General features: G+C 64.8%; 105 protein-coding genes and 2 pseudogenes (2 of these 107 cut by a window edge). 51 read left to right on the forward strand and 56 right to left on the reverse strand.

What is annotated here, in order from left to right; all coding sequences use genetic code 11:
• The 7 genes in view from AC5RUO_RS01295 to AC5RUO_RS01325 are tightly spaced (at most 3 nt apart) and all read right to left on the reverse strand, a layout consistent with a single transcriptional unit that may run on beyond the window.
• Nucleotides 1–642 carry the 5' portion of a carbohydrate ABC transporter permease gene (locus AC5RUO_RS01295; protein ID WP_494009588.1) on the reverse strand. The gene continues 267 nt to the left of window position 1, outside the view, so only the first 642 of its 909 coding nucleotides appear in the window; it begins with the start codon at nt 640–642; the stop codon falls past the left edge of the window.
• Nucleotides 639–1,511 carry a carbohydrate ABC transporter permease gene (locus AC5RUO_RS01300; protein WP_494009587.1) on the reverse strand — a complete coding sequence of 291 codons (873 nt, stop codon included), beginning with the start codon at nt 1,509–1,511 and terminating at the stop codon, nt 639–641. The genes AC5RUO_RS01295 and AC5RUO_RS01300 overlap by 4 nt, the downstream gene beginning before the upstream one ends.
• Before the next feature lie 3 nt (nt 1,512–1,514).
• Nucleotides 1,515–2,429, reverse strand: coding sequence for a phosphotriesterase family protein (locus tag AC5RUO_RS01305; protein ID WP_494102577.1), 915 nt, complete (start codon nt 2,427–2,429; stop codon nt 1,515–1,517).
• Nucleotides 2,419–3,198 carry an SDR family NAD(P)-dependent oxidoreductase gene (locus tag AC5RUO_RS01310; protein WP_494102578.1) on the reverse strand — a complete coding sequence of 260 codons (780 nt, stop codon included), beginning with the start codon at nt 3,196–3,198 and terminating at the stop codon, nt 2,419–2,421. The genes AC5RUO_RS01305 and AC5RUO_RS01310 overlap by 11 nt, the downstream gene beginning before the upstream one ends.
• Nucleotides 3,174–4,304: a pyridoxal-phosphate dependent enzyme gene (locus AC5RUO_RS01315; protein WP_494102579.1), complete on the reverse strand. Its 1,131-nt coding sequence runs from the start codon at nt 4,302–4,304 to the stop codon at nt 3,174–3,176. Before AC5RUO_RS01315 ends, AC5RUO_RS01310 begins: the two co-directional genes overlap by 25 nt.
• Nucleotides 4,301–5,866, reverse strand: coding sequence for an N-acyl-D-amino-acid deacylase family protein (locus AC5RUO_RS01320; protein WP_494102580.1), 1,566 nt, complete (start codon nt 5,864–5,866; stop codon nt 4,301–4,303). The genes AC5RUO_RS01315 and AC5RUO_RS01320 overlap by 4 nt, the downstream gene beginning before the upstream one ends.
• Nucleotides 5,863–7,212, reverse strand: coding sequence for an ABC transporter substrate-binding protein (locus AC5RUO_RS01325; protein ID WP_494102581.1), 1,350 nt, complete (start codon nt 7,210–7,212; stop codon nt 5,863–5,865). The genes AC5RUO_RS01320 and AC5RUO_RS01325 overlap by 4 nt, the downstream gene beginning before the upstream one ends.
• A 119-nt stretch (nt 7,213–7,331) precedes the next feature.
• On the opposite strand from AC5RUO_RS01325, the gene AC5RUO_RS01330 reads away from it, so the two are divergent.
• Together AC5RUO_RS01330 and AC5RUO_RS01335 are read left to right on the forward strand one after the other, a co-directional pair.
• Nucleotides 7,332–8,348, forward strand: a complete 1,017-nt coding sequence (locus AC5RUO_RS01330) for a sugar kinase (RefSeq protein ID WP_494102582.1) — start codon at nt 7,332–7,334, stop codon at nt 8,346–8,348.
• On the forward strand, nt 8,332–9,066 hold the full coding sequence (locus AC5RUO_RS01335) for an IclR family transcriptional regulator (protein ID WP_494102583.1): 735 nt from the start codon (nt 8,332–8,334) through the stop codon (nt 9,064–9,066). Before AC5RUO_RS01330 ends, AC5RUO_RS01335 begins: the two co-directional genes overlap by 17 nt.
• Here the strand turns inward: AC5RUO_RS01335 and AC5RUO_RS01340 are convergent.
• Complete coding sequence (locus AC5RUO_RS01340) at nt 9,063–10,037, reverse strand: Gfo/Idh/MocA family protein (protein WP_494102584.1); 975 nt, start codon at nt 10,035–10,037, stop codon at nt 9,063–9,065. The genes AC5RUO_RS01335 and AC5RUO_RS01340 overlap by 4 nt on opposite strands.
• A 29-nt stretch (nt 10,038–10,066) precedes the next feature.
• Between AC5RUO_RS01340 and AC5RUO_RS01345 the strand changes: the two genes are divergently transcribed.
• Entirely contained in the window at nt 10,067–11,233 is a 1,167-nt protein-coding gene (locus AC5RUO_RS01345) for an amidohydrolase family protein (protein WP_494102585.1), read from the forward strand.
• Here AC5RUO_RS01345 and AC5RUO_RS01350 read toward each other — a convergent pair.
• On the reverse strand, nt 11,202–12,350 hold the full coding sequence (locus AC5RUO_RS01350; protein ID WP_494102586.1) for an ABC transporter substrate-binding protein: 1,149 nt from the start codon (nt 12,348–12,350) through the stop codon (nt 11,202–11,204). The genes AC5RUO_RS01345 and AC5RUO_RS01350 overlap by 32 nt on opposite strands.
• 98 nt (nt 12,351–12,448) lie before the next feature.
• Between AC5RUO_RS01350 and AC5RUO_RS01355 the strand changes: the two genes are divergently transcribed.
• A complete protein-coding gene (locus tag AC5RUO_RS01355) occupies nt 12,449–13,087 on the forward strand; it encodes a bifunctional 4-hydroxy-2-oxoglutarate aldolase/2-dehydro-3-deoxy-phosphogluconate aldolase (protein ID WP_494102587.1) in 639 nt (212 codons plus the stop codon).
• The gene (locus AC5RUO_RS01360; protein ID WP_494102588.1) at nt 13,080–13,463 is read left to right on the forward strand and encodes a RidA family protein; all 384 of its coding nucleotides are present in this window, start codon (nt 13,080–13,082) and stop codon (nt 13,461–13,463) included. The genes AC5RUO_RS01355 and AC5RUO_RS01360 overlap by 8 nt, the downstream gene beginning before the upstream one ends.
• Before the next feature lie 113 nt (nt 13,464–13,576).
• On the opposite strand, the gene AC5RUO_RS01365 is transcribed toward AC5RUO_RS01360, so the two are convergent.
• Nucleotides 13,577–13,948, reverse strand: a complete 372-nt coding sequence (locus AC5RUO_RS01365) for a PH domain-containing protein (RefSeq protein ID WP_494102589.1) — start codon at nt 13,946–13,948, stop codon at nt 13,577–13,579.
• Between the two features lie 18 nt (nt 13,949–13,966).
• Nucleotides 13,967–14,473 carry a TM2 domain-containing protein gene (locus tag AC5RUO_RS01370; RefSeq protein ID WP_494009574.1) on the reverse strand — a complete coding sequence of 169 codons (507 nt, stop codon included), beginning with the start codon at nt 14,471–14,473 and terminating at the stop codon, nt 13,967–13,969.
• Nucleotides 14,474–14,769: 296 nt separating this feature from the next.
• On the opposite strand from AC5RUO_RS01370, the gene AC5RUO_RS01375 reads away from it, so the two are divergent.
• On the forward strand, nt 14,770–16,503 hold the full coding sequence (locus AC5RUO_RS01375; RefSeq protein WP_494102590.1) for an ABC transporter ATP-binding protein: 1,734 nt from the start codon (nt 14,770–14,772) through the stop codon (nt 16,501–16,503).
• Nucleotides 16,500–18,518, forward strand: coding sequence for an ABC transporter ATP-binding protein (locus AC5RUO_RS01380; RefSeq protein ID WP_494102591.1), 2,019 nt, complete (start codon nt 16,500–16,502; stop codon nt 18,516–18,518). The genes AC5RUO_RS01375 and AC5RUO_RS01380 overlap by 4 nt, the downstream gene beginning before the upstream one ends.
• Nucleotides 18,519–18,599: 81 nt before the next feature.
• Here AC5RUO_RS01380 and AC5RUO_RS01385 read toward each other — a convergent pair whose 3' ends face one another.
• Both AC5RUO_RS01385 and AC5RUO_RS01390 read right to left on the reverse strand, forming a co-directional pair.
• Nucleotides 18,600–19,961, reverse strand: coding sequence for an aspartate aminotransferase family protein (locus AC5RUO_RS01385; protein ID WP_494051824.1), 1,362 nt, complete (start codon nt 19,959–19,961; stop codon nt 18,600–18,602).
• Between the two features lie 30 nt (nt 19,962–19,991).
• On the reverse strand, nt 19,992–21,050 hold the full coding sequence (locus tag AC5RUO_RS01390; protein ID WP_494102592.1) for a phosphotransferase: 1,059 nt from the start codon (nt 21,048–21,050) through the stop codon (nt 19,992–19,994).
• A gap of 258 nt (nt 21,051–21,308) precedes the next feature.
• On the opposite strand from AC5RUO_RS01390, the gene AC5RUO_RS01395 reads away from it, so the two are divergent.
• Nucleotides 21,309–21,983 (forward strand): haloacid dehalogenase type II, encoded by a 675-nt coding sequence (locus AC5RUO_RS01395; RefSeq protein ID WP_494009569.1) that lies wholly within the window; start codon nt 21,309–21,311, stop codon nt 21,981–21,983.
• 59 nt (nt 21,984–22,042) lie between these two features.
• Here the strand turns inward: AC5RUO_RS01395 and AC5RUO_RS01400 are convergent, their stop codons facing one another.
• Both AC5RUO_RS01400 and AC5RUO_RS01405 read right to left on the reverse strand, forming a co-directional pair.
• On the reverse strand, nt 22,043–22,717 hold the full coding sequence (locus AC5RUO_RS01400; protein WP_494102593.1) for a GntR family transcriptional regulator: 675 nt from the start codon (nt 22,715–22,717) through the stop codon (nt 22,043–22,045).
• Nucleotides 22,718–22,883: 166 nt separating this feature from the next.
• Nucleotides 22,884–23,807: an ABC transporter substrate-binding protein gene (locus AC5RUO_RS01405; protein WP_494102594.1), complete on the reverse strand. Its 924-nt coding sequence runs from the start codon at nt 23,805–23,807 to the stop codon at nt 22,884–22,886.
• A 406-nt stretch (nt 23,808–24,213) separates the two neighbouring features.
• Here AC5RUO_RS01405 and AC5RUO_RS01410 point away from each other — a divergent pair, with 406 nt between their 5' ends.
• A complete protein-coding gene (locus AC5RUO_RS01410; RefSeq protein WP_494102595.1) occupies nt 24,214–24,885 on the forward strand; it encodes an RloB family protein in 672 nt (223 codons plus the stop codon).
• A gap of 67 nt (nt 24,886–24,952) precedes the next feature.
• Here AC5RUO_RS01410 and AC5RUO_RS01415 read toward each other — a convergent pair whose 3' ends face one another.
• Nucleotides 24,953–25,633, reverse strand: a complete 681-nt coding sequence (locus AC5RUO_RS01415) for a DUF8548 family protein (protein WP_494102596.1) — start codon at nt 25,631–25,633, stop codon at nt 24,953–24,955.
• Complete coding sequence (locus tag AC5RUO_RS01420) at nt 25,630–26,721, reverse strand: type I restriction endonuclease (protein WP_494102597.1); 1,092 nt, start codon at nt 26,719–26,721, stop codon at nt 25,630–25,632. Before AC5RUO_RS01420 ends, AC5RUO_RS01415 begins: the two co-directional genes overlap by 4 nt.
• Before the next feature lie 253 nt (nt 26,722–26,974).
• On the opposite strand from AC5RUO_RS01420, the gene metH reads away from it, so the two are divergent.
• Complete coding sequence (metH, locus tag AC5RUO_RS01425) at nt 26,975–30,622, forward strand: methionine synthase (protein ID WP_494102598.1); 3,648 nt, start codon at nt 26,975–26,977, stop codon at nt 30,620–30,622.
• Nucleotides 30,623–30,948: 326 nt separating this feature from the next.
• On the opposite strand, the gene AC5RUO_RS01430 is transcribed toward metH, so the two are convergent.
• The 3 genes from AC5RUO_RS01430 to AC5RUO_RS01440 all read right to left on the reverse strand — a co-directional run bounded on the left by AC5RUO_RS01430 (nt 30,949) and on the right by AC5RUO_RS01440 (nt 34,902).
• Complete coding sequence (locus AC5RUO_RS01430; RefSeq protein WP_494102599.1) at nt 30,949–31,953, reverse strand: formylglycine-generating enzyme family protein; 1,005 nt, start codon at nt 31,951–31,953, stop codon at nt 30,949–30,951.
• Between the two features lie 155 nt (nt 31,954–32,108).
• On the reverse strand, nt 32,109–33,911 hold the full coding sequence (locus AC5RUO_RS01435; RefSeq protein WP_494102600.1) for a sulfatase: 1,803 nt from the start codon (nt 33,909–33,911) through the stop codon (nt 32,109–32,111).
• 79 nt (nt 33,912–33,990) lie between these two features.
• The gene (locus tag AC5RUO_RS01440) at nt 33,991–34,902 is read right to left on the reverse strand and encodes a LysR family transcriptional regulator (protein ID WP_494102601.1); all 912 of its coding nucleotides are present in this window, start codon (nt 34,900–34,902) and stop codon (nt 33,991–33,993) included.
• A 53-nt stretch (nt 34,903–34,955) separates the two neighbouring features.
• Between AC5RUO_RS01440 and AC5RUO_RS01445 the strand changes: the two genes are divergently transcribed.
• From AC5RUO_RS01445 to AC5RUO_RS01470, 6 genes are all read left to right on the forward strand, one after another.
• The gene (locus tag AC5RUO_RS01445) at nt 34,956–36,386 is read left to right on the forward strand and encodes a sulfatase-like hydrolase/transferase (protein ID WP_494102602.1); all 1,431 of its coding nucleotides are present in this window, start codon (nt 34,956–34,958) and stop codon (nt 36,384–36,386) included.
• Between the two features lie 2 nt (nt 36,387–36,388).
• Nucleotides 36,389–37,903: a sulfatase family protein gene (locus AC5RUO_RS01450; RefSeq protein WP_494102603.1), complete on the forward strand. Its 1,515-nt coding sequence runs from the start codon at nt 36,389–36,391 to the stop codon at nt 37,901–37,903.
• Between the two features lie 145 nt (nt 37,904–38,048).
• Nucleotides 38,049–39,329, forward strand: a complete 1,281-nt coding sequence (locus AC5RUO_RS01455) for an extracellular solute-binding protein (RefSeq protein WP_494102604.1) — start codon at nt 38,049–38,051, stop codon at nt 39,327–39,329.
• Entirely contained in the window at nt 39,326–40,285 is a 960-nt protein-coding gene (locus AC5RUO_RS01460; protein WP_494102605.1) for a carbohydrate ABC transporter permease, read from the forward strand. Before AC5RUO_RS01455 ends, AC5RUO_RS01460 begins: the two co-directional genes overlap by 4 nt.
• Nucleotides 40,278–41,162, forward strand: a complete 885-nt coding sequence (locus tag AC5RUO_RS01465; RefSeq protein ID WP_494102606.1) for a carbohydrate ABC transporter permease — start codon at nt 40,278–40,280, stop codon at nt 41,160–41,162. Before AC5RUO_RS01460 ends, AC5RUO_RS01465 begins: the two co-directional genes overlap by 8 nt.
• Nucleotides 41,163–41,168: 6 nt before the next feature.
• The gene (locus AC5RUO_RS01470) at nt 41,169–42,473 is read left to right on the forward strand and encodes a sulfatase family protein (RefSeq protein WP_494102607.1); all 1,305 of its coding nucleotides are present in this window, start codon (nt 41,169–41,171) and stop codon (nt 42,471–42,473) included.
• Between the two features lie 10 nt (nt 42,474–42,483).
• Here the strand turns inward: AC5RUO_RS01470 and AC5RUO_RS01475 are convergent, their stop codons facing one another.
• On the reverse strand, nt 42,484–43,890 hold the full coding sequence (locus AC5RUO_RS01475) for a sulfatase family protein (protein WP_494102608.1): 1,407 nt from the start codon (nt 43,888–43,890) through the stop codon (nt 42,484–42,486).
• 176 nt (nt 43,891–44,066) lie between these two features.
• Between AC5RUO_RS01475 and AC5RUO_RS01480 the strand changes: the two genes are divergently transcribed.
• Nucleotides 44,067–45,599: a DUF3604 domain-containing protein gene (locus tag AC5RUO_RS01480; RefSeq protein ID WP_494102609.1), complete on the forward strand. Its 1,533-nt coding sequence runs from the start codon at nt 44,067–44,069 to the stop codon at nt 45,597–45,599.
• Between the two features lie 511 nt (nt 45,600–46,110).
• Here the strand turns inward: AC5RUO_RS01480 and AC5RUO_RS01485 are convergent.
• Nucleotides 46,111–48,975, reverse strand: coding sequence for an ATP-binding cassette domain-containing protein (locus tag AC5RUO_RS01485; protein ID WP_494102610.1), 2,865 nt, complete (start codon nt 48,973–48,975; stop codon nt 46,111–46,113).
• Nucleotides 48,972–49,529, reverse strand: a complete 558-nt coding sequence (locus AC5RUO_RS01490) for a hypothetical protein (RefSeq protein ID WP_494102611.1) — start codon at nt 49,527–49,529, stop codon at nt 48,972–48,974. The genes AC5RUO_RS01485 and AC5RUO_RS01490 overlap by 4 nt, the downstream gene beginning before the upstream one ends.
• Before the next feature lie 541 nt (nt 49,530–50,070).
• Between AC5RUO_RS01490 and AC5RUO_RS01495 the strand changes: the two genes are divergently transcribed.
• The 9 genes and pseudogenes from AC5RUO_RS01495 to AC5RUO_RS01535 all read left to right on the forward strand — a co-directional run bounded on the left by AC5RUO_RS01495 (nt 50,071) and on the right by AC5RUO_RS01535 (nt 57,541).
• Nucleotides 50,071–50,424, forward strand: coding sequence for an ArsR/SmtB family transcription factor (locus AC5RUO_RS01495; protein ID WP_494051818.1), 354 nt, complete (start codon nt 50,071–50,073; stop codon nt 50,422–50,424).
• Nucleotides 50,425–50,700: 276 nt separating this feature from the next.
• Nucleotides 50,701–51,309, forward strand: a complete 609-nt coding sequence (locus AC5RUO_RS01500; RefSeq protein WP_494102612.1) for a gluconate 2-dehydrogenase subunit 3 family protein — start codon at nt 50,701–50,703, stop codon at nt 51,307–51,309.
• Nucleotides 51,302–53,020, forward strand: coding sequence for a GMC family oxidoreductase (locus AC5RUO_RS01505; RefSeq protein WP_494102613.1), 1,719 nt, complete (start codon nt 51,302–51,304; stop codon nt 53,018–53,020). The genes AC5RUO_RS01500 and AC5RUO_RS01505 overlap by 8 nt, the downstream gene beginning before the upstream one ends.
• 15 nt (nt 53,021–53,035) lie before the next feature.
• A pseudogene (locus AC5RUO_RS01510) lies at nt 53,036–53,245 on the forward strand (tautomerase family protein); the annotation flags it as partial.
• Between the two features lie 83 nt (nt 53,246–53,328).
• Nucleotides 53,329–54,141, forward strand: coding sequence for a cyclase family protein (locus tag AC5RUO_RS01515; RefSeq protein WP_494102614.1), 813 nt, complete (start codon nt 53,329–53,331; stop codon nt 54,139–54,141).
• 64 nt (nt 54,142–54,205) lie between these two features.
• Nucleotides 54,206–55,615: an MFS transporter gene (locus AC5RUO_RS01520; RefSeq protein ID WP_494102615.1), complete on the forward strand. Its 1,410-nt coding sequence runs from the start codon at nt 54,206–54,208 to the stop codon at nt 55,613–55,615.
• A gap of 73 nt (nt 55,616–55,688) precedes the next feature.
• Entirely contained in the window at nt 55,689–56,099 is a 411-nt protein-coding gene (locus AC5RUO_RS01525; RefSeq protein ID WP_494102616.1) for a GlcG/HbpS family heme-binding protein, read from the forward strand.
• Nucleotides 56,100–56,108: 9 nt separating this feature from the next.
• On the forward strand, nt 56,109–56,864 hold the full coding sequence (locus AC5RUO_RS01530; protein ID WP_494009555.1) for an SDR family NAD(P)-dependent oxidoreductase: 756 nt from the start codon (nt 56,109–56,111) through the stop codon (nt 56,862–56,864).
• Nucleotides 56,865–57,022: 158 nt separating this feature from the next.
• On the forward strand, nt 57,023–57,541 hold the full coding sequence (locus AC5RUO_RS01535; protein ID WP_494102617.1) for an OsmC family protein: 519 nt from the start codon (nt 57,023–57,025) through the stop codon (nt 57,539–57,541).
• 320 nt (nt 57,542–57,861) lie between these two features.
• Here the strand turns inward: AC5RUO_RS01535 and AC5RUO_RS01540 are convergent, their stop codons facing one another.
• Nucleotides 57,862–58,095: a metallothionein gene (locus tag AC5RUO_RS01540; protein ID WP_494102618.1), complete on the reverse strand. Its 234-nt coding sequence runs from the start codon at nt 58,093–58,095 to the stop codon at nt 57,862–57,864.
• Nucleotides 58,096–58,556: 461 nt separating this feature from the next.
• Between AC5RUO_RS01540 and AC5RUO_RS01545 the strand changes: the two genes are divergently transcribed.
• A complete protein-coding gene (locus AC5RUO_RS01545) occupies nt 58,557–59,030 on the forward strand; it encodes an SRPBCC family protein (RefSeq protein ID WP_494051813.1) in 474 nt (157 codons plus the stop codon).
• 127 nt (nt 59,031–59,157) lie between these two features.
• Here the strand turns inward: AC5RUO_RS01545 and AC5RUO_RS01550 are convergent, their stop codons facing one another.
• Entirely contained in the window at nt 59,158–60,189 is a 1,032-nt protein-coding gene (locus tag AC5RUO_RS01550; RefSeq protein ID WP_494103357.1) for a matrixin family metalloprotease, read from the reverse strand.
• Nucleotides 60,190–60,402: 213 nt separating this feature from the next.
• Between AC5RUO_RS01550 and AC5RUO_RS01555 the strand changes: the two genes are divergently transcribed.
• Nucleotides 60,403–61,527 carry a response regulator gene (locus AC5RUO_RS01555; protein WP_494102619.1) on the forward strand — a complete coding sequence of 375 codons (1,125 nt, stop codon included), beginning with the start codon at nt 60,403–60,405 and terminating at the stop codon, nt 61,525–61,527.
• A 74-nt stretch (nt 61,528–61,601) separates the two neighbouring features.
• On the opposite strand, the gene AC5RUO_RS01560 is transcribed toward AC5RUO_RS01555, so the two are convergent.
• The 4 genes from AC5RUO_RS01560 to AC5RUO_RS01575 all read right to left on the reverse strand — a co-directional run bounded on the left by AC5RUO_RS01560 (nt 61,602) and on the right by AC5RUO_RS01575 (nt 66,081).
• On the reverse strand, nt 61,602–63,482 hold the full coding sequence (locus AC5RUO_RS01560) for a pectinesterase family protein (RefSeq protein ID WP_494102620.1): 1,881 nt from the start codon (nt 63,480–63,482) through the stop codon (nt 61,602–61,604).
• Nucleotides 63,482–64,849: a pectate lyase family protein gene (locus tag AC5RUO_RS01565; RefSeq protein ID WP_494009550.1), complete on the reverse strand. Its 1,368-nt coding sequence runs from the start codon at nt 64,847–64,849 to the stop codon at nt 63,482–63,484. The genes AC5RUO_RS01560 and AC5RUO_RS01565 overlap by 1 nt, the downstream gene beginning before the upstream one ends.
• A gap of 366 nt (nt 64,850–65,215) precedes the next feature.
• Nucleotides 65,216–65,689, reverse strand: a complete 474-nt coding sequence (locus AC5RUO_RS01570) for a GNAT family N-acetyltransferase (RefSeq protein ID WP_494009549.1) — start codon at nt 65,687–65,689, stop codon at nt 65,216–65,218.
• Between the two features lie 32 nt (nt 65,690–65,721).
• On the reverse strand, nt 65,722–66,081 hold the full coding sequence (locus tag AC5RUO_RS01575; RefSeq protein ID WP_494051809.1) for a VOC family protein: 360 nt from the start codon (nt 66,079–66,081) through the stop codon (nt 65,722–65,724).
• Between the two features lie 77 nt (nt 66,082–66,158).
• On the opposite strand from AC5RUO_RS01575, the gene AC5RUO_RS01580 reads away from it, so the two are divergent.
• Nucleotides 66,159–66,902: a GOLPH3/VPS74 family protein gene (locus tag AC5RUO_RS01580; protein WP_494102621.1), complete on the forward strand. Its 744-nt coding sequence runs from the start codon at nt 66,159–66,161 to the stop codon at nt 66,900–66,902.
• Nucleotides 66,903–66,905: 3 nt separating this feature from the next.
• Here AC5RUO_RS01580 and AC5RUO_RS01585 read toward each other — a convergent pair whose 3' ends face one another.
• The 4 genes from AC5RUO_RS01585 to AC5RUO_RS01600 form a co-directional block, all read right to left on the reverse strand.
• Nucleotides 66,906–68,651: a DUF5671 domain-containing protein gene (locus tag AC5RUO_RS01585; protein ID WP_494102622.1), complete on the reverse strand. Its 1,746-nt coding sequence runs from the start codon at nt 68,649–68,651 to the stop codon at nt 66,906–66,908.
• Nucleotides 68,588–69,055, reverse strand: a complete 468-nt coding sequence (locus AC5RUO_RS01590) for an LpqB family beta-propeller domain-containing protein (protein ID WP_494102623.1) — start codon at nt 69,053–69,055, stop codon at nt 68,588–68,590. Before AC5RUO_RS01590 ends, AC5RUO_RS01585 begins: the two co-directional genes overlap by 64 nt.
• 170 nt (nt 69,056–69,225) lie before the next feature.
• Nucleotides 69,226–70,011: a 5'/3'-nucleotidase SurE gene (gene surE / locus AC5RUO_RS01595; protein WP_494009544.1), complete on the reverse strand. Its 786-nt coding sequence runs from the start codon at nt 70,009–70,011 to the stop codon at nt 69,226–69,228.
• A complete protein-coding gene (locus AC5RUO_RS01600; RefSeq protein WP_494102624.1) occupies nt 70,008–70,994 on the reverse strand; it encodes a 1-phosphofructokinase family hexose kinase in 987 nt (328 codons plus the stop codon). The genes surE and AC5RUO_RS01600 overlap by 4 nt, the downstream gene beginning before the upstream one ends.
• Before the next feature lie 395 nt (nt 70,995–71,389).
• Here AC5RUO_RS01600 and AC5RUO_RS01605 point away from each other — a divergent pair, with 395 nt between their 5' ends.
• The 3 genes from AC5RUO_RS01605 (at nt 71,390) to AC5RUO_RS01615 (ending at nt 74,960) form a co-directional block, all read left to right on the forward strand.
• A complete protein-coding gene (locus tag AC5RUO_RS01605) occupies nt 71,390–72,745 on the forward strand; it encodes an MFS transporter (RefSeq protein ID WP_494102625.1) in 1,356 nt (451 codons plus the stop codon).
• Between the two features lie 52 nt (nt 72,746–72,797).
• Entirely contained in the window at nt 72,798–74,051 is a 1,254-nt protein-coding gene (locus AC5RUO_RS01610) for a M24 family metallopeptidase (RefSeq protein ID WP_494102626.1), read from the forward strand.
• A gap of 84 nt (nt 74,052–74,135) precedes the next feature.
• The gene (locus tag AC5RUO_RS01615) at nt 74,136–74,960 is read left to right on the forward strand and encodes an IclR family transcriptional regulator (RefSeq protein WP_494102627.1); all 825 of its coding nucleotides are present in this window, start codon (nt 74,136–74,138) and stop codon (nt 74,958–74,960) included.
• A 9-nt stretch (nt 74,961–74,969) separates the two neighbouring features.
• Here AC5RUO_RS01615 and AC5RUO_RS01620 read toward each other — a convergent pair whose 3' ends face one another.
• Nucleotides 74,970–76,538 (reverse strand): PucR family transcriptional regulator, encoded by a 1,569-nt coding sequence (locus AC5RUO_RS01620; protein ID WP_494102628.1) that lies wholly within the window; start codon nt 76,536–76,538, stop codon nt 74,970–74,972.
• A 106-nt stretch (nt 76,539–76,644) separates the two neighbouring features.
• On the opposite strand from AC5RUO_RS01620, the gene AC5RUO_RS01625 reads away from it, so the two are divergent.
• The 4 genes from AC5RUO_RS01625 to AC5RUO_RS01640 all read left to right on the forward strand — a co-directional run bounded on the left by AC5RUO_RS01625 (nt 76,645) and on the right by AC5RUO_RS01640 (nt 79,682).
• On the forward strand, nt 76,645–78,180 hold the full coding sequence (locus AC5RUO_RS01625; protein WP_494102629.1) for a purine-cytosine permease family protein: 1,536 nt from the start codon (nt 76,645–76,647) through the stop codon (nt 78,178–78,180).
• A gap of 56 nt (nt 78,181–78,236) precedes the next feature.
• On the forward strand, nt 78,237–79,184 hold the full coding sequence (locus AC5RUO_RS01630) for a polysaccharide deacetylase family protein (protein WP_494009537.1): 948 nt from the start codon (nt 78,237–78,239) through the stop codon (nt 79,182–79,184).
• Between the two features lie 97 nt (nt 79,185–79,281).
• Nucleotides 79,282–79,476 (forward strand): hypothetical protein, encoded by a 195-nt coding sequence (locus tag AC5RUO_RS01635; RefSeq protein ID WP_494051801.1) that lies wholly within the window; start codon nt 79,282–79,284, stop codon nt 79,474–79,476.
• A complete protein-coding gene (locus tag AC5RUO_RS01640; RefSeq protein ID WP_494009535.1) occupies nt 79,473–79,682 on the forward strand; it encodes a hypothetical protein in 210 nt (69 codons plus the stop codon). The genes AC5RUO_RS01635 and AC5RUO_RS01640 overlap by 4 nt, the downstream gene beginning before the upstream one ends.
• Nucleotides 79,683–79,889: 207 nt before the next feature.
• On the opposite strand, the gene AC5RUO_RS01645 is transcribed toward AC5RUO_RS01640, so the two are convergent.
• On the reverse strand, nt 79,890–80,312 hold the full coding sequence (locus AC5RUO_RS01645; protein WP_494009534.1) for a universal stress protein: 423 nt from the start codon (nt 80,310–80,312) through the stop codon (nt 79,890–79,892).
• A gap of 134 nt (nt 80,313–80,446) precedes the next feature.
• Entirely contained in the window at nt 80,447–81,739 is a 1,293-nt protein-coding gene (locus AC5RUO_RS01650; RefSeq protein WP_494103358.1) for an HNH endonuclease, read from the reverse strand.
• 319 nt (nt 81,740–82,058) lie between these two features.
• Between AC5RUO_RS01650 and AC5RUO_RS01655 the strand changes: the two genes are divergently transcribed.
• From AC5RUO_RS01655 to AC5RUO_RS01665, 3 genes are all read left to right on the forward strand, one after another.
• Nucleotides 82,059–82,877, forward strand: a complete 819-nt coding sequence (locus tag AC5RUO_RS01655) for an oxygenase MpaB family protein (RefSeq protein WP_494009533.1) — start codon at nt 82,059–82,061, stop codon at nt 82,875–82,877.
• Nucleotides 82,870–83,769: a DUF817 domain-containing protein gene (locus tag AC5RUO_RS01660; RefSeq protein WP_494102630.1), complete on the forward strand. Its 900-nt coding sequence runs from the start codon at nt 82,870–82,872 to the stop codon at nt 83,767–83,769. The genes AC5RUO_RS01655 and AC5RUO_RS01660 overlap by 8 nt, the downstream gene beginning before the upstream one ends.
• A 69-nt stretch (nt 83,770–83,838) precedes the next feature.
• A complete protein-coding gene (locus AC5RUO_RS01665; RefSeq protein ID WP_494102631.1) occupies nt 83,839–85,068 on the forward strand; it encodes an MFS transporter in 1,230 nt (409 codons plus the stop codon).
• Nucleotides 85,069–85,099: 31 nt separating this feature from the next.
• Here AC5RUO_RS01665 and AC5RUO_RS01670 read toward each other — a convergent pair whose 3' ends face one another.
• Nucleotides 85,100–86,479, reverse strand: coding sequence for an LLM class flavin-dependent oxidoreductase (locus tag AC5RUO_RS01670; protein WP_494102632.1), 1,380 nt, complete (start codon nt 86,477–86,479; stop codon nt 85,100–85,102).
• Between the two features lie 317 nt (nt 86,480–86,796).
• On the opposite strand from AC5RUO_RS01670, the gene AC5RUO_RS01675 reads away from it, so the two are divergent.
• The gene (locus AC5RUO_RS01675) at nt 86,797–87,960 is read left to right on the forward strand and encodes a PQQ-dependent sugar dehydrogenase (protein WP_494102633.1); all 1,164 of its coding nucleotides are present in this window, start codon (nt 86,797–86,799) and stop codon (nt 87,958–87,960) included.
• A gap of 12 nt (nt 87,961–87,972) precedes the next feature.
• Here the strand turns inward: AC5RUO_RS01675 and AC5RUO_RS01680 are convergent, their stop codons facing one another.
• Nucleotides 87,973–88,857, reverse strand: a complete 885-nt coding sequence (locus AC5RUO_RS01680; protein WP_494102634.1) for a helix-turn-helix transcriptional regulator — start codon at nt 88,855–88,857, stop codon at nt 87,973–87,975.
• 151 nt (nt 88,858–89,008) lie between these two features.
• Between AC5RUO_RS01680 and AC5RUO_RS01685 the strand changes: the two genes are divergently transcribed.
• From AC5RUO_RS01685 to AC5RUO_RS01695, 3 genes are all read left to right on the forward strand, one after another.
• Nucleotides 89,009–90,049 (forward strand): NAD(P)-dependent alcohol dehydrogenase, encoded by a 1,041-nt coding sequence (locus AC5RUO_RS01685; RefSeq protein WP_494102635.1) that lies wholly within the window; start codon nt 89,009–89,011, stop codon nt 90,047–90,049.
• 180 nt (nt 90,050–90,229) lie between these two features.
• Nucleotides 90,230–91,003, forward strand: coding sequence for a hypothetical protein (locus tag AC5RUO_RS01690; protein ID WP_494009527.1), 774 nt, complete (start codon nt 90,230–90,232; stop codon nt 91,001–91,003).
• Between the two features lie 53 nt (nt 91,004–91,056).
• Complete coding sequence (locus AC5RUO_RS01695; protein WP_035753009.1) at nt 91,057–91,236, forward strand: hypothetical protein; 180 nt, start codon at nt 91,057–91,059, stop codon at nt 91,234–91,236.
• Nucleotides 91,237–91,245: 9 nt separating this feature from the next.
• Here the strand turns inward: AC5RUO_RS01695 and AC5RUO_RS01700 are convergent, their stop codons facing one another.
• From AC5RUO_RS01700 to AC5RUO_RS01760, 13 genes are all read right to left on the reverse strand, one after another.
• Nucleotides 91,246–91,842: a GNAT family N-acetyltransferase gene (locus AC5RUO_RS01700; RefSeq protein WP_494102636.1), complete on the reverse strand. Its 597-nt coding sequence runs from the start codon at nt 91,840–91,842 to the stop codon at nt 91,246–91,248.
• Nucleotides 91,839–93,929, reverse strand: a complete 2,091-nt coding sequence (locus AC5RUO_RS01705) for a penicillin acylase family protein (RefSeq protein ID WP_494102637.1) — start codon at nt 93,927–93,929, stop codon at nt 91,839–91,841. The genes AC5RUO_RS01700 and AC5RUO_RS01705 overlap by 4 nt, the downstream gene beginning before the upstream one ends.
• A 126-nt stretch (nt 93,930–94,055) precedes the next feature.
• The gene (locus AC5RUO_RS01710; RefSeq protein WP_494102638.1) at nt 94,056–95,084 is read right to left on the reverse strand and encodes a nitronate monooxygenase; all 1,029 of its coding nucleotides are present in this window, start codon (nt 95,082–95,084) and stop codon (nt 94,056–94,058) included.
• A gap of 149 nt (nt 95,085–95,233) precedes the next feature.
• Nucleotides 95,234–95,713, reverse strand: coding sequence for a carboxymuconolactone decarboxylase family protein (locus AC5RUO_RS01715; RefSeq protein WP_494009523.1), 480 nt, complete (start codon nt 95,711–95,713; stop codon nt 95,234–95,236).
• A 121-nt stretch (nt 95,714–95,834) separates the two neighbouring features.
• Nucleotides 95,835–96,524 carry a TetR/AcrR family transcriptional regulator gene (locus tag AC5RUO_RS01720; RefSeq protein WP_494102639.1) on the reverse strand — a complete coding sequence of 230 codons (690 nt, stop codon included), beginning with the start codon at nt 96,522–96,524 and terminating at the stop codon, nt 95,835–95,837.
• 38 nt (nt 96,525–96,562) lie between these two features.
• Complete coding sequence (locus AC5RUO_RS01725) at nt 96,563–97,591, reverse strand: LacI family DNA-binding transcriptional regulator (protein WP_494102640.1); 1,029 nt, start codon at nt 97,589–97,591, stop codon at nt 96,563–96,565.
• Between the two features lie 132 nt (nt 97,592–97,723).
• Nucleotides 97,724–98,569 carry a CPBP family intramembrane glutamic endopeptidase gene (locus AC5RUO_RS01730; protein WP_494103359.1) on the reverse strand — a complete coding sequence of 282 codons (846 nt, stop codon included), beginning with the start codon at nt 98,567–98,569 and terminating at the stop codon, nt 97,724–97,726.
• Nucleotides 98,570–98,652: 83 nt separating this feature from the next.
• Nucleotides 98,653–99,597 carry a tetratricopeptide repeat protein gene (locus AC5RUO_RS01735; protein ID WP_494102641.1) on the reverse strand — a complete coding sequence of 315 codons (945 nt, stop codon included), beginning with the start codon at nt 99,595–99,597 and terminating at the stop codon, nt 98,653–98,655.
• 127 nt (nt 99,598–99,724) lie between these two features.
• On the reverse strand, nt 99,725–99,922 hold the full coding sequence (locus AC5RUO_RS01740; protein WP_494102642.1) for a hypothetical protein: 198 nt from the start codon (nt 99,920–99,922) through the stop codon (nt 99,725–99,727).
• A 188-nt stretch (nt 99,923–100,110) separates the two neighbouring features.
• Nucleotides 100,111–100,290, reverse strand: coding sequence for a hypothetical protein (locus AC5RUO_RS01745; RefSeq protein ID WP_494009518.1), 180 nt, complete (start codon nt 100,288–100,290; stop codon nt 100,111–100,113).
• Nucleotides 100,291–100,506: 216 nt separating this feature from the next.
• Nucleotides 100,507–101,322, reverse strand: a complete 816-nt coding sequence (locus AC5RUO_RS01750; RefSeq protein WP_494102643.1) for an ABC transporter ATP-binding protein — start codon at nt 101,320–101,322, stop codon at nt 100,507–100,509.
• A 2-nt stretch (nt 101,323–101,324) separates the two neighbouring features.
• Nucleotides 101,325–102,428, reverse strand: coding sequence for a FecCD family ABC transporter permease (locus tag AC5RUO_RS01755; protein ID WP_494051779.1), 1,104 nt, complete (start codon nt 102,426–102,428; stop codon nt 101,325–101,327).
• Nucleotides 102,425–103,501, reverse strand: a complete 1,077-nt coding sequence (locus AC5RUO_RS01760; RefSeq protein ID WP_494102644.1) for a FecCD family ABC transporter permease — start codon at nt 103,499–103,501, stop codon at nt 102,425–102,427. Before AC5RUO_RS01760 ends, AC5RUO_RS01755 begins: the two co-directional genes overlap by 4 nt.
• 126 nt (nt 103,502–103,627) lie before the next feature.
• On the opposite strand from AC5RUO_RS01760, the gene AC5RUO_RS01765 reads away from it, so the two are divergent.
• The 4 genes and pseudogenes from AC5RUO_RS01765 (at nt 103,628) to AC5RUO_RS01780 (ending at nt 106,095) form a co-directional block, all read left to right on the forward strand.
• Nucleotides 103,628–104,638, forward strand: coding sequence for an ABC transporter substrate-binding protein (locus AC5RUO_RS01765; protein ID WP_494102645.1), 1,011 nt, complete (start codon nt 103,628–103,630; stop codon nt 104,636–104,638).
• Between the two features lie 136 nt (nt 104,639–104,774).
• Nucleotides 104,775–104,951: pseudogene (locus AC5RUO_RS01770) on the forward strand (siderophore-interacting protein); the annotation flags it as partial.
• Between the two features lie 88 nt (nt 104,952–105,039).
• Complete coding sequence (locus AC5RUO_RS01775; RefSeq protein WP_494102646.1) at nt 105,040–105,267, forward strand: SIP domain-containing protein; 228 nt, start codon at nt 105,040–105,042, stop codon at nt 105,265–105,267.
• Nucleotides 105,268–105,360: 93 nt separating this feature from the next.
• Nucleotides 105,361–106,095 carry a GAF and ANTAR domain-containing protein gene (locus AC5RUO_RS01780; RefSeq protein ID WP_494009512.1) on the forward strand — a complete coding sequence of 245 codons (735 nt, stop codon included), beginning with the start codon at nt 105,361–105,363 and terminating at the stop codon, nt 106,093–106,095.
• Between the two features lie 13 nt (nt 106,096–106,108).
• On the opposite strand, the gene AC5RUO_RS01785 is transcribed toward AC5RUO_RS01780, so the two are convergent.
• On the reverse strand, nt 106,109–106,861 hold the full coding sequence (locus AC5RUO_RS01785) for a type 1 glutamine amidotransferase family protein (RefSeq protein ID WP_494102647.1): 753 nt from the start codon (nt 106,859–106,861) through the stop codon (nt 106,109–106,111).
• Between the two features lie 108 nt (nt 106,862–106,969).
• Here AC5RUO_RS01785 and AC5RUO_RS01790 point away from each other — a divergent pair, with 108 nt between their 5' ends.
• Together AC5RUO_RS01790 and AC5RUO_RS01795 are read left to right on the forward strand one after the other, a co-directional pair.
• Nucleotides 106,970–107,302: an ArsR/SmtB family transcription factor gene (locus AC5RUO_RS01790; RefSeq protein WP_494102648.1), complete on the forward strand. Its 333-nt coding sequence runs from the start codon at nt 106,970–106,972 to the stop codon at nt 107,300–107,302.
• Nucleotides 107,303–107,314: 12 nt separating this feature from the next.
• Complete coding sequence (locus tag AC5RUO_RS01795; RefSeq protein ID WP_494102649.1) at nt 107,315–107,812, forward strand: SRPBCC family protein; 498 nt, start codon at nt 107,315–107,317, stop codon at nt 107,810–107,812.
• Between the two features lie 43 nt (nt 107,813–107,855).
• Here AC5RUO_RS01795 and AC5RUO_RS01800 read toward each other — a convergent pair whose 3' ends face one another.
• On the reverse strand, nt 107,856–108,389 hold the full coding sequence (locus tag AC5RUO_RS01800) for a PaaI family thioesterase (RefSeq protein ID WP_494102650.1): 534 nt from the start codon (nt 108,387–108,389) through the stop codon (nt 107,856–107,858).
• A gap of 288 nt (nt 108,390–108,677) precedes the next feature.
• On the opposite strand from AC5RUO_RS01800, the gene AC5RUO_RS01805 reads away from it, so the two are divergent.
• Nucleotides 108,678–109,271: a DnaJ family domain-containing protein gene (locus AC5RUO_RS01805; protein WP_494103360.1), complete on the forward strand. Its 594-nt coding sequence runs from the start codon at nt 108,678–108,680 to the stop codon at nt 109,269–109,271.
• Here the strand turns inward: AC5RUO_RS01805 and AC5RUO_RS01810 are convergent.
• On the reverse strand, nt 109,268–109,807 hold the full coding sequence (locus AC5RUO_RS01810) for a GNAT family N-acetyltransferase (protein WP_494009505.1): 540 nt from the start codon (nt 109,805–109,807) through the stop codon (nt 109,268–109,270). The genes AC5RUO_RS01805 and AC5RUO_RS01810 overlap by 4 nt on opposite strands.
• Before the next feature lie 44 nt (nt 109,808–109,851).
• Complete coding sequence (locus tag AC5RUO_RS01815; RefSeq protein WP_494102651.1) at nt 109,852–112,023, reverse strand: transglycosylase domain-containing protein; 2,172 nt, start codon at nt 112,021–112,023, stop codon at nt 109,852–109,854.
• A gap of 182 nt (nt 112,024–112,205) precedes the next feature.
• Here AC5RUO_RS01815 and AC5RUO_RS01820 point away from each other — a divergent pair, with 182 nt between their 5' ends.
• Entirely contained in the window at nt 112,206–112,796 is a 591-nt protein-coding gene (locus AC5RUO_RS01820) for a PadR family transcriptional regulator (RefSeq protein WP_494009503.1), read from the forward strand.
• Between the two features lie 27 nt (nt 112,797–112,823).
• On the opposite strand, the gene AC5RUO_RS01825 is transcribed toward AC5RUO_RS01820, so the two are convergent.
• Nucleotides 112,824–112,861 carry the final stretch of an ammonium transporter gene (locus AC5RUO_RS01825; RefSeq protein WP_494102652.1) on the reverse strand. The gene runs 1,285 nt beyond the window's last position, so 38 of the gene's 1,323 nt are visible here — the last part of the coding sequence; its start codon lies beyond the right edge, outside the window — the gene reads right to left on this strand; its stop codon occupies nt 112,824–112,826.

A 112,861-nucleotide genomic window follows, 5' to 3' on the forward strand; every position in this document is an offset into this window, starting at 1 on the left:
AAGCTTCCGGAAGACGCCCCACTCCGAGAGGCCGTCCACCAGTCCGGCCTCTTCGACTTCAGAGGGGATGTCCAGGAAGAAGCCGTGCATCATCCAGATACCGAAGGCAAGGTTGTAGACGATGTAGACGGCGATGATTCCAGCGTATGTATCGATGAGGCCTGCGCCTGCTGCAAGGAGGTAGATCGGCAGTGCGAAGACCACCGCAGGACCCATGCGTGTGCCCAGGACCAGGAAGAGGAAGCGGTCCTTGTGCTTGCCCTTCATCCTTGCGAGGGCGTGGCCGCCCATGGCGGACAGCGTGACGACGATGGCCGTGGTGACCAGGGCGATAAGGAAGCTGTTGAGCAATGCGCGCGGGAAGGTGCTGCCCAGAACGCGTTCGAACGAGGTCCAGTCAGGTGCCTGCAACCAGTCGATGGGGATCTGGCGCCAGTCCACCTGGGGTGTGACTGCGATGCGGAGCATCACCGCCACCGGCACCAGGCACACCAGGCTGACTAGGATCATTGCCACATAGTTGGGGATGTCCCAAAGCTTCCGGGAGTGGAACTGCCGGGGAGGGGTCGACGCGGCCGGGCTGGGACTCCGGGGCGGGCCCTCGGCGGCGGTCCTGCGCCTGGAGGTGGTGTGCGAGGTCATTCTGATACTCCCTTGCTTGCTCGGAAGAATTTGACGATGAAGGTGCTGACAGCGCTGATGATGACCAGCACTACGAAGCCGACGGCGGCTGAGAAGCCCAGATCCAAATACTGGAAGGCGTTGCGCCAGAGGTAGATCGGAAGGGTTTCTGACGACGTCCCGGGCCCGCCGTTGGTCATGATGAAGAGCTTGTCGAACTCACGGAAGCTGTCCATAAACCGAATGAGGGCAACGAGCACCAGCAGCGGACGGATCTGCGGGAGGATGAAGTGCCACAGCTCCTGCCAGGCGTTGGCGCCGTCGATCTTTGCAGCTTCCATGACGTTTCTGGGGACCGTTTCCATGGCTGCCCCCACCACAATCGCCACAAAGGGAGTCCACTGCCAGGCGTCCACGAATGCGACCGTGACCAGTGAGACGCCGGGGATGGACAGGAAACTCGGAGCGGTGAGCCCCACCAGGCTGAACATCCAGGGAATGAACCCGCCCGAGTCGAGGAGGAACCGGAACATGGCTCCGACGACGAGGGGTGCCAGCACCATGGGAACGATCAGGATGATGCGGAAGAGGCCGTGCCCGCGCAGTCTGCGGGCTACCAGCAGGGCGATGGCAATGCCCACGGGGATGCTTACGGCCATGGAGACGGCTGAGAAAGCCGCTGACTGGCCTGCCGCCTGCCAGAACCTCTCGTCACCGGCAAGGCGGGTGAAGTTCTCGAATCCGATGTAACGGTTGCCTGCGGGGGCTGTGAGGGTCTCCCGCTTGAACATCAGATTCATGATGTAGATGGTGGGGAAGACCAGGACGACCAGGAAGATCAGTGCTGAGGGTGTCAGCGAAAGAAGCGTGTATCCCCGGCTTGTTTTCATTTCCTATTTCACCTCGTTCGATGCCAGCCACTTCAGGGGGTTGGCTATTGTGAGCTGCGCGAAGATGTCACGTTGGAGTCCAGCCTCCAGCGCGCGGTGCCGGAAGGACTCCGGCAGGTAGGAGATATCGCTGAAGGTGTGGCCTGCAATCGCCTCCGGACCCGTGAACTGCTGGACACTGTCGTGGCTTAGCAGGATCCTGCCGTCCAGTCCCTCGGCGGCGAGCTTCTGGATGAGTTGGATCCAGTGATCGTCGCTGTGGGAGGTATGCCCGATCCTGTCAAAGCCGACGAAAGCTCCCCGCCGGGCTATGTCGATGGCGTATCCAGGAGGTTCCTCGTCGGCGCACACGTGCGAGATGAGGACTTTGGCCAGGTCCACGCCAAATTCGGAGTAGAGCCCGGCCTGTTCGATGCCCAGCGAGCCGGTTGTATGGCTCACTATGGGCGCGCCGGTTTCCCGGTGGGCTTGCGCCGCGGCTTTGATGGCTTTGATCTCGTTGTCCGTAGCTTCACCCTGGCTCGTAGCTACCTTGATGACCCCGCAGCCGCGGCTGAGCTCGGCGATGAAGGCAGCAGCCAGGTCTTCGACGGCGGCGCGGCGCACCCACGCGGGCTGATCACTCCACTGCTCGCAGAACGTCCCGGTGCTGGCAATAATGTGGACGCCGCTCCGCTCGCTGACGCGCTGCAGGAAGTCCAGGTCCCGTCCATAACCCGGCGGCGTGCAGTCCACGATGGCCTGGACGCCCATCGTGGGGAGGGCCTTGAGGGCCCGGACGCAATCGTCCTCCGTGGCAAGCGTGGGCGGGGGCGCGGCTCCTTCCTTTTGCCGGTAGTCGATGATGACGTGTTCGTGGGGCAGTACAGCCAGGGCGGGGTCGAGTTCGGCCATGCCCCGTACGGTCCTAACGTGCATGTGATCCTCCTCCGGAGAATGAGTCGCCGTAGTCGAACGAAGCGGTCAGGCCGCCGTCGACGACGATGTTGGTGCCGGTCATCGCACCTGCTGTTTCGGGAAACAGCAGGTGCACGATCGAGGGTGCGATGTCCTCCGGGGTGAGGAGCCGGCCAAGTGGATGGCGCCGGGTCAGATGCTCCTGCGCCTGGTCCCCCGCCGGGATGCTCTTGAAGTGGCGTTCCAACAGGGGAGTCATGGTGGTGCCGGGGCACACCGAGTTGACCCGGACGCCGTAGGGTGCCAGCTCTATCGCCAGTGCGCGGGTAAGGGCGACCACCGCGCCCTTGGAGGCCACATAGGCTGCGGAGCGGTCCTGCCCGACGAGGGCCGCGACCGAGGCGACATTGACGATGCTTCCCCGCGATGCGGTGAGGAGGTCCCACAGTTCCCTGGTGCCGACGAGTACCGAGCGGACATTCGTTGCGTAGGTGGCATCAATTTGGGCGTTGGTGGTCTCGGTGAGGGGCGCTATCGGGGCAATGCCGGCGTTGTGGACCAGGGCATCGAGGCGGCCGTACTTCTCGCCGAGGTGACTGGCGAATCCTGCCCAGGCCTCGGCGTCGCCCACGTCAAGGCGGTAAGGGGACAAGCCCTCTTGTTCAGCGGCGACAAGCGCGGTCCCGTCGCGGTCGGCGACGACGGTGGGGCCGTGGGCGGCGAGCCTGCGTGCAACTGCCAGGCCAATGCCGCTGGCTCCGCCGGTTACAACTGATACTCGTGGATCCACTGGTCCACCTCCTTCGCGCCGGCGGGGTCGTTGAGGATCGAACCAAAAAATTCGTCGACGCCGGTGCCCGGCGGAGTGGGCTCCCAGCCCGTAAGGGTTTCCTTCACGCCTGCGCCGGTGAGGATGCACACTGATTCCTCGCCGCCCAGCCCCGCGGCGATGAGGGCTGTCACGGCGGCGCAGGATGACAGTTCGACGTCCAGCCCGTCATAGCGGGCAAGGTCAGTCCTGATGTCACGGAGCAGGGCGTCATCGGCGGCGCTCATGGTGCCGTTGCTGGCCCGGACGCGGTTCAGGAAGAACGTGCCCTCGGGGGCGTACCCGGTAAGCCTGTCCGCGATCGAGGTGGCCTTTGTCAGGACGGGCCCGTCCCACGGCTGGACCTCCTGGCGGCCCTCGGAAAAGGCAGTGGCAATCGGGGCGCAGCCCGCGGCCTGTCCGGCCACCAGGCGGGGCGAAGGCCGTCCTGATTCGGTTAGCCCGCGGGCTGTACCCAGAAGGACCGGGCCCACGCTGACGGCGGCGGCGAGGGAGGCAACGTGCCGATCCTTTAGCTGGGCGGAGATTTCGTGTCCGATGGATCTGCAGGCCCACTCGCAGCCGGAGGCGCCGAAGGTGGAGGCGAGGTTCGGCAGGCCGTATTTGTCTGAGACGAGTTTGGCCAGGTGATGCGCGGCCGCAGGGCCTTCGCCCACGCGGAGGGTGGTGCCCCCGCGCAACTGCACCATGGCCACGATGGGGATGGGGACCTGTTCCGGGACCAGGACGAGGAGGGGCAGGCCCGCGCGGGCGCAGTGCGTCGCGGCGGCCACTGCCGCGTTGCCTGAGGAGGCGACGACGGCTCCAGGGGCTCCTCCGGCCACCGCTTCACGAACGAGTACGTCCATGACGCGGTCCTTGAAGGACCCGCTGGGATTGGCCCCCTCGACTTTCAGCCAGGTGCCTTCGAGTCCCGGGATCCTGCTCCGGACCAGCGGCGTGTGTGAGGGGGCGCTGTCCGGCCGGGCAGTCCACGGGTCCGTCCTAAGGCACACTCCTCCACACACGGCGCAGTGCCCGGAGGTGCCGGGAAACGCCATTCCGCAGCTCTGGCAGACGGTTTTCATGCCGGCACTTCCCTTCTGGCCGCGAGGCCGGGGAGCTTGGAACCCTGCCACGATCCCTGGCTGACGACCGGAACACCCCCAATAAAGGAGTGCTGCAGTGCGCGGGGGGTGTAGGGGCCCATGGACGGGCCTTCTTCAAGCTTCTCCGGCTGGATGACCAGGACGTCGGCGGGCATCCCCGTCGCAAGGCGCCCGGTGGAAAGACCGAAACGTGCCGCGGTGCGGGACGTCATCCGGGCCACCATCTGCTCGACGGATACATCCAGCAGGCGGCGGTGTGCCCAGTCCAGGAACCGGTAGAAGCTGTTGGTTGCCCGGGGGTGGGGGATACCGGAGCCGAGGATGCCGTCGGATCCCACGAGGTGGTTGGCTGTGCTGGCAAGGGTTCGGATGTTGTCCGGATGGCCCTGGTCAACCAGTACGCAGGCCCGTCCCTGCGCTTGGACGAAGAGCTGCAGGACGGCCCGACCGCAGGAAATGGCTGCCTCTTCGGCAATGCGCGCAATGGACCAGTAGTCCCAGCGTTCCAACGGGGTCCCCTGGAGGCCCGCCACAAAGATGGCATCCCAGCCCGCCGCGAAGGTGGGGCCGGGACCGCGGGCATCCAGCTCAGCAGCAAGGTCCGCTGCCCAAGCCGCGTCGCCCGTATGGGCGAGGAGGTCCGGCGTGTTCAGGGACTGGATGGAGCGTGGCAGAAGCGCGCCGATGAAGGTGCAGCCCGCCGTATAGGGATAGGTGTCCCACGTGACCTCCTGCCCGGCACGGTGGAGGCGCTCAACGAACTCTCCCGCCATGCCGGCCCGGCCGGGACCGGAGATATGGAAATGTGACAGATGCAGTGACAGGCCGCTGCTGGTGCAGACCTTCAGTGCCTCCTCCAGCGACTCCTCCAGGCCAGGCCCGTAGTCCCGAAGGTGGGTGACGTACGGTGTGCCCCTCGGAAGCTCGCCGGTGACATCGATCAACTCGGTGGTTGTCGCAGCCAGCGCCGGGGCATAGCTCAGCCCTGTGGACAGCCCGAGGGCTCCCTGGTCCATCCCGTTTTGGAACAGGCGGCGCATCGCTGCGCGCTCTTCCTCGGTTGCGTCCCGTAGCTGCCGGCCCATGACCTTTGCGCGGACAGTGCCATGCGGAATCAGGGTGGCCACCCGTGCGAAGGCGCCGCGGTCGGCGAAATCGAGGTAGGACTGCGTGTCAGGGAATTCCTCGTCCGGGAGGGTCCCGGCGATCGGCTCGAGGGTGTCCGCCATGATCCGGCGCGACTCACCATCGGCGAAGGACAGTCCCAGGCCGTCCTGCCCGACTATCTCGGTGGTGACCCCCGCCAGCGCCCTGACTTCCATGCTTTCCCCCGTCAGCACCGCCGCGTCGGCGTGGGAATGGGCGTCGATGAATCCGGGCGCCACCCACAGGCCTCCGACGTCGATGCCGGTGCTGCCATCGACCGGCAGGTCCGGACCGAGCTCGGCAATCCTTCCATCGACGATGCGCAGGTCTCCCGGGAACCTGCGCGGGGAGGCACCATCAAACACGGTGCCTCCCCGGAGCAGGTAGCTGGTCACTTCAGGTGCCCGGCGTTCTTCATGATGGTGGTCAGCTCCGACTGGGCAGTTTCCAGCGCGTCGTCCACAGACTTGCTGCCGGCGATGGCCGCCGAGATCTCCTTGGTGAAGGTGTCACCGATGGAAGTGAACTCCGGGTAGAAGGGCCAGTGTTCTGCCGTGGTGCCTTCCCAGCTTGCCTGGAGGGCCGTGCTGAATTCCTCGAGGCCCTTCGAGGCCATGTAGTCCGAGTACTCCTTGCTCTGCAGGACGTTCAGGTTTGGCACGTCAGTACGGTTCAGCTGAGTCAGCTCCTTCATGGTGGTGTCCCGGGACATCCGCCACTGGAGGAACAGCCAGGCGGCGTTCTTGTTCTTGCTCTTCGCCGTGATGGCCAGGCCCTCGTTGTACAGCCACTGAAGCTTCTTGCCGCTGGGGCCGGTGGGAAGGGTGTACCCGATTTTTCCGGCCACTTGGGACTGCTTGGCGTCTTCAAAGATGGTGCCGAAACCGGAAGTATCGAACATCATCGCTGCCTGTCCGGAGGAGAACTTCTCACCGGCCTGCGTGAAGGTCAGGGTTGCGGCGTCGCTGGGCCCGTAATCCTTCATGAGCGTGACAAAGTCGGCCATGGCCTTCTTCATCTCCGGGCTGTTGGCCTGCGGATTGCCGTCCTTGTCGAACAGGAGTGCGTCGTAGCCGTAGGACCAGCCGATCTCGGTGCCGAGCGAAGCGAAAGTGGAGGCTCCGCGGGCGCTGAAGGGGATCAGGTCCGGGCGCCTTTCCTGGATCACCTTCGCTGCGGCGAGGATCTCATCTGTTGTTTGCGGCGGCTGGATCCCCAACTCCTGGAAGACGTCCGCGCGGTAGAAGAACATACCGCCGATGATGGTGTGCGGAAGGGCGTAAAGCTTGCCGTCGATCGTCATGGAATCGAGTGCGCCCTTGGGGATGTCCCCCATTTCCAGCCAGTCATCCTTGGCCTTGCTGACATAGTCGTCGAGGGGCTCCAACCAGTTGGCTGAGACGAATTCAGGCATGTTCCAGAAGGATCCGGATGTGATGTCGTAGGTTCCCGTTCCCGACGTGGAATCCAGGACGAGTTTCTGGCGGGCAGTGGGCTCGTCGTACACCTCAAGATCGACTTTGATCCCGGTGGCCTCCTCGAATTCCCCCTTGAATTGCTGGATGGCCTGGATCTCGTAGCCCTCCTTGAGCAGCACGCGAAGATTCGTGCCCTGGAAGGACTCCCGACCGCCGGTGGGGGTGGTCTCTGTGACGCCGCCGCCTGCGCATGAAGTGATCATCAGGGTGCTGCTGACAAGGGCCACCAGGCCAGTCAGCAACCCCTTTTTTACTGATTTCATTTAGCCCTCCCGAGCTATTGCATATGATGCAACGGCTGTTGCAAAAGGATGGTTCCATGATTACAGTCGTGGTTTGTAGTGTCAATCACACGCGCGGAGCTGAAACCCAGGGAGTGTTCTTGGAAGAAAAATCCGGAAAGTCCGCGGCAGACGTCGTCTGCGTGGGCGAGTCCATGGCGATGCTTGTGCCCGAAAACGCTGGTGCAATGGGTTCCGGAACGGCTTTCCGGCTTTCGGTGGCCGGAGCGGAGTCGAATGTTGCGGCGTACCTGTCCATGCTTGGTGCCGATGTCTCATGGATCAGCAAAGTCGGAGCCGACCCCTTCGGCCGCTTCCTTCTGGATGAGATCCACAGCTACGGCGTTGACGTTGGGCACACGGATCAGGACCCCCAGCGCCCCACCGGTGTGGCCTTCAAGGACCGGTCCGAAGCCCAGACCAAGGTCTGGTACTACCGCTCGGGATCCGCGGCGAGCACCATAGGCCCAGAAGCGGCCCGTCTTGTCGGCTCCCTTGGGGCCAGGGTGGTCCATCTCAGCGGAATCACGTCCGCGCTGTCCCCGTCATGCCGGGAGTTCCTGTCTGAGGTCATCAGCACGAGGGCAGCAGGCACCGCTGTGTCGTTCGATGTCAATTGGCGGCCGGCGCTGTGGAAGGACGACGACGGCCCGGCGGCCATGCTTGCAATCGCCCGTGCCGCCGACATCGTGTTCGTCGGGCTGGACGAGGCGAACGACCTTTGGGGATCGACACATCCACTGGAGGTGCGGCGGCTCCTCCCCGGCCCTGAGTTCCTTGTGGTGAAGCAGGGTGCTGAAGGCTGCACTGTCTTCCGCCGGGACGAGCAGGTCTTCGTGCCCGCCCTCGTCGTCGACGTCGTCGAACCCGTCGGTGCCGGCGACGCATTCGCCGCGGGGTTCCTCTCGGGCTATCTCCGGGGGATGACGATCCGCGACGCCGGGCGCCTTGGGACGATCGTGGCCAGCTGCTCGCTCAGCGTAGTAACAGACATAGGCGCCCTTCCCGGGCGACAATACATAAGTGAGCTGTTGCAGCTCACCGACGAGGCCTGGAGAGGCCATCGGTTCGCGCCCGACCTTAGAGAAAGCAGTAGCACACGTGTCCCAAACCGTTGACCGCGCCCTGCAGATCCTTCCGTTCCTGGGGGAGGGCGACAAGGACCTCGCCGAGACCGCGGAGATGCTGGGGGTGCACAAGTCCACCGCCTTGCGCCTGCTCCAGACACTCGAAGCCCAGGGTTACGTCAGGCACAGCGACACCCACCGCTACCGCCTTGGTCCCCAGCTGTTCAAGCTGGCGGCAGTGGCACTGGGCAGCCTGGACATCCGCCCGATCGCTGCCCCGTACATCCGCATGCTCGGAGAGAAAACCCAGCAGACAGTCCACCTTGCGGCCTTCGACGAAGGCGAGGTGTTCTACATCGACAAGTACGAAGCCCAGACCGCGGTACGCATGTACTCCCGCGTCGGGGCCACCGCCCCCCTTTACTGCACCGGCGTAGCCAAGGCGATCATCGCCCAGCGCCCCATCAAGGAGCAGATCGAGCTGGCACACAGGATCAAATACGTCCGGCATACCGAGCGCACCATCGTCACCGCCGAAGCCTATCTGGCGGAACTGGAACAGATCCGCCAGCGCGGTTACGCCATCGACGACCGGGAACACGAGGACTACATCCACTGCGTTGCCGTAGCCATCAGCACCGGATCGGGCACGGTTTCACACGCCATTTCAGTGTCAGCGCCGGTGATCACGTTTCCGCGGGACCAGCTTCTGGAGATCGAACCCCTCCTTCAGGAGGCAGCCGCGGCCATCAGCAGGGAATTCACCTAGGCGCCCGACGCCTGCCGCTGTACTTCGAGGGCCAGCCGCACCGACCAGAGTGCATCTTCAAGGGTCACCGCAGGCTCCACAACAGTTCCCCGGGTGTGGGCGGCGAAGTACCGGAGCTGATTCGCCAGGGCCCCGGCCGGCACACCGTAGACAGACCCCTCAAGCTCGACGGCGGGAGCGTATTCTCCCGTGGTGGTCGCAAACGACACTTCTCCCCCGGGGAGGGAAAGGACGGCAAGGGTTTCGTGCGATGAGGCTTCCAGACGCGCGTCGATGTACTTCCGGGTGTGAGGCAGGGTCCAGAGGTTGTCAACTGATGCGATCGTCCCGTCTGCGAACCGGAGGTGGACGAAGACGGCCTGCGGATGGGGCAGGGCCGGGTCGATCCACGATTGGACGGAACTGACATGTTCCAATTCGGAAGGCACCAGGGCACGGATGAGGTCGAAATCGTGGACCATGGCACTCAGGGCGGGATGCGACTCCCCGTGCATCGCTAGGCGCTCGCGGGGGACATACCGAACGGCCCGGATGGCCCTGACCGTCTCGCCGCGCATCCGCTCCCGCAAGGCGCAGAACGACGGAAGGTAGCGGCTTATGTGGCCCGGGAGTACCAGCCGCCGGAGCTGGGACGGCAGGTTCTCCAGCCCTGCCAGGTCCGCTTCGCTCGTAACCACCGGCTTCTCGACGAGGACCGGAAGACCGCGGTCCAGCGCCAGGACGAGATCCGCCATATGGGCGGCAGGGGGAGTGGCGATGACGACGGCGTCGATCTCGAGCCCTGCGAGGACCGCCTCCAGGCTGTCGAAGGGGCGGGCCCCGTGAGGTTGCGCGGCCTCAAGAGCAGCTGCCTCGTTGCGGTCCGCGACCGCGACCAGGTCGAACTCCGGAAGGGCGGCGAGTGTCGCTATATGCCGCCTGCCGAAGTCTCCGGCGCCTACTACCGCGACCCGGATTGATGTGCTGGCCATGGGAACCTCCGATGATTGGTAGGGAGACAATGCATAACGCCATTCGCTTCAAAAAAGCATTCCTCGGCCCGGATTTGGAGCCGGTGGACGATGTCTGGATGACCATCAGTGATGGCCTCATTAAGGACCTGGGAACGGGTAAGGGGCCAGGCGACATCCCCCGCCACACCTCCGCCGCGGCCATCCCGGGCCTCGTGGACTGCCATGTGCACCTTGCGCTGTCCGGCGGGGCGGACGTGAAGCAGGAGGCAAGAGCCTCGGACCCCGCTGCCCGGCAGAGCCTGATCAAGGCCAACGCCTTCCGTCATCTTCAGTCCGGAGTGACTACAGTTCGGGACCTCGGCAGCCGGGAGAATGCGGTGCTGCATGCGGTAAGGGGCGGCGGTCTGGGTTCCGCGCAAGCCCCTCGGATCGTGGCGGCCGGTGCCATAAGCTCCCCCACCGGCCACGGCAACTTCCTCTCCCGCTGGGCTACGACGCCCGGCGAATATGAGGAAGCTATCGGGGCCATCTCCGGTCTCGCCGCACACTGGATCAAGCTCTTTGCCACAGGCGGTGTAATAACCACCGGCACAGTACCCGGCGCCACCCAGATGGAGCCTTCCCTGATCAGCCACGTGACGGAAGCAGCGCACCGTGCCGGACTGGCGGTGGCAGCCCACGCCCACGGGCGGGAGGGGATCAGGAATGCCATCGCTGCTGCGGTGGACTCCATTGAACACTTCTCCTACCTCACGGCAGACGAGGCCGCCCTGCTGGCCGGGAGCCGCAGCACGCTGGTGAGCACCCTGGTGGCCACCGAGCGTTTCGTCTCGTCTGACCAGCGGGAGACGGCGAACCCTGAAACCTTGGCGAAAATCCTCGCCCATGCCCCTCACGAGCGCGCCGCGCTGGAACTGGCGGTAGGGGCTAATCTGCCGCTGGCTGTGGGAACGGATGCCGGAACAACGTTCAACCCCCACGGGTTCGGTATGCAGGAGCAGGCGCTGCACCTGCACCGCACCGGCATGGACCCGGCCTCGGTACTTCGCGCCATGACCGTCAACGGTTCAAGGCTCCTGGAGAATGGCGCGGGATACCTCGACGTCGGACGGCGGGCGGACGTCCTGTGCCTGGACGCCGATCCGCTCGAAGACCTGCGGGCGCTGTACAAAATCAATGAGGTCATCCTTGGCGGCCGGCCTGTTGGTAGGTGACATCGTAGGCCTGGGCAAGGGAGGCATATTTCCCTGAAACCGTCCCGCTGATGGCGCCCATCAGCCTCCGGGCTGCTTCCACGAAGTCCGCCCGTAGCGGGACGTGGCGGAAGTCGATGCCTGACCAGGACTCGTCCACGGCCCGCAGGCACTCCTGCAGCCCCGCCGCGGCAACGAAGTCCCGGTACCAGTCCCTCTCCCGCAGGTCCGCCCGCGGTATGTCAATACGCCGGATGCCTTCAACCTCGGCCCGGAGCACTTCCTCCGAGTGGCGCCATGCGATGAACTGCCGGGCATCCTCTTCGCTGCGGCAGCCCGCCGTGATGCCCAGGCCTTCGCCATAGACGAACTGCGCGGGGCGTGCATCGCCGACGGTGGTGTAGCCCATCCGTCCCCGCACCGGCGATCCAGGGTCCTCGAATTGGAAGGCCCAAGCGCTGGTGTCGAAGAGGTGGGAGGCCTGTCCGTCGCTGACCAGGTTCCCCACACCCGCATAGTCCAGCTCTGCCAGGTCCCGGGGTCCGCCCGTCAGTGCCTCCACCAGGTCCGCGGCGCCGTCGCGCAGGTTTTCGAAGGTAGGGTCGCCGGCGTCGGGTAGGAGCTTCACGCCCTTGGCCGCCGCCCACCCCGAGAAGGTCTCCAGGGAGGAAAACTCGCCGTTGCACCGTGCCACCAGTCCCATGCCCCGCTCCAGCAGCACAGCGTGTGCGTTGAGAACATCGGTCAGCGTCCGTGGGGGCCCCAACCCGGCTGCGTCGAAGGCGTCCTGCCGGTAGGCCAGCATGCCCCCGGTGAGGGTATGGGGCACAGCCCAGAGCAAGCCGTCCCGCCGCAGCGCTCTCAGCGCATGTGGAATGAAGGCACTTTCGTCCAGTCCGACGTCGTCCGTTGCTAGCGGCAGCAGTATGGCGGCGGCCCGCAATTCCTCGACATACCAGAAAGGCACAGTGACCACATCGGCCAACGAGGATCCCTGCACCAAGGCATCATGTGCCACCCCCTCGGGAACTACCTCGAGGGCAACCTCGATTCCCGTTGAAGCGCGGAATTCGGGCAAAAGGCGCCGGATAATTTCGACAGTGTGCCCTGCCTTCAGCCACACCCGAAGTGGTTGCACTATTCCTCCGTTGCAATATGCGCAATGCTCTGGACAGCATGTGCAACAACTATATAGGGTAGGAGCCGCACAGTCTCCCCAAGAATCAAGGAAGCGCCGTGGCCAACGATTCCGACTTCTTCCTCCGCCACCTGCTGGTGTCGCCTGTGATAGCGATCCTCCGAGGCCTGCCGGTCGCGGAAACCGTGGAGATGGCTGTCCGCTGCTGGGACTCCGGGATCCGCATGGTGGAGGTCCCGCTCCAGTCCCAGGAAGCGTTCCTCGCGTTGAAGGAAGCCGCAGAGGCTGCTGCAGGCGGTCCCGACCGGCAGATCGGTGCCGGCACCATCTGCACCCCCGAGGACGTTGACCGTGCGCAGGAGGCAGGCGCCCAGTTCCTGATCGCACCGGGGTTCTTCCCGCCGTCCATCAAGCGGGCCCAGGAGCTCGGGCTCCCCATTTTGCCCGGGGTGGCAACGCCCACCGAGATCCACGATGCGCTCAGCATGTCCCTGAACGTCCAGAAGCTGTTCCCTGCGGACATGGCAGGTCCGGGCACACTGAAGACCCTCGCCGGGCCGTTCCCGCAGGTCAGCTTCGTCGCCGTCGGCGGGGTCACCCCGTCCAATGCCCAGGACTTCCTCGATGCCGGGGCCGTGGGCGTGGGGGTGGGCAGCGCGCTCAGTGATCCGTCCGCCCTTGACTACTTCTCCCATCTCGAAAACAGGACGAAAAGGAAGAACAGTGCAGATGACTAAGCGGGACATCGTTACCGCCCTCGCCCCAACGCCCGTTGCCTCCTATTCGCAGGCGGTGAAAGTTGGAACCACCCTGTACCTCGCGGGACAGGGCGGCTTCGACGCCAAAACCGGCAAGCTAGTGGGAGAGGGCATCAAGGAGCAGACCCGCCAGACGCTCCAGAACCTCAAGTACGTGATCGAGGCCGCCGGCGGCAGCATGAACGACTTCGTCACGGTACGTGTGTTCATCAGCGAGCACGGCGAGTTCCCCGGCATGAACGAGGTCTACGGGGAGTTCTTCGACAAGCCGTATCCCGCCCGCACTACAGTCTCCGCGGGGCTGGGACCCGGAATGAAGGTCGAGATCGACGGAATCGCCGTGCTGCCGGAGTGACGGCAGGGAATCCACTGTGAAGCTGGCTGAGGCCGTGGTGGTCTCGGTTGGGCCGGCGGGAAGACGCTCGCGGGCGGCCGGAGTATCCGGCCGCCCGCCCGAAGCAATGACTGCTACTTCGTGGTCAGCATGTTCCAAAGGATCAGGTCGTGAGCGTGCTTGGCTTTGTCATCCCCGCGGAAGTCCGCTTCCTTGATGCTGCCACCGGTGTCGATTCCGATGCTCGAGGTTGACGCGAACCTGCCCATCATCGACTTGTTGGAAAGCATGGAGACCGAGCGGATGTTCTTGTAGGGCACTGACACGACGGCGAGCTTGTTTCCTACGAAGCTCTTGTCCTGAAGGATGACGCGCATGTTGGTGATGCCCACGAAGCCGGTACCGACGCCGATACAGTCGTAAACGGCGTAAACGGTTTCGCCCTGCAGGAGGCCGGCCTTAATCTGCTCAAGCTGTTCGAACTTGTCATGGATGATCTCAGTCAAGGTGCAGCCTCCTTCGGCTTATTTGCGGAGCGGAACGCCGTGGGCATCCCGCTGGAAGTAGACGGCTCCTACGAGGATCATGATGCCCTCGATGACGCCCCAAAGGGCGAGGAAGCCCAAGCCAAGCGCACTCAAGACGATCGCCAGCACGAGCTGAATGATGCCGATCTTTGTATACCCAAGGTAAAAGCGATGGACACCTAAGGAGCCCAGGAATATCCCCAGCAAACCTGCTGCAATCTTCGACTTGGACTGCGGGTAGCCATAGCCGGGCTGCGGCATGGGTGGTTGTGCCGAGTACTGCGGGGGTTGCGGCATGGGTGGCTGGGCAGAGTAGTACGGCTGCGGCGGCATCGGTGGTTGTGCCGAGTACTGCGGGGGCTGGGGCAGGGGTGGTTGTGAGGAGTTCTGCGGGCCGGGGAAGGGCGGCCGGGTGGGGGATTGGGAACCGTTGTCAGGAGAGGGCGCAGGCTGGCCGTAGGTTTCCTGTCCGGGCGAGTTGGCGTCGGGATGTTGCTGTGTCATGGTTGCTGCCTTCCGGAAAATGATGATGCGGCCCTAGGTGACCGGGCGGCGGCAGTCAACGACGGCATCCCCCAGAATCCATTGCCCTCATAAGTGTGACTGACCACGGGGCAAGTTTCGCTGTTAGTCCTAGTGTTTCCTGCCGCAGACTCCACGGCGTTCAACGACCAAGCACCTTGTACGCCCTCCGAGAACCGCTTAACTTCCCGCCCGGGGCACGGCGCCACCCCCAGCCGCCGGACGTAAACTGACCCTCGCACCACCTTTGTGGACAGTCCGTCAGCCGGGAGCCGCCCATGCTCTGGAAACTGCTTGTTGAATACCTGCGGCCACACCGCACGCTGCTGCTCGTCGTCGTGATCTTCCAGCTGGCGCAGTCCATCGCGTCCCTGTACCTGCCCACGCTGAACGCGGACATCATCGACGAGGGGGTGGCCAAGGGGAACATCGGCTACATCCTGAGCCTCGGCGGCGTGATGCTCGGCATCACCCTGCTGCAGATTGCCTGCGCCATCATCGCCGTCTACTTCGCTGCGAAGGCCGCCATGGGTGTGGGCCGGGACCTGCGCGGCGCCATCTTCCAAAGGGTGGGGGAGTTCTCCGAGCAGGAGGTCACCAAGTTCGGCGCGCCCAGCCTCATCACAAGATCCACCAACGACGTCCAGCAGGTCCAGCAGCTGGTCCTGATGTCCGCCACCATGCTGGTCACCGCCCCCATGCTCAGCATCGGCGGCGTGATCATGGCCATCAGGCAGGACGTGCAGCTGTCCTGGCTGATCGCCGTCGCCGTCCCGGTGCTGCTTCTCGCCGTCGGCCTGATCACGGCCCGGATGGTGCCGCTGTTCCGCAAGATGCAGAAACGGATCGACACCGTGAACCGGGTCCTCCGCGAGCAGCTCACCGGCATCCGAGTGGTCCGCGCCTTCGTCCGCGAGGACATCGAAACGAACCGCTTCGCACAGGCCAATGAGGACGTCACGGACACCGCCCTGCGCGCCGGCCGGCTGATGGCGCTCGCGTTCCCCGTGGTGATGCTGGTGCTGAACGTCTCCAGCGTGGCCGTCATCTGGTTCGGCGCGTTCCGCATCCAGGACGGCTCCATGCAGGTGGGCACCCTGATCGCGTTCCTCAGTTACCTGTTGCAGATCCTGATGTCCGTCATGATGGCCACGTTCATGGCCGTGATGATCCCGCGTGCCGCCGTCTCCGGCGACCGGATCGGCGAGGTCCTGCGGACCGAGTCCAGCGTCCGCCCGCCGGAGCGCCCCGTCACCACCAAGGTGAGGAACGGCGAGCTGGAGATGCGCGACGTCGGATTCGCCTACCCGGGTGCCGACCAGCCCGTCCTGTCCGGGATCAGCTTCACCGCCAGGGCAGGGCAGACGACGGCGATCATCGGCAGCACCGGCGCCGGCAAGACCACCCTGGTGAACCTCATGCCCCGGCTGTTCGACGCGACCACCGGCTCGGTGCGGATGGACGGCGTGGACGTGCGCGAGCTGCACCCGGACCTGCTCTGGGGGCACATCGGCCTGGTCCCGCAGCGGCCGTACCTGTTCAGCGGCACCGTGCGCAGCAACCTGCTCTACGGCAAGCCGGACGCCACGGAGGACGAGCTCTGGGAAGCGCTCCGCATCGCCCAGGCCCAGGACTTCGTGGAGCGGATGGAGGAAGGCCTGGATGCGCCCATCAGCCAGGGCGGCACCAACGTCTCGGGCGGGCAGCGGCAGCGGCTGGCCATCGCCCGGGCCCTGGTGAAGCGGCCCGAGCTGTACATCTTCGACGACTCCTTCTCCTCGCTGGACACCGGCACCGACGGCCGCCTCCGCCAGGCGCTCAAGCGCAGCACCGCCGGCGCCACGCTGGTCATAATCGCCCAGCGCGTCTCCAGCATCGTGGACGCGGACCAGATTTTAGTGCTCGACGACGGCAGGATCGTGGGGCGCGGAACGCACAACGAGCTGCTGGAGACCTCGGAGACGTACCGCGAGATCGTCTCCTCCCAGCTGGCGGCGGAGGAGACGGTATGAGCCCGCGCCCCTCCTCCGGAACCAGCGCAGGAACCGCACCCGCTTCCACGACCGGAAGCGCCGACGTCGTACGCATTCCCCGTCCCGCGGGCGGACCGGGGAGGGGCGGGCCCTTCGCAGGGATGAACGTCCCGGCGGAGAAGCCGATGAACTTCTGGCCGTCGGCCAAGCGGCTGCTGGGCAAGCTGCGGCCGGAACGGGCGTGGCTGCTGCTGGTGTTCATCACGGCGGTGGCCGGGGTGGCGCTCTCGGTGATCGGGCCGCGGCTGCTGGGGGAGGGCACCAACCTGATCTTCGCCGGGGTGGTGTCCCGGGACCTGCCGGCCGGGACCAGCAAGGAGCAGGTGATTGCGCAGCTGCGGGCGGCGGGGGAGAACCAGCAGGCGGACATGCTGACGCCCATGGCCCTGACGCCGGGGCAGGGGATCGATTTTGCCGCGCTGGGGAACGTGCTGACGTGGGCGCTGGTGCTGTATGTGCTGTCGTCCGCGTTTATGTGGGTGCAGGCGTATGTGCTGAACGGGGTGGTGCAGCGGACGGTGTTCGGGCTGCGCGGGGAGGTCGAGGCGAAGATCCACCGGCTGCCGCTGCGGTATTTCGACTCGATCCAGCGCGGTGAGCTGCTGAGCCGGGTGACCAACGACGTGGACAACATTTCGCAGAGCCTGCAGCAGACCATCAGCCAGGCGGTCACGTCGGTGCTGACGGTGCTGGGCGTGCTGGTGATGATGTTCATCCTCTCGCCCACGCTGGCGCTGATCGCGCTGGTGACCATTCCGCTGACGCTGGGGATCACGGCGCTGATCGCTAAGCGCTCGCAGAAGCTGTTCGTGGCGCAGTGGAAGCACACGGGGGAGCTGAACGGGCAGATCGAGGAGACCTACACCGGGCATGCGCTGGTGAAGGTGTTCGGCCGGCAGCAGGAGGTGGGCGAGCGGTTCCGGCAGAAGAACGCGGAGCTGTATTCCGCCAGTTTCGGGGCTCAGTTCATTTCCGGGCTGATCATGCCGGCCATGACGTTCATCGGGAACCTGGTGTACGTGGGGATAGCCGTGGTGGGCGGCCTGCAGGTGGCGTCCGGGGCCATGCAGCTGGGTGACGTGCAGGCTTTCATCCAGTACTCGCGGCAGTTCACCATGCCGCTGGCGCAGCTGGGGTCCATGGCCAACGTGCTGCAGTCCGGGGTGGCCTCTGCCGAGCGGGTGTTCGAGCTGCTGGACGAGGAGGAGGAATCGACTGAGCCCGCTGCTTCTGCTTCGCCGGTGTTTGGGCGCGGGCGGCTGGTGTTTGAGGACGTGTCCTTCTCGTACTCGCCGGACAAGCCGCTGATCTCTTCGTTGTCTTTGGTGGCGGAGTCGGGGCAGACGGTGGCGATCGTGGGGCCCACCGGTGCAGGAAAGACCACGCTGGTGAACCTGATGATGCGGTTCTACGAGCTGGACGCCGGGAGAATAACGCTCGACGGCGTCGACGTCACCTCGGTCCCGCGGCGCGAGCTGCGCTCGCGGATGGGGATGGTGCTGCAGGATACGTGGCTGTTCGGCGGGACCATCCGCGACAACATCGCCTACGGCCGGCCAGGTGCTTCCGAATTTGAAATTCTCGAAGCCGCACGCGCGACGTATGTGGACCGGTTCGTGCGCTCACTGCCGGACGGGTACGACACCGTGCTGGACGACGAGGGCGCGAACGTCTCCGCGGGGGAGAAGCAGCTGCTGACGATTGCGCGGGCGTTCCTGGCCCGGCCGTCGGTACTGATTCTGGACGAGGCGACCTCTTCTGTGGATACCCGGACCGAGGTGCTGGTGCAGAAGGCCATGAGTGCGCTGCGGAGCGACCGTACGTCCTTCGTGATTGCGCACCGCCTCTCCACCATCCGCGACGCCGACCTCATCCTGGTGATGGAGGCCGGCCGGATCGTGGAGCAGGGCACGCACGCCACACTGCTGGCCGCCGGTGGGGCATATGCCCGGCTGTACGAGGCACAGTTCGCGGCGCCCGTGGCGGAGGTTTGACCGGCGGGGGTACCGCGTGATGGGCGGCACCCCCGCGGTGGCATCGACGCCAGGATGTCATGTGCTTTCCGGAACTTGCGTCTACCGCAGCGCCTTGAAAGCGCGGCCGATTCCATCCAGGAGGCGGTCGGCGTCGTTGCTGGAGAAGGGCATTGGCGGCCGGAGTTTCAGGACGTTTCCTTGGGCTCCGCAGGCGGAGATGAGGATCCGATCCTCGCGGAGGGCGTTCACGATGCCCGCGGCGGCGTCCCCGTCGGGTGTGAGTGAGGACCGGTCAGTGACGAGGTCAACGCCGATAAAGAAGCCGCTTCCGCGGACTTCTGCCACCTGGTCCAGGCCCTGGGCGAGGTCCTTCAACCCGGTGATGATCTTCTCGCCCACCTTCAAGGCGTTGTCGATCAGGGATTCCTCGCGGATCACGTTCAGGACGGCCTGGGCGGCTGCGATGGCTACAGAGTTGCCGCCGAATGTGTTGAAGTAGCGGATGTTCCTGCCGAACTCCACGAGCAGTTCGGGTTTGAAGATGGCCGCAGCGACGGGAATGCCGTTGCCCATGGGTTTGCCGATGGTGACGATGTCCGGAACGATTGCGTGGCGTTGGAAGCCCCACCAGTCCTGGCCCGTCCGGCCAAAGCCTGGCTGTACTTCATCGGCGATGTACAGGCCGCCGGCGGCGTGAACCTCTTCGATGATCGGGCGCAGGAAGCCTGCCGGGCCCGCGAAGACGCCGTCGGAGGAGAAGATGCTGTCGGCGATGAAGGCCGCCAGTCCAATGCCGTGCCGGTGGAGATCGGCGATGGCTGCACGCACCTGGTTCCGGAGGTGGTCCTCGAGGGAGACCTGATCCGATGAGTATCGCAGGGCGTCCGGGGCGTCGATGACGCGTACGTTAGCGCCAAGGGGCACGCCGATACCCAAGGACGGCGAGAAGGACGCGACCTCCGCTGTCAGGCCGTGGTACGCGCCGGAGGTGACGATGATGCCCTGGTTTCCGGTGGCGTATTTTGCCACGCGCATGGCGAGGTCATTGGCCTCGGACCCGGTGCAGGTGAACATGACATGGCCAAGCCCGGCGGGAAACGTGGACAGGAGGTCCTCGGAGTAATCAAGGATGGATTCCTGGACGTAACGGGTGTTGGTGTTCAGGGTCTGCATCTGTTCGTGGACAGCCGCGATGACCTTCGGGTGGCAGTGGCCCACTGAGGGGACGTTGTTGTAGACGTCCAGGTATTCGTTTCCGTCCCGGTCAAAGAGTGTGACGCCCTTGCCGCGGACCACTTCCAGGGGAGTGTCGTAGAAGAGCCGGTATCCGGGCCCGAGGCTCTGGTCCCGTCGCCGGATGTTCTTCCGGATCTGATCCGGGAGCTCATCGGTGCGGTTGGGGTCAAATCCGTTGACCATGGCCTTGGAAGGCTTGCGGATGCTTTGGACGGTGTTGCTCATCATTTCTCCTTGACGGCTAGGGTGTCTGACTCAGGGTGTGAAAGGGCAGTTTGGTGCAGGGGCTGCGGCTGTGGCGGCGAGCCGGTCCCAATCCGGTTTCGAGTGGGAGAGGAGATAATCGCGCCTTTGGGGCAGGTGTCTGGCCCGCCACTGCGTAATCAGTGCCCGCAGCAGGAGGCGGGCCTGGGCCGAGACCACCAGGGCTTCAAACTCCTGTCCCGGCAGCGGGTTGACGCTTTGGTATCCGTCCAGGACGGACAGTGCGCGCTCCCAGGGGCTTTCGGGGTCTGCCCCCAACAAATTGGCCATGGTCACGCTGATGTCGAAGATCACGGGAGTTCGGACCACGTCGCCGAAATCGATAATCCCCGTCACGTAGGCCGGGCTATTGGGGTTGACGAGGACATTAAACGGACTGAAATCCCCATGGACAACCTGCGAGGGAAGGGTGTCCAGTAGTGGAACTACTTTTGCATCGAACTGGTCGAAAATGCCCTCGGCCAGGGAGCGCTTTTCCTTGTCATCAACGTAGCCAAGCAGCGACCGCATCCTATGAAAGTGCTTGAGGTCCCAAAGGAGCAGACGGTCCGCCCGCGGATGGTCGAAGTCCTGCAAGGCGAGGCCAACGCTTGCCAGGCTTGAGCCAACCAGCTGAAGATGGCCAGCGGACGCGTCGTGCTTGGCCAGCAACTCTCCCGGCATGAAGCGCATCACCCGAAGCACCCTGTCGAAGGGGCCAGTAGGCGCCGGGATGAGGACTTCCGCGGCTCCGCCAAGGCTCCTGACAAGGCGCTGGACCGGCAACCCGGGAGCGGTCCGCTCCAGGTGAACCATGCACGCCGTCTGCAGTTGGACAATCCCTGGATCCTCTTCAGGTGAGGAGACCTTCACCAGAAAGGCCTCTTCTCCGCCTTGAAGGCGGAACGTCTCGTCCTTTTCCGTGGGAATCCGTACCAGCTTCCCCTGCAGGCCGTAGAAACGCTCAAGGAGTCGCTTCACAGTCGAGTCAGTGAGCTGCGACTGCTCTGTCAGGAGTCCGCTTTCTGCAACCACGGCATTAAAAAAATCGGAGTCGGTTCGGACGTCCATGGCTCTGGGCTCCTGTCGCTTAGTGAATAGATTCGACATGCTCGGATTGCTCTGCTGTTCAACAGTTCTACAACTAGTATGACACCGCGCACCCCGGCTGCGCAATGGAATGCACAGCAGGTCTACTGTTCAACTGTTGACAATTTTGCTTCTTGAGTTTTAAAGTCGTTCTATGAGCGGACTCCCTTGGAGGACCGTATTGATCACCATTCATCCGCCCTGTGCAGGGCCGCCTACACCTCAACGAACGGACAAACCATGGCTGACAACAACTCCCGGCCGAAGTACATCTCCTTCGATATCTACGGCACGCTGATCAACTGGGACACGGATTCCACTACCCGCCGCCTGCTCGCGGGCAGACTGCCGGAAGAGCAGTGGCCGGCGTTCAAGAAGGTTTTCCGCGGATACCGCTTCGACGAGGTCCTCGGTGACTACAAGCCCTACGAGGAGATCCTCCAGAATTCCTTTGACCGCGTTTGCAGGTTCTTCGGCATTGGCCCCACTCCCGGCGCCGGCGCGGAGTTCGCTGAGACCGTCCGCGGCTTTGGTGCCCATGATGACGTACCGGCTCCATTGAAGCTCATGGGCGACAACTACAAGCTGGTTGCCCTGTCCAATGCGGACGACAGCTTCCTAGACATCAGCATCCCCAAGCTGGGCGCTAACTTCCATGCGGTGCTGACTGCTGAGCAGGCGCAGGCGTACAAACCGCGCTACCAGGCGTTCGAATACATGCTGGACACCTTGAACGCAAAGCCGGAGGACTTCCTGCACATCGCCTCGCACACCCGCTACGACATGCATCCGATGCACGACATGGGCTTCCGCAACCTCTGGGTGCTGGACCGTGGCTACGACCCCATTACCGGCGGCTACGACTACAACACGGTAAAGTCCCTGGACGAGATCAACCAGCATCTCGGCCTTTAGTTCCAGCCGACCTGGACAGAAAAGTAAAGACCGCGGCCCCAGGGCCGCGGTCTTTACTTTTACGTCGTTGAGTGCCTCTTGGCGATAACGTCGCGGATCGATTCGCGGTACTGGATGATCGTGTCCGAGATGACCTTTTCCGCCAGGACGGGGTCACGGGAGTCAAGAGCGTCCACGATGTTCTGGTGCTCGGCCTCGAGCGCGTCCGGGTCCTCGTATTCGTGGTGCTCAATCGAAAGCACAAACATGAAGTACCGCAGCTCGGTCACCAGTTGCTGATAGAACGTCCTCAACTTCTGGCTTCCGAGGATTCCCACGATGGCGCTGTGGACCGCAAGGTCCTTTTCGACAATCTTGAACGGATCGCCAGTTTTCAACACTGCCCGGAACTCCTCCATGGCGGCGTGAACCTCATCGAGGGAGGTGCTTTCGGAGATGCTCCGCGCGGCAGTGGTTTCCAGATGATAGCGCGCGTTATAGACATCCATGATTTCCGCGTCGGTGGGGTCCCAGACGATGGCTCCCTGGTTTGCCCGGTGGCGGATGAGGCCGCCTGCCTGGACGATGCGGACCGCCTCGCGGACTGTATTCCTGGAAAGGCCGAGGTTCTCCGCAAGGAGGCTCTCCCGGAGGCGCTCACCGGGCTTGAGCCCTCCGCTGAGGATCATGGCTGTGAGCCCCTCCGCAACCTGTTGCACGGTGGACGAGTGCACTATCTTGATCTGCTCAACCATGCGTTTCATCCTACAGTCGTGGTCAACTGTAGGGCAGTGGACCATCTTTTCAGTAGTTTCTCTGGCCGTTGCCTCAAGGGGCCATGCCCCGCATGCGCAACGGGTCCGGAGCCAAAGCCGAGGCTTCAACTCCGGACCCGTCCCGCTTTAGGGTGGCACGCAGCCGTTAGCGGATTGCTGCTTCTGAAATAGCCGATTCCGCCAGGCCCCAGTACTCGAGGGATTCCTTGTACTCCGGGCTCTCGAGAACCGACTGGATGGCTGCCTGCAGGGCCGGCGTCAACGGTGATCCCTTCTTCAGCCCCATGGCAACATTGGTATTCGTCCGGGTATCCATCCTGGGCTCCAGGATGGAGAAATGGTCGGGCTGCTGAGCGTCGGCCCAGGCCAGGCCGCTGGCGTCGTAGAAGACGCCGTCAATCCGCTTGGAGTCCAGCTGTGTCAGAGCCTCTTGGACGTTGGGCAGGGTGATTGCGTTGATTGCCGGCTGCCCCTTTTCCTCGCAGGTCCACTTGGAGACGTTGGGCAGGTGCTTGAGCTGCTGCGTGGAACCCTTGGTCACCCCGATGTTCCTGCCGCAGAGCGTGTCGTTGGTCAGATTAAGTGGGTTGCCCTTGGGTACCGCCACGGCCGAGCCGCCCTTGAGGTAGTTGATCATGTCCATGACGTTCAGGCGCTCTTCCGTGGCGGACATGGTGGTCGCCGTGAAGTCGAACCGGCCGCCGTCGATGCCGGGGATGATCGTATCGAAGGCCGTGTTTTCGAACTTCAGCTTCAGCCCCAGCTTCTTTGCCACCAGGCGGGCCAGGTCAGGGTTCACGCCAATGGGCGTCGAATTGTCCTCGGCGAGGAACGTCATGGGCGGGGAACTCAGATCCATCGCGACCGTAAGCTCGCCCTTGGCCTTGTAGGACTCGGGGAGCAGGGCAACTGCCTCCGCATCCGGCTGGACATTTTCTGAGATGTCACGGGTGTTTTGCGTCTTGGGAATGTCAGTTGCCTCGGTGCCCGTGGCCGCGCCGCCACAAGCGCTCAGGGCCAGCAGGACTGCTAGTCCGGCGGCCACCGTCTGGATCTTTTTTCTGGCCATTATGTGCTTCCCTTCAGTGGGCTCAGCGGCAAGTGCCTACTGAGAATGCAGTTCTATCCATGCCTGCCGCTCGGGTATTGATGCGGCACCACGAGGGCTGCTAACCGTCTGCGCAGCAGCGCAGGTGTGATTCAGCTCTCGTTCCAGACACAATAAAACTCCGCCGGGAGCCGGTTGTCAACAATAGAACAGTTGAGCGTTGCGGCTCACGCCTGGTCCTAAGAGTCTGCGGTGTCCTTTCCCCTGCAGGACGACGAAGTTTGGTTTGCCGAGAAGACCAGTGGGGTGGCGGAGCTCTATTCGCTCGCTGATATCTCAACCAGGAAGAATGAGAATGTTGCGCGGCGGTCTCTCTCGGGACTATACGGCGCTGTGCCAACGGTGATTCGGGGCTGAACGGACCCGGGTGTTGATCGTAACGGAAGGCACCAGGATCGAAAAAGAGTACTTTGGGTTGCTCGTGCAGCACCTCAAGGCCACGGGAGTGAAGCATTGGCCTATAACGCCGTATGGTATGGGTAAAGATCCGCTTAAAGTACTGAATGCCGCAATAGCGAGGCGTGATGAGGATGAGGACTCATTCGACTCAGTGTGGATCCTTGTAGACGTTGATGAACATACCAATTTGGATCAATGTTTGGTAGATGCTGCGCGTGAGAAAATACGTGCCGTAGTGTCCAATCCGTGCTTTGAAATTTGGCTTTTGTGGCACCTGGAAGACCATCGGAGACAGGACGACAGGTTCGCTGTACAGGACAAATTCAAAGCCAGGGGTTATTCTGACAAATCGCTCCCGGCGAATTTTCCTGTTCACATTACGGGGATACGGTGGCCAGAGCTGGGTCCGCGGATCGCAACTGCTCGTGGGGCGCGGTGGGCAAGAACCCGTCGAGCTCTATGCCGGATCTCATCAATTATCTGCTCTCGATCTAAGGCTCATCAATCTCTCCCTTGTGGCACCACATCGGGTTGGACCAGCAGCGAGAGGCTGGAGTGCTTCTCGACCGTCTCCGCTTCGTCCGCTTCTTCCGGACAAAGCTCTAGTGAAGCAAGGCAGCAAGCAACAATCCTTGATTAGCGGTTGCTCACTCCTGGCTCCGAAGAGAGCGTACGACGGCGGGGCTTCCTGACTCGCACGTTCGCCTTCAGGACGAATCAGGGAAAGTACGCATATTCTTCAGTCCCGTGGTGCTGGCATAACTCCAAATGGCATGGTCGAGTTCCTTTTCGTCCACGCCCAATTTCTGAGCGGCTTCCTTGACCAGTCCGCCAGCATGATCCGAGGAGACCCGCCGCCCGATGGCTCGCCCGGCGAAATCCGTGATCCACGAGTCCGCCTTCACCCCGTCGTGGCTTAGGAGCATCGTGAAATACTCCCAAGTGACTGGGCCGAGCCCTGAAACCCGGGTGTACTGCTCCCGGTGTTCTGCTTTATCGGGGATCAAATGCGCCGGCTCAGTGACACCGATGTCGACGAAACGTTGGGCTGCTTCCACAATTGCAGATGCCTTGGTTTTCCCGGAGTGCACCTTCTGTCGGTTCAGCACCCTCTCAAGCGCGAGCGGATCCTGGTTCGCGAGATGCTCCATCTTGGCTGCCGCCGTGACGTGCTCCGAGTACTTCTCATAACGCAGGACTGCGCCTCGAGCTCCTGTCCACGTTCCATCTCTGCGTTCTCGACCGTAGCGAAATCGGATGGACATGACGGCGTCCACCAATGCGAGATCTAAGCGATCAGGATATCCGCCGGGCCACTTTTTCCATGGCGTTGGGATTGAGGCAATCGCGACGAGCAGCAAATCCAGGTCCGCTGGGGCCGCCGTCACAGGTAGCTCTTGACGCTCGCCCGCAGCGCTTCAGTGTGCTCGTAGATTTCCTCCAGCGAGTTGATGGGAACTCTAGTCTCTTCCTTGTTGTCGTCGAAGATCCCGATGTACTTCTGCGTCCGGTTGAAGTGCAGGCGCGCAATCGGCTTGCGGTTGTTATCGTCGAGCAGAACTGCAAAATAGGACTTGGCGTCTCGTTGCACCACCCGGGCAGGTTTGACCTCGCTGCACACGATGGCTCGCACGATTTGGTAGCCCTCGATCTCTTCCAGTGTCGTCTCGAGGCCGTCAGCGTCGGCCAGGTCCGCTTCGGCTACTGGAGCGCTGGTGACGCTAGCCGCCACTGCAGCTTCCTCGCTCTGGGGAAAGCCCGGGTTGCCGAGAGCCTTCTTCAGACGCTCGTTCACTTGGTCATTCAAGAACTGCTTTGAAGCCTTGGAGACCAAAGCCGTGAACTGCTCCCGCACCTTCTGGGTGTACGGGCCCGAGTACACGCGCCCGGTCAAGAACTTAACCCATTCATCTTCAGGCTCCTTGAACTGCGCGGCCAGGGTTCGCTTCAGTTCGCCGATGTACTTCAGCTCCCCGGCAGCGCTGATGATCGAGTCAAGATCAAAAACGTCCTTGGATAACTTCTGCAGTTCCGGGATGAGCATTTGGTCGATGTCGTTTAAATCCAGCACTAAGAACGGCTTCGCGTCCATGCGGTTGGGCGCATCGAGGTCAGTGAAGAACTGGTACACCTCACCATTGGTAAGGATGGCGATTCTTGCGTTGGTTACCGCGAAGTATCGGAAGAGCTGGGACGCGTGCTCGATCTTCACTGGTTCCGTGGACTTCTTGCATTCGATCAGAATTTGGACCTCGCCGTCTTTCACGATGGCATAGTCGATCTTCTCACCCTTCTTTAGTCCGACATCTGCAATGAACTCCGGCACGACCTCCAGAGGATTGAACACGTCGTAGCCCAGAATCGTCGAGATAAAGGGCATGACGAAGGCGTTCTTCGTTGCCTCTTCCGTCTGGATTACATCCCGCTGCTGACGCACCTTTGCCGCCAGAGCCGAAAGCTTTTCCGCAAACTCCATGTCCTACCCCCAGTAAGGCCGCCGTTGCTGGTCACGACTTCGTGCCAGAACTAATTTTCAAGCTGTGAAGCAAAAACCTACATCCGATCTGCGACATTTACACGCATCTAGCTGAGGAGGCTCCTGGTGTTGGAACTTTCCCACGCCTTGCCATGCTCACATTGCAGCTGTAAGGACCGGTCACGCAGTGCCCTCGCCGTAGCACACAGAAACACTAAGCAATGTAGTTGGCCTCCCCGCGTAACCTTGTTTGATGCCCCGTTTTGCGCTCGACATCGAATCCGTCCCCCGCCCTGCCCGCGCGCAGGAACTCCTGGACGCCGTGAACCACAGCGTGGTCATTGCCGACGGCGCCATGGGCACCATGCTGCAGGGCCGGGACCTCACCCTCGAAACAGACTTCCAGAACCTGGAAGGCTGCAACGAGATCCTCAACGACACCCGGCCGGACGTCATCGCCGACATCCACGACGCCTACTTCGCCACCGGCATCGACGCCGTGGAGACCAACACCTTCGGCGCAAACTGGTCCAACCTCTCCGACTACGGCATCGACGACCGCATCGCCGAGCTCGCCCTTAAAGGCGCGAAGATCGCCCGCGAACGTGCGGAAGCGGCCGAAGCAACAGACGGACGGATGCGCTGGGTCCTCGGCTCCATGGGCCCGGGCACCAAGCTCCCCAGCCTCGGCCACACCAGCTATGACTACCTCAAGCAGACCTTCGCCCTGCAGGCCGAGGGCCTCATCGACGGCGGCGCGGACGCGTTCCTCATCGAAACCAGCCAGGACCTCCTGCAGACCAAGGCTGCGGTCAACGGCTGCAAGCAGGCCATCGTCTCCCGCGGCGTCCGCCTCCCGATCTTCGTCGAAGTAACTGTCGAGACCACCGGCACCATGCTCATGGGCTCCGAAATCGGCGCCGCGCTCACCGCGCTCGAGCCGCTCGGCGTCGACGCCATCGGCCTGAACTGCGCCACCGGCCCGGATGAGATGAGCGAGCACCTCCGCCACCTCTCCAAGCAGTCCTCCGTCGCCATCGCATGCATGCCCAACGCCGGCCTGCCCGTCCTCGGCGCCAACGGCGCGCACTATCCGCTCTCACCCACCGAACTCGCCACCGCGCACGAGCAGTTCGTCCGCGAATTCGGCCTGGGCCTGGTGGGCGGCTGCTGCGGTACGACGCCGGAACATATGGCCGCCGTCGTCGAACGCCTTGCCCCCTTCCGCGCCCAGGCGACGAAAGCCGGCAGCGGCAAGACGCAGCCCGCCCGCGTGCCCACCGAGCGCGAGGCCGGCATCGCCTCCCTCTACCAGCACGTGAACTTCGACCAGGAATCCGCCTACCTAGCCATCGGTGAGCGCACCAACGCCAATGGCTCCAAGGCCTTCCGCCAGGCCATGCTCGAAGAGCGCTGGGACGACTGTGTGGACATCGCCCGCGAGCAGATCCGCGTCGGCGCGCACCTGCTGGACGTCTGCGTGGACTACGTGGGGCGCGACGGCGTCGCGGACGTCAAGGAGATCGTCTCCCGTTTCGCGTCGGCCTCCACCCTCCCGCTCGTCATCGACTCCACCGAACCGCCCGTCCTGCAGGCCGGCCTGGAACTCATCGGCGGCCGACCGGTGGTCAACTCCGTCAACTACGAGGACGGCGACGGACCCAACAGCCGCTTCGCCCGCATCATGCCGCTGGTCAAGGAACACGGCACCGCTGTTATCGCCCTGACCATCGACGAACAGGGCCAGGCCCGCACCACCGACGGCAAGGTGGCCATTGCCTCCCGCCTCGTCGACGCCCTGGTGGGTGAATGGGGAATGCGCGTCGAGGACATCATCGTGGACGCCCTGACCTTCCCCGTCGCCACCGGCCAGGAAGAAACCCGCCGGGACGGCATCGAAACCATCGAGGCCATCCGCCAGATCACCGCCAAGTACCCCGGCATCAACACCACCCTGGGCGTCTCCAACGTCTCCTTCGGCCTGAACCCGGCTGCGCGCATCGTCCTGAACTCGGTCTTCCTGCACGAGGCCACCGAAGCGGGCCTGACCAGCGGCATCATCGACGCCGCCAAGATCGTCCCGCTCGCGTCGATCCCGGAAGACCAGCGCAAGGTGGCCTTGGACCTGGTCTGGGACCGCCGCGAATACGACGCCGACGGCAACACCACCTACGACCCCCTGGCCATCATGCTCGACATGTTCGCCGGCGTCGACACCGCGGCGCTCAAGGACCAGCGCGCCGCCGAACTCGCGGCGCTGCCCACGGGCGCGCGCCTTGAGCGGCGCATCATCGACGGCGAAGGCAAGGGCCTCGAGGAGGACCTGGACCTGGCCCGCAGCGAGGGCCTGACCCCGCTCGGCATCATCAATGACCACCTGCTCGAGGGCATGAAGGTGGTGGGCGAACGCTTCGGCGCCGGCGAAATGCAGCTGCCGTTCGTGCTGCAGTCCGCCGAGGTGATGAAGAACGCCGTCGCCCTGCTCGAGCCGCACATGGAGAAGTCCGACTCCTCCGGCAAGGGCACCATGGTGATCGCCACCGTGCGCGGCGACGTGCACGATATCGGCAAGAACCTGGTGGACATCATCCTCACCAACAACGGCTACAAGGTAGTCAACATCGGCATCAAGCAGGGCATCGCCGAGATCATCGCCGCGGCCGAGGAACACAACGCGGACGTGATCGGCATGTCCGGGCTGCTGGTGAAATCCACCGTGGTGATGAAGGAAAACCTCGCCGAGCTGCAGTCCCGCGGCCTGGCCAAGAAGTGGCCCGTGATCCTGGGCGGTGCCGCCCTGACCCGCGCCTACGTGGAGCAGGACCTCGCCGAGCAGTTTGACGGTACCGTCCGGTACGCCAAGGACGCCTTCGAGGGCCTTTCCCTCATGGAACCGCTGGTGCGCGTGGCCCGCGGCGAGTCCCCGGACGACGTCGGCCTGCCGCCGCTGAAGAAGCGCCTCCACAAGGGCGGCGCGAAGTTTACGGTGACTGAGCCGGAGGCCATGCCCGGCCGGTCCGACGTCGCCGACGACAACCACGTGCCCGCCCCGCCGTTCTGGGGCACCCGCATTGTGCGCGGCGTCGCGCTCCACGACTTCGCCGCGTTCCTGGACGAACGCGCCACCTTCATGGGCCAGTGGGGCCTCAAGCCCGGCCGCGGTGAGGACGGCGCCTCCTACGAGGAACTGGTGGAACGCGAGGGCCGGCCGCGCCTGCGCTACTGGCTGGACCGCATCCTCGCCGAGGGCATGCTGGACGCCTCCGTCGCCTACGGTTACTTCCCCGTCGTCTCCGAGGGGGAACAGGTGGTGGTGCTCCACCACGGTGAAGACCGCGACGGCGTCCTGGGCACCGCGGGCCTGCTCGCCCCCGACGGCGGTTCAGGCGGTCCGATCGGCACCGACCGGTTGCGCTTCGACTTCCCGCGCCAGCGCCGCGACCGGCACCTGTGCCTGGCCGACTTCGTGAAGTCCCGCGAATCCGGCCAGATCGACGTTCTGCCCGTGCAGCTGGTCACCGCCGGCTCGAAGATCGACGAGTTCACCGCCGAGATGTTCGCAGGCAACCACTACCGCGACTACTACGAGCTCAACGGCCTGGTCATGCAGCTCACCGAGGCGCTGGCCGAGTTCTGGCACGCACGTATCCGCAAGGAACTGGGCTTCGCCGCCGAGGAACCGAAGGACACGGCAGGGTATTTCAAGCTCGACTACCGCGGTGCCCGTTTCTCGCTCGGCTACCCCGCGTGCCCGGACATGGAGGACCGCCGCAAGGTGACCGAGCTCCTGAAGCCGGAGCGGATGGGCGTGATCCTCAGCGACGAGCTGATGCTGCACCCCGAGCAGTCCACGGACGCGTTCGTGTTCCACCACCCGGAGGCGAAGTACTTCAAGGTGTGAGTTGGTGCTGGTCCCCGGCCTGGCTGGAGTGCGCCTCCCGGGCGTGGCCGGTACACCTGCTGATGTGCCGGAAGCGGAGCGGCAGGCTCTACCTATCCGCCAGACAGGAATCGAGCCCGAAAGGCTCGTGGGTGCCCAACACCGGTGCGGCCGTACCGCTGCCAAGTGTCAGTTTGGTATCTAGGGCTGGCCATGAAGAGTCTGCGGGAAACCGTTACAGACTCTAACCTGACAGCTTTTGGACGGCGGTCTGACGTCAGTTTGGGGTGTGCCCTAACTGGCTCCCTCCTCGCTTTGGGACGGCCTTGAAGCAGCGACTGAGCGATCTATGATTCATCTCCGCTGGCTGCAACAGTGCGGAAGCCACAGTTACCCGAGGAGGAGTCTGGGGTGTTGGAGGTGCGGGCCGCGACCCGGTAGCGGTTACAGTACGAGTCGTGGCACAGGTAGGAGCCGCCGCGCATGACACGCCCGGCCCCAATACTTGGCCCTAGTGGATTATCTGTGGGGGAGTTGCGGTAATACTTCGGCAAGAACCAGTCACCACACCATTCCCAGACGTTTCCGGCCATCTCGTACAGCCCGTAACCGTTTGCTGGAAAGGATTTTATTGGGGCGGTGCCCAGATGCCTGTCGTCGCGGGTGTTGATTTTCGGGAATGTCCCTTGCCAGATATTGCAACGGTGTTCGCCGCCGGGGGTCAGGTCATTACCCCAGCAGTACCGCATGCCCTCCAGCCCTCCTCTGGCCGCATATTCCCATTCTGCTTCTGTGGGCAGTCGGCGACGAGCCCAGGCGCAGTAGGCAAGGGCATCGTGATGGGAGACATGGACCACTGGGTGATCCTCGATGTCCTCCCAGCTCGAGGACGGCCCTGCAGGATGTGCCCAATCGGCACCCCGCACGTTCAGCCACCATGGCGCGCCGGCAGCGGAACCGAGAATGTCGCGGGGACGGGCCCGGACCAGCATATGGAACACGGCCGAAGTTCCATACTGTTCCGCCTCGGTACGGTAGCCAGTTTCTCCTATGAAGGCAGCAAACATGCTGTTAGTCACAGGAGTCGTGTCAATCCTGAAGGCGTTCAGCTTCACCTCATGCACTGGAGTCTCGCCGTCCGACGGATAGCCCTCTGCGAAGGCATCACCCATGACGAAGCGGCCGCCGGGAAGGGCGACGTCCTGGTGCCTTGGGGCCCGCAGGGAGTTTGTCTGGCGAAGAACACTTGGCTGTCGCGTTGTTGTAGGGGGTTCCCTCGGCGATGAGCAGCAGTTGGTGGTGTGGCTCGGTGGTGAATCACCGGATGAATGGGCGTTTGACGTTGGATCCATATCGCCTCCACACTTTGCATGTCAGTCGGACGGCCTAGCGACCTATATCAGAGATCTATTGTTCGATAGGCGTGAGTTTGTCTGCGCTTTCAGTTTATGAGGAAGGGATGTCACTGAGACTGAGTGAAGGTGTCCAGATTGCGTTGCCTCTTCCGCTAGCTATTGGACGGTTCCGGCTTGTCCCTTGAGGATGCAGCCGATGTCAGTTCCTCTGCCACTTGTTGGAGGGTTGGCCAGCTGATCGTTCCTCGCAGTGCGACGGTAGCGCGGTAGAGGGAAACCGGGCCGGAGATCCGGGGAAAGAGCCCTGTGAGGAGTTTGTGGTCGAGGTACCGTTCCAGAGTGGCACGGGTTGCCGGGTTGGCGAGCAGGTCTGCGAGTGGCGTGTGAACGCTTGGCGTCCCGGCGGGGAAGTGACTGGGCGGTAAGAAGGTGGATTCCGGTTTTTGCCTTGCACAACTCAGGTGTTCTTTTCCCACTGGTCCTTCTTCGGGAAGACCCAGCCGCTCGAACTGGCTGCGGGGTGAGTCGTTGCGTTTGAGGAGTTCCACGAGGGCTTTGCACATCCGTAGCTCCAGGTCTTCGTCTAGGAGCGGTGTCTTTTGGTGGGGGTCCGTTTTGAGGTCGAACAGGAGTGTGCCCAGCGAGCGGGGGTTTCCCATGGTTGCGGCGGGGGAGCGCAGAACGGGGACGCCTTTGGTGAACGTAAACGGTTGGGCGAGTTCGGCCCCGGAGAGTTCGTGCAAGGTGAAGAAGCCGCGCATGTGGGTTGGCATGAGGGTGTGTTCGTAGAGCGGAGAGTTGTCCGGGCTGGTGCATGTGCGCATGTACACGTACCTTCCGTCCGTGATGTTGACCTGGCCTCCGAAGGCACCGAACAAAACGAAGTCGTGGGCTGGCCTTTCATTCCGCAGGACCGAAGGCAGGGAGATACCCTGCATGTCCGGCGTTGGCTGTAAGTCAAAGTGTTCCAAGAGTGTAGGCGCTATATCGATCGTCTGGACGAGCCCGTTGTAGCGGGATCCGGCCCTGCCGGACGAAGGATCCCAAACGAATAGCGGGGTATGGATGACTTCCTCGTACCACGGCTGAACGCTCTTACCCCACCATCCGTGTTCGCCCAGGAAAAACCCGTGGTCAGTGCACACAATGAGCAGCGTGTCCTCCCACATCGAATACTCGTCCATGAGGTCCAGCACCCGGCCCAGTGACTGGTCGCAGAGTTCCATCAGTGCCGAGTACCGGTCACGGACATGGGCCCGCACCGCATTGTCTTCGATGTCCTCCATGTATTCCGGCCATTCGTACTCCGGACCGGTGTAATTGGGATCATCGTATTTCGCGTTCAACTCAGGCGTGCTGAAAAACGGTTCGTGGGGGTCGAACGTTTCCACCTGGATCATCCAGCGGTCCTGGAGGTGGTTCGTGCGGATGAACTCCTCGGCGGCATCAAAGGTTCGGACCTGAGGGTGGTCGGCGAATTCTGCCATGTACTTGCGGTTGATCTGGTCCTGCCGCCAGGTGCCTAACCGGTGAACACGCAAGTCGTTCGCGGGCGGCGGATCAGCGACCTCACCTTTCCAGGGGTCCCCCTGCTGCCCCCGGATCAATGAGTAGGTCGAGTAACGCGTGTGGTACGTAGCTCCGCCATCCTCCCAGTAATGCATGTGGTCCGTCGCCAGGTGGGTGTGCACGCCGGCAGCCCGCAGCATCTCCGGAACAGAGTCATCAAAAGGCTCCATCGGCCCCCACCCCCGGTGCAGGAAGTTGTATCGGCCGGTATGGAGCTCCCGCCTCGCCGGCATACAGGGCATACTCCCGGCGTAGGACGTTTCCATGGTGACGGTTCGGCGGGCCAACCGGGCGAAGTTGGGTGTGCTCATGGGGGTCTCGGCGTTGTATGCGGGAAGATACTCCCGGTTCAGGCTGTCGAACATAACAACTATGGCGCGTGTCATCGTCCTCCCTCATCCGAAATGTGAATGAGATTGCTGACGTCAGCAGTACCTCGAATCATGACAGTGCCAGCGGACAGGTTCAAGATGCCGGGTCGGCCAGCGTCCAGCTCCCGAAGCCATCGGCTACTACTTCGACCAGTTTGGCAACGACCGGAGAGTCATGCCAGCGACGGTGGGCGAACCAGAGTGAGGCACCGATATCACGAGGGTCCAAAGGGACGGACTTCACTCCAACCCGGGTGATGGAGGCGTGTGATGCGGACTGGATGCATATGCCTACGCCCCCGGCAACGAGCGCCAGTTGGGCTTCCAAGGTATCGCCAAAAGCCTCAATATTCGGCTGGAAGCCATGCTCTCGACAGGCATCAATGATCAGGTCATAGAACGATGAGCCAAAGTGCCGGTGCCAGAGAACGTAGTTTTCTTCGGTCAGCTCCGCAAGGGAGACGAGGGAGCGGCCCGCCAGCCGGTGGTGGTTCGGGAAGAAGACAACGAATGATTCATCCAGGAGCTTCTCTGTCCGGATCGATCGGTGGTTTGCGACGCGCCTCAGAATCGCAGCGTCGAGTTCTCCTGTGAGGATGGCATGCTCCTGGGACGTGCTATCGCGGAAGTGCCTTAATTCGATCACGCTGGTGGGTGAAGTAATCCGAAATCTCCGGATGATCTCCGGCAGCGGTCCGTTGAGACCTGCCCCCAAGGAACCGATGACAATCCGACCCGTACGTCCTGCCTTATAGTCCTGGAGGAGAAGCTCAGCCCTGTCCGCCGTTGCCAGCGTTTGTCTCGCTGGCTCCAGAAATAACGTGCCGGCTTCGGTAAGGCTGATCTCCCGGCTCGTGCGGAGCACCAGCTGGGTGCCAAGGGAAACCTCCAGTTTCTGCAGCTGCTGGCTCAGCGCTGACTGGGATATCCGCAAACGGGCCGCTGCTCTCCCAAAATGCAATTCATCAGCCAGGACGCTGAAGATTTCGAGCTGGCGCAGCTGCATAAGTAAAGCTTATCGGAAGAGTAGCTTGACTGTGTTGTTCTGCAAATTAACCGGTGTTTGAATTGAATATGCGGGCCAGCCAGCAGCTTTCACGCCCAAACATCGTCCTTATCCTGGCCGATGACATGGGTTATGGCGACTTTGGATTCGTAAATGGTCAGCTGAATTCGACCCCGGAACTCGATTCTCTTGCATCTGACTCGCTCGTCTTCACGCAGCACTACTCAGCTTCCCCAGTTTGTGCCCCCGCCCGTGCTGCGTTCCTCACCGGTCGCTATCCACAGCGGACGGGCGTGATCGATACTTTAGAGGCACGGGGGACGGACAGACTTTCCCTTGCCGAAGTCACTCTGGCCGATGCCCTGCAGGCCAGCGGCTACCGAACAGGCCTGATAGGAAAATGGCATACGGGGGCGATCGGTGAAGCATATGCCCCCGGAGAGCGGGGCTTTGAGGAATTTGTCGGTTTCCGTGGTGGTTGGCAGGACTACTGGCAATGGAACCTGGAAGTGCAGGGGAAACGTCTACATTCGGATGGCAGGTATCTCACTGACGTCCTTGCCGATGAGTCGGTGAAGTTCATCCAACGCCATGCCGGAGAGCCGTTTTTTCTCCATGTGGCCTTTAACGCCCCCCACTTTCCGTTCCAAGCCCCGAGCGAGCTCATCGGAAGGCATCGTTCGGCGGCCCCGAACGAGGTGGTCGCGACCATCTACGCCATGGTTGAGGCGATGGATCGAGGGGTTGGACGGATTAGGCAGGCGTTGGTGGATGCAGGCATTTCGGACAAAACCTTATTGCTGTTCACCAGCGACAACGGACCGGACCATGGGGGAGAAGGCGCCCATTCGGCGGCCAGATTTAACGCCGGCCTGAAGGGCGCGAAGCAATACGTTTACGACGGCGGCATTCGGCTTCCGCTCATTCTGCACTGGCCTGATGGTGCCACTCCAGGGAGCACAAACCAATTGGCCCATTTCATTGACTGGTACCCCACTCTTCTGGGAGTAGCTGGAGCAGAAAATCCGAGCGGCTTGCCCCTTGATGGTCAGGATTTGCGCCCTGTCTTTACCGGTTCAAAAGTGGAATACGGCCCCCGCTTCTGGCAGTGGACCCGCTACCAACCCATGCTGGCGTCGAATGCGGCGATGCGGGACGGGCGCTGGAAACTGGTCCACCCGGCCATCCCCGGAACCCTGGATCTGGATCCGGAGGACGAGAGGATCGATGCTGAAATAAAGGTCCGGCCAGAACTCTATCCAGAACCTGTCAACGGGCCTCCGACCGTCCCTTCGCTGCCTGAACCAGGGCCCGTCCAACTTTTCGACATCAGCGAGGACGAGTGGGAACGCTACGACGTCGCCGCTCGCTACCCCACTGTTGTGGCTCGGATGGAAGCAGAACTGAACCGATGGTTCGCGTCGGTGGAAGCCGAGCGGCGCAATACCTCCTCGAGGCCAGCAATGGGGAGGGAGAAGGGATAGCCATGAACAGTAAGACGAGACCAAATGTAGTTCTCGTCCTGGCCGATGACCTTGGCTGGGGGGACCTAAGCTGCTATGGAGCGCAAAGGATCACGACGCCGAACATAGACTCACTAGCGGCCGAAGGGGTTCGTTTAACGGACGCCCATGCAGCGTCTGCGGTTTGCACGCCCAGCCGATATTCCCTTCTGACAGGCCGGTACAGTTGGCGCAGCCCGCTGAAAAAAGGGGTGCTGATGGGTCACGGTCCTGCTCTGATTGAGCCCTTCCGGGGCACCCTCGCATCAGTGCTGAAAACTGCAGGATATTCCACCGCAGCAATCGGCAAATGGCATTTGGGACTGGGGTGGAAACACTTTGACGGCACCACGTGGAATGCCTTCAGCGGTTCAGATCCCCTTGAATACCAGCTTGGCGATCCTCTCGTGAAGCATCGGGACATGGATTTGGACTCCGGCGTTGACATCGATTACTCGAAGCCCTTCACTGGAGGCCCGCTTGAACTGGGTTTCGATCAGTTCTTTGGCATTGCCGGTTCCCTTAACATGCCTCCCTATGCGTTTTTGCAGCAGGACCGTACGGTGGGGGTTCCGAGGCGGAAGAAGAGGCGCTTCCTGCCCAGTCAGCGGCCTGGTTTTGAATCCGATGATTGGGACGAACGTGAAGTGGACCTCCGGTTCACGGCGGAAGCGGTCCACTTCATCCAACGCCAGGACAGCAAAAGTCCATTCTTCCTGTATTTCGCGCCTTCGGCCCCGCACCGGCCCCAGGTCCCCCCTGCGTTCCTTAGAGGCTCTTCGCAGGCTGGACCCCGCGGTGATTCGGTCGTTTTTGTTGACTGGATGGTTGGTGAGCTGGGGAATGCCCTTCGCGAGGCCGGCCTTCTCGATAACACCCTTTTCATATTTACCAGCGATAACGGAGCTCCGACCATCTTCCCTGATGACGGAGATACTCAGGCGCACCGGGCAAATGGCCCTTGGCGAGGGCAAAAAGGCGATGTCTGGGACGGCGGTCACCGGGAGCCCCTGATTGCCCGATGGCCGGGGACAATAAACCGGGGGGTGGTGGGTGGCTCGCCTTTCGGTCTCATTGATCTGCTTCCCAGTATCGCGGCCCTCCTGGATTTGGAGCTGCCCGCTACTGCTGCCCCCGACGGCGTCGATCGCTCTGCCGTCCTGCTGGGGGCTTCCGCTGATGAGGAGGTGCCGCTTGTTCTGCACAGCATGGGCGGGGCCTTCTCAATCCTCCGTGGGCGGTGGAAAGCCATATTCGCCACGGGATCGGGGGGCGGGCTTTCCGAGCCCAAGGGCACCAACCTCAGCCCGGACCACCCTGTAGGCCAACTGTACGACGTGGTGCAGGACCCTTCAGAAACGACGAATCTTTGGAAAGAGCACCTCGATGTCGTAACCGACCTCTATGCAGCCCTCGTCGAGATCGTTGATACCGACAGCGGGTTGCCCTTGGGGGTCACGTTTACAGAATCTTCCCCCGCTCGCGGGCCAAGCAGCTGAGAAGGAGAGAAACATTCGACCCTCACCTGACAAATCATGCGTGCAATGTTACCCATCCCAAAACATGCCGCGTCTGGCAGGTTCCTGACAGCTTAGTTGCCTGGGGCGCGAGCGAAGAGTCTTGACGATCCAAAGGAGAATAGCAATGAAGAAGCCATCGGCCCCTGCGAAAGGGCTTGTCGCGGCCGCGGCTGCGCTTGGTCTTGTCACCGGCTGCACGCCTGGAGGGGATACCTCGGATGAAAAGGTGACAGAACTTAACCTGCCTGCGGTCGAAGCGCCCTGGTTGGAGGGCTACAGGAAAGTCATCGCTGACTACGAGAGCGAAAAAGGCATCAAAATAAACCTCACGTCATTTCCGTTTGACGGGCTGCTGACCCAAGAGGCCAATGCCGCCCAAAGCGGCTCGAATGCCTTCGATCTATTCCTGATCAATGAACAATGGGTCGGGCAGTTTTACGACAACGAGTGGGTACAGCCACTCGAAGACGTGAACTCGGACTTCGAATGGGACGAGAACCTTATCGAGTTCGCTGGAATTGGCCGCTGGGATACGGACGCACGCAGTACTACCCCGGATGGAACACCTTATTCCCTGCCCATCAACGGCAATATTCATGAATTCATGTACCGGACCGACCTTTACCAACAGCTGGGTCTCAATGTCCCGACGACTTGGGACGACGTCGTCGCCAATGGGAACGCAGCCAAGGCAGCAGGTGCTGTCGGTAACGGCTTCGTGGTGAGGGGTAAGACGCCATCGTACGACTTCAGCGCCTTGCTGTACTCCTATGGGGGGAAGTGGTTTGAAGATGAGACCGGCGGGAATTGGAAACCAGCCATTGACTCTTCTGAATTCAGGCAGGCCTTGACGAAGTTCAAGGAGCTGGCCGACATCGGGCCGGCAGCACCGCAAACGATAGCCCAGGCCGAAGCGATTTCGCTTATGCAAAGCGGGGATGTCCTGCAAACAGCTCTTGTGACAGCCAACGCTGTCCCGCTTGAGAACCCGGCTGCCTCCCGGGTTGCCGGCAAGATCGGTTACGCCAAATTGCCGGGCGGCACACCCGTCAGCGGTACGTGGACGATGGGTGTTCCGACGGGACTGCCTGATAACCGTTCTGCTGCAGCCTACGATTTCCTGACCTGGCTTACCAGCAAAGACACCATGCAGAAATGGGAAGGTTACGGCGGTGTGACCACGCGTGCGGACGTTACCAGCCAACGGCCGGAACTTCAGGTCCTCATTGATTCAGAAGAAGATATTCGCGGCGGCCTGCGGTACCCCTTCACTCCCGCCCTGCTCGACGTCACTGATCCGGCTATCGGCGAGTACCTCGCCGGTACCAAGAACTTGGAGGATTCGATCTCTGTAATGCAAGACCGTCTCACAGAGGTCGTGGAAAAGGCAGGCTTCCTGAAATGAGCACCACGGCCAGGGCCGGTGCCACTTCCGGAGGCCGGGATGTGGACCGGCCGCACGGGCACCGCATGCACCGGCGGAAGCAAATTCACTGGTTCAAGTACCTCTCGGTCCTGCCCCTCTTGATCTTCTTCCTGGTACTGGTTGCATTTCCGGTCGGGCAGCTTGTCTGGATGGCCTTCGGAAGGGTCCGGCTGGTCGCGGGTAACTTCTTGTGGAGGCCGGTCGGTTTCGACAACTTTACGGAGATGATGTCGGACAGAGTGTTCGGCATTTCACTGTGGAATTCTGCTGTTTTCATCACCTCCACCGTTGTCCTCACCCTGGTGCTGGGCGTACTGCTGGCCCTGGCAACGGAGCGCCTGATCCGCGGACAACAACTGGCACAGAACGTCATCATCTGGCCTGCCATCATTGCCCCTGTTGTCATCAGCGTTATCTGGCTGCTCATTCTCAGTCCCCAGATCGGCCTGCTGAACCGCATACTCATCAGTCTCGGAATAAACCCCCAGGCCTGGTTGGGCGACAACTTCGGGGCGATGGCCAGTGTCATCGTGGTCGACGTGTGGCACTGGACGCCGATAGTTTTCCTGTTCGTCTATACGGCGCTGCGGGGTCTTGATACAGAGGTGCTTGAGGCAGCCAGCGTCGACGGCGCCAGCTATATGCAGCGGGTGCGATTCGTCATCCTGCCTCTCCTCGCGCCAGCAATACTGGGTGCCGCGGCAATCCGGATCATCATGGGTGTGAAGGTCTTCGATGAAATGTACCTCCTCACCTTCGGCGGGCCAGGTACAGCCACGACCGTCATCTCGATTTACCTGCGCTCCGTGTTCTTTGACGCCTTTGAATACGGCTACGGGGCTGCCCTGAGCGTCACGGTCGTGCTGCTGGTCCTGCTGACACTCATCCTCGTGTTCGTTGCCCGGTCATTTATCAGGAGGTTGTCCCGTGCCTGAAGTCCAAACCGCCTCCCCCGGAAGCGAAGCCCGCCAGCGAACTGGAGCTTCAAAACAGTCAGGCGGTCACTGGATCGCCCGCCTGATTGTTATCGGAGCGGCCATCATCACCATCGTTCCACTGATCTGGATGATCTTCATTTCACTCCAGAAACCACGGGTCATCATCTCCATGGGCTGGGGCGCTGAATTCGCGGTGGATAACTTCGCGGAGATTTTTGATCCCCGCGCGGTTTTCGGTGGGCAGGTCATCAACAGTATTTTGCTCGTCATCTCAGCGACCGCGATCACACTCGTCATCAGTGCGCTTGCCGGCTACAGCCTGAGCCAGTTGCAATGGTCCAACCGGGTTGTTGTAACGGTGCTTTCGGTCTCCGCCCTGCTCCAGGTTATCCCTCCGATGACCCTGGTCCCGGGACTTTATGCAACGCTGACCAACTACGGACTCGTTAACAGCCTCACTGGGCTTATCCTGCTCAATACCGTGTTCAATCTCCCATTCGCCACGATCATGACAAAGTTCTACTTCGACACCATCCCTGGTGAACTGCGCGAATCGGCAGCGATAGATGGCGCCAGCGAATTCGGCGCCTTCCGGACGGTTATGTTGCCTCTCGCGGCACCTGGGATAGCCGCGGTGGCCATCTTCACGGCCATTCAGGTCTGGAACGAGTTCCTCTTCGGCCTGGTATTCACCACAGGTGGTTCACAGGCACCGATTACGGTGGGCATCGCCGCGCTAATCCAGCCCCAGGAGATAAAGTTCGGAGCAATGGCCGCGGTGGGAGTTGTCACCGCCGTTCCCATCATCCTTCTAGCTATCGTCGCTAACCGACAAATTGTGGCCGGGCTCACCGGCGGGGCAGTCAAGGGATAAGCGCTCATGTCGATACTTGGCGAACCGGCGCGCCCTCATAGGCAACCCAACATTGTACTCATCCACTGCCACGACCTTGGGGATTGGTTGAGCACTTATGGATACCGAGGAGTTCCAGACAGCCGCTTACAAGGCTTCGCCCAACAGTCGCTGGTCTTTGATTCAGCATTTGCGACTGCTCCACTGTGCACACCTGCGCGTTCATCACTCTTCACCGGCCAGATGCCCCACCAGAATGGCCTGATGGGGCTTACCCACCAGGGATGGCGCTACGCACCAGGGGCCAGGACGCTGCCTGAGATGCTCTCACCGCTTGGCTACCACACGACGCTGATCGGTCTGCAACACGAGGACTTCGACGCGCGGGTGCTGGGTTTTAACGAAGTCCTGGGTCTCGGGTTCATTCCCCGGGCCCTGGAAGTAGCCCGGCTGGTACAGCGCTGGTACGCACACAACCAGAACAGCAGTCCCTACTTTGCCACTATCGGGATGTGGGAAGTTCACCGGCCATGGCCTCCGGAGGACTACCGTCCCGCTGATCCCGCAACTGTGGACGTACCGCCGTACCTGCCTGACAACGGGCATACACGTGCTGACATCGCGGGATTCTATGGTGCCATTCGGCAGATGGACGAAGCATTTGGGCTGATCCTGTCAGCCATCGACGCCAGCCCGGATGCAGGCAACACCATCGTCATCTTTACCACGGACCACGGGGCGGCATTTCCGAGGGCAAAGAGCACGCTCTACGATTCAGGCGTCAAAGTGACCCTGCTTATTCGTCCTCCGCTTCAATGGGGTGTCCCACCCGCCCGGGTCAAGACGCTGGCGAGCCACTTGGATATCGCACCCACACTTGTTGAGCTGGCCGGGGGATCAGTGCGGGAGGAACTGGCTGGCAGGAGCTTGGCCCCCCTGTTGCTCGGTGCGACCCGTGACTTGAACGAGACGAGGGAGCTCTTTTTTGAGAAGACATATCACGATCGATATGATCCCATGCGTGCAATTCGCACTAACGATGCAAAGTACATCCGCAACTACGTGAACGGACCACTGCTTCCTCTTCCGGCTGATCTGGAAAACAGTGAAACGAGGGCGGGAATGGGAAATGCGCACCTCGGGCCGCGTCCAAGGGAGGAGCTCTATCTCCTGGGAGACGACCCTTGGGAACTGTCCAATCTCGCTCAATCGGAGCATCATGCCGAGTTCAAAGCCAGGCTGTCGGAGGACCTGGATCGATTCATGGAGGAATCGTCTGATCCGCTGTTAGAGGGGGATGTGGATGAGCCACCGGAACCACACAGAATGTGAACTCACAGAACTACGAGATCTCCCGTGGAATAAATGCATTGAGGGGATCCTCCCTGACCATCTCTGCTTGCCCGCCGCCACTGACCGGGAGGCAGCAGCCGTCGTGTTGCGCAGTTGCATGAAGCGAAAACCAAGAATGGAGTTGTCGGCGCAGATCGGCTATTTGCCCAGCATTGCTGGGGTTGCCGATCTCGTTTCTCCTCTCGTCGGGATCCGACTGAAGATCGTAGAGTTCGTGTGGACCGAGAGGGTATCTGTGCACGTACTTCCAATCATGGGTACGGATCATGCGGACGGGGCCATATTCGTCAAACACCACAACCGGGCGCCGTTCCGCCGCACTCCAGCCATTAGCTAGGAGCCACGCGAAGCTTCTGCCAGGGCCCTGCTCGAACTCATATGAATCAATACCCACCAGCTCCAATAGAGTCGCCGCCATGTCATAGCCGGACACTAGGTCGCTCAGGACCTGGCCTTCTGGAATCCTGCCAGGAAAGGCGAAGATCGCGGGAACCTTTACCGATGAGTCGTACATGTTTAAAGGCAAAGTTCCGTTGCCCTTTCCCCAGATCCCGTGGTGGCCGCAGTTGAACCCGTTGTCGCTCGAGAAAACGACCAAGGTGTCCTCCGCCAGGCCGAGTTCCTGCAGACGGTTCAAAACCCTGCCGACAGCCTCATCCATGGCGGTGACAGCTGCGAAGTACCCGACCAGGGCAGCCCTGGTATCGGATTCGCCCGCAATAGCCGCGCCATTTTTCGTAGCCAGCCAGGGATGTGGTCCTTCCTGCGGACAGGACTCGAAGCTGCAATCCCTGTACACCCGCTCAAAGCGCTCCGGGTGCTGGCCTGTCCACGGCTTGTGCGGGGCTGTGAAATTGAGGGATAAAAAGAATGGTTCCGGGCTTCTGGCACTCGCTTCTATAAAGGCGATAGCCTCATCAGCAAAGACATCCGTGAGATAGGCAAGGGGAGTCTCTTTAGCTGATCCCCTGTATATCGTTGCCTCGTGATAGTCGCTGCTGCCGCCTTGCAAGGCGTACCAGTATCTAAACCCGGCCCGCGGCAGGTCACTGGCACCAAGATGCCATTTCCCGACGAAGCCAAGACGGTATCCGTTTTCCGCCAGGGTGGCCGTGAACAGGTGCTGGCCCTCGAGAAAATCGACTCCCGCTTCGCCCGCCTCATGCCCCACGAGGAAATCATGTACTCCATGGCCGGACGGTACAGCCCCCGTGAGCAAGGTCGCCCGAGCCGGTGAGCAGACGGGTGAGGCACAAAAGAAATTCTCCAAGCGGGCACCACGTTCAGCAAGAGCGTCCAGATGCGGAGTGAGGATCTCATTGTTTCCTGAACAACCGAGGGCCCACTGCCCCTGATCATCGCTCAAAATGAAGAGAACGTTTGGTCGGCGGTGCACCGGACTCCCTTCAGTAGGCTCTACGCCATTGATTTTGGATTGTAACGGCGCCGGCGAACTCCTGGTAGGTCCCGGAGTGCCAAGGGAACTTCGTCGGGCCAATTACTGAAAGGCGGACGCGAGTATCGTTTGGACTAACCCTTTGCGGCTTTCCTGATCCAGGCTAGGAGCAGATTATGGCGCTAGCGCGAGTGGGGTCTTCGCTGGAGGCCTACGCAGGCATGTTGGCCTACGCGGGAGATATTCACAATCACTGTGACATCAGCTACGGCCATGGCAGCCTCGAAGAAGCCTACGTCAATGCCCGCCTCCAGCTCGATTTTGCCAGCGTCACTGGTCACGCCAGCTGGCACGATATGCCTGATCGCCCCTCTCACGTGCGTGAGTATCACAGCAGGGGATTCGCACATCTGCGTGACGAATGGGACCGCGTTCAGGAAGTTACCGAGTCGGTCCACGAGGACGGCCGATTCGTCACGCTGCTCTCCTTCGAGTGGCACAGCATGCAATACGGTGACCACTGCATTTACTACAAATCGGGTCAAGGGCCGCTGTCTCCGGCTTCCGCTCGTAGCCTGGAGCAGCTTCGCCGTGAGCTGAGGAAACTAAAGAGGAGCGGAATCGATGCCTTCGCAATCCCTCATCACATCGGTTACAAGTCGGGCCGGCGGGGCATCAATTGGGAAACGTACAATGAGGAGTTTTCCCCGGTCGTTGAAATGCTCTCCATGCACGGATGCGGGGAGTCCGACCTGGCACCACGGCCATATTTGCACACCATGGGTCCAAGGGATACAGCCAGCACAGCCCAGTACGGCCTCCACCTAGGCAGAATTTTCGGCTTTATTGGATCGACCGACCATCACAGTGCGCATCCGGGAAGCCACGGCTACGGAAGAGCAATGGTGTGGGCAAACGAGCTTACGCGGGATGGCATTTGGAACGCCCTCCGGGCAAGACGCACCTACGCAGCCACCGGCGACCGCATCATGGTGGCGACGAGTGTCAACGGTTCCCCCATGGGCTCGGAGATCCTCAGCAACGACAAAAGGGAGATCGCAATAGATGTGATGGGCGGCGACGCCATCGATTACGTGGAGCTGGTCCGTAACGGGGAAGTTATTGCGCGAACGTCTCCAGCAGGAACCAGGGACGAGGACTTTGACGGAGTGCTCTCAGTCACTGTCGGATGGGGAGAAGTCGGAGTCAAAACAGCATGGGACGTCGAACTCGAAGTCCTTGGAGGGCGCATTACCGCTGTTGAGCCGCGGCTGCATGGCAATGACGTCGTGGCTCCCAGCGATTCAATCGAAGGCACGTGCAGCTTCTCCGACTGGCGGCAAATTGACGATCATCGCCTAATCTTCTCGACCGAAACGAGGGGCAATCCCACCGTCACGACGGATGCAACCCAGCAACTTGCACTGCACGTAAGGGGGGATGACGACACTGTGCTCCTCGGTAGATTCAACGGTGTCGAGATGCGGCACTCAATCGCAGAACTTCTGCAGGGCTCGCGAGCCGGATATACAGGAGGTTTTCTTTCCGGCGGGATCCTCCTCCACCGGGCCTCCCCCCGAAGCAGCCGGCAGGTGCAACTCGAACTCCTGGACTCCGGAACTGGAGGACCTCGCGACTGGTACTACGTACGGGTTCGGCAACACAACGATCAGTACGCATGGAGCTCTCCAACCTGGGTTGACTCTTAGACGTGGTGAGGATGATCATCGGCGGAGTTGGGATCACGAAACCACCGAGGTCACCGCCCTGACAGGGGGGACGCCCGTACGCGCCCCAATTCCATGAAGCCGACCGATCAGATCGACTTCCCACAACCGGCGGCAACAACTCAACTATTCCTTCCGTAACCAGACCGCCCAGTTCAAATGGCTGCTGTGACCAAACCCAACACGTAATTATTTGTCGAGTCACGGTCGGGCATCCCATGACGGCCTGGGCCCAAGGTCGTTTCCCGCCGATGCTGGAAAGGTTCAGGGCCGGGTAGGACTGAGGGCGCGCCCATTCTGGTTCAGCTGCCTGTACACGAGGCGGACGGTATTTGGACCATGGAAGAGGGTGTCTAGGTGCCGAGATATGGCACTCCCCTGCCTATTTAAGAAGCCGATAATGGATATTCCGTCAACCTGGGCGCCTCCTCCGCCTGGACAACGGGAGTTGCTATCCCCACGGCTTGGTGGGATTCATGGGTATCAGGTGTCCTCAGACTTCGAGTTGCAGCCGGTCCCTGGCCTGCGCGGACGAAGCCTGCGCGCCCTGTCCGCCCGGGCCGGCGACCGGCTTCACCCGCCGGAACGCGGCCAGCACGGCCCGCCCGATGACCGTAATCCCTACGATCGTTGTGATGGCGCGCAGGGTGTCCCAGCCCGCCGTCGACGTGACCAGCGAGTACAGCAGGAAGCTGGACAGGTTGGTGCTGAGCGGCGCCCCCGGCTGGTACGAGATGCCCGTGCCGGCGCCGACGGCGAAGGGCCAGAACCACAGGTTGGTCAGCAGGCCGAACAAGTAGGACGCCACCGCGCCGTAGCCGCACAGCATCCACAGCTCCGCCTTACCGCGCACCCGCCGGGGGAGCAGGCCGGCCCCGGCACCCACCCACGCGCAGGCGAAGATCTGGAACGGCGTCCACGGCCCGATCCCGCCCCACAGCACGCTGGAGACGGCGATGGTGGCGGCGCCCAGCAGGAGGCCGAAGCGGGCACCGAACGCGCGGCCGGCCAGGATCAGCAGGATAAAGACCGCCTCCACGCCCCCGACGCCGGTACTCGCCACCCGTACCGCCGAACCGACGGCTGCCAGGACGCCGAGCAGCGCCACCATGTGTGCCGAGCGGACGGACCCGTCGAGGGACAGGACGACGGCGATGGCGGCCAGGGGTGCGATGGCCAGCGCTGCGTATGGGACGGCTGCGGCGGCATCCTGCGGGAGGGCCGTGGCGAGCAGCGGCCAGCAGAACGCACCAAGCGCCAGCAGGTTCGCGGCCGCGAGGACCGGAAGCTCGACGGCGCGCGGCAGCTGGATGCGGCGCGGTTTCACGGCACCGGGAAGCTCCGTCCGCCGGTCCGTGAACTGCGGTGCCGCGATGCGTGCTGGGGCGGCGCTGGCTGCCGCGGCACTGGACGGGGCTGCTTCGACGGTAGGTGTAGGCGCGACGCCGTCACGCATCGGCAGGATCCGGGCGCCGAGACGCTGCGCGAAATCGAGGTCGTGGGTGGCGATCAGGACGGCCGCGCCCGCGTCCGCCGCAGCCCGCAGTGTTGCGGCTACTGCCGTGCGGGCCGCCGGATCAAGCCCGCGGGTGGGTTCATCGATCAGGAGAACCTGCGGATCGTCCATGGTCTGCAGCGCGATGGCCAGGATCCGGCGCTCGCCAGCTGAAAGATCCCGGGGATGCTCGTGCGCGATTGGGATTGCCACGTCTCCCCGCAGCCGGGCAAGGTGGGACGCCGCAAAGCCGGAGGCGGGCTGGCCGCCGTCCTTTCGGCGTGCAAGGCGGCGCTCAGCAGCGCGGAGCTCGCCGGCAACGGTGTCCCGGGTAAAAAGGTCGTCCGAGGCGTCCGGCACCAGGGCCACCCGGCCGCCGTCGGAGGAGATGTTCCCGCTGATACCGTCACCGGCCTTACCCTCGCGGAGGGCGAGCGCCACCAGAAGGGACGACTTTCCGGCGCCGTTTGGCCCCACCAGGGCCACCACTTCGCCGCGGTGCAGGGTGAGGGACGCGTCGCGCACCAGCGGCTGGCCCTTGCGGTGCACCGCGAGGTTCGCCGCCGCCAAAACAGGTTCGTCCTGCGGCTGCTCGGCCGGGGACGGGCGGACGTCAGCAGGCCGCGGAGAGGCGGACGGCGTGGCACCCTGGACCCCTGCAGTTGGGATCAATGTGCCGTCGTCGATGGTCCACCAGGAGTCGGCGACGGGCACGAGCGGCTCCGCGCGATGCTCCGCGACGATGACGCAGACACCTGCGTCGTGGGCGAGGGCGTGCAGCACGGCGGTGACGCGTGTGCGGGCTGCGGTGTCGAGGTCGGCCAGGGGCTCGTCCACCAGGAGCAGGGCGGGATGTTCGACGACGGCGGCAGCGATGGCCACAAGCGTAGCTTCACCTGCCGAGAGGGTACTGAGGTTGCGGTCCAGCAGCGCGGTCACCCCGACGCTCTCCGCGACCTCCAGCACCCGTGCCTTCGACGCTTCGGACGGCACGCCGCGCAGCTCAAGAGCGAGGGAGATTTCGTCCCGGACCCTGGTGCTGGCAAAGGCGGCGCGGGGGTTCTGCAGGACGACGCCGACCAGGCGTGCGGTATCGCGCGGGGGAGTGGCGGCGCGGTCTGCTCCGGCCACGCGCACCGTGCCGGCGATCTCGCCGCCGTCGGCATGGGAAAGGAGCCCGGCGATGCCGCGGAGGATGGTGGACTTCCCGGAACCCGTGGGCCCGGTGATGACAGTGATGGACCCGGGTGGCGGCGCGAATTCGGAGACATACACCTGCGCCTCACCGATGCGGAAGTGCGCGTCCCGGATCAGGACCGCTTCTGGGGCGCCGCGTGCGGGCTGGTGGGACACCCGGCTGCCAAACCCGCGGAGCTCCAGGGCGGCGGCAACCCGGCCGGCGTGCTCGAGGGTCCGCTCGAGCACGGGAACAAGGGCGCGGGGCCCGAAGCGTTCGCCCCGTAGCCGGAAGGCCAGGCGCACCGAGTGCACGGCGTCCGCAAGGGCCGGCAGCGCAGCCCACGCCACCACCAGCATCCGGGCGATCCCCTGCATGGGGCCGCCGCGGGCCAGGTGGACGAAGCCGCGGGCCACGTCCACGAAGGAGTTGAGGATGCCGAAGCCCAGGATGATGCCGGCAATCGGCAGGGCGGACAGGACCGCCTCCCACAGGCCGGATCCCGTGACCGCGCCGAAGAGCACTACATGCGCGTACGGCGCGGGCAGCCGCACCGGCGGCAGGTCGAGCAGGACCGGGGCGCCCCTGCTGGCGCCGTTGAAGAGGACGCGGTAGATGACCCGCGCCGCGATGAAGATGGCGGCCAGGGCCACCCCAGCACGTAGCGGCGCGGGTCGGAAGGTCATGCCTTGGGTGCGGCCGGTTCGCCGTCGACCGTGTAGAGCAGTTCCAGGCTCTCGCCGGGGCTAACCTTCAGCGTGGACAGGCCTTCCTGGGCGTAGGCCCACTCACCGTCGGCTGGCTTAACCCAGAGGGACCAGTACGCGAAAGCGGCCGGCATGCCCTTGCATTCTTCGCGGTACGTGCCGGCCTTGTGGGTGATGTCGAGGTCCGCGGCGGGCACGCCGTTCACCCGGCAGACCAGCTCGGTGGGGTACTGCTCGGTGCCCTCGGTTTTGATGGCTGCCTCGGCGAGAATTTCAGATGCCACGGTGGGCTCGGTGGCGGACACGCAGGTGGAAGTGTCGGCTGCATCCTGCTTCAGGGCGCCGGAATCCACGATGACCTGCACGCCGTCGCAGTTCTCAGAGGCTGCGGCGGACGACGCCGCGGCGGTGGTGGCCGGTGCGGAGGTGGCGGGCTGGGTGGCGGCCGGTGCTGAACAGGCGGCGAGGGAAAACAGGAGACCTGCGGCGGCGAGGGAGCTCGCGGCGGCGGTGCGGATGTTAGTCAAAGTCACCTGATAAGGGTAGGGCGTGGCCAGTCAGGATCGGGATGCCGCCACGTTGTGTGACGCCAGGCTTCACGTCAGCCGGCGGGACGCCCCACGCGGAACAGCACCGACGACGGCGGGAGGTTCCGCCGTCGTCCGCCGTGTTCCTTTGGGACGTTTCCACATTGGCAGACCCCTCGATGCTGATGCTAATCCGTTGCAGGAGTTTTCCGAGGCACGCCTGGACGGTGAGCTCTGGGCCACCAACACCGCGTTCATGAACTTCCACCCGTTCAACGACCTTGACCTGATGGGATGTCCCGCCGTCGTCTGCCGGAACGTGCGGCTTCCTGGCTCATATCGTGACTGTCTGTACCTGCTCCTCCCTGTCCACCGGCAAGAACCGGAAGGCGAAGACCGTCCCACAGGTACGTGGAGGGTCGCATAGTTAAAACTGCCCTCCGCAGGTAGGATCCAATCTTGCGATAATGGCATCGGCAGCAGCGGCTGCCCGGCTGGTCGCAGCCGACCCAGCTGCCTTTGTCCAATTGATGAAAGCAAGCGCGCTATGACCGAACCGACGCGGGCAGTAGGCGTCCGGCACCCGGTCGGACAGGACCGGCGACGGGTCGAGATGGCCTCCGACACACTGCGGATGCTCGCCGAACCAACGCGGCTGCAGCTGCTCTTGGCGCTGACCGCCGGACCGGCCACGGTCTCGGAGCTGATCGAGGCCACCGGAGCCGGCCGAACCACTGTGAGCCAGCATCTGGCTAAGCTGCGCCGGAGCGGCTTTATCGATGCCCGCAAAGTCGGTCGCAATGTTATCTACTCCATTCAAGACCGACACCTGAACCGGCTGATTGAGGAAGTCCTGATCTACACCGGCACCCGCCTCGCAGTCGAGTCTGAAGGTGATTGACTGGCTCCCTGGCTCACGCGCTTTCAGACTTTTGCCCCGGATAGCAGACCCCGTGAGAGTCAGTCAGAACCTCGTCTTGCGGTCTGTTGACTTATGGTTTGGAGGGGAGCAAAATTCTGATCATATCCGATAGGTGCGCCGGCGCTGTCGTGTTTCTTTGGTAGCCACGCACCGCGCAAACCTCTCGTCCGGGCCTTTTGCTGGTAGTGCCGGAGCAGCCATTGCCACCGCCCTTATCCTGACGCGACGCGGACGACGCTGAAGGAGGCGCTGTCCATGAACGCGATGAGTGGCTCTTCGGGTGCCATCACCTTCCTCAACGCCCATGAGGCGGCGACCCTCGATGTGCTGGCGGGGTTGATAATTCCCGGTTCGGAGGATGATCCCGGGGCCCGCGAGGCGGGAGCTGTCACGTACATTGACCGGGCCCTGGCCGGCCCCTACCGGCACCTGCAGCGGTTGTACCGTGCTGGCCTTGCCACTCTCGATAGCAGCTGCCGTGAGCGACAGGGCCACAGGTTCATTGATCTTGACGAAGGCGAGCAGAACTCCGTCCTGGAGCGGCTTGCCCAGGGTGGGCTGGATACTGCCGTTGCCGCCGAACGTTCGGAGGCTGCGGGTGAGGAGATGTCCGGCATCGGATTTCTGCCATATTTCTTTGCGGTCGTGCGGCAGCACGTGGTCGAGGGCACGTTCGGGGATCCGGCGTACGGGGGTAACAGGAACGCCGTCGGATGGCGCCTGCTGGGCTTCCCCGGAGCCCATTGGGGTTACGGCGAGGAGGAGATGCGATACGGGTTTGATGCCTCCGCACTCCCGATCGTAACCCTCCAGGATCTGCGGAACGAGCGAGAGCAGCGGAAGGGAGAGCCTGATCGTGGCTGAGCATGCTGACATAGTGATCGTCGGTCTGGGAGCTGCCGGCGGAGTGCTGGCGAATGAGATGGCGCAGGCCGGAATGCGCGTCGTCGCCCTGGAAAAGGGTCCGCGCTATGCGGATGAGGATGTCGAGGTCAAGCACGACGAGCTGCGGTACTTCGTCCGTCAGGAAATTTCCCCTCATATGGCCAGCGATCCCATCACCTGGCGGCCTAACGCGGACACGACCGGAAAAGTCCTGCCGTGGTCCTCAGGGCCGCTTGCGCTCGGACCTCTGTTCGTCCCTCCGTCCATCGGAGTGGGCGGTGGAACTATCCACTGGGCGGCCTGGGCCTGGCGGTTCCGGGACGCCGAGCTTCGCCTCCGGTCAACGCTGATCGAGCGTCTCGGAAAGGACGCCGTGGCGGATACGGCCATCGTCGATTGGCCGATGGGGTATGACGAGCTGGAACCGTACTACGAGCGTGCCGAGTACGAGATCGGAGTGGCCGGTAAGGCCGGCAACCTCAATGGGGAGATTCAAGACGGGGGCAACCCATTCGAACCACCACGAAGGCGGGAGTATCCGATGCCGCCGCTGCGTATGACGGCCGGGGACAGACCGTTCTCCGAAGCAGCAAAGCGGCTCGGCCTACACCCGTTCCCCGCCCCGGCCGCGGTGAACTCGGTGGAGTACCAGGGGCGAAGCGCCTGCGTGTACTGCGGTTTTTGCAGGGACTACCCCTGCCACGTCCGTGCCAAGTCCAGCAGCGCAGTGGCGCTCCTTCCCAGGGCCCTGGAGACCGGGAACCTCGACATCCGCCCTTATTCGCGGGTCTTCGAGGTGAAGCGGGACGCGGCCGGACGGGCCGCCGGGGTCCGTTACTTGGACCTTGTTCGGGAAGAGGAACGTGAGATCGACGCCGGGTACGTGGTCCTGTCGGCGTACGCGCTAGAGAACACGCGGCTCCTGCTGGCTTCGGGCATCGACGGGAACGGCATCGTCGGCAAGTACTTTATGACGCACAACTACGGCTGGTTCACGGGAACGCTGCCAGACTGGAGCAACCCGTTCGCTGGTCCCGCAGTTGCGACCAGCGTCGTGGATGACTACACCTCGGAGCTCGTCACGGGGGACGGCGCGGTCTGGGGCAGCCCCATCATTGGCTTTGGCGGGGACGTCCAGCCGGTGGAAGCCACCAGGAACATGCCCGATTCCGCGCCTAAATTCGGGCCGGGGTTCAAAGACTGGATGCGGGACAATTACCGCCGCACCTTCAGCATGTACCATCAAACCGCTACGTTCCCGCGCGAGGAATTCTTCTGCGACCTCGATCCGAAGGTCAAGGATGCCTACGGTCAGCCCGCGCTGCGTATCACCCATGACTGGACGGCCCGAGATCAACAGGACGTGGAGTTCATGCAGGGCAAGAAGCGCGAGATCGCCCGCGAAATGGGAATGCGCGGGTGGTGGGAGGCGCCGAGCGCCCCGCCGTACCACGTCTCGACCCACGAGGTGGGGACTCATCGCATGGGTGATGACCCGAGTACCTCGGTGGTGGACCGTTACGGCCAGTGCCACACAGTGCCCAACCTGTACGTCCTGGGCGGGGGACAGTTCCCCACCTACGGCGCCTACAACCCCACCCTGACGATCTACGCCCTGGCCTACCTTGCAGCCGATCACCTTCGCGCGGAGGCCGGAGCGAAGGCCGCAGGGGAAGTACGTAGCAGCTGACCGGAGAGGTGCAAGGCAGTGCCAGTCGTACAGGTCCACATGCGGGCAGGCCGCTCGATCGAGGAGAAGCGCCGGCTCATCGAGGCGATAACCGACGCCGTGACTGGGGTCCTGGGCTCAAAGCGGCAAAGAGTGGTGGTCATCCTTGATGAGATCGACCCGGAAAGCTGGGGACAGGGCGGCCAGCTTTTGGCTGACGAACTATCAAATCCGGAGAAGGCATAACAGATGCTACTTATGGCCTGGGTATCGGGAAACTATTCACCGGCGTTATCCCCTCTGAGAGGTGACGCGGGAAGTGTCGTGAGATGACTGCCGAATCGGTGGCTTCGCTGCTCACGTCGTTCAGCCACGCCACCCTTTATGACCTTGAGCAGCCCCGCTACGCAGGAGCCCCGATCTTCGCTGCACACCGTCCCGGCTTCGTATACACGCTCCACCGCAGGCACGAACCCGGAACAGGTGAACCCAGGACCAGCGCCTCGGGCCTGATCATCGCCGCTGAACACTCCGGGACACACATTGATGCCCTCTGCCACCAGGCTCTGGGCCTGCAGATGTTCGGCGGACGCCAAGTGGATGCGCAGGTGCAGACTCCTGCAGGTTTCGGCGAACTCGGGGTGGAAACCATCGCACCCATGGTCACCCGGGGAGTCCTCATCGATGTCCCCCGGTACCGGGGAGTGGACCGGCTCCCGGAAGGCACCACGGTGGGGGCGGATGAGCTGGAGGCAGCCGCCTCCGTCCAGCATGTCTCGGTAGGAGCAGGTGATGTCGTCCTCGTACGAACCGGAGACGGATCACAGTGGCAAGACCCCGAGGCATACCTCCGGGGCTCGGGAATCTCCGCTGAAGCGTCCGAGTGGCTCGCCGGACAGCGCGTGCAGGCAGTAGGAGCCGACAACGTAGCCTGGGACTCCACCCAGCCAGATCCCCAGCGCGGGAGCCTCCCCGGCCACGTGGTCCTCATAGTCCAAAACGGAATCTACATTCTTGAAAACCTCCAGCTCGAAGGGCTTGCCGCATCCGGGCACCAGGAGTTCCTCTTCGTGTGCCTCCCGCTGAAAATGGTCGGCGTGACAGGATCCCCGGTCCGCCCCCTGGCGGTGGTTCCAGCATGAGACCCGGATCTCCATCCAACCAACAACAGCACGGTGACAGCCTGACCTGAGAGGAGAAGGCAAAATGGCAACGGAACAGCCGGCCGGCGGGCCGGAGCAGGCAACTCCCAGGAACCGAGGCCGCGTTCCAGCAACCGCGGTCGGGGCGCTCATTTTCCTGTGGCTGGTCTACGCAATGAACGCCAATACCCGCCAAATCTTCTACTACGTGCTGCCACCGATGGTTGAAGAGTTCGAGCTGTCACCGGAGGAGGCAGGCATCGTCAGCACAATCGTGACCGTGGCCACGGCAGCGCTGGCAATTCCGGCCGGCGCCTGGTTCGACCGGGGCGGGCACGGCTGGGCACGCAAGTACCGCAACGCAATCGTGGCGGCCGGATATTTCCTGTTCTCCATACTCACCGGCATTGCCGCGCTGACGAAGACGATCTGGAACGTCGTCGTAATCCAGTCGATCAAAAATGCCTTCGGCGGCGCCGGCGAAGCGGTCGAAGTGACCGCAATGGTCGAGTGGTACCCGGTGGAGAAGCGGGGTCTGGCACTCGGGATACAGCACGCCGCCTATCCATGGGGAACGGGTCTCGGCGCCATCGCTACGGGGGCAATCCTGGCAACCTTCGGCCCCGAGAACTGGCGCTACGTCTTCCTGATCATCCCGCTGGCGATGATCCCCATCTGGATCAGCTGGTGGTGGTACAGCTCCCCGAAACGCTACCGGAAGTTCGAAGAGGAAACACAGGCGGCAGGGCTAACGAAGCCTCTCGCCGCTGGAGCCGGCGGCGCAGAGCAGCAGCACGCCCAACCCGGTGCCTTGCGCCGAAGCCTGGCTAATCCGAACATCCTGGTTCCGGCGCTGGCATCCATGTTCGGGATCATGATTTACACCGGGATCAGCTTCTGGCTGCCCGCATATATCGCCTTCGTGGGCGGCTTCAGCTTCGCGGAAGCCGCCGCCTACAGTGCCGTGTTCACCATCACCGGCGGGATTGGTCAGATCTTCTGGGGCATTGTCTCCGACTACATCGGACGAAAGATCAGTCTGATCATCGCGTTCACATGGCTGGCACTCGGCCTCTACCTGCTGCGGTTCTCTGCGGTGAGTTTGACCGTGCTGATTGTGGTCCAGCTCATCGCGGGCCTGGCCACGAATGCCATCTTCCCTGTCCTCTACGCCTTCGGCTCGGACTCCGCAGAGAGAGGCGCGGTAGGGACTGCGAACTCGATCCTCCTGTTCTTCCTTTACCTTGGAGGTGTCTCCCCCCTCGTCATCGGATGGCTGATCGGACTTGGAGGAGGATTCGCAAATGAAACGGGATACTTCTACGCCCTCTACTTCCTCGTGGCTGTTTCGCTCATCTCTGCAATCCTCATCGCGCTGTTCACCCGCGAAACGGTAGGGCGCTTCAAGGACCGTGACCGCGCCCTGGTCTCCCGCGAACGGACTAATGTGCGGCCGGGACTTCCCCAAGAGTGAGGCCCTTTACCTGCCGCCCCCGGGCTGAGGCCCATGTCATTGATCTGATCCGATGAACAAGGAGGAGAAACCGATGGGAATGAGTTACGAGCAGGCACGTCAGGCGTTGGACGCAGCATTGGCCAAGGCCAGGGAGATCGGCTCCCCTTCCAGCGTGGCCATCGTCGACGCGGGACGCGAACTCCTGGCCTTCGCACGGCAGGACAATGCACTCTTGGCCAGCACCGAGATTTCGGCGGGGAAGGCCTACACCGCTTGTTCGATGAAGATGGCAACCAAAGACATCGGGCCGTTGACCCAGCCGGGCCAGCCTCTATACGGCCTAGAGCACACACACCAGCGTCCCCTCATTACCTTCGGAGGCGGACGGCCCTTGGAAATCGGCGGTGAGATTGTTGGGGCCGTTGGAGTCGCCGGCGGCACCGTGGATCAAGACGACGAGATAGCGGCCGCCGCGGCCGCAGCGTTCAGCCAGCAGCCTTAGGAGGACTGGATGCAGCTCGAAGGAAAAAGGGCGATCATCACCGGTGCCGCTACGGGCATCGGGGCAGTCACCGCCCAGATGTTCGCCCGGGAAGGTGCGGCGGTTATCGTAGCGGATATCAACCAGGAGAACGGTCAACGCACCGTCGAGGAGATCCGTAACCAGGGCGGCGCAGCGCACTTCATCCAGACCGACGTGACTAAGGAGAGCGACGTCGAGGCGCTCATCCAGCAGGGAGTAGAGGCACTGGGCGGCCTTGACATCCTCTTCAATAACGCAGGAGCACAGCGCTCGGGCCCGATAACCGAGTTCGATCAGACCCAATGGGACCTGCTCATGGCAGTAAACCCCCGTTCTTGCTTCTTCGGAATCAAGCATGCCGTCCCTGTCCTTCGCGCCCAGGGCGGCGGTTCCATCATCAACATGGCTTCCCTGGCTGCCGTGAAGGGAGGCGCGGGCCTGACCGCATACGCCGCGTCAAAAGGCGCCATCGTGGCCTTCACCAAGGCATTGGCCCCGGAGCTTGCGCCGCACGGGATCAGGGTCAACTGCGTATGCCCCGGATGGATAGACACCCCATTCAACAGGCCCGCGATCGATTACATGGGCGGACCGGAGGAACAGGAACGCGTCGTAAAAAAAATCGTCCCGATGGGCCGGCAAGGAAAGCCTGAGGAAATCGCGCCGATAGTCGTATACCTCGCCTCCGAAGGCTCCTCCTATATGACCGGCCAGGCGCTCGTGGTGGACGGGGGCGTGTACTAGCATCAAACGTCAGCCGGCCACTGTCATGAGGGCCGCGGCTGCCACGAACATGGAAAACCGAAGGTCGAGCATTAGAGCACCGTGATGCTGCACATAAGTGGTTGGAATGATGGGTGCGAGAAGTCCCGGTCAAACATGAACCTGCCGAGGGAGAGCAGATGAGCGAATCACGGATTGCCGAGGCGATTGCATCCGTCAAGGCCTACCTGACTGCCCACCCTGACGAGGCCCGCTACCGGGACTCGGCTGCGTCCGCCGTCGTAGAGGACGGCCTCCGGGTCCGCGTAACCGGAGTCGACGGTGCATCGCTCGTCACGGACATGGTGGCGGGGGTCGGTGGAACGGCATCGGCGCCGTCGCCGGGTTGGCTTTTCCGTGCAGCTTACGCGTCGTGCACCGCCACCTTGATCATGATGCGCGCCGCCGAACAGGGGGTGGCTTTGTCAGGCTTGAAGGTTGACGTGGACAGCGAGTCTGATGACCGGGGCATCCTCGGGATTACGGAGGAAGTCCCTGCTGGTCCTGCCAGCATGAAAGTCATAGTTCATGCAGCCTCGGACGATGACGAAGGAGCGGTCCGGGAAGTTATCACGTGGGGGCTGAACCATTGCCCTGTGGACGATGCGGTTCGGCGCCATGTTCCGGTTGAGCTCGAGGTCCAAATAACCGAAGTCTAGAAGGCATTCCTCCTTCTGGCTACAAATGACAAAGACGGCAAGCCCGATATTCCCGTATATGCCCTTCGAACCGCTCTGGCAGGGGCAATACCTGCCGAGCTGGGCCAGTTCGGTGCGATCGAGGAATCGTGGAACCTGCCGGCGAAAAGCACCTGGGCCTGTTCCGGACCATGCGGTACCCGGAGAAGGTCCATGCGCTGAAGCGGGCCTCCTGAAAAAGCTTGAGGCCGCGCTTAACGGTGGGCAGACTGACCAGAAAACAACTGGCCAGACAAAAACTGAGGAGAGTTCGACTGGCCGGTCGGCATCCTCGGTCGCGCTCAGACCTGGTCGGCAGCCTCGGTCGCGCCGGCATGACGGGCGCAGCTTGCGCAACAGTACATGCCTTCGGCGCTCTCAACCCCGTGGCCTAATCTCCGGCAACCGCAGCGGCTGCAGACAGGTGCCATGGCATGGATGGCGCATTCAAAACTGTCGAACGTTCCGGACTGGCCGCCTTTACTGATGGTGAAGGCCTTGTCGTAATCGTTTCCGCAGGTATCGCAGATCGCCATGTTCAACACACTCCCTCGTCGATGACGGGCGGTTCAGCCACCCCTCCATTCAGCAGCTAACGACGCTTGGTGTTCACGCTGTTGGAACCGGTGCGACCTTGGCCGTTCTTTTGTAGCCGGAAGTCTCACAAGGCGCCGCAGCCTGGACTCCCATCGCTGGACTGCGAACATCCCCTGCTGTTACAAGGAGTACTCCGCCAACGCCACCAACTACGTCCGGTTCAGCGTCGCAGGCAACAGCTCGGACGGCGCCGAGGTCCTGAGCTGGGAAAAGGTCCCCTTCAGCTCGTAAGGCCGGCACCTCAGTAAGGGAACGACGGCGGGTGCCCACCCGCCGTCGTTCGGGGTCTGGACACGGGCAGCGGCCGGATTTATGGTGCAAATGTGGCGGCTGCCTGACTGGCAGGAAGGCAAATGCTGCCAGTCCGCTGTTGCTGCCGCCCGTCAGAAGGAGGAAGCAGATGGAACACGTCGAAGAGACCGTGGAAGTCGATGTCCCGGTGCGGACCGCGTACAACCAGTGGACCCAGTTCGAATCCTTTCCCCAGTTCATGTCCGGTGTGGAATCCGTAACCCAGCTGACTGACCGGACGAACCACTGGGTCACCAAGGTGGGTGGTGTAAAACGGGAATTCGATACCGAAATCGTTGACCAGGAACCTGACGACCGGATCGCCTGGCGCAGCACCGACGGCAAGTCCCACGCCGGCATCATCAGGTTCACGCCGGTGGATGCCAACCACACCAAGGTCAGGGTCCACTTCGAATGGGCCCCGGAGACCGTCACCGAAAAAGCCGGCGCGGCACTGAAGATCGACGAGATGCAGGTGAAGGCCGACATGCGCAAGTTCAAGGCCTTCATTGAGTCGCGCGGCACCGAAACCGGTGGCTGGCGCGGCGAAGTCAAGGACACCGGCCCCACCGGGCAGTTCTAGGAGTGCCGGCGGGACCAGTTGGGGAAGCAATGCCCCACAAACAGGAAGCGGACGACGGCGGGTGCCCACCCGCCGTCGTCCGTTTTTCTTTTGTCCCGGCTGCCTTCGAGGCAATCCCAGCCACAGGTCACAGCTGCGGGACGCACTCTCCGGTCCCCAGCAAGGCCAGTCCCGCCCGGTCGCCTGCGCCGAAGTCCAGCTGCCCGGAGTTCTCTGCGTACATCAGCTGGGTGGGGTCGTCCACGTGGTCCAGCCCGATCACGTGCCCCAACTCGTGCATGATGACCGCCCTTACCAGGGCGGGGCCGTCCGGGTATGCCAGTGTTTCTGCCAGGCCGGGCGCGTCGAGATGCACCTGGCCCGTGACGTAGACGTAGGGCTCGCCTTCGACCTGTATGGCTGAGCTGCCGCCGGTTCCCGCAATTTTTCCCGCCAGCCCGGGTGTTTCTTCCGGTGTGGACCACGCGATCAGGATCGGGGCCCACTTCTTGCCGTAGCGGTCGGGCTGGTAGGTATCGCGGGTATCCGAGGGCGCCTCATCGGTGGATCCGTCGAACACGAACTGCAACCCCGTGGCAGCGGACACGGAGGCCACAGACTCATGAATGAGCTGCTCCGATCCCGGCAGCGCGAAGTCCTGCCGGACCACGTAGTGGAGGGGCCGGCACGGGTCGTAGGCGACAAAGGGCTGGCCGGGGTCCGGCGACTCCTGCAGGACATAGGCCGATGAGCCGGTGGTGGCAGCAGGGACACCCAGTGGAGAGGATGCGGCTTCAAACCCCGGCGGAGGGACCTCGGAGCCGGGCAGATGGGGCAGCGCTGCCGAGAGGACGAACCTGTTGAACAGCGTGGGAGTGAAGTAGAGGCCCACCACGAGCGCGAGGCCCAGGACGGTGGCTGTCCTTGAGCTCCACCTGCGGGTGCGCGCCGGTCTTGTTCTACGGAAACCGCGGCGTTTTCCGGTGCCTGCTGCGGGAGGTGTCCGCCAGGGATCAGGCGAATCAAGCTTTCCGAGGGCCTCGTCAATTGCCCACTGGGGGATGCGTCCGCTCGGGGACCGCCGTACCCCAGGGGTTCCGCCCGGGTTGCCGCGCCCCCCCGAAGAATTGCTCCCGCCAAAACCTGCTGCCACCAGCGCCCCCTTGTTCCCCCAAACCATCTCCTTCAATGGTCCGCTCAGCATAGTGGCCCTTCGTCACAGCCGCGAGGAAAGTGTCATAACGCCAAACGCACCGTCGCCGCCCCGGCAGGGCTTTTTCCGTGGGACGATAGCACCAGCGGGCCGCTGGGTGGCCGTGCATGACGATGAATGGCCGGGGGCATCATGGCACTTGATTCGAACTGGACTGCGACGGGAAGGCCTGCGCTTGACATGGCAGCCGTAAAGGCTCCCGGCGTGCCGGACGATCCCCAGGCATCAATGACGGTGCTGGTGGCCGACGACGATGCAGGATCGCTGCTGGTGGCCAAGGCCGCCGTCGAGAAGTACGGGCACCAATGCATCGTGGCCGCGGATGGCGCGACGGCATGGCAGCTGTTCCAGGAGTGGCGCCCGCAGGTGGTAGTCAGCGACCTGGTGATGCCGGGGCTCAACGGGTTTGACCTCTGCCGCGCCATCCGGGCCTCGGAAGCAAGTTCCTACACGTACGTGGTGCTGCTGACCTCCCATGGCGCGCAGGAGGACGTGCTGGAAGGAATGCGGGCCGGAGCGGACGACTACATCAGCAAGCCGCTGGACCCCTTCGTCCTTCACACGCGCCTGCTGGCCGCCCGGCGTGTGACAGCAGTCCACCACGCCCTGGCCGACGCGCTGGATGAGGCCAAGGATAGCAATGAACGGCTCGCTGAATTCACCGGGCGGGTCAGCCATGACCTTCGAAATCCGCTCACGTCCATCCTGGGCTATGTCGAGCTGGGTGCCACGGACGCAGAATCCGGCCACACCGAGGAGGCGGCCGAGTACCTGGAAATCGTGGGTGGCAGCGCGCGTCGGATGCTGTCCATGGTCGAGGAGCTGCTGGCATTCGCTTCCATCGGCGGTTCGCTGTCCAGGGCCCGGCTTTCGCTGGCCAACCTCGTGGAGGAAGTCACCCAGGACCTGCGGCTGGGCCTGCGGGAAGCCGATGCCGTGGTGCACTGTGAGGATTTCGCTTTCGACGCTGACGAAAGCCAGATGCGCGTGGCCCTGCAGAACCTGATCCAGAACGCCGTGGCCTACCGCCGTCCCGAAGTTCCCCCGGTCATCACCGTCACGGGCCACGCCGCTGGAGCGGGCGTCGCAGTGCGGGTACAGGACAACGGCAAGGGCATCGACGCCGGGGATCGGCGCAAGGTGGTTGAACCGCTGGTTCGCCTGCACCGCGACGGCGATCCGGCCGGCACGGGGCTGGGCCTGGCCACCTGCGCCCGGATCGCTGCCGCCCACGGGGGAAGGCTGGAGATTTCTCCCAGCCCCATCGGCGGGACCACCGTCAGCATCTACCTCGGATCGCCGTAGGGCGCACCTTTCCACCCGCCAGCGATAAAGGGGAACGGACGACGGCGGGAGGTCCCGCCGTCGTCCGCCCCGGCTTAGGCGCCTGCGGCCACTGGCACCAAGCTGCTGTCCGCCGCGGTGCCGGCGAGCTGCGGCGCCCAGCCGTCCGTACTTTGCAGATAGCTCCGGACCGTGTAGTTGCCCGCCTCGCCTGCGGGCAACTGCGGGCGGTAGGCGGTCACCTGCGCGCCGGGGCCGTTGTTGTTGTATTCGTGGAACCGCGCCTCCCGCCAGGAGAAGCCGCTCATGTCCGTCCACGGCGTCCCCGAAATGTGGGCGCCGAGCCAGGAGTCCCTGACCAGGACCTGGGCTACCGCGCGGGGATCGCCGCCGGGGTGCCACGGCCTGCCCAGGTGGACGCTGTTGGCTCCAGCATCCGAGACCAGCCGGCACTGGTCAAAGAGGTAGCCGTACTTGATGGACAGGTCCTGGCTTCCCGCCGTGACGTACCCGTTGTTCGTCGCCGAACCGCGGTCCAAAGACTTGATCTCGCAGCCGCTGAAAACGGCAGTGCCGCGCCCGAAGATGAAGTCCACGTCCCCTTCCACATAGCACTTGTCGAAGTAGAAGCGGGCCGGGACCCCCGTGCCCGGCGAATTGACCAGCAGGGTGTCCTGGTTGCCCAGCATCCTGACGTTGGACAGCACGGACCGGTCGGCCGTGATGTGCAGCGCCACCGCTTGCCGGTCCTTCATGCCCATGTTGGCGGCCTCGTCGAAATCGTTGCTGATGGTCAGGTTCCGGGCCTCGAAGTCGGGGCCATCGATCCGGACCGAGGCACTGCCGGAGGTGCCGTAATTTCCCGTGCCGTCCGGCTTGGGTGTGCCGGAGGCGTTGTTGAAGACCAGCACCACGTCCTCCGGTCTGCCGCCCTGCCCGATGAACGAGATCCGCGGCTTGCTGCTGGGCACCCGGATCATCTCCCGGTAGGTGCCGGGATGGATTCGGATCACGGTCCGCTGGGTGCTGTTGGACGGAACGGAGTCGACGGCGGCCTGCACGGTCGCGAAGGTCCGGCCCGGTCCGACGTCGAGTGTCACCGGGAGGTCGACCGGGCGTTCAGCAGGCCAGTACATGCCGAGCAGGGGGTCCGTGCCGGCGTCGATGTTCAGGAAGTAGCCCGGCGGGACGATCTGCTTGGCCTGGAGTTCGCGGGCTACCAGCTTGGCAACGGCCAGGGCGCCGGCGGCCTGGAAGTGCGTGTTGTCCTCCGAGCCTTGCGGATACTGCGGGTGCTTGCCCGGAGCCAGGAAGAGGAAGTGTTCCTTGGTGCCCTCCGGTCCCAGCTGCTGCCACAGCTGCTTGGAGGAAGCCGTCAGGTCCACCAGCGGGGTACCGGTGGAGGCAGCGAGTTCCCGCACGGCTTGCGGGTAGGCGCCGTGCGAATCCTGGGCGGTTCCAAAGGAATCGAAACGGCGGCGTTCCACGCTGGTGACCAGCACGGGCTTGCCCCCGCGGGCCCTGGCACCGTCGATGTACCGGCTCAGATACTCCTTGTAGGAGGTGTCCGGGAGCGTGCCCCGCGCCGGGTCCGCCACCTTTTCGTCGTTGTGGCCGAAGGAGATCAGCAGATAGTCGCCCGGCTGCATCAGCGCCAGCACCCGGTCCAGCAGGCCGGCGTCCGCAAAGCTCTTCGAGGAAGCGCCGGACCAGGCGTAGTCGAAGACGGTGGCCTGCGGCCCCAGCAGGAGCGGCAGCGCCTGCCCCCATCCGGCGCGGGGCCGCTCGGACTGCTGGTACGCCGACGACGTCGAGTCCCCGACCACGAAGATCACCGGCCTGGTGCGGGGTTTGGTTGGATCCGTGTTCGCTTTGGCGATTGCGCCGGCCACGCCCGTGCCGGAGAGGGCCATAACCCCTGCGGTCAGCCCCAGGGAGGTGAGGACAGCCCGCCGGGTGGGCAGAATCGCGGCCATCAGTGTCCCCCTCCTGCGGTGAAGACCGGTCCGGTGTTGTTCTGGAGCAGGGCCGGGATGGCCTGCGCCGGGTGGACCTGCGTACGCAGAGTCGGGGTCCAGGATGTGTCTTCCGCCAGCTGGTCCGCGGGCGCGGCAGCGGCGTTGTAGGCGGCGCGAAGGTCGGTGATCTTCCCGTTGACGGCGTTGCCTACTGTAGTGATCGCGGTTCCCTTGAAGCGGGTGATGAGGTCCGCTGTCTCCACGCCGGCCGGCAACGTGAACGCGTTGGCCTCCGCGTACAGGTGGGAATCGAACCCGGCGCCGAAGGTGTAACCGTAGGGGACGGTGCTGTCCGCGTTCACCTTGAAGTGGTTGTTGTAGACGTCCACCTGGCCGAAGCGGACCCGCGGGGCGCGCTGGCCCACATTTTCGAAGACGTTGTGGTGGATGGTGACCCGCAGCTTGCCCGGGTCGCCGCGTCCGGGTGAATCGGTGGAGCCGATCAGGAGCAGCTTGTCATGGTCCGCGAAACGGTTGTAGGACATGGTCACCAGGTCCGAGCCGTTGGTGACGTCCACCGCGCCGTCATGCACCTGGTAGGGGCGGCCGAAGTAGAGCGGCTGGGAGCTGTCCAGGTTGGGGGCGTCGGTGAATTCGGAGTGGTCGATCCAGACATTGGTGGCTCTGTTGACCACTTGGAGCATGTCGTATTCGCTGTTCCAGTTGCCTTCGGCGCCGTCGGTCGGATCCCAGGACGGGAAGCAGTCGTGGGCATCCCTTACCGTGAGGTTGCGGACGATCACGTTGCTGGCGCCGTTGATCCGCAGTGCTGCGCCGGTGATGGTGCTCTCCGGGGTGGCGCCGACGATGGTGGTGTTGCTGGGAATGTCGATGCGGATGTTCAGGGCCTGCTTAGTGGCGGCTGCCTTCCGGGCGGTTTCCTGCGCGCCGACGGGACCCTGGCTGCGCCCGTAAGTGGCGGGGTCGTAATCCTGAAGGTACTGCTGCAGGCTGTAGCCGGTGCCTTCGGCGTAGTTCTCACAGGTCATGGCGGAACCGTCGGGTGCCGTGTTGGCATCAATAGTTCCGTGGACCCGCACGATTTTCGGGGCGGTTCCGGTGGCCGCGAGTGCGGCCTGAAGCTCTGCTTTGGTGGAGACGTCATAGACGTTGGCGTCCGTTGCCGCGGAACCTCCGGTGGTGCCAGTTCCGGCAGATGCCCAGCCGTTCCCCTCGGCGAGAACCTGGCGCTCCAGCGGCGTCTGTGCCGTCTGGGCTGCGGGGTCGGACGCCGAATTGGGCGACGCTCCGGCCGGAGCCGAGACCATCAGTGCTGCAGCTACTGCCACGGCTGCGGACATGGATAAGGTGCTGCTTTTTCGCATGTTCTCTCTTCCGTCATTGGAATGAACTCGCGCCCCTGCCGCGGCTGCTATGACGCCGGTCACGTACGGGCACTGATAGGGAGACTACCGAGAAAACGGTTTCTCAGCAAGCGTTTTCCCAGATGTATGGACAGTTTAGGTTTCATCGCACTCTTCCTCGCCGGAAAGGACGGCAGGGCCCAGAGCGCCCTGCCGCACGCGCCGCGGCAGCGCCGGACGCCCAAACCTGCGTTGTCACGCTGGGAAGTCACCCGCGGTCATGCCGCCAGTGCACTCCACCGCCTGGCTTGGGCCATCGAGCCGGACGAACTGCATGTCCTGACCGGACCGCCGTCGAGCAGGACCTCGACCTGTCATCCGGCTCGGTTAGAGCCGGAGCTCCATGAACACGCTGTTGGGATCCAGCGAGTAGTCCGCAAACGGCGGGCATTCGGTGAAGCCGTGCCGGGCATACAGGCGCCGGGCGGGCGCGAAGTAGTCCTCGGTTCCGGTCTCGAGGCAGACGCGTTCAAGGTTCCGCGCGCGGGCGTCGTCGAGGATGTGCCGGAGCATCAGGGTGGCAACGCCCCGTCCGCGTGCGCCCGCCGCGGTGCGCATGGACTTGATCTCGCCGTACTGGGCCGCGCCAGGCGCCAGTCCCAGGAGCTTGAGGGCGCCGCACCCCAGCAGCGCTGCGTTCTCGCGGGCGGTCCAGAACGTGATGGAGGGTGCGGACAACGCGGAGTGGTCCAGTGCGTGGACGCTCTCTGCCGGCGAGGTGGCTAACATATCCGCCAGGTGCTCGCTCAGGAGCTGGCGGACGTCAGCGCGTGCGGGATCGTCCCGGTCAATCGAAATCATCGTCTCCAATGTACCGGCAGCGGCCCGGGCAGCTACCCCGCGCTCTTGTCGATCACGCAGAAGCGGTTCCCGTCGGGGTCCTCGAGGACAAGGAAGTCCGGGTCCTCCGGGTACAGGTCCCAGTCCACCCGCCGGGCTCCGAGTGAGACCAGCCGCTCCACCTCCGCCACCTGGTCATCCGCGTACAGGTCCAGGTGGACGCGCGGGTGCTCCTGGACCGGCGTCTCGCTGCGCATCAGCGAGAGCTGGGCTCCCGGGCCCGACGCCGGAACAAGGGTTACCCAGGTGTCGTCACCGGGTTCGCGGGGGACATAGCCGAGGGCAGCGTGCCAGAAGTCGGTGGCGCGGGCGACGTCATTGACGCCGAGGACAAGGGTGCCGATGGTCAACATCTGCCCAGCCTAAACCGGCCGGGCAGAACCTGTCTGCGGGCATTGTGGGAGCGGCGCGCCGGGAGCACCATGGTCATATGGACGCCCAAACACCCGGAACCGTAGAGCTGAACCTGCCCCAGGCCTTCCTCCTGCTGGCCACGAACGATCAAGACGGAAAACTCGAAGTGCCGGTGTTCGCGCTGCGGACCACCCTGGCCGGGGCGATCCTCGCAGAGCTGGACATGATCGGCGCTATCCGCCTGCAGGGAAAGCACGTCCGGGCCACGGGCACCACCCCCGCCACGGATTTCCAGCACGAACTGGACCTCATTCGCCATAAATCAAGGCCGCACACGCCCAAGGCCTGGGTTTCCATGCTGGAGGGCCGGGCGGAAGTGCAGCGGGTCTACGAGGGAATGGTGTCCCGGGGCATCGTGGAGCATGTGGGGGAGAAGCACCTGGGCGTTTTCCAGACCGTGCGGTATCCGGAGAAGGACCATGCTCCGGAAGCGGCACTGCTGAAAAAGCTCGAAGCCGCATTCAGCGATACGTCGGCACCTCCCCAGGTGCCGGACTCCACGGAAGCCGTCAACGCTGCCTCTGCCACCGGAGTTCCTGACGCTGCCCCTGCCTCTGCAAAGCCTGCAGCCAAGGCACACGAACCCAGGACCCTGGCCCTGATCGCGCTGCTCGAGGCGGCCGGGCTGCTCCCCAAGCTCTTCCCGGCGGCGGACAGGGTGTGGGCGGACGAGCTTGCCAAGGATTACTGGCCGGCCCGCGCTGTGGAGGACGAGCTACGCATGATCAGGCTCGCGGAGGAAGAAGCCGCAACCCTGTAGCCGTTACGCGCCCCTTCCCTCCAGCGGGATCACCTCCACGCGGGCATCGGCGCCGAGGATCACCAGGACGTGCCGGGCTGTGATGCCCTCGAGGGCTTGTTCCAGCCGGCCCACGCTCTCGCCGGTGGCAGGAAAGGTGCCAGGCTCCGGCGGGGCCGTCCCGCCGTCGTCGGCCCGCCGCCACACCGTAACCCTCGCACCTCCGGTGATCTCACTGAGGGCCTTTTCCATTGCCTCGGAACCGGAACCGGCCACCAGGGTGACCTGGTCGATCATCCGTTTGCGGACGGGACCGGCTGCGGCGAGAAGGGCGCGGTCACGCCGCCACAGCGCGAAGTGGTACCCGGCTACCAGCCCGGCGGCCACCAGGAGCCCGAGCGGTCCGCGGATCCGGTCAACCACGCTGCCGCCCAACACCCCGCCCAGCAGGAACTCGAAGATCCGGTACGCAATCACCAGCAGTGCGATCAGTGCCACCACCGCGCTCACGCCGAAGAACGCGATGAGGTAGATCCGCCTCCCCGGCGGAATCGCCTCCGCGCTCCGTGGCTGCTTGTCCGGTTTCCACGCCAGCCACCAGGCCGGGCCACCTACCACCAGGGAACTAATGCCGCCCAGGAGCAGGGTCCGCTCCGTGCCGCCGGCCAGCGGTGATACCGCTGCGGCCAGGAGCGAATTGATGATCACGCCAATCCCGGAGGCTGCCGCGGCCAGGGCAACAGCCGAGGTGACCAGGAGGCTCGCGCGCCGGTTTTCAACGGAACGGTCGACAGCCACCGCGCGGTGGTAGCGCCACACCACCGCCCCGACCAGGCCTGCAGCCAGGGCTGTTGCCAAGGGCTCCAGGATGTCACCGGTCGAATCGGTGGGATCAAAGGCCAGCCTCAGGAGGACAAACAGCACCACAGCACTTCCACCCAGCGAGGTGATCCCGGCCGCGAAAATTCCGACGGCGATGGTGCTGACGTCAACGAGCCCGGTCCGAAGCCGGCGTCCGTCCTCGTGGATCCAGTGCCACCACCAGACCGCGCCTCCACCGGCCGCCCACACAACAGACCGGAGCACGGCATGCCACCATGGCGCCGCTCCGGTCAGCGCAAGACTGCCGCGGATGGCGGCGTCGAAGAGCCCGCCCAGCGCGGAAATGGCTGCGACGGTGCCTACCACGAGGCCGAAAACCGTTCCGATGGTGGTGCGGATGTCCGCCAGGTGGGCGGCCCCTTTGTCCGGGTGCTGCCACATCCAGCGGTGCCAGACCCAGACGGCGGTCCACACCAGGCCATTGGCCAACGGGGACGCCCACTGAGCCCGTGACGTGCCGATCCAGGAGGCCGTAAATTCCAGTAGCGACGTGGTGGCGATGATCAGCGAGACCGCGTACATCCCGGTCAGGTACAGGCCCCAGCCGGTTGCCGTGCGCTCCGCCTCGTCCAGCCTGCGCCACAGAAACCACCACAGGAGCAGGGCCAGCGGCCCGCCGATCAGGGTAAAGGAAAGTCCGCCGGCGAGCCCCTGCGCATCGGTGGTGGCGAGTACGGACGCGGACTCGAACAGGAGTTCCAGCAGCCCGCTGACGCCGGAGGGTGCAATCGCCACCAGGGCAAACAGGAGGGCGTACAGGATCAGCCGGCGCAGTGTCACCTGGGCGTGGGACAGTGATGAGGTCCCCGGCTGCAGCTGGAGGTTCATGGCCTTGCCGCTGTTCCGGTGCAGGAAAGCAGGGTGTACGGGGCCGCGGCGATCTTCCACGCTCCGCCGTCTTTCACGAGCGAGAAGGAGTCCTCTGATTCAAACTCGGACGGGCCGAAGGGGCCGCCGCCGGAAGACTCGACGATGGAGACCGTCACCGTGGCCGAATCCGCCCGTTCGTTGGTGTCCACCAGGACCACCCGGTCGGGACGGGGCATGCCGATGTATTTTCCGTCGCCGCACTGGGCCCGGGCTTCTTCTGTCAGATAGGCGCTGCCCGCTGCGGTGTCCCCGTCGATCACTGCCGCGCTGTACCGCTGGACCACGCCGGCGGGGCTGTTCTCGTCCAGCGGCTTCGGGTCACCCCGCAGGAACACCACGGCCAGCGCAACGGCCACCAGCACGCCAATGACACCGAGCAGAACCGCGAGGATCCGGTCGGGTTTTCCCGCTGCACCATCCATGCCGCAAGTATGGGCTATGGAACGCACATCGGCTGTTGGCTTTCGGGAGCGATTTGGTCACCTTTTCAACACCCGCGGAACGCCTTTGGAAGGCGGGCACGGCAAGCGTACGACGGTGGGAGGCGCCGCCGTCGTACGCCTCCGCCGGGTGTACGCCCGGTTGGGCCGGGTTACCTCCCAGCCGCGGCGCGGGGCAATGCGTCAAGGGACGGCAGCGCCGTCCCGGTAACCGACTGGAGGGCCGTCACTGTGGCGAAGCCTGCTGCCAGCAGTGCCGCATCGCTGTCCGGGTCAGGCGTCTCGGCCGTGTCCGCGATAGCCAGGCGCACGTGCTGCTGGCCGCGTTCGGCAAGCGTGGTCTGCACGATGCCGAACCTTGTCAGCGTGGCCGTGCGGTACTCGGGCAGCTCAGGGCCTGCGCTGTTGGGGACGTTGAGGTTCAGGACGCTGCCCGGGTCCTGGTCCATCAGGAACGGCAGCAGGCCGGTGGCCAGCTGCGCGGCCGTGTCCCAGTGGATCGTGTCGGGGTTGAGGCCGGTGTCCAGGGAGACCGCCAGGCCACGGACATCATTGATGCCGGCTGTGAGCGCAGCCCCCACGGTTCCGGAGTGCAGGATGGCCCGCCCCACATTGGCCCCGCGGTTCACCCCGGACAGGACAATGTCCGGCGGGGGGCCGAAAGCGCCGTGGGTGGCGATCATGGTGATGAACGCCGGGGCGCCGTGGACGGCGAAGGCTTCAACGCCGTCCAGGTCCTCCAGTTGCCGCTCTTCGATGGAAATCTTTCCGTCCTCTTCCACTGCGGTGATCGAGGAACTGCTGCCGCTCGCCTCGGCGGCAGGTGCCGCGACCACCACGCTCAGGCCCGCGCGCACTGCCCCGGCAGCCAGGGCGTGCAGGCCGGGGGAGCCGATGCCGTCGTCGTTGGTGATAAGGACGCGCGTGGGCTGGTTCATGATGTCCTGACCTTTCGTGCCAGCTCGTCGGGGCTCACCTGCTGCGCCGGTTCGTCCCCGCCGCTGTCCTCCAAGGGAACGATCCGGACAAGCTTGGCCACTTCGTGGATGGCTCCCGCCTCGCCCGATCCCAGGCCGTGGCGGGTGACGTTTTGGGCGCCAGCGGCGGTTCCGAGCACAACGGCGTCGTGCAGGTTTCCACCGTCGGCGAGGACGGCGGCCACGCCGGCGGTGAGGGAATCACCGGCACCGCTGGTTTCCACGGTCTCGAACTGTGGAGCGTGGATCTCGCTGACTTCGCCGTCATGGAGGAGGAGCGAGGGCTGGTTGGCGCGGGTGATAATGACAGTTTCGGCGCCCTCGTCGGCCAGCGTGTGCATGGCCTTGATGAGCTGGTCTGTCTCGGCTGCCTCGGCGCGGCCGCTGTCCACCACTTCGGAATCGGACATTTTGATGACTGCCGGTTTGCCGGCCAGGACGCCCTTGAGCCTTTCACCGGCAAGGTCAGCGATAACCGTGCATCCGGCGGTGCGGAGGTCTGCGGTCAGCCTCCGGTACAGATCGGGTGGAACCGAATCCTCGCGGCCGGTGCCGCTAAGGATCACGGTCCCGGCCTCCATCCCTGCCTGCAGCGCCACCCCGTACAGCTCATCCAGCTCATGGCGCGTCAGGCGGTGTCCGGGCGATTCCGCCACGACATCCCGCTCGCCGCCGCGGCGGTCATGCACGTAGGCGCCGCTGTTGCCTTCACCGGATACGGCAAGGACCCGGACCCCTTCGTCATCGATCAGGTGCCGCAGGATGCGTCCGGTTTCCCCGGAAAAGACGGCACACATGGTGACGGTTGCGCCGAGCGCCTTCAGCATGCGGGCCTGCCACACGCCCTGGCCGCCGGCATGGACGTGGATGTCGGCGGTGTCCTCGACTTCCTCCACCGTGACGGTGAGGACCGGGGACGGCGCAAAGATCACTACGGAACCCATGCGTCCCCCTGCCCCCGCGGTGCTGCAACTGGAACCGATGCCATGGTTGCCCCTTCCCCGGAGTCCTCCGGTTGTCGTCGGTAAGACACCCCCCTTCACTACTAAGCATCCTTAGTAGTTGCTTCGCCAGGGCGTATCGCGGAAGCCGGTGCCGGTGCGCCCTCCCAAAACAGGATCTCGATCCGTCATTCTGATGCCCAATAGCGACTATTTGGGAACGCGGTTGCATTCGGAGCAACACGTGGATCAGCACGGGCTGCAAGCCGGGATGGCGATATCTCCGGAATAACCGAAGAATGACTTTCCTTTGAGCTCTTGACTGTGCCGCACATCACGATCTACCTTGGAGCAACAAGGTTGCAAACAATGCAACTCCAAATTTTCTTGGTGGTCACATGAGTAACGAATCAACCCCAGCCGGGGCAGAGGTACTTGCCAACGATGCCAACACCGCTGCCCTGAACCCTGAACCGGCGGCGAACAAGGACGTTCGCCGCCGGGTGGTCACTGCCAGCTTCATTGGCAACTTCGTGGAATGGTTTGACTACGCGGTCTACGGTTACCTCGCCGTCACGATCGCGACGGTCTTTTTTCCCGAATCGGATCCCCAGACCGGCCTCCTGCTGACGTTCGCCCTCTTCGCGATTTCATTCCTGGTCCGCCCGCTGGGCGGGTTCGTGTGGGGACACATCGGAGACAAGGTGGGGCGGCGGACAGCCCTCTCGCTGTCCATCCTGATAATGTCCGGAGCAACGTTCTGCATAGCGCTGATCCCCGGCTACGACACGATTGGTATCTGGGCGCCTGTCCTGCTCCTGATCATCAGGGTTGTCCAAGGCTTTTCCGCGTCCGGTGAATACGCCGGGGCGTCAGCCTTCCTGGTGGAGTACGCCCCTGCGGGCAAACGTGGCCTCTACGCTGCGGTAGTACCGGCCAGCACCGCCGCCGGCCTGCTCCTCGGTTCACTGATCGCCGGTCTGCTCACAACCCTGTTGTCCGCCGAAGCATTGCACAGCTGGGGTTGGCGGCTTCCGTTCCTCTTGGCAGCCCCGATGGGCCTCATTGGCCGGTATATCCGGAACAAGCTCGAAGACACGCCGGTATTCCGCGAACTGGCCGCCGAGGACCATGCTGACAAGGCGCCCGTGTCCAGCCTGTTCCGGAACCACTGGCGGCAGCTGCTGCAGGCCGTCGGTGCGGTGCTGCTCAACGCCGTCGGCTTCTACGTGATCCTCAGCTACATGCCCACGTACCTGTCCTCGGAGCTGGGCCTGGGCGAAACCGAATCATTCCTGGCCACAACCATCGCGCTGATCACCTACATCGGCTTCATCTTCCTTACGGGCATGCTCTCGGACCGGTACGGGCGCAAGAAGGTGCTCATCAGCGCGTCCATCGCCTTCATCGTCCTGACCGTCCCTGCCTTCGCGCTGCTGGGGACCGGAAACTTCCTGGTCATCGTCCTGGTTCAGGTCCTCCTCGGCGCCATGCTCACCCTCAACGACGGCACCCTGCCCAGCTTCCTGGCGGAAATGTTCCCAACCCGCGTCCGCTACAGCGGCTTCGCCGTGAGCTTCAACTTGTCCAACGCCCTCTTCGGCGGCACGGCTCCGTTCATGGCAACGCTGCTCATTGCGGCCACCGCCAGCGACCTGGCTCCGGCCTGGTACCTCGTAGCTGCCGCCGTCGTCTCCCTGGTGGCCGTGGCTCTCTCCAGGGAAACCGGCAAAGAACCCCTGCGCCACGAATAGCTTCCTTCCAAGCCAACACGCATCAAACGCACGATAGAAAGGCAACACCCCCATGACCACCACCGTCGACAACGCTTCCTCCATCGCCGAACTCGAGCGCCTCAAGGTCCTCCACAACGGCACCAAGGGCAAGCTCACGTTCTCTGATGCAGAGTTCGAGCGCCGCCTGGGCGGCCTCCGCCAGATCATGGCCGCCAAGGACCTGGACGCCGTCATCCTCACCAGCTACCACGGCATCAAGTACTACTCCGATTTCCTGTACACCACGTTCGGCCGCAACTACGCCCTGGTGGTCACCGCCAACGACTCGGTCACGGTCACCGCCAACATCGACGCCGGCATGCCGTGGCGCACCTCGTACGGCGAGAACATCGTGTACACGGACTGGCGCCGGGACAACTTCTACTTCGGCCTGCAGGAGGCCCTGCGCCAGCGCGGCGTCAAGGCGAACCGGCTCGGTGTCGAGGACGACTTCCTGCCGGGCATGACCCGCGAGAAAATCGCCGCCGCCTTCCCGGGCGCCGAACTCCTGGACGTCTCCCAGGACGCCATGCGCCAGCGCATGTTCAAGTCCGCCGAGGAGATCGAGGTCATCAAGCACGGCGCCCGCATCGGCGACCTCGGCGGCGAGGCCATCCGCGCCGCGATCCGCGAGGGCATCGCCGAGTACGAGGTGGCCCTGATCGGCACCGAGGCCATGGTGCACGAGATCGCCCGGACCTTCCCGGACCGGGAAGTCCGCGACACCTGGGTGTGGTTCCAGTCCGGCATCAACACCGACGGCGCCCACAACTGGGCCACCACCCGGAAGCTGCAGCAGGGCGACATCCTGTCCCTGAACTGCTTCCCGATGACCTCCGGCTACTACACGGCCCTGGAGCGCACGCTCTTCCTCGGCCAGCCCGACGAGCGCTCACTGGAGCTGTGGAACATCAACGTTGAGGTCCACAAGCGCGGCCTGGAACTCATCAAGCCCGGCGCCGTGTGCAAGGACATCGCCGCCGAACTGAACGAGATCTACATCAGCCACGGCCTGCTCGCCAACCGCACCTTCGGCTACGGCCACTCCTTCGGCGTCCTCAGCCACTACTACGGCCGCGAAGCCGGACTCGAGCTCCGCGAGGACATCGACACCGTTCTGGAGCCCGGCATGGTGGTTTCCATGGAACCGATGATCACGGTCCTGGAGGGCCAGCCCGGCGCCGGCGGCTACCGCGAGCACGACATCCTGGTGGTGGGCGAGGACAGCGTGGAGAACATCACCAAGTTCCCGTTCGGCCCCGAGCACAACATCATCGGCGCGTAAGCGCCCAACACCCAGGCGGCGCTGCGGTCCACGCGGCGCCGCTTTCGGCGTCTCCGGCGAAGATAAGGAAAGATGATGCCTACCATGACTCCAGCAGCAGCCAAAGAAACCGACGTCAACGGCACCAACGGAAGTGCGGACACGAAAGGCGCCTCCGTCGTCGTCAATGCCATCGCCGTGCTGCGCACCTTCACCGCCGACGAGCCGCTGCTGGGCGTCACCGAAATCGCCAACCGCGTGGGCATGCACAAGAGTTCCGTCTCCCGGATACTGGCCACCCTCGAGCAGGAAAACCTGGTGGAACGCGACCCGGAAACCCGCCGCTTCCGCCTGGGCCTTGGGTTGATCGCCGTGGCCGGGCCGCTGCTGGCCGAGATGGAGGAACGCCGCGTGGCGTACCCGGTCCTCCGCCGGCTCACCGAGCAGACCGGCGAAACCAGCGCGCTCATGCTCTGGAACGGCGACGAAGCCATCTGCGTGGAACAAATCGCCAGCCACCACCAGATCAAGCACACCACGCCCCTCGGCGCCCGCTACCGGGACGCCATGAGCGCCTCCGTGCAGGTCTTCCTCTCAACCCTGCCCACCGAACGCGTCCGCGAACTGCTCCGCAGCGGAACCATTACCTTCCCAGAAATGGACGACGCAGGCCTGGCCGCCTACGAGGCCCGGCTAAAGGAAGTTGCGGGCCGTGGTTGGGCGGAAAACTACGGCGAATCCTCCATGGACGAGGTGGGGGTTGCCGCGCCCGTCTTTGACCATCGCGGGGACGTTGTGGCCGTCGTACTCATACCCGCGCCGCGTTTCCGCGTCTCGCGCGAGCGGCTGGAGAACCTGGCCGAGGCCTGCGTCGCTGCGGCTGCGCAGGTGACCACCCGCCTGGGCGGACGCGCGGTCGCCGCCAGTTAGGCCGGTGCCCTACGGCAGGCCCGCCATCCGCACCGCCAGGTGCAGCGCCGCCAACCTGCCCGTGCCCCGGGGATCGCCGCCGCACAGCTCGAAGATCCGCTGCAGCCGGTGGTGCATCGACTGCCGTTCCAGGTGCAGTTCCCGCGCGGACTGCGCTGTGTTGCACCCGGAGTCCAGCCACACCTGAAGGGTCTCCAGCAGCTGCGACTGGCGCTGTGCATCATGGTCCAGGATGGCCCGCAGCTGCCGGTTCACGAACGCGTCCCGGGCCGATGCGTTGATCCCCTTCAACGCAAGGCTCTCCACGGCGGTGTCCTCGGCATCCAGCACCACCAGCCCATGGGACGGGTGCCGCCTCCGCGCTGACGCGTTCCTGCGCCGGATCTGGCGGACATCCAGCGCGCGGCGTGCTTCCGCCAGCGACCAGGCAGCCTCCGCCACCGTGCCTGCCGGCGGCCCCAGGGCAATCGTGGCATCCTGGTCGCCGTCCAGCCCCTGCAGGGATTCCAGGAGCTTGCGCCGTCCGCCGGTGGCATCGGTCCCGACGAGGGCCATCATCACCACGAGCTCCGCGTCGTCCTGGTACGCGGCACTGGGAATCCGGCTGGAGCTCAGGAACGATTCGATGGCGCGGCGGAGTTTCTGCGGCGCCGCCGCATGAATGGCGGCCACTACGGCAGGGGATTCCGGCGGGAACCCGGCGGCCGGGGCCAGCTGCTCCAGCCGCCAGGCAGGCGCGGCCGTCAGGACTGCCCGCATGAGTTCCGCGCCGGCCTGGGCATGGAGCCCGGGTGGGGTGTGCTGCAGGAGTGCCAAACCCAGGATGTCGACGGCGCGGTCACCGGCCACGCGGGCCAGGCCGGCGTCCACGCCGGCCGGGATCTCGATCTCCAGCCGGCCCATCAGCACGCCGCGCACGGGGATATCCACGTTGATTACCGTCCGGGCGGCCGTGTCCGTAAGGTGGTCCGGCCCGCCCGGGCTGCTGCCGTCGTCGTCCTTTTCCTGCCAGCCGGCGGGCACGGCGCTGCCCAGGGCGACGCCCCATGGCGAGACGAGGCTGACGGCCGAACTGATGATGCCCGCCAGCACGCCCAGGATCTGGTCCAGCGACGCGCCGTGGGCCAGCTCGGCAGCCATGGCGCGGGTGGCGGCATCGGCCTGCTGCAGGTGGCCCGCGGATTCGCTCACCAGGATGGAGTTGATGGCCTGCATGACGCCGACGAACGGCACCACTTTCCGCAGCTCCACCACGGCCAGGCCGTGCTCCCGCGCCGCCTCCAGCATGGCCGGCGGGATCTCCGGCAGGACGCCTCCGGTCTCCACCGCCAGCGCGGCGATGCCGCGCTGGGCAAGATCGCGCACGTAGGCGGCGCGTTTCTCCGGCGTTGCGGATGCCAGCGTGATGCCGCCGCACAGGAGCAGCTCGCCGCCGCGCAGCAGGGGAGCTATGTCCAGCACTTCGCTGGAGTGGACCCAGCGGACGGGCAGCTCCGCTGAAAGGCCGGCCGAGTGCACCACCGGGTCGGCGGCGGAAAGGACGGGGTGGGCGAGGATATCGCCAAGGGAGACTGACATGACATTCCGTACGGTACTAGAAGCATCTGTTAGACACATCGTATCTTGTTGCATGTGATGGGGGCCACATAGCCTTGAGGTACTCATTTACCTCATGGAGGCTCCCATGCAAGAAAAGCTTTCTTCAGCAGCGCAAAGGCGCGCTGCTGCCGCAGGAACCCAGAGCACGCAAGGCCACTCCGAAGACCACGAGGCCTGGCTCCAGCCCATCCCGGAGTCAGCGCGTACCCGCAAGGTCTCCGGCCAGTTCTGGATCTGGGCGGGCGCCAACCTGGCACCCATCAACTGGGTGCTCGGCGCCCTCGGAATCCACCTGGGACTGGGGTTCGCGGATACCGTGACTGTCCTGGTGCTCGGCAACCTGATCGGCATGCTCCTGTTCGGCTGCTTCGTCCTCCTGGGCCAGAAGACCGGCGCCACCGGCATGGTCCTGGCCCGCGCAGCCTTCGGCCGGAGGGGCAACTATCTTCCCGCCGCCATCCAGGCCCTGCTGGTCATCGGCTGGTGCGCCGTCAACACCTGGATCATCCTGGACCTGGTGATGGCCCTCTTCGGCACCCTCGGCTGGGTGGACCCGAACGCGCAGAACTACGCCTGGAAGATCGCGGTTGCCACAGGCATCATGGCGGCCCAGGTGGCCATCGCCTGGTTCGGCTACAAGGCCATCGCCGCGTTCGAAAAGTGGACGGTGCCGCCCACCATCATCATCCTGGCCGTCATGTCCGCCGTGGCCTGGTTCGGCATGAAGATCGACTGGGGCTACGCCGGGCCTGCCGGCAACATCCTTGAAGGCTCGGAACGCATTGCCGCGATGAGCGCCGTGATGACGGCCATCGGCATCGGCTGGGGCATCACCTGGTTCACCTACGCCGCCGACTACTCCCGCTTTGTCAGCACTGAAGTTCCCAAGAAAAAGGTCTACCTGGCCTCCGTTCTGGGCCAGTTCATCCCGGTGGTCTGGCTGGGCATCCTCGGCGCCAGCCTGGCAACGAACAGCGGCGAGGTTGATCCCGGCAAGCTCATTGTGCAGAACTTCGGCGTCCTGGCACTGCCGGTGCTGCTGATGGTGCTTCACGGACCCATCGCCACAAACATCCTGAACATCTACACCTTCTCCGTGGCCACGCAGGCACTGGACATCTCCATCAGCCGGCGCAAGCTGAACCTGTTCGTCGGCGTCTTCTCGCTCATCGCCGTCGTCTTCTTCATCTTCCAGGAGGACTTCGCAGCGGTCCTGGACGCCTGGCTGATCGGCCTGGTGGCCTGGGTTGCCGCCTGGGGCGGGGTCATGCTGGTGCACTACTTCTGGCTGGACAAGCGCTGGCCGGGTGACCCCGAGCGGCTGTTCGACGGCGTGGGCACCCACCGGCTTCCCGCCGTCAACTGGGCGGGCGTCACCTCCCTCCTGGCCGGCATCTTCGCCACCTGGCTGTTCATGTACGGGCTCATCCCCGTCATGCAGGGCCCCATCGCCGTGGCCCTGGGCGGCTGGGACCTGTCCTGGCTGGCAGGCGGCCTGACCAGCGCCGGCGTCTACGCGGTCCTCGGCCCCCGGGCACACGTTCGCTACATCGGCCTCAGGAGCCCCGCCGCTTCCAAGTCCGAGGGCAGCGGCACCACCGCCGTCCTCCCAGTCCTCTAACTTCCTCCGCTACACCCGGGTGGGCGCGCCTGCCGCGCCCGCCGAAAGGATCCATCGTGAACCAGCCCGCCATCGCGGACCTCCTGCATCCCATGACCTGGCCTGAGGGCTTCAAGGCTGCAGCATCCTTCACCTTCGACGTGGACGCCGAGTCCTGCACCATTGCCCACGACCCCGCCAGCACCCGGCGGATGTCGCTGATGACCCACCAGTCCTACGGGCCCAAGGTGGCGGTGCCGCGGCTCCTGAAGATGCTGGAGCGGCAGGACATCCGGGCAACGTTCTTCATCCCCGGCTTCACCGCCGAGTCCTACCCGGATGTGGTCCGCGCGATTGTGGACGGCGGACACGAGGTGGCACACCACGGTTACCTCCACGAGCCGATGCAGGGGATCGACGCCGCCACCGAGGCCCGCTACCTGGACCGGGGCCTGGAGGCCCTCGCCAAGGTGGCGGGGATCCGTCCGGTGGGGTACCGGGCGCCGTGGTGGGAGCTGAACTGGCACTCGCCCGGGCTGCTGGCGGACCGCGGCTTCCTCTACGATTCCAGCCTGCTGGACGGCGATGCCCCCTACCGCATGGCCGTCGCCGCCGATGATCCCCGGGACATTGTGGAGATCCCCGTGGACTGGGCCCTGGATGACTGGGAGCAGTACGCCTTCTATCCCGGGGTGACCGGCAGCGGCGTGATCGAAAGCCCGGCCAAGGTGCTGGAGATGTGGACGCTCGAGGCCGAGGCGCATCATTCCCAGGGCAGCTGCTTCGTCCTGACCAACCACCCGTTCATCTCCGGCCGGCCGTCCAAGGCCGTGGCGCTGGAGCAGCTGATCGACCGGGTCAAGGGCATGGAGGGCATGTGGGTGACCACCATGGAGGAGATCGCGCTTCACACCAAGGCAGCCGTTGACGCGGTCCACACGCACGGCCGGATCGACGTGCCCACCTACCCGGGCGCCGGCGCCCGCCTGGAACCCGCGACGGTGCGGGAGGGCGCGCTGAAGTAGGACCGCAGAAAAGGTGGGCGGACGACGGCGGGCATGCACCGCCGTCGTCCGCCTCCTGCGCCTTCCCGCCGCCCCTGCCGGGTGGGACGATGTCACTATGCAAGAGAAAAAGACTGGCGGCCCGAACGACGCAGGCCCGCACCTGCATGCGCATACGGCACCCACCACGGACCAGATACGTACAGTGGGCCAGCGCCGCCGTGAGGCGGAGGAAAAGCTGGAACAGCACCTCCAGGAGGCGCGCCATAAGAATCAGCAGCACGAGGACGAGCCGGAAGGGGACCCCCAGTGAATGACGACGACAACCTGCCTGAAAGCTCCCACATCGCCACTCCGGAAACAATCGCGGAGGAGATCAAGGACGAGATCCACCTGGGTCATGTGCAGGACGACGTCAGCCACGTGCTCGAGGAACGCCTGGAGGAGGAGGGCATCGACATGCGCCCCGAAGACGTGGACGAGCTCGCCGAGGAAATCGAACGGGACGCGTCAACCTGAGTACCCCTGCCTAGTATTTAAGGGCGGGCACGAAACGGCAGGGAACAACCTGGACTAGTGCGCTGGCCGTGTTGGGCGCATGGCTCCGCCAGGAGTCATACCGGTGGTCCAGGTGGCCCGCACCCCCGCAGTTTCAGGAGCGATAAGGACGACGGCGGGAGTTCCGCCGTCGTCCTCTCCCTAAAGCGATGCGCTTGCGGCAGGCGCCTAATCTTCGTAGGTGTTGGCGATGTAGACGTCGCACGGGGCGTTGTGCGCCACGCTGTTGGCCACGCTGCCCAGGAGCCGGCCGATGCCGCGCATCCTCCGGTTGCCCACCACGATCAGCTTCGCGTCCAGGCGCATGGCTTCCTTGATCAGGGCGTCTGCGGGCTTGCCCCGGGCCGCGAAGTGGGTCACCTGCACGCCGGGACGGGCCCTGGACAGTTCCTGTGCCACGATTTCGGCGCTGTCTGCCTTCGAGATCCGGACCTGGTCGGACCCGGCGCCGAACGTCTCAGCCTTGTCGACATCAAAGGCGGTCACCACGTGCAGCGAGGCTTTCAGCGATTCGGCCAGATCCAGGGCCATTTCCGCTGCTTTCCTCGCGGACGCGCTGGCATCCACCCCTACAACCACTACTCCACTCATGATGTTGCCCCTTTGCTCGTTGGTGTTCCTGGCGTCCTTCCCCGTGCCCGACCTTACTAGAGGACACACTGCAATCAACGGACCACGGAGGCCTGGCCTGCCCCCTGCAGGTTAGTCAGGGCCCTCCGCTTGGTTCAAATAAGGGCGCAACTTTGCGTTGCCGGCCGGAGGATGCACCTGTAGCGCGCCATGGAGTCCCGGGGAGCGGAGGTGCCGTTGATCGGTAGAAATGCCCGGTGGGTGTTCGGGTCTGGACTGTGCCGGAGGCCCGGTGTCAGTAGCGGTTTTGCTGTCCGGCCGGGGGCTTCTTTGGTGTGGTTGCAGGTTTCGCAGAGCCCTTGGCCGTTCTTCGCGGTGGTGGTTCCGCCGTTGTGCCAGGCGGTGATGTGGTCGTGGTGGCGGACGGGCGCGTCGCAGTACGGTGTGCGGCAGGTGTCGTCCCGGACCTGGAGGAAGCGTTTGAGCCCGGCCGGGAAAAGCCTGGCGCGGGAGTCCATCGCGACGAGCTCGCCTGTGCCGGGTGTGGTGTAGAGCCGGCGGACCCAGAGGGCCAGGTCTTGCCTGTCATGCGCTTCGGTGCTGGTGCTGGTTTCGGTGTCGGCTGCAGCGGCGTTCGTCCTGCCAGTTTTCCTTGCGTCGAGGAGGAGGGTGCGGGCGGTTTCGGCGGGGATGATGCCGTAGCCGGGGATCCTGGCCGGTTCGCTGTCGCCATGGAACAGTGCCCGGTCGGTCATCACGACCTGAAGGTCTATGCCGGTGATCCCTTCCGGCGTTCCGGTGACGCGTTCGACCAAGGTGTCGGCCATGACCTGCCCACGGGACCGTGCATCCCCGGCCGACCGGGCAGCATCGGCCTCCCGGGCGGCCAGCGCGGCATAGGCCGCCACGCCCTGGGCGACGGGCAGCATTGCGGTCAGGTACGTCATCGTGTCCGGAGCCGGCCGCAGCGATACCCTCCGCTCCGTCACAGCATGGCCTGCCCGTCTCGCGACAGAACGCGGGTCGCACCGGTAGGCCGCGGCGCGGACGGCGCTGATGATGGCCCGGTCCCCGGCCCCGTCGAAAGTGCCGGTGTCGGCGGCGAGTTCCTCGTCCACCGCTGCCCGGTCCTCGGTGGGCAGGCAGGCGGTTTCCTTCACCACCAGGGTGGTCCGCCACTCGTTCAGCCGCCCGGTCCGGAACGCCGCAGACGTTCGCGGCATCTCCGTCAGCGCTTTCGCCATCCCAAGGAGTCGTCCGCCCCTGGCAGGGGATTCCCGCCGCGCCAACGCAATCTGGGCAGCCACACCTGCGCCCTGCTCCTCGGCGGGGACACCGGCAGCGGCCTGCTCGCGCCGCTGCGATACGTCAAAGGCGACAGCGATATCGGCCTGCCGGGCGGCGGCCAGGGACTTCAGATCCTCCAGCTGACGCAACTGGCCGATCATCCCCGCACCATCAGAGGCGACCGGCACAGCAGCCAGGATCGCCAGGGCATCAGCGATCGTGGCGACACCACCATGCCCCGCCACCGTACCGTTCTTCGGCCCTGCCGCTGCCCCAACCGCCATGAATAGAGTCTTCCAGCGACCCCTGACAATCCGGTTCAGGCGAGAACGCTATGTGGAAAACCGCGGCTAACGGGATTAGAGGAGGTCCACGCTACAACCGATACTGCGAAATCAGCAGCCCCAAACACCAAGGTGGGTTTCCACATGCCGGGCACCCGGCATCGTCCGTTGATGCCCCCTCCGGTAGCCTGTTGAAATGGTGCGAGGAATGGCCGACTACGGCGCAGAAACCATCCTGCTCGCGGGGGCGGGACGGGCGCTGCTGCTGCAGCTTGCAGACCCCGCCGTGGGGCGCGGCGTGGACGAGCACAGCACGTTTGTCGGCCGCCCGGTCAACAGGCTCAAGGGCACATTGACCTATGTCTACGCCATCGTCTACGGCACCGACGAGCAGGTGAAAGAGGTCCGGCGCAGGGTGAACCTCGCCCACGTGCCCGTCCGCAAAGCCGATTCCGAGGCATCGCCTGGCTACAACGCCTACGATCCGGAACTCCAGCTCTGGGTGGTTGCCACGCTCTATGACACCGCGGTGACCATGATCGAGAAGATCTACGGCCCGCTCGACGACGAATCAGCCGATGCGATGTACCAGGACTACGCACGGATCGGGACGGCCCTGCAGCTGCCCCGGGAGCTATGGCCGGCAGACCGGGACGCCTTCCGCCGTTACTGGAACGGGCGTATTTCCACGCTGCGGGCGGAGGCCGGCGGCCTGCGGGTGGGCCGCGGGCTTCTCTATCCCAAGCACACAGCACTCTGGTACCGCGCCATCATCCCGTCCGCAAGGTTCCTCACCGCCGGGCTCCTGCCGGAGCAGCTCCGGGAAGACTTCGGCCTGCCGTGGAATGAGCGCCGGCAGCGCCGGTTCGACCGCACCATGAAGGTCCTGGCCGTGGCGTATCCCCGGCTTCCGCGGCGAATCAGGCACTGGTTCAAGGACTACTGCCTGGCCGAACTCGATAAAGACCTTCGCAAGAACCGCCAGCCCATACAGCGTCAGGGAACCAGTGCGTAGTTCCACTTCAGTTGAGCAGCGGATCGATGAACGCGCCCGCCGCTTCCTGGCCACCGCCCCTACCGGCGGCTATAGAGCGAAACTCACCGAGTTTGCGGTGTTCGGCCTCAAGCAGGGCTGGGCATGCATCTTCGGTGCCACGCTCCTCGCCGTCCTGATGGCCGCACGGCTCTGGTACCCGGACACCGCGGCCCTGGCCCGGAATGATTTCCTGACCCTCGCCGCCGTCGCCATCCAGGTCCTCATGGTGCTGTTCAAGCTGGAGACGCTCCGCGAACTGCGGGTGATCATCCTGTTCCACATCGTGGGCACCGTGATGGAGCTGTTCAAGACCGACGCCGGCTCCTGGTCCTACGAGGCCGAGGGATTCCTGCGCATCGGCGCGGTGCCCCTGTTCAGCGGCTTCATGTACGCCGCGGTGGGTTCCTACATGGTCCGGGTCTACCGGCTTTTCGACCTCCGTTTCGCGGCGTACCCCCGGCGCTGGATCACGGCGATTCTGGGTGCGGCCATCTACGCGAACTTCTTCACCCACCACTACATCTGGGACCTGCGCTGGGTGCTGCTGGCCGCCGTCGTCATCATCTATGGGGGGTGCGTGATGCACTTCCGGGTGTTCCGCAGGCAGTTCCGCATGCCGCTGGTGGCCGCGTTCCTGCTGGTGGCGCTGTTCATCTGGATCGCCGAGAACATCGCCACCTGGTCCGGTGCCTGGCTGTACCCGAGCCAGCTGGCCGGTTGGCACCCTGTGGGGCTGGAAAAGCTCGTGGCGTGGTTCCTGCTGATGATCATCTCGGTGGTGCTGGTGGCCTGGGTCTACAAACCCCAACCGCCGGAGGACGAAGACGGACGACGGCGGGAAGTCCCGGCGGCAGCAAAGGTGCGGCAGTAAGGGGTTTCGCCATAACCCGTTTCAGCAGGGCCCTCGCTGGAACTTTGGCCCCGGGGTTTGATGAAGGCTATGGACCCCACTACATCCGTCATCAGCAGCAAGAAGGCCCCGGCGTCGGACCTCCGTGAACATCACCCGGCGCACTGGGGCGGCGTCTTCGCAATGTCGCTGTGCGTCTTCGCGCTGATCGCCTCAGAATTCATGCCCGTCAGCCTCCTCACGCCCATGGCATCCGACCTGCGGGTCACCGAGGGAATGGTGGGGCAGGGCATAGCGATCTCCGGCCTCTTCGCGGTACTGGCCAGCCTGTCGGTGTCCACCCTGGCCGGAACCATGGACCGCAAGACCCTCCTGCTGGGCCTGACCGCGGTTATGGCCGTCTCGGGAGCCGTGGTTGCCCTGGCGCCGGGATACCTGCTCTTCATGATCGGCCGCGCCCTGATCGGCGTGGTCATCGGCGGGTTCTGGTCCATCTCGGCAGCCACCGCCATGCGCCTGGTCCCCGCGCACAAGGTGCCCCAGGCATTGGCAATCTTCAATGGCGGCAATGCGCTGGCCACGGTTGTGGCCGCGCCGCTGGGCAGCTACCTGGGCTCCATTGTGGGCTGGCGGGGCGCGTTCTTTTGCCTGGTGCCGGTGGCGGTGCTCGCCCTGGTGTGGCAGCGGTTCAGCCTCCCCTCCATGAAGGTCAAGGAAGACCCGTCCACGGCCAAGAGCCCTTTCGGAGTCTTCTCCGGGCTCAAAAGCCGGCCCGTTGCCTGGGGAATGGCCGCCTGCGGGTCCTTTTTCATGGGTCAGTTCGTCCTCTTCACCTATATCCGCCCGTTCCTGGAAACCGTGACGCAGGTGGACGTGGCCACGGTTTCCCTGGTCCTGCTGGTGATCGGTGTTGCGGGTTTCACGGGCACCATGCTGATTGGCCGTCTCCTCGGGAAGGGCCTTTACAGGACGCTGGTCATCCTTCCGGTGCTCATGGCGGTCCTGGCCGCGGCGCTCGTTCCCGCCGGCGGCTGGCTCGCCGCCGTCGTGGTTCTCCTTGGCCTGTGGGGCCTGATGTCCACGGCCGCGCCCGTGGGCTGGTGGAGCTGGCTGGCGAAGGCGATGCCGCACAACGCCGAGGCAGGCGACGGCCTCATGGTGGCCGTTGTCCAGACGTCGATAGCCATCGGGTCAACACTGGGTGGAGTGCTGTTCGACTCCACCGGCTACCGCGGTACCTTCCTGGTGAGCGCGGGCGTTCTATTGGCCGCGGCCGTCCTGGCATTCCAGGCCGCTCGTGCCACCAAGCAGGCAGCATGACCAGGGGCAGAGGGCTCACCCGGCCCGTCCGTCAGAACGCGGCACCGAGTGAGGCCAGCTGCGCAGCCCCGGCGTCGGCGTACTGGTTCCCGGGCCGTGCCAGGCCGTAGTGCTCGCGAAGCGTACGGCCGGTGTAGTCGGTGCGGAACAGCCCGCGCTCCTGGAGGATGGGCACCACCCGGTCCACGAAGGCGTCCAGCCCGGAGGGCAGCACCGGCGGCATGATGTTGAAGCCGTCGGCCGCCCCGCCGTCGAACCATTCCTGGATGGCGTCCGCCACCTGCACCGGGGTGCCGGCGAAGGTGCGGTGCCCGCGGCCGCCGCCCAGCCGGCCGATCAGCTGCCGCACCGTGAGCTGCTCGCGGCGGGCCAGCTGCACAATCAGGGTGTAGCGGCTCTTGGCGCCCTCGATCTCATCCTCACTGGGCAGGTCGGCGGGCAACTGGCGGTCCAGCGGCAGGTCCTCGGGATTGACGCGGAGGGTCTTGGCCAGCTGGATCCGGGCATACTCGGGTTTGATCAGCCGGTCCAGTTCGCGCTCGAGCTCCCGGGCTTCCTTCTCCGTCGCACCGATCACGGGCACGATGCCGGGCAGGATCTTAATGCTTTCCGGATCCCGGCCGGCTGCCGCGGTGCGGGCTTTCAGGTCCCGGTAGAACTCCTGCGCGTCGGTGAGGGTCTGGTGCGCCGTGAACACCGCATCCGCGTACCGGGCGGCCAGATCCTTGCCGTCTTCGGACGAGCCGGCCTGGACGATCAGCGGGTGCCCCTGCGGGGAGCGGGGGACGTTGAGCGGGCCGCGGACCCTGAAGTGCCGGCCCTCGTGATTAATGGTGCGGATCTTTTCGGCATCGCCCCAGACGCCGTCCGCCTTGTCCGCGAGTATCGCGTCATCCTGCCAGCTGTCCCAGAGTTTCCGGGCCACCTCGATGAACTCGGCCGCCCGCTCGTACCGTACGGCGTGGGCGGGCTGGTCCTCCACACCGAAGTTCCGGGCGGCGTCCGGGCCGGCTGTGGTCACCACGTTCCAACCGGCGCGGCCACCGCTGACCCAGTCCACGGAGGCGAACCGGCGGGCCAGGTTGAACGGCTCGTTGTAGGTGGTGGAGGCGGTGGCGATGAGTCCGATCCGCTCCGTGGCGCCGGCGATGGCGGTCAGCAGGACGGTGGGTTCCAGCTTGCCGGCCGGCCGGCGACCCACTTCGCCGAACAGGACGGGGGAGTCGGCGAAGAAGATGGAGTCCAACTTGCCCCGTTCGGCGGTGCGGGCCAGCTGCTGGTAGTGCTCCACGCGGCTGCCGGCATGGGGGTCGCTCTCCGGGAACCGCCACGAGGCCTCGTGGTGTCCGGTGCTCATGAGGAAGGCGTTCAGGTGCAGCCGGCGCTGCGGGGACGGGTTCTGGGAAGCCATGCGGGTACTCCTTCGGAAGTGGGAAGAGGGGTCAGTGGGAGACGTGTACGACACCGGACGCCGGCCCGGAGGAACGGCGCGGGAAGGCGCGGAAAGGGATGAAGGGGAGTGCCGGCGTCGGACGATTGTGCCCGACGCGCCGAGTGTTGAAACACCTAAACACGGCCGCTGCTGCCTTGGCCAGCACCGTGAAACGGGAGGAAACGGCGCTACTTATTGCGCCATTCCGGGGTCAAAGCAGGCAATGCGGCGCCATGATCCGCAACGCGGGTTAATGTGGCTGGAAGGGTTGGGATATGGGTCGATGGGAGAAGCGCATGCGTCACGGGGTCCTTGCTGCGGCTGCCGTCTTTGGCGCAGGCATTTTGCTGGCCGGCTGCACCGCCGCCCCGGCGCCTGCGCCGGTCACCACGTCCCCTGCACCGGTAACCACGTCTGCCTCGGAGACCTCCGCCGCGCCGCCGTCGGCTCCGGCTTCCTCCACTCCCGCCACCGAAGCTCCCGCCGCGGCCGCCGCCATCGCCGGCGCCCCGCAGCAGGTGGCGACGGACCTTAACGCTCCCTGGTCGGTGGTCTTCCGGAACGGGACGCCGCTGGTCAGCGAGCGGAACAGCGGGCAGATCCTTGAACTCGGCCCGGACGGCTCCTCGCGGTCCATCGGAACGGTGGAGGGGGTGGCGGCCCGCGGCGAGTCCGGCCTGCTGGGCCTTGCCGTGGGCAGCCAGGGCGACCTTTACGTGTATTCGACGGCGGCGGACGGCAACCGGGTCCAGCGCTTCCCCGTCAGCGGCGAACCGGGGTCCCTCTCGCTGGGCCGGCCGGACACGCTCCTTGACCGGATCCCGTCGGCAAACATCCACGACGGCGGCCGGATCGCCTTCGGTCCCGACGGCATGCTGTACGTGACGGCGGGCGATGCGAGCCAGCGTGACAGCGCCCAGGACCGCGGCTCCCTGGCCGGCAAGATCCTGCGGATGACACCCGACGGCGACGTTCCGGCGGACAATCCCTTCCCCGGTTCGCTGGTCTACAGCTACGGCCACCGGAACCCGCAGGGCATGGCCTGGGCGGACGATGGAACCATGTTCGCTACCGAATTCGGCCAGAACACCTGGGACGAACTGAACATCATCACGCCCGGCGCCAACTACGGCTGGCCCACCGTAGAGGGAATCGCTGGCCGGGAAGGCTTCGTGGATCCGGTCCAGCAGTGGCGGCCCGGCGCCGCAAGCCCCAGCGGCATGGCCCACGCCGGCGGCACCTTGTTCGTGGCCAACCTGCGCGGCCAGGTCCTGCGGTCCGTCCCCGTCTCGGGTCCCGGCACGTCCACGGAGCATTTCAGCCGCGAATACGGCAGGATCCGGGACGTGACGGTGGCGCCGGACGGCAGGCTGTGGTTCCTGACCAACAACACCGACGGCCGCGGCAACCCCCGACCCGGGGATGACCGGATCCTCGCCGTCGACCTGGCGGACGGGTGAGCCGGCGCCCCGTTAGTTTCGCGCGCCGGCCTGCGCCAGTTCCACGATCTTCTCGGTGGCGGCCCAGGAGGCGAGCAGCTTGAGCGCCTCGTCGGAGGGGCTGCCGGGGGTGGCCGGGTACACGGTGAGGGAGTGCCCGGGGTCCTCCTCAAGGCCCAGCACCTGGTAATTCAGTTCCAGGAGTCCTACCACGGGATGCCGGAAGAACTTGGTTCCGGCGTAATGGCGGCGGACGTTGTGCGCAGCCCACAGCGTCCGGAATTCTTCGCTGCGCATGGACAGCTCACCAACCAGTTCGGCGATGCCCTTGTCGTGCGGGTTCCGGCCCGCCTCGCGGCGGAGGATGGCAACGTTGGTGTTGGCGGCCCGCTCCCAGTCCGTGTAGAAATCACGGGACCTCGGGTCCAGGAAGATGAAGCGGGAGTGGTTCCCCGGCCTGGCGGTGCTGCGGTACATGTCCGAGTAGAGGGCATAGCCCAGGGTGTTGGCCGCCACGATGTCCATCCGGTTGTTGCCGATGAAGGCGGGCGCTTCGGTGATGGCGTCCAGGAGGTACTGCAGCTCCGGGCGCACCCCGGACGGGACGGGAGCCGCAACCCGCTTCCGGCCCGAAGTGTTCGCTGCCCGGGCAAGATCGTAGAGGTGGTCGTGCTCGGCGCGGTCCAGTTCGAGGGCCCGGGCAATCGCATCCAGCACGCTGTCCGAGACGCCCGATAGGTTTCCGCGTTCCAGCCGGGTGTAGTAGTCCACGCTGACCCCGGCCAGCCGGGCCACTTCCTCGCGCCGCAGCCCGGGTACGCGCCGGCGGCCCCCGTAAGGCTCCAGTCCGGCCTGCTCGGGCGTGATGCGTCCACGGCGGGTTGAAAGGAACTGCCGGACTTCGGCTCGGTTATCCATAGAGGACACGTTACGACGGATGCGGAAAGCCAGGGGTGGGCCTGCCAGAACCAGTTACAGCAGGGCCCTCGTTACGGACCCCAACTGCCGGTTTGATGGTCAGGTAGCCCTGTAGCATTTCGATAACCCCCAAAGACATCACAGGAGATCCATGACTACCGTCAAGGCCTATGCCTCCCCGTCCTCCTCCGAGGACCTCATCCCCACCACCATCGAACGCCGCACGGTTGGCCCGCACGATGTCCTGATCCAGATCAAGTACGCGGGCATCTGCCACTCGGACATCCACACCGTCCGCGGGGACTGGGGCCCGCAGCAATACCCGCTGGTCCCCGGCCACGAGATTGCCGGCGTCGTCACCGAGGTGGGCTCGGCCGTGACCAGGCACCAGGTGGGCGACCGCGTGGGGGTCGGCTGCATGGTCAACTCGTGCCGTGAATGTGCCAACTGCCAGAACGGTAACGAGCAGTACTGCCTGAAGGGCATGGTGGGCACCTACGGCGCGGAGGACCGCGACGGCACCATCACCCAGGGCGGCTACTCCACCCACGTCGTGGTCACCGAGCACTTCGTGGTGAGTATTCCGGACGGCCTGGAGCTGGACGTCGCAGCCCCGCTGTTGTGCGCCGGCATCACCACCTACTCGCCGCTGCACCGCTGGGGTGCCGGCCCCGGCAAGAAGGTGGCCGTGGTGGGCCTTGGCGGGCTGGGCCACATGGCCGTCAAGCTCGCCGCAGCCATGGGTGCCGAGGTCACCGTCCTGTCCCAGTCCCTGAAGAAGCAGGAGGACGGCCTGCGCCTGGGTGCAACCAGCTACTTCGCCACCAGCGATCCCGGCACCTTCGAGCAGCTGGCCGGCAGTTTTGACCTGATCATCAACACGGTCAGCGCGTCCATCGACATCAGCGCCTACCTGCAGCTGCTGACGCTCGACGGCGCCCTGGTCAACGTGGGTGCCCCCGCGGAGCCGCTCCCCGTCAACGCCTTCGCGCTGATCGGCGGCCGCCGGTCCTTCGCCGGATCGATGATCGGCGGCATCCCCGAGACCCAGGAGATGCTTAACTTCTGCGCCGAGCATGGCATCGGCGCCGACATCGAGGTCATCCCGGCAGAGAAGATCAATGATGCATACGAACGTGTCCTTGCCTCTGACGTCCGCTACCGCTTCGTGATCGACACCGCCACGCTGTAGCCGGGAACCGCGTAACGGCGGGCCGGCCCCGGAAGGTGCCGGCCCGCAGTCGTGCGTGGGGCGCTAAGTCCTTTTGTTATGCCCCGCAACGGTTCTGCGGCAATCAGCCCGCTCGGGGGTCCGGATTCCAGCTCCAGTTCCACAATTGAAGGACCAGTTTTCCAAGCCCCGGAGGGTGTGATGAAAAGGTCCGGCGGGTTGCTTCCCGCGTTGATCCTGGTCGGTGCGGCGGTGGCCGGATGCGGCCCGCAGGCAGGACCCCCGGCGTCGTCGCCCACCACAACGGCAGCGTCCGCCTCCCCAACTCCCTCGGCGGCGTCGTCACCGGCGGCCACGGCTCCCGTCACCGAAACCGCAACCGCAACGGCCGCAAGTCCCGCGCCCGCCACCACCGCCACGAGGGGGTCCCTGAAGACCTTTACGACGGCGGACGGCCAGTTGGCGTTCGACCTCCCCGCCACGTGGAGCGTGCGCGATCCCGCCGGGGAACTTCCCGAGGGCGGCGGTGCCTTCGCGGAGGTGACCAACGAGGCCGGCAGGCCTATGGCAACGCTGCGGACCAACATGGCCACGGGCTCCACCTGCCTGGAGAAGTACCCCTATGAGGTCCTGGAGTCGCAGGAGCTGCCGGCCCTTGCGCAGGACGGTGAGGTGCCACGGTTCATCTACGAAACCCGGGGCAACGCCGCAACGCCCGGTCCCGCTGACACGCCGGCCGCCGCCTACGGCATCGTTTCCGTTCCCGCCCCCACCGGTGACCTGGCCTGCCCCATGTTCCACTTCTTCACCTGGCCGCCCACCGCCGCCATGTTCGGTGCGTTCTACAACCCGGAGAACAACAGGACCCCGGGCGCCGAGTCCCTTCCCTACCTGGAACAGGCCCGCAGGTACATGGACACCACCGAGTACCAGAACATCCGCAGGATGATCACCTCGCTCCGGCCGGTGGGCTAGAAAACCCGCAGGAATCCCGCCATCCGTTCCCGCAGCCACAACGAATTACTGCCATGAACTACTACACCCCGGCGGCGCAGGAAAGAGTCCGGGACGCCGCATATGACGCAGTGGAAAAAGTACTCGACGGCATGTTCTCGCCGTTGAACAGGCACGCGCTCAACGCGCGCTGGAACCAGGCCTGCGAAGCCATGGCAAAGTACCTGGAAGCCCAGGACACCGGCGAGGAGTAGGGTCCGCCCCTACTCCGCAGCCCGGAACTCGAATGCTTCCCGGCCCAGGAACACCAGCTGCGCTTCCTTTTCGGGCAGCCGGACCTTGGGCCCGGCTTCGAAGCCGAAGCTGGTGAAACGGCCAATGGCTTTGGCGTTCCGCGCATCAGGCTCGGCCACCACACGGTCCTTCGCCGGATCCGAGAGCACGAACCGCACCAGCCCGGTCAGCAGGGTGGCCGTGAAGTTCGGGACCGGGCGCGCAGCCGGGGCCAGCAGCAGGTGGATGCCGGCATCCCCGGCACCGGCCGGATACACCTCGCCCACGGGATCGTGCAGCGGCTCGTACGTCTGGAAGACGCCGGCGGGCTCGCCGGCAACGGTCATCAGGAATCCGTGGTGCGTGTCCAGGCTGTCCAGGAACGCGTAGACGTCCCGGACCTCGTCCCGGCTCCAGCCGTTCATGCCCCAGAACCGGGCGCGTTCCTCCCGCACCCAGCTGTGCACCAGGTCTGCGTCCTGTTCAGGTGCCAGGCGGAGCAGCCGGAGGCGGCCCAGGCCCGGGAGGTCCTCCTCGTAGACGGCGTCCCGGGTTGTGTGCGGAAGTCCGGACTCGATGCTTGTCATGGGGTCTCCTTGGTGAGCTGGTCCCAGTCGGTGGTGACGGGGATGAGTTCGCCGGCGGCCCAGAGCGGCAGCTGGCTGAGGAAGTTCGGGTCATCGGGTTGTCCGGACGCGCCGAACGGCACGACCCACCGGCTCTTCGAACGGTCGGAGAGGTCCCAGACATAGCGGGCCACGGGTCCGCGGAAGGACGCATCCGTCACGCCCGGCAGGCTTTCCGTGCACAGCACGCAGCTGGTGTCCCCGGACAGGGAGGTGGCCGGCACGGCGGGCGCGGCGGCGCCCGCGCCCGGGAAATCCGACAGCGCGTGCAGCGGCAGGACCGTGTGGCTTTCGCCCCAGGCAGCGGACGACGGCGATGCTGCCGCCGCCTCCAGCGCCCGGCCCGCCGCGGCTGCCATGTCGAGGCCGTGCCCGGCGCCCTTGGCAATGATGGTTTCCAATGCGAAGCCAACCCGGGAGACCGGGTTCAGCCAGGGGGCGAACAGGACCGGGTGCCCGGCGGAGGCCGCGAGCGGTGCCAGCAGGGGAGCGCCGGCCAGCGCGGCTACCAGTGCCGAGCGCCAAGCCGCGAAAGCTCCGGCGTCCGTGCTGGCGGCGTGCATGTGTCCGTCCCAGCCCAGCAGCCGGTCCCGCAGTTCCCCGGCAGGGGCGGACAGGCGGACCCCATTCTCCCCGCCCAGTTCCGACAGCAGGGCACGCAGCGCAGGCCAGGACCCCAGCCGGCAGTCCATGTGGATCCGCTGCATGTCCTCCGGATCCAGGTTTTCCCCGGCTTCTTCCACGAGCTGGCGGATCCGGCGTGCCCGGTGGGCGGGGGCGAACTCCAGCCCGGTCAAGCTGCCGCCGCCGGACTCACGGTCATTGGCGTTCACCGCCAGTGTGTCCACCCGTGACGCCGGCAGCTCCACCCATTGGCCCGTCCACCGGTGCTGCGGCGACTGGGCAGGGACGGGATGGACCCGGTTCGCCGGGTTCCGCACCGGAACCTTGCCCGCCACCAGCTGCCGGACGTCACCGCCGGCATCGGCTGCCAGCACGCAGTTGACCGGCTCCACCCAGGCCTCCAGGGCAGCCTCAATCTCGGCGGCGCTGCGGCTCCGCAGCAGCGGCAGGAGGGCCTCGAAACCCAGCCGCCCCCCGGCCCGCGACGGTGCCCGCAGGCTCAGCGCGCCGCCGTCGGGCCCGCCCGAGATGACGGGGCCGCGGGCTGTTTCAATCACGTCCACCGTCTCCGTGGCGGCGCCGCGGACCAGGATCTTCTCCTGGTGGTCGGCAACCACCGGCTCCCAGCCGTCCGGGCCGAGTGCCTGGAGGGTGTCGCCGTCCCGCCTTAGCTGTTCACGGTAAAGGTCCTGGTAGTCGGCCATGGCATTGGTGACGGCCCACGCCGCCGTCCCCGTGTGGCCGAAGTGCGGCAGGCCGGGCACGCCGGGAAAAGCCAGCCCAACGGCGTCAAACTCCGGGCAGGCAAGCCGCACCTGCTGGTAGACGCCGGGAAGTTCCAAGAGCCGGTGCGGGTCGCCGGCGAGGAGCGGTGCGCCGGAGCCGGTCAGGCCTCCCGCGGCGGCCCAGGCGTTGCTGCCCGCCCAGACCGGGGCCTCGATGCTGAAAAGCTCCACGGCTTCCGGGCCAAGGGTCCGGGCCACGTGGTCCCGCCACAGCTTGTTGGGAAAGGTGCTGAACAGGATGTGGTGGACCAGGAAAACGCCGAGCGGAGTCCACGGCTCCCAGCGGGCAGGCGCCGTCGCCGTGTCCCCGAACTCCCGCGCATCCCGCCGGCCCGCTTCCAGGGCGTGGTTCACGCCATCCACGTAGGCCCCGCACCACTGCTGCGTGGCCGGATCCAGGTTGTGGAAGCAGCGGCGGGCGGTGTCATCGATCCGCGCCTGCCGGGCAAACCGGTCCCATACGACGCCGTCCGGCCCCAGGTGTTCCGCTGTCCTGCCCTCCGAGCGCCAGCGCTCCATCTCGATCTGCCAGGAGCGGTCGGTCGCAGCGTTCTCACCCTGCAGGAACGCAAGCTCCGTGGCCGACCCGGCACGCAGGTGGGGGATGCCCCACGGGTCGCGGAATGTCTCAGCGGCCATGGTGTGGACTTGGGGCAGTGGTGGGCACAGGTCTTTTCCTTCTCTTAGGTAAGCCAAACCTAAGTAAGGGTACGGTGGCGGGCGGGCCATCCCCAAAACCCGCGGCGCAACAAACGGCCCCGCAGCCTAAGGCGTGAGCGCGGCCAGGATTGAGGCGGCGGGTCCTTCCTCGGCGTGCCGGAACCCGGTGCCCGCCCAGAGGTTCAGCCAGTCCGGATCCCCGGCCGCGGCGGCCGCTGCGCGCAGGGGAGTGGTCAGGTGGTGGATCTCCGGGTAGCCATAGGGTGCCTCAGCGTCATGCCGGCGCATGAATTCGTTTGTGAGGCCGCGGGCATTCCTGCCGGAAAAGGACCGGGTCACGGCGGTGGCGGTGAAGCTCCCGGAAGCCAGCGCCGTCCGGTGTGCGGCCTTGGTCCCGGCCTCGTCCGCGCACAGGAACGCCGTGCCCGCCTGGACTGCTGCCGCACCCAGGGCCAGGGCCGCGCGGACATCCGCTGCGGTGGCAATCCCCCCGGCGGCGATCAGTGGCAGCGGAAGGTCCGCAAGCCCGCCCAGCAGGGTGTGCAGGGGCTGTGTTTCATCGGCGGCGGGATCGAAGGTGCCGCGGTGGCCTCCCGCTTCCGGCCCCTGCACGGCGAGCGCGTCCACGCGGGCGTCGAGCGCCTGCAGGGCTTCAGCGCGCGAGGTGACGGTGGCGACCACGGCGATCCCCCTCTGCTGAAACGCCTCGATGACAGCGCTGTCCGGCAGGTCGAAGGTGAAGGAGACGACGGCGGGCGCCAGCTCCAGCAGGACGTCCACCTTGTTGTCCCAGTCGTCATCGTCGTGCCGGGGATCCCCCAGCCGGACGCCGAAGCGCTCCGCGTCCGGCGCCAGGGCATCGGCATAGGCGCGCAGCGCATCGGGGTTGCTGAACGGGGGCTGGGGAACGAACAGGTTGACGCCGAACGGCCTGCCCGTGAGGCTGCGGGTGGTCGCAATCTCCGCCCGCATGGCATCCGCCGTCTTGTAGCCCGCGGCCAGGAAACCAAGTCCGCCGGCTTCGCTCACCGCGGCCGCCAGCCGCGGCGTGGACGGTCCGCCGGCCATGGGCGCCTGGATGACGGGCACCGGCAGGGAAGCGGGATCGAATCGGGGCATGGGCTGGTTACTCATGGATTCCTTGTGGCGCCTTGGCGACTCCGGTGGACGCCGCCTGTATGCCAAGCTGCTTGAGGAGTCCCACGATACCCAGGATGGCGGTAACGGCAGCACCCCAAAACACCCGGAAGCCTTCTGGCACTGGGGGCAACGCCCTAGTCCTGTCAGTGCTGGCCGCGGGGTGCCACCTTGTAGGAGCCGCTGATGGCCACGCGGTTGAAGGTGTTGATGACCATGGCCACCCAGGTGATGGCTGACACCTGCCCCGGCGTCAGGACCGCCACGGTGCTTTCATACTGGCCCACCTTGGAGTGGGACTCTTCGATCCGCGTGATGTACTCGGCCAGGGCAAGTGCAGCCTGTTCCTGGTCGTCGAAGTACCGCGTTTCCCGCCAGGCTGGCAGGACACCCAGCCGCTCCGGGTCCTCGCCCTTGGCCAGGGCGTCCGCAGTGTGGATCCGCAGGCAGTAGGCGCAGCCGTTGATCTGGGACACCCGGATCTTGACCAGTTCCAGGAGCAGCGGGGAGACGCCTTCTGCGAGCGCAGCCTGGTCCGATTCCTGTGCCAGCGTGGCCAGGGTGCTGTACAGCCGCGGATGCCTGCTGCCGACGTTTGTCCGTGCCGGGGTGGTGGTGATGGTCATGGTTCCGGTCCTTCTGCCAAGTCGGTGAAGCGCCAGTTCCGGCGCTTGTTCAACTATGGTTCGGTCCGGATACCAGGGGCCACGGAATGGAACGAAGTGGCACTGAACGTCCCATTCCGCATCACCCGGAGCCGGGCTGCTGCAGGTAGGCGGCGGTGGCGCAGCTGCGCACGGCGAGGCCTGTCAGCTGGCGAAGGAAGGCAGGATTGATCGGGTCCCCGGTGCCCACCAGGCGGTGGTAGACCGCGCCGTACACGGCGTCCACCACCGTGCCCAGGTCCACATCCGGGCGGACCTGCCCGCGGGTCCGCCCGCGCTCCAGGACGGCCAGGAAACCGTCCCGGCGGTCCCGGAGCAGTGTCTGGCGGTACAGGCTTGCGAACTGCGTGCTCCTGATGGCTTCGGCAAGCAGGTTGGCCACGGTGGACGCCGTTTCTCCCTCATCCAGGCACTTGGTCAGCGCCACCAGGTAGGCGTACAGGTCCTGCCGGACATCCCCGGTTTCCTCCACGTGGGTCAGCAGGTTGGTCTTGAAGGTAAATGCCTCCAGCACCAGAACCTGCCGGGACGGCCAGTGGCGGTACAGGGTGGATCTGCTGACGCCGGAGGCCCTCGCTACCGTGTCGATAGTGACGTCGTCGTAGCTGAGCCGGTCGATCAGGCCGCTGGTGGCCGCCAGGACGCGGAGGCGGATTTCCGATTCGCGGGAGCCGGCGGCCGGCCGCGCAGGGTCAGCGGCCCGGCGTGCCGCGGCGGATACCCCGCGGCGTCCTTGCCGGGGTTCGCCGGCTGTTCCTTGCATGGTACCCATGGGGCCCTCCCGCCGTCGTCGTGCCTTTGTCCCCAAGGTCAGCTGCGGACCGGTCCGGTCGATTCCCGGATGACAAGTTCCATGGACGGGAGCGGCGGGGCTTCCGACGCTGGCTGCCCGCCGCGGAGGCGTGCGATCAGTTCCGTCATGCTGCGGGTTCCGAGCGCCTCAAGGTCCATGTGGACCGTGGACAGGGACGGGATGTGGAACTTTGATTCCGGTGTGTCATCCCAGCCGAAAACGCTGACCTGGTCCGGTACCGGGATGTCCTGGTCATGCAGTGCGCGGATAACCCCGATGGCCACCTGGTCGTTGGCCGCCACCACCGCCGTGACGTCCCGGATGGCCGCAACCTTGAGCCCCGCCTTGTAGCCGGAGGCTGCGGACCAGTCAGTCGCTTCGATTCCGTGCGAGGTGAGCCCGAGGGCCTGGACGGTTTCCTCGTACGCAGCCCTGCGGTTGCGGGCCGACGGCCACCCGGCGGGTCCCGCCACGTGGAAAAAGTCCCGGTGGCCCAGCGAGGCCAGGTGCTCCACGATCCTCGCCGCAGGTGTCCCGTCCGCGAGGCTGCCCAGCGCCCGCATCCTGTTGTCGTATTCCCCGGCTACCACCAGCGGAACCTTGGGCGGCTGCCGGTTTCCGGCCGGTCCCGGCCAGGGGACGAAGGACAGGATCCCCGCAATATCCTCGGCGGCCAGTAGCGCGTCCAGCTGCCGTCCGCGGGCGTCTGCAGTCCCCTCCATGGCCACCACGTCCACCCGGTAGCCCGCGGAATGCGCGGCCGCGGCTGCACCGTTGAGCATTCGGCCCGGGAAGTACAGGGACGCTTCGGGCACTACCACAACCACGCGGTACAGTTCGCGGGACCGGAGCGAACGGGCAGCGAGATTGGGGGTGTAGTTCAACTCCGCCAGGGCCTTTTCAACGCGCTCCAGCGTGCTCGGCTTCAGCGCGTTCCTGTCCCTCAAGTAGCGCGAGACGGTCTGGTGGGAGACGCCGGCCAGCGCCGCGACGTCGTAAATAGTGGGCGCCTTCGATCGTCCCGCGCCAACTGTTTCCTGCACCATCTTCGTGGCGTCCCTTCACATGCCGTTCCCGCGCAGGCGGGAGGGATCCGGCTCCCAGCCTAAACCCTCCCCGCTGAACACTGGCCGGAGCTCTGGCCGGAGCCGGACTGCCGGAGCCAGCCAGGGGCGGGTTCAGTAGAGGAAGATGTCGATCCATTCCCGGTTGTGGGCGTGGATCAGCACCAGGAACAGCACGAAGTCGAACAGCAGGTGGACGCTGACAATGTAGGAGAGGGACTTGGTCACCGTGAAGAGCCGCGCCTGCAGCAGCGCAAACGGGAAGATGAAGAAAGGCGCCCAGGCGTGGAAACCGAGCTCCCACAGGAACGACGTGAAGAGTACGGCCTGCAGCAGGTTGGCCTGCCAGTCGGGGAGGTGCCGGCGGAACAGGGTGAACGCGGTGCAAATGAAGAACAGCTCATCCCAGATGCCCAGCGCGTTGGTCCCCAGGAAGAGCCGGGCAATGCCGTCCACGTCATTGACGGCCGGCCAGTTGTTGTAGACGCCGGTGCGGATCATGTAGACCGGCATCAGCGCATAGCCGATCACCAGGACGGCCGGCAGGTACCACTTCTCTGCGCGCGTCCACGGCTGTCCGGTCCTGACGGGGAACCGGATGGCATGGTCCTTGGTGATGAACCGGGATACGGCGTAGGGGATGCCTACCGCCAGGATCATTGCGGTTCCCATCACCGCCATATGTTCGGTGCTGATATCCGTGGTGATGGGCACCAGGCTCATGGCTGTCAGCCCCACAGCGATCAGCGCCAGGTCGATCAGGAGCCGCCGGCTGATGATGCCGGCGAGGACCAGTGCGGCGGCCAGGAGGAGGAAGCCGAAGAGCCTGTCCTCTCGGGCGAACAGCAGGAAGCCCGACGCCGAGACGAGGGCCGCGGGGACCACCGCCCGTGTAGTGCGGGCGGGCTTTCCTGTTTCCGCGCCCTGGAGATCGGCTTGCGCCTGTGATTGCTGCCTCATCACGTCCCTATGCTTCAGTGGCGCTTCCGGTTGGATGCTCAAAATTCTACTTGCCGGCCGGGCGCGGGACGAGGTGCGGCGGTTCACCACAGCAGCGTCAGCTCCAAGTCCACGGTGGGCCGGGAGTCCAGCCAGGCGTCAAGTACCGGGCTGAGCCGGGATTCGGCTCCGGCCAGCCCCAGCCGCGTCGCGTCGGACGATGCCGGCACGTGGTGGTGCCCGTCGTCGGGAATTCCATGGGAGCATTCCGAGCACAGGAGGCGCATGCCGGACCAGTCATCGGCGCCCATGCCGTGCTGCTCCAGGAGGTCGGAGAGTTCCTGGAGGTCGTGCGGTGTTGCCCCGGCCACCTGGGCCTGCCACGTGGGCAGGCCCGAGTCCTCCAGCCGCAGGAGCTGGTCGAATACCGCCACGTCCTGCCCGCCCAGCCTGCGGAACCCCTTCGGTTCGCCGTCGTGCAGGACGACGTCCCTGAACCGGTGCCCGGATTCGGGCAGCGGGACACTCGCGATGACGGCGTGGGCGGGGCTCCTGCGCCAGCACCAGACCACTTCAGTGGCGCCGGCGGAGGGCAGCACCTGGTGGGGAAGGCTTGGCTGGTCCGGATTCAGCCGGACCGGCGCCAGGCCGAAATTGGAGTCGATGGGATCGTAGCCGGTTCCCATGCCCTTGATGCCGTAGGCAGCCCAGGCCCGGCGGGCGGTTGCCCAGTCGCCCAAGGCCGTGGAGGCGATTCCCAGGTTCCAGGCTGCGGGGTTGACGCCGTCGAAGTCCGCCGCCTCCACTGGCGTGAAGAGCTCAACGGCCCGGGCGTTGCGTTCCAGGCTTTCAGCCCATTTGCCCAGCGCCTTCGACAGCAGCCCGGCATGGAACCAGACGTGGAAAGAATCCGGCGCGAGGCGCAGCATTTCGCCCGCCAGCGCCCTTGCCTTGTCCGTTTCGCCGGCGTCGTCCGCGGCTGTCCAGTCGGACCACACATCCCGGGGCCCACGCTGCTCCCCATGGCCCTGCCATTTGCGAACCGTCACCCGTCCAGTATGCAGGGGCCGCCGGGTGCGCACCATGGCCTTCCGGCCCCCTGTCCGGATTAAGGCAAAACGTACGACGGCGGGCGGGGCCGGCGTCGTACGCTTTGCCTTCGAAGCGGGTTGCCGCTTAGGCGCCCACCAGGGCGTTGTCCTCTCCGCGCAGGCTGAGCGTAAAGGTGTTGGGGCCGCTGCAGGTCACCGCAACCCGGCATGTGGTGGTGTTGTGCCGTGCCGAAAGGTCGCTGATCGCGGAGTCCAGGGTGTGGTGGAGGGAGGCTTTGTCCCAGATCTTCAGGGTCACGGTGTCAGTGGCATCGAACGTCATTATTCAACTTCCATTTCTTGCGGTCTGACGGCCTGATCATGTCCGGCCGTGTCCTCGTCGGCGAGGACAAACACTTGGGAAAGCGCATTCCCATGTTCCAGTGTGCAGGGCCCCCGGATGAATGGCAACAGGAACGGGGGTTATGTGAGCAAGCACACCGGAGGGCGGGAGAGCCCGCCCGGCTGCGGCTAAAGGGCCGGATTCAGGCTGAGGGTAAAGGTGTTGGGGCCGCTGCAGGTCACGGCGATGCTGCCCTTGTCAGTGTTGTGGCGGGCGGAGAGGTCCTCCACAAGCGTGTCCAACGTGGCGTGGACGGCGGAGCGGTCCCAGATTTTGAGGGTCACGGATTCGGCAGTTTCAAACGTCATTGTTCAGTACTTCCTTGCATTGGTCCGGCCGGTAAAGCCGGAAAGTCGGCCTGCTCGCGCCGTGTGGCGTTCGGCCGCCCGCTGGGCATGCCGGCGCGCCTCATTGCGTCACCAGGATGGGTAAGGGCCGGAAAATCCTCCTGCCCTGCCCTTCCATGGTGCCGAAACCGAAAGGGTGCTCTCAACCAAATCGCCGTTTATTGCAAGTGAATCTCATCACGTATGGACGGGCGCCGCCCCCACCGTTCCCAGCGGGATGACGTGCGGACGGCCTTCGGTGGGTTCGGCCACCACGTGGGCGTCCAGGCCGAACACCTCCAGCAGGCATTCGGGGGTGATGACCTCGGGCGGGCTGCCCTGCGCCACGATGGCGCCGTCCTTCATGGCGATGATGTGGTCCGAGTAGCGGGCGGCCAGCGAGATGTCGTGGAGCACCATCACGATGGTCCGGTGGTGCTCGCGGTTCAGCCGGCGGACCAGTTCCAGTACATCCACCTGGTGGGCCAGATCCAGGTACGTGGTGGGCTCGTCCAGCAGCAGGATCCCCGTTTCCTGCGCCAGTGTCATGGAAATCCAGGCCCGCTGCCGCTGTCCGCCCGAAAGGTCCTCAAGCGGTGAATCCGCCAGTCCCAGGATGTCGGTGGCCTCCAGGGCAGCCTCCACTACCCGTTCGTCAGCAGCGGAAAACTGCTGGTACCACTTCTGCCGCGGGTGCCTGCCCCGGGAGACGAGGTCGGCCACCGTTAGTCCTGACGGCGCAGTGGGGGCCTGTGGCAGCACGCTGATGCGGGTGGCGATGTGCCGGGTGGAGTGTTCCCGGAGCGGGATGCCGTCCAGCAGTACGTTGCCGGACCGGGGGTTCAGCAGCCTGCCGAGGCCCCTCAGCAAGGTTGACTTGCCACAGCCGTTGGGGCCGATGATTGAGGTGACCCGGGCGTCGGGGACGTCGAGGGTGAGGCCGCTGATGATGTCTGCGCCGTCGTAGCCGAGACTGAGGTCCCGGGCACGGAGGCCCTGTTGCCGGGTGGACATGTTCAACTCAGCCTCCGCTGGTATTTGAGGATCAGGTGGATCAGGAACGGTGCCCCCACCACGGCGGTGGCCACGCCCACCGGAAGCGGGGCGGCGAGGGCATTGGCGGACAGGGTGTCCGCCAGCAGCACGAAGATGGCGCCCACCAGGGCGGACACCCCCACCGAGGGGATCACGGTGGATGCCAGTGCCCTGGCAATCCGGGGGCTTGCCAGGGCAACAAACGCCACTGGTCCCGCCGTCACGGTCGCCACCGACGCGAGCAGGACGGCGAGGGCCAGGACTACCAGGCGGACCGCGCCGATCCGGGCACCGAGCCCGACGGCGGTGTCCTCACCCAGGCTGGTGAGCAGCAGCCACCGGCCGCTTAGCATCGCAGCCAGGAGCAGCACCGCAGCACTGAGCGCCATGGGCTGGACGGTTTCCCAGTCCTTTCCATTGAGCGAGCCCATCATCCACGTGAGCGCCTGGGCGGCGCTTGTCACGTCGCCCAGGGTGAGGATCCACGTGGTGAGGCTGGCTGCCAGGCCGGAGATGCCCAGGCCGGCCAGCACCAGCCGGTAGCTGTCCAGCCCGCGCCGGTAGGAGAGCAGGTAGACGGCGACTCCGCTGGTAATGCCTGCGGCGAACGCGGCAGCAGGCATGCCCACCGTCGCGGCCAGCCCGCTCAGGCCCGCGTGGCCCCCGCCCGCGATGACCAGCACGGCCACTGCCCCCAGCGAGGCGCCGGCCGTTACTCCCAGCAGGTCCGGGCTTGCCAGCGGGTTGCGCGCTACGGTCTGCGTGATGGCGCCGGCGGCAGCCAGGCAGGCTCCCACTACGACGGCGGCCACCATCCGCGGTGCGCGGAACTCCGTTACTGCCAGGTGGATCCGGGTGTTGGAGTCGTCGCCCAGAAGGGCCCGGAGGACGTCCGGGTAGGCCATGGGTGTGCCGCCGAAGGCAACGTGCAGCGCCATGGCGGCCACCGTTGCCAGGACCAGCAGGACCGCCACCACCAGCACGCGGACGTTGAAGCGGACGGAAACGGGGCCTGCCCGCAGCGCCCTGATGCCCGTGGGGCTCGGGGAAGTTTTCCGGAGCTGCGCCTTCTGGAGGACGGTCATAGCGTCTGCAGCCTCTTACGCCTGGCCAGGTAGATGAAGAAGGGTGCGCCCACCACGGCAAGGACCACGGCGACCGAGAGTTCGCCGGGCCTGGCGATCAGGCGTCCCGCCGTATCAGCGAGCAGCACCACGGTGGCGCCGGTAAAGAGCGAAACCGGTACCAACCAGCGGTAGTCCGGGCCGGTGATGGTACGGGTGAGGTGTGGAACCAGGAGTCCGGCGAAGGCGATGGGGCCTGCCAGGGTCACGGCAGTACCGGCAAGGAGGGTGACCGCGCCAATGCCCACGGCGCGTGCCCGCAGCACCGGGATGCCGAGCGAGACGGCGGTGTCCGTTCCCAGCGCCAGGGCGTTCAGGGCGCGGATGTTGAGCAGGGCAAGCAGCACTCCGGCCGCGATGAACGGCCACACCAGCTCGAGAACCCCGGTCCTGCCGGCCAGGGAACCCACCTGCCAGAACCGCAGGGTGTCCAGGGCCTGGTCGTTGAGCAGGACGATTCCGGCCACAAGGCCGGAGCACAATGCAGTGACGGCGGCACCGGCGAGCACCAGCGTCACAGGGGTGGTTCCGTAGCGGGCCGCTGAGCCGATCATGAACACCAGGACGCTGGCCGCGAGGGCGCCTGCGAAGGCCAGCAGTGCCTGGGACAGGGCGGGAAGGTCACCGGCAATGGCGGTGGCAGCCACGATGGCCAGCGCGGCTCCCTGGTTGATCCCCAGCAGGCCGGGGTCCGCCACGGGATTCCGGGTGTGGCCCTGGACCAGGGTTCCCGCCAGGCCGAGGCAGATACCGGCGCAGATTCCCAGCACGGTGCGGGGCCAGCGGAGTTCCCGGATGGTCACGTCCATGACGTCGCCAGTGGGAGTGAACATGGCGTGCCAGGCTTCCTGCAGCGAGGAGGGCTGCCCTCCGATGCAGATGCTGAGCAAGCTGGCCAGGAACAGGGCCAGCACCGAGGCCAGGAACCAGGCCGCCCGGTTCCGGGGAGCCTTCCGCGGCGGGGGAACGGGCGAAACGGGTCCTGCCGGCGCCCGTTCGACCGAGGGGCCCGGATCAAGGTTCAGCGTTTTCACATCGGACTTTCTATTACGTCACGGGTTTGTGAGCTATTCCTCCAAATCCTGCTACAGTCTACGGCAGACGCAGGTAAGGCTTACCTAATGCGTCGCAGACCCCGTTCCGTTCATGAAGGCATCCCCGTGAAAACTCGCATCTCCAGGCAGCTCACTGCTGCCGCCGCCGGCCTGGTCCTCCTGGCCACAGCGGCCTGCGGCTCCCCGGCCGCCACCACCAGCAGCACCGCCACCACCGCCGCTGCCGAAGCCGCCGGATTCCCGCTGACCATGGAACACACCATGGGCTCCACCACCATCGAAGAGGTCCCGAAGCGCGTGGTTGCGCTTGACCCCAGCTACATCGACGCGGCGCTCCTGCTCGAGGCTGACCTGGTGGGCTACGTGCAGTACCGGCAGGACCCCAAGGCCCCCTTCGCCCCTTACCTCGGCGACGTTGCCGATGCCACCAAGGATGCGGTGAACGTTGGAACCCTGGCCGAACCCAACCTGGAAAAGATCCTGGAACTGCAGCCGGACCTGATCGTGTCCGCGAAGGTCCGCCACGAGGCGCTCTACTCGCAGCTGTCCAAGATCGCGCCCACCATCTTCTCCGTGAGCACCGGTCCCACCTGGAAGGAGAACGTTGTTTTCCTCGGTGAGGCACTGGGCAAGAAGGCCAAGGCCGAGGAACTGGTCAAGGCGTACGAGGACCGTGCGGCAAAGGTCGGCGCCGAGATCCTGGCAAAGAAGCCGGACGCCACCTACTCGCTGATCCGCTTCACCGGCGGTGACACCGCACGCCTGTACTCCTCGAATTCCTTCATCGGCGAGATTATGGCGGACATGAACATCCCGCGGCCCAAGGACCAGCCGGACAGCGACAAGGAGATCTTCGTCCCGCTTGCCGCCGAGCAGATCCTGCAGGGCGACGCCGGCCTGGTGATGGTCAGCGCCTTCACCCCCGCCGGCGCCGAGGGCGACAAGGCCCGCGCACAGCAGGAGGCCTTCCAGTCCAACCCGCTGTGGCAGCGGCTCAAGGGCGAGGTCAAGAACGTTGACGACGCCACGTTCCTGGCGTCGGTCAGCATCCAGGGCGCCCACGCCGTGATAACCGAGCTGGCCAACCACTACGGCGTGGATCCCCAGCTGCCGTAATGCCCCTGATGGCTGCTTCCGCATCGGTTTCCGGACACCCTGTGCGGGTGTTCGAAGCAGTGGTGGCGGAAGTGCGGGACCTGTCCCCGCACTTCCGCCGCGCACGTTAACCGGTCCTTCCCTGCTGGACTTCGGTGTGCCGGGGCCCACCCTTGACCTCCGCATCAAGCTGCTGCTGCCCACCCCCGGCCATCCACTGCAGCTCCCAGGCGGTGCGAACGGCGTCCTCCAAAGGGGCTGGTACCAGGACTGGCTCCGGCAGGACCAGCCCGGCCGCGGCTTCATCCGCAGCTACACGGTCCGCGCGCTGCGCCGGACCCCCTCAGGCCCGGAAGTCGACGTCGACTTTGTCCTGCACCGGGGACCGGGGACCCAGGCGGGGCCATCGCGGCTCCGGCGCCGTGCCGCGCGGTGTCCGGCTCGTAAAGGCTGTGCAGCAGGCAGTTGCCTCCGGCGCCAACGCCGGATGCCCATATGCCTGGGTTGGCGCCGAGGCGGCAACGGTCAAATCCCTCCGCCGGTGCCTCACAGATTCGGGCGTGGACCCCAGGGCGTCGGAGTTCCGGGGCTGCTGGAGCCTTGGCAAGGCCGGCTCGGGCGTCAACGGGATTCCCGTGCCCAAGCGCTGAACCCCCGGAAGTGTTCGTCGAAGTAGGTAGGGCGGCATCCCGTGAGCACAGGATGGGGCAGCGCCTTTTCCCGGCGGACAGTAGGATGGGCCCATGTCGACTTCCGCGGATAACGAGTCAGTACTGCAGCTGCAGGAAGTCCTGGTGGGCGCCGAGAACGCGGTGGAATTCCTCTCAGGACTTTCCGGCTTGGCGGCAGCCGCGGTATCGGAAGCGGCCAACGACCAGATTGAATGCGCGGTCACCCTCAAGCTGCGGCGCAGGCCTGCCACGGCTGCCGGGAGCAGTCCGCGGGCCGTGGAGCTTGACCGTATAGAGCAGGCGTTGGGCGATGGTCCTTGCATCAAAGCACTGCGCGAGATGTCCCCGGTGATAATCGATGACGTTTCCGAGGACCCCCGGTGGCCGGAGTTGAATCAGAAGTTCAAGGAGCATGGCGTGCACAGCAGTCTGGGGGTGCCGCTGGAAATCAGCGGGGACTCCCGTGCGGCCCTCAACTTCTTCGCTGCAAAACCGCGCGCCTTCAACGCGGACGTCTATGACAAGGCTTTGGGATTCGCCGCCGCCGCCCACAACACACTGAAACTCTCCGTCCGGATCAACACTGCCCAGAACCGGGCGGAGGACCTCGAAGCAGCCTTGCAAAGCAGGACCGCAATCAATCTGGCCTGCGGTGTCATCATGGCGCAGAACCGCTGCTCCCAGGCCGAAGCCATGGACATTCTTACCAAGGTCTCCAGCAACCGGAACCGCAAGCTGCGTGACGTTGCCGCCGAACTGATCGAACAACTGTCCGGCGACAGCATCCAGACCCACTTCGACGGGTAGCAGCAGCCCGCTGTCAGCCCGCCCGCAGGACAGAAACGACGGCGGATCCGCCGGCCGCGTTTGCGTCGCCTGACCCCCGTCCCCGCACATCCCAGCAGTTGCCGCTGCCGATCACCTCGAAGTCCTCCGAGCCCGCCGCAGGCAGGATGAGGGCCGTGCTTTCGTCAATGGCAACAGCCCTCGCCACCACGCCTGCCGCCACGGCACCGACAGCCCGCCCAAGTGTTCCGGCCTGCGCCGCATGGACGTCCACCGCAAAGGGGGCAAGGCCAAGACCCTCGCGGATGTCCAGCGCGTCCAGTCCTTCCGAGCACTCTTCACCGCACACCTCGATGCCGTGCGCCCGGTAGCCGCCGATCAGCGCCCGTTCCGGCGCCACCATGGCGCCCGCGGAAAAGCCAAGGTAGGAAGCGCCGCCGGCAACAATGCGGGTAAGTGCCGGCATCGCGGGATGAAGACCGGCCAGGTAGGCCGGCGTCAGTCCGCCGCCCACCACCACTGCGTCCACGCCGTCGAACAGCGCCGGGTCCGCGGTTGGCACCTCGCCCAGGGGCACTGGCACCAGCTCGAACGGCAGCCGTGCACGCAGCGGCTCAACATACTCGGCCAGCCGGCCAGCGGGGTTGCCGGCCTGGTCATGGACCACCACGGCAATCCTCGCGGAGTGGCCAGCGCCCGGTTTCTGTGACACTTCCGCGGCAAAGCGGTCAAACACTTCGGGAAAGGCCAACGGGTCCGGCCCGGCACCAGCGAGGAAAATGCTCATGGGCTTCAACCTACCCGCCGGGCCCGGGGCCCGGGCGTTGTGCGGAGAGCGCAAAAGAGGGGGAAAACCTCTTGACCCACGCCCGGGATCCGAATATCGTACAACCAAATGGTTGTAGATCAGCTCCGTGATTCCGAACTGGACCGCCTCTTCCAGGCGTTCGCCGATTCCACCCGCCGGGACATTGTTCGGCGCGTGACAGTGGGCGAGTACTCGGTCTCGGGTCTCGCGGCCCTCTACGCCATGAGTTTCGCCGCAGTCCAGAAGCATGTGGTGGTGTTGGAGCGCGCTTCCCTGGTCACCAAGGAAAAGCGCGGAAGGGAGCAGATTGTGCGGGGTGATCATGAAGGCCTGCAGAAAGCCCGGCGGCTGCTCGACGAATACGAACAAATCTGGCGGCAGCGTGCCGCCCGAATGGCCGACATTCTCACTGAAGGTTAGGAAGGCATTGCCATGACAGTCATCAGTATGGACAAGAATCCCGAGGCCCTGAGCATGACGCTCGTTGCCGAGTTTGATGCCGGCGTGGATCGGGTCTGGCAGCTCTGGGAGGACCCGCGCCAGCTTGAGCGCTGGTGGGGTCCGCCCACGTACCCGGCCACGTTCCACAAGCACGAGTTCGTGCCGGGCGGCAAGGCCAACTACTACATGACAAGCCCCGAGGGGGAGAAGTTCCACGGTTGGTGGGAGTTCACCGCCATCGAAGCGCCGCGGCAGCTGGAATTCAACGACGGCTTCGCGGACAGAGATGGCAACCCCACGGGCGAGCATGGCACCTCGCACGCCCTGGTCACGATTGAACCGTTGGGGGAGCGGACCCGGATGACCATCCTGTCCACGTTCGAGTCCGAAGAACAGCTGGAACAGATGGTGGCCATGGGCATGATGGAGGGCATGAGGGAAGCGGCCGGCCAGATCGATGCGATCCTCGCGGAGCACGCCAACGCCTGACGAAAGGAAAGCGTACGACGGCGGGACCTCCCGCCGTCGTACGCTATGCCTTGGGTGCCGGCTGTTTTGGCGCGGCGGCGGCGAAAACCAGGAGCGAACTGGTGGCGGTGGCCAGCAGGCCGCCGTCCGGAGCGAAGACGCGGCCCTCGGCAAAGATGACCCGGGACCCCGACTTCACCACCGATCCTTCGGCGCGCAGGATGGCATGCTGCAGCGTGATGGGGCGGAGATAGCTGACCGAGAGGTCAATGGACGTGTAGCCGAAGCCGGCAGCCAGCGTGCTGTGCGCCGCGCACCCCACCACGGTGTCCAGCAGGGTGCAGGCCAGGCCGCCGTGCACCACACCCAGCGGGTTGTAATGTGCCTCGGCCGGCCGGCACTCGAACTCCACCCGCCCGTGTTCAACCGCCACCAGGCGCAGGTTCATCAGCGAAGCCATGGGCGGTCGCGGAATGCCGCCGTCCCGCATGCCGGACAGGAAGTCCAGCCCGGACATGGTTGGCAGGCGCTCCAGACCCACTTTCGGGTCCGTCCAGCTGAAGGTCTCCGAGCGTTCCGCCTGCCCGCTGGTGTCCATGGGCTTCTCCTCCGCCGTGGCCGCGTTTGTGTGCCAGCTTAGGCGCTGCCGGGGTTAGCCGGCAGGGCGTTCGGCCCTCTCCTGTCATCCAACGCACCAGGTTGACTGCATCCAGCGCCACGAGGTCCCCGGCCGCGGCCTCCCGCCGCTGCTGCCGGCCGGATGCCGGCATCGGCCACGTTCAGGAGCCAGGAGGAGCCATCCCAGAAACGGCAGCTCAGGAGGCGTTGAACCCTCCGAGGGGCTTCCGAAATACTTGAAGAAGGGGATTGAAGGGCGGTGGACAGGGTGAACAGCGGGTCAGGAGAATTCCGGAAGCGGCTGGAGCGCGCCGCCGAGGTGCGGTCCTACCGGGGAGCCGGCATCAGCGCCGAAGAGGAAGCCGCCCTTGATGCCCTTGAAGCCAAGGAACGGGAAAAGCGCCGCAAGGTGGGCGATGCCGCCAGGGCGGACTACCTGATCCGGGATGCCATGGCCCAGGGCAAGTTCGACAACCTCAAGTACGCCGGCAAGCCCATCCCGGGGCTGGGTGAATCCTATGACCCCGACTGGTGGGTCAAGGGCCTGCTCCAGCGCGAGAACATCAGCGGCCTCGGCCCGCCGGCCATTCTCCTGCGCACTGAGGACGCCGAGCTGGACGCCAAGCTTGACGCCCAGTACACGGAACAGCAGGTCCGCGACATCCTGCAGGACTTCAACCGCCGGGTCATCGATGCGCGGCGGCAGCTGCAGGGCGGACCGCCGGTCGTCACCAAGCTCCGGGAGGTCGAGGAGGAAGTGGTCCGCTGGCGGCAACGGCGGGCCTCCCGGACCGTCGAGCCACCGCCGCCGCCGCAAGCGCCGCGTTCGTGGTGGCAGAAGCTGTGGAAGGGCGCGGGTTAGGCAGTCCGCTCGAACAGCTCGCAGAGGGCGTTGTAGTAGCGCCCGGTCTGCCCCTTGTGGACCAGCCCAATCCGGGTGCACACCCTCTGTGAGGCAGTGTTGGCCGGAGCCGTCACTGCCACTACCTTCTGCAGGCCGCTTTCGAAGGCGTAGGCGAGGACCGCGGCCGCGGCCTCGCTCGCGTAGCCGTTGCCCCAGAAATCGGGGTGGAAGTGCCAGCCGATCTCAGTGTCCCCGGAAGGCTGCAGGGGAAGGGAGCCGCCCGACGCCGGGATGGACTTCAGGAGCAGCGTGCCGGCCAACTCCCCGGCGTCTTTGATTTGAACGGCCCAGACTCCATGGACGGGGTGGTCCATCGCCCGCCACACGCGGATCCGTTCCTCCGCCTGCGCCAGGTCCGTCATGACCTCGGGCGGATTGCCGATGAACTGCTGCACCTCCCAACGGGAGTAGAGATCCAGCACAAAAGTGGCATCCGCCGGCTCCCACTGGCGGAGGACCAGCCGCTCAGTTTCGAGGCTCTTCACGCCGTTCATTGTGGCAGGCAGGGCCCTCGGGATGACTGAGGTTTGGCGTGGAATCAGGGCTTGGGTGTCGGATTGGGTCCGATCATCGATGGGGGAGGGCCAGGGAAGGGCGCTGCCGGGTACAGCGGCGCCGCCTTCAGCATGTAGTTGGCCCACTGTGGTCCTGCAATCATGTAGCCGTCGAGCCGGGGGTAGAACGTCCCGTTGATGGTGACGTTCTGGCCGGGGCGCTTCTGGCTTTCCAGGGGGTCCCCGAAGAAGGATGCGGTGGATAGTCCGGTGGTGTAGCCGACGATCCAGGTGGCCCCGTTGTTGTTGGACGTTCCGGTCTTGGCGGCCGTGGGCCACTTGTCATGGACCTTGGGATTGATCCAGAAACCCGATCCCCTTACCAGCACGTCCTGCAGCACCGAATTGACGCCCCGCGCTACGTCGGGCTTTACGGCATCCCGGCACTCGACATTCTGCGCCGGCAGCTTGCCGCCGGCGGCATCCGTGATCTCCACCAGCGCGATCGGGGTGCAGTAGCGGCCGTCATTGGCGAAGGTCGCGAAAGCGTTCGCCATATGCAGCGGAGCCACGTTGGTGGCACCGAGCAGGTTGCCCAGCTGGTGCATGTTGATCGGTGACCCGTCCAGCCCGTTGTGCAGGCCCACGCTGTCCACCATCTTCTGGATGCCGCAGAAATCCAGCTGCGTGGCTGATGCGAAGGTGGCCGTGTTGATGGAGTTGTACAGGCCGTAGTTGATGGCCATCTTCCGGTAGAAGCCCTCTTCGGCGTTCTGCAGGTCATCCGCGGCGCCCAGTTCAGGGTTGTTCTGCGCCGTACTGTAGGCGCCCAGCACCTTGCCGCAGCTCGACCGCCACGGGAAGCCCAGCGGGTAGACGCGGCGTGAGGCGTCCACCTCCGCGGTGAGCGGCTTGCCCTCGTTCAGCCACTGGGCAAACGTGAACGGCTTCATGGTGGAACCCGTCTGGAACCCGCCCGCACCGTTCAGGTTGTTGCCCTGGGGGTCCTTGGCGTCCACATTGAAGTTCAGGTGGGTGTCGAACTTTCCCGGCTCTGCCAGGAACACCGTGTTCTGGGCCATTGCCAGGATCTTGCCGGTTCCCGGCTGGACCGTGACCAGCGCGGCGCCCCACCGGTCGGGGTTGGCCCCGGCCGTGCCGTCCACCTGCGACTGGGCAGCGGCCTGCAACCGGCTGTCCAGAGTGGTGATGATGGTCAGGCCGCCGCGGTACAGTTTGCGCTGGCGTTCGGCCTCGTTCTGCCCGAACGCAGGATTGTTCAGGATCAGGTGCGAAATGTAGTCGCAGAAGTACGGGGCCATGGTGGCGTTCGCGCAGCCCTGTCGCTCCGGACTGATCTTGAGTTCAATCGGGGTGGCAACCGCCTGGTCGTGCTCAGCCGGGGTGATCATGCCGAGGTTGCGCATCTCGCCCAAAACCTGGTTGCGGCGGGCCATGGAATTGTCCGGGTTGAGCGCCGGGTTGTAGAACGTGGGACTGTTCACCAGCCCGGCCAGCAGGGCCGCCTGGGGGAGGTTAAGGTCCTTGGCGGTGGTGCTGAAGAAATAGCGCGCGGCGGCCTCAACACCGTAGGCGTCACTGTTGAAGAACACAATGTTCAGGTAGCCCTCAAGGATCTGCTCCTTGCTGAACTTCTTCTCCAGGGCTATGGCCAGCTTCATCTCGCGCAGCTTGTCGCCCATGTCCTTCTGGCCGCTGAGGACCACCTCGTCGGGCCGGTCCTGGGACACCCGCGACTCGTTGATGACATTGGTGACGTACTGCTGGGTGATGGTTGAAGCACCCTGCTGGTCGCCCTTGGTCAGGTTGGCCACCACAGCCCGGAGGATGCCCTGCGGGTCCACGCCGGCGTGGTCGTAGAACCTGCTGTCCTCGATGGCGATGACGGCGTCCTTGATGTACGGCGACATCTGGTCCAGCGGGATCCGGACCCGGTTCTCCGCATAGAACGTGGCAATCGGCTGGCCGTCGGACGTCAGCACCTTGGTGGATTGCGACGGCGGCTGCACGGTCAGTTCCTCGGGCAGGCTTTCAAAGAACCCGATGGAGTTGCTGACGCCGAATCCTGCGGCAGCTACTGCCGGGACCACCAGGCTCGCCACCAGGACACCGCACATGGCAGACGCGGCCAGGAACCCCAGGAGTCGTCCCACGGCGCTGCCTTTACCGCGCCTGCGCTTCCTTTTTTTCACCATTCTTCAGCCCTCGGAGCTTGGAGGTGTGAAAAGACTACGCCCGGGTAAGGGGGTCTTCCATAGCCCGGCAGGTCAGGATTTGGTCACACTTCTCCCTTGACGGGCCGATAGTTACCGACATATCGTTAACTATTGCTGAATAGGTTAGTGAAGATAATGATCCTTCGAAAGGACGAGCCACCATGAAAGGCATTTCCGACGAAAAATTCCCCCACCGCGACGTCGGCAGGGGCAGGTTTGAACGGGGGAGGGGCCGCCGCGGGCCGCACGGCCACCGCGGCGGCGGATTTGGCCCGGGCTTTGGACCCGGTTTCGGTCCGGGATTTGGCCGCGGCTCGAGGCGGGCAAACCGCGGTGATGTCCGCGCAGCCATCCTCTCGCTCCTGGCCGAATCGCCGTCGAATGGTTACGGCTTGATCAAGACCATCGCCCAAAAGACGGACGGCGCGTGGCGCCCGAGCCCCGGTTCCATCTACCCGACGCTGCAGCAGCTCGTGGACGAGGGCCTGATCGAGGCGCTGAGCGAAGGGCGCGGCACCGAGTTTGCCCTGGCCGACGCGGGCAGGGCCTACGTTGCGGAGCATGCCGAGGAGATGGAGAACGCATGGAATGCCGGTCCGGACAGCTCGGACCGGGAATTCCACCAGAGCATCGGCAAGCTGATGGGCGTTATCCACCAGTTCCGCAGCGGCGTCTCGGAGGAGCAGCGTGCAGCGGCGATCGAAAAGCTGGATGAAACCCGCCGTGCCCTGTACAAAATCCTGGCGGACTAAGGCAGGGAAGTCCGCCGGTGCGGCAGCCTAGGCGAAGGAATCTTCCTTGGCGTGCCGCTCGACAG

The organism is Arthrobacter sp. Y3221087, from assembly GCF_059089905.1.

Bases quoted from the DNA above. Each gene is read 5' to 3' on its own strand.
- AC5RUO_RS01300 (WP_494009587.1), bottom strand. From the start codon at position 1,511: ATGAAAACAAGCCGGGGATACACGCTTCTTTCGCTGACACCCTCAGCA.
- AC5RUO_RS01305 (WP_494102577.1), bottom strand. From the start codon at position 2,429: ATGCACGTTAGGACCGTACGGGGCATGGCCGAACTCGACCCCGCCCTG.
- AC5RUO_RS01315 (WP_494102579.1), bottom strand. From the start codon at position 4,304: ATGAAAACCGTCTGCCAGAGCTGCGGAATGGCGTTTCCCGGCACCTCC.
- AC5RUO_RS01325 (WP_494102581.1), bottom strand. From the start codon at position 7,212: ATGAAATCAGTAAAAAAGGGGTTGCTGACTGGCCTGGTGGCCCTTGTC.
- AC5RUO_RS01340 (WP_494102584.1), bottom strand. From the start codon at position 10,037: ATGGCCAGCACATCAATCCGGGTCGCGGTAGTAGGCGCCGGAGACTTC.
- AC5RUO_RS01345 (WP_494102585.1), top strand. From the start codon at position 10,067: ATGCATAACGCCATTCGCTTCAAAAAAGCATTCCTCGGCCCGGATTTG.
- AC5RUO_RS01360 (WP_494102588.1), top strand. From the start codon at position 13,080: ATGACTAAGCGGGACATCGTTACCGCCCTCGCCCCAACGCCCGTTGCC.
- AC5RUO_RS01370 (WP_494009574.1), bottom strand. From the start codon at position 14,473: ATGACACAGCAACATCCCGACGCCAACTCGCCCGGACAGGAAACCTAC.
- AC5RUO_RS01375 (WP_494102590.1), top strand. From the start codon at position 14,770: ATGCTCTGGAAACTGCTTGTTGAATACCTGCGGCCACACCGCACGCTG.
- AC5RUO_RS01380 (WP_494102591.1), top strand. From the start codon at position 16,500: ATGAGCCCGCGCCCCTCCTCCGGAACCAGCGCAGGAACCGCACCCGCT.
- AC5RUO_RS01385 (WP_494051824.1), bottom strand. From the start codon at position 19,961: ATGAGCAACACCGTCCAAAGCATCCGCAAGCCTTCCAAGGCCATGGTC.
- AC5RUO_RS01390 (WP_494102592.1), bottom strand. From the start codon at position 21,050: ATGGACGTCCGAACCGACTCCGATTTTTTTAATGCCGTGGTTGCAGAA.
- AC5RUO_RS01395 (WP_494009569.1), top strand. From the start codon at position 21,309: ATGGCTGACAACAACTCCCGGCCGAAGTACATCTCCTTCGATATCTAC.
- AC5RUO_RS01400 (WP_494102593.1), bottom strand. From the start codon at position 22,717: ATGGTTGAGCAGATCAAGATAGTGCACTCGTCCACCGTGCAACAGGTT.
- AC5RUO_RS01405 (WP_494102594.1), bottom strand. From the start codon at position 23,807: ATGGCCAGAAAAAAGATCCAGACGGTGGCCGCCGGACTAGCAGTCCTG.
- AC5RUO_RS01420 (WP_494102597.1), bottom strand. From the start codon at position 26,721: ATGGAGTTTGCGGAAAAGCTTTCGGCTCTGGCGGCAAAGGTGCGTCAG.
- metH (WP_494102598.1), top strand. From the start codon at position 26,975: ATGCCCCGTTTTGCGCTCGACATCGAATCCGTCCCCCGCCCTGCCCGC.
- AC5RUO_RS01430 (WP_494102599.1), bottom strand. From the start codon at position 31,953: ATGGATCCAACGTCAAACGCCCATTCATCCGGTGATTCACCACCGAGC.
- AC5RUO_RS01435 (WP_494102600.1), bottom strand. From the start codon at position 33,911: ATGACACGCGCCATAGTTGTTATGTTCGACAGCCTGAACCGGGAGTAT.
- AC5RUO_RS01440 (WP_494102601.1), bottom strand. From the start codon at position 34,902: ATGCAGCTGCGCCAGCTCGAAATCTTCAGCGTCCTGGCTGATGAATTG.
- AC5RUO_RS01450 (WP_494102603.1), top strand. From the start codon at position 36,389: ATGAACAGTAAGACGAGACCAAATGTAGTTCTCGTCCTGGCCGATGAC.
- AC5RUO_RS01455 (WP_494102604.1), top strand. From the start codon at position 38,049: ATGAAGAAGCCATCGGCCCCTGCGAAAGGGCTTGTCGCGGCCGCGGCT.
- AC5RUO_RS01460 (WP_494102605.1), top strand. From the start codon at position 39,326: ATGAGCACCACGGCCAGGGCCGGTGCCACTTCCGGAGGCCGGGATGTG.
- AC5RUO_RS01470 (WP_494102607.1), top strand. From the start codon at position 41,169: ATGTCGATACTTGGCGAACCGGCGCGCCCTCATAGGCAACCCAACATT.
- AC5RUO_RS01480 (WP_494102609.1), top strand. From the start codon at position 44,067: ATGGCGCTAGCGCGAGTGGGGTCTTCGCTGGAGGCCTACGCAGGCATG.
- AC5RUO_RS01485 (WP_494102610.1), bottom strand. From the start codon at position 48,975: ATGACCTTCCGACCCGCGCCGCTACGTGCTGGGGTGGCCCTGGCCGCC.
- AC5RUO_RS01495 (WP_494051818.1), top strand. From the start codon at position 50,071: ATGACCGAACCGACGCGGGCAGTAGGCGTCCGGCACCCGGTCGGACAG.
- AC5RUO_RS01500 (WP_494102612.1), top strand. From the start codon at position 50,701: ATGAACGCGATGAGTGGCTCTTCGGGTGCCATCACCTTCCTCAACGCC.
- AC5RUO_RS01515 (WP_494102614.1), top strand. From the start codon at position 53,329: ATGACTGCCGAATCGGTGGCTTCGCTGCTCACGTCGTTCAGCCACGCC.
- AC5RUO_RS01520 (WP_494102615.1), top strand. From the start codon at position 54,206: ATGGCAACGGAACAGCCGGCCGGCGGGCCGGAGCAGGCAACTCCCAGG.
- AC5RUO_RS01525 (WP_494102616.1), top strand. From the start codon at position 55,689: ATGGGAATGAGTTACGAGCAGGCACGTCAGGCGTTGGACGCAGCATTG.
- AC5RUO_RS01530 (WP_494009555.1), top strand. From the start codon at position 56,109: ATGCAGCTCGAAGGAAAAAGGGCGATCATCACCGGTGCCGCTACGGGC.
- AC5RUO_RS01535 (WP_494102617.1), top strand. From the start codon at position 57,023: ATGAGCGAATCACGGATTGCCGAGGCGATTGCATCCGTCAAGGCCTAC.
- AC5RUO_RS01540 (WP_494102618.1), bottom strand. From the start codon at position 58,095: ATGGCGATCTGCGATACCTGCGGAAACGATTACGACAAGGCCTTCACC.
- AC5RUO_RS01545 (WP_494051813.1), top strand. From the start codon at position 58,557: ATGGAACACGTCGAAGAGACCGTGGAAGTCGATGTCCCGGTGCGGACC.
- AC5RUO_RS01550 (WP_494103357.1), bottom strand. From the start codon at position 60,189: ATGGTTTGGGGGAACAAGGGGGCGCTGGTGGCAGCAGGTTTTGGCGGG.
- AC5RUO_RS01555 (WP_494102619.1), top strand. From the start codon at position 60,403: ATGGCAGCCGTAAAGGCTCCCGGCGTGCCGGACGATCCCCAGGCATCA.
- AC5RUO_RS01560 (WP_494102620.1), bottom strand. From the start codon at position 63,482: ATGGCCGCGATTCTGCCCACCCGGCGGGCTGTCCTCACCTCCCTGGGG.
- AC5RUO_RS01565 (WP_494009550.1), bottom strand. From the start codon at position 64,849: ATGCGAAAAAGCAGCACCTTATCCATGTCCGCAGCCGTGGCAGTAGCT.
- AC5RUO_RS01570 (WP_494009549.1), bottom strand. From the start codon at position 65,689: ATGATTTCGATTGACCGGGACGATCCCGCACGCGCTGACGTCCGCCAG.
- AC5RUO_RS01575 (WP_494051809.1), bottom strand. From the start codon at position 66,081: ATGTTGACCATCGGCACCCTTGTCCTCGGCGTCAATGACGTCGCCCGC.
- AC5RUO_RS01580 (WP_494102621.1), top strand. From the start codon at position 66,159: ATGGACGCCCAAACACCCGGAACCGTAGAGCTGAACCTGCCCCAGGCC.
- AC5RUO_RS01590 (WP_494102623.1), bottom strand. From the start codon at position 69,055: ATGGATGGTGCAGCGGGAAAACCCGACCGGATCCTCGCGGTTCTGCTC.
- surE (WP_494009544.1), bottom strand. From the start codon at position 70,011: ATGAACCAGCCCACGCGCGTCCTTATCACCAACGACGACGGCATCGGC.
- AC5RUO_RS01600 (WP_494102624.1), bottom strand. From the start codon at position 70,994: ATGGGTTCCGTAGTGATCTTTGCGCCGTCCCCGGTCCTCACCGTCACG.
- AC5RUO_RS01605 (WP_494102625.1), top strand. From the start codon at position 71,390: ATGAGTAACGAATCAACCCCAGCCGGGGCAGAGGTACTTGCCAACGAT.
- AC5RUO_RS01610 (WP_494102626.1), top strand. From the start codon at position 72,798: ATGACCACCACCGTCGACAACGCTTCCTCCATCGCCGAACTCGAGCGC.
- AC5RUO_RS01615 (WP_494102627.1), top strand. From the start codon at position 74,136: ATGACTCCAGCAGCAGCCAAAGAAACCGACGTCAACGGCACCAACGGA.
- AC5RUO_RS01620 (WP_494102628.1), bottom strand. From the start codon at position 76,538: ATGTCAGTCTCCCTTGGCGATATCCTCGCCCACCCCGTCCTTTCCGCC.
- AC5RUO_RS01625 (WP_494102629.1), top strand. From the start codon at position 76,645: ATGCAAGAAAAGCTTTCTTCAGCAGCGCAAAGGCGCGCTGCTGCCGCA.
- AC5RUO_RS01635 (WP_494051801.1), top strand. From the start codon at position 79,282: ATGCAAGAGAAAAAGACTGGCGGCCCGAACGACGCAGGCCCGCACCTG.
- AC5RUO_RS01645 (WP_494009534.1), bottom strand. From the start codon at position 80,312: ATGAGTGGAGTAGTGGTTGTAGGGGTGGATGCCAGCGCGTCCGCGAGG.
- AC5RUO_RS01650 (WP_494103358.1), bottom strand. From the start codon at position 81,739: ATGATCGGCCAGTTGCGTCAGCTGGAGGATCTGAAGTCCCTGGCCGCC.
- AC5RUO_RS01655 (WP_494009533.1), top strand. From the start codon at position 82,059: ATGGTGCGAGGAATGGCCGACTACGGCGCAGAAACCATCCTGCTCGCG.
- AC5RUO_RS01665 (WP_494102631.1), top strand. From the start codon at position 83,839: ATGGACCCCACTACATCCGTCATCAGCAGCAAGAAGGCCCCGGCGTCG.
- AC5RUO_RS01670 (WP_494102632.1), bottom strand. From the start codon at position 86,479: ATGGCTTCCCAGAACCCGTCCCCGCAGCGCCGGCTGCACCTGAACGCC.
- AC5RUO_RS01675 (WP_494102633.1), top strand. From the start codon at position 86,797: ATGCGTCACGGGGTCCTTGCTGCGGCTGCCGTCTTTGGCGCAGGCATT.
- AC5RUO_RS01680 (WP_494102634.1), bottom strand. From the start codon at position 88,857: ATGGATAACCGAGCCGAAGTCCGGCAGTTCCTTTCAACCCGCCGTGGA.
- AC5RUO_RS01685 (WP_494102635.1), top strand. From the start codon at position 89,009: ATGACTACCGTCAAGGCCTATGCCTCCCCGTCCTCCTCCGAGGACCTC.
- AC5RUO_RS01690 (WP_494009527.1), top strand. From the start codon at position 90,230: ATGAAAAGGTCCGGCGGGTTGCTTCCCGCGTTGATCCTGGTCGGTGCG.
- AC5RUO_RS01695 (WP_035753009.1), top strand. From the start codon at position 91,057: ATGAACTACTACACCCCGGCGGCGCAGGAAAGAGTCCGGGACGCCGCA.
- AC5RUO_RS01700 (WP_494102636.1), bottom strand. From the start codon at position 91,842: ATGACAAGCATCGAGTCCGGACTTCCGCACACAACCCGGGACGCCGTC.
- AC5RUO_RS01705 (WP_494102637.1), bottom strand. From the start codon at position 93,929: ATGGCCGCTGAGACATTCCGCGACCCGTGGGGCATCCCCCACCTGCGT.
- AC5RUO_RS01710 (WP_494102638.1), bottom strand. From the start codon at position 95,084: ATGAGTAACCAGCCCATGCCCCGATTCGATCCCGCTTCCCTGCCGGTG.
- AC5RUO_RS01715 (WP_494009523.1), bottom strand. From the start codon at position 95,713: ATGACCATCACCACCACCCCGGCACGGACAAACGTCGGCAGCAGGCAT.
- AC5RUO_RS01720 (WP_494102639.1), bottom strand. From the start codon at position 96,524: ATGGGTACCATGCAAGGAACAGCCGGCGAACCCCGGCAAGGACGCCGC.
- AC5RUO_RS01725 (WP_494102640.1), bottom strand. From the start codon at position 97,591: ATGGTGCAGGAAACAGTTGGCGCGGGACGATCGAAGGCGCCCACTATT.
- AC5RUO_RS01730 (WP_494103359.1), bottom strand. From the start codon at position 98,569: ATGAGGCAGCAATCACAGGCGCAAGCCGATCTCCAGGGCGCGGAAACA.
- AC5RUO_RS01740 (WP_494102642.1), bottom strand. From the start codon at position 99,922: ATGACGTTCGATGCCACTGACACCGTGACCCTGAAGATCTGGGACAAA.
- AC5RUO_RS01745 (WP_494009518.1), bottom strand. From the start codon at position 100,290: ATGACGTTTGAAACTGCCGAATCCGTGACCCTCAAAATCTGGGACCGC.
- AC5RUO_RS01750 (WP_494102643.1), bottom strand. From the start codon at position 101,322: ATGTCCACCCGGCAACAGGGCCTCCGTGCCCGGGACCTCAGTCTCGGC.
- AC5RUO_RS01755 (WP_494051779.1), bottom strand. From the start codon at position 102,428: ATGACCGTCCTCCAGAAGGCGCAGCTCCGGAAAACTTCCCCGAGCCCC.
- AC5RUO_RS01780 (WP_494009512.1), top strand. From the start codon at position 105,361: ATGTCGACTTCCGCGGATAACGAGTCAGTACTGCAGCTGCAGGAAGTC.
- AC5RUO_RS01785 (WP_494102647.1), bottom strand. From the start codon at position 106,861: ATGAGCATTTTCCTCGCTGGTGCCGGGCCGGACCCGTTGGCCTTTCCC.
- AC5RUO_RS01790 (WP_494102648.1), top strand. From the start codon at position 106,970: ATGGTTGTAGATCAGCTCCGTGATTCCGAACTGGACCGCCTCTTCCAG.
- AC5RUO_RS01795 (WP_494102649.1), top strand. From the start codon at position 107,315: ATGACAGTCATCAGTATGGACAAGAATCCCGAGGCCCTGAGCATGACG.
- AC5RUO_RS01800 (WP_494102650.1), bottom strand. From the start codon at position 108,389: ATGGACACCAGCGGGCAGGCGGAACGCTCGGAGACCTTCAGCTGGACG.
- AC5RUO_RS01810 (WP_494009505.1), bottom strand. From the start codon at position 109,807: ATGAACGGCGTGAAGAGCCTCGAAACTGAGCGGCTGGTCCTCCGCCAG.
- AC5RUO_RS01815 (WP_494102651.1), bottom strand. From the start codon at position 112,023: ATGGTGAAAAAAAGGAAGCGCAGGCGCGGTAAAGGCAGCGCCGTGGGA.
- AC5RUO_RS01820 (WP_494009503.1), top strand. From the start codon at position 112,206: ATGAAAGGCATTTCCGACGAAAAATTCCCCCACCGCGACGTCGGCAGG.